The sequence below is a fragment of the Streptomyces sp. NPDC002520 genome, assembly GCF_053595235.1.
The window spans coordinates 1-113,467 of sequence record NZ_JBSFXG010000027.1; the positions used below are offsets into that span (position 1 = coordinate 1).

The window sequence follows — 113,467 nt, forward strand, 5'->3', positions numbered from 1 at the left end:
ACGAGATCGGCATGGGCGACAACATCTGGCTCGGCGACCGCGACGCCGTCCGCACCCCCATGCAGTGGACCCCCGACCGCAACGCCGGCTTCTCGACGTCGGACCCCGGACGGCTCTACCTCCCCACGATCATGGACCCGGTCTACGGCTACCAGGTCACCAACGTGGAAGCCTCCATGTCCTCCCCGTCCAGCCTGCTGCACTGGACGCGCCGCATGATCGAGATCCGCAAGCAGAACCCCGCCTTCGGCCTCGGCTCGTTCACCGAACTGCCGTCCTCCAACCCGGCGGTCCTGGCCTTCCTGCGGGAGTACGAGGACGACCTCGTGCTGTGCGTGCACAACTTCTCCCGCTTCGCCCAGCCCACCGAACTCGATCTGCGGGTCTTCGACGGCAGGCACCCGGTCGAGCTGATCGGCGGAGTGCGGTTCCCGGCCATCGGGGAACTGCCGTACCTGCTGACGCTGGCGGGCCACGGCTTCTACTGGTTCCGGCTCACCCGGGTCGCATCCCGCATCGGCCGCCGCCACTGAGCGCCCGGCGCCGAGGAAAGGACGCCTCACCATGCCGAAGACCATCACGCTCCGGCCCACGACCGCGGCCGGCGCCGAACGGCCCCTGGCCTCGCTGAGCGGGCTGTTGCGCGAATGGCTGCCGAAGCAACGCTGGTTCGCCGGCAAGGACCGGCCGGTCACCGATCTGTCGGTGCTGTCCGTGACGGAGCTGTACCCGGGCTGTCTGCACCTTCTGGTGCATGCCTCGCACGCCCCGCTGCCCACTCCCGGCGGCACTCCCCCGCCCGGCGACTGCTACCAGTTGCTCCTCGGCCTGCGCGAGCAGCTCGCGCCGCGCCTGGAACGGGCGTACATCGGCCGCGCCGAGCAGGGCACGCTGGCCGGTCTCGCGGTGTACGACGCGCTGCACGACCCGCGCTCCGCCCAGCTGCTCCTGGAACGGATGCGGCAGCCCGGCACGGCGGGTCCGCTGCGCTTCGAGGCGGCCCCCGAGGCCCGGCTGCCCGGCGGACTGCCCCCGCGGCTGCTGGACGCCGAGCAGTCGAACTCGTCGATCGTGTACGGCGACGCGTACATCCTGAAGCTGTTCCGCCGTATCCAGCCGGGCGTCAACCCCGATCTGGAGGTGCCGGGGGCGCTGGCCGCGCAGGGCTGCCGACGGGTGCCCGCGCCCGTCGCCTGGTTTAGCACGACGGCTCCGCGCCCGGCGACACTGGGTGTGCTCCAGCCGTTCCTGCCCGACGCGACGGACGGCTGGACGCTGGCGTTGGACGCCCTGGCCGCGGGCGACGAGTTCACCACCGAGGCCCGCGAACTGGGCCGGGCCATGGCCGAGGTGCACCTGGCGCTGGCCGAGGCGTTCCCGCAGGGCGGGCAGGGCGACAACGGCCGGACGGCACAGGCGATGTGCGCGCGACTGGACGCCGCCGCACACGCCGTGCCCGGACTGCGGCAGTACGTCCCCGGCCTGCGGGCCGCATTCGGCGCCCTGGCCACCTGCGACACCGGGCCGGCGGCCCAGCGCATCCACGGTGACCTGCATCTCGGGCAGGTGCTGCAGGCGGGACGCGACTGGTTCGTCATCGACTTCGAGGGCGAGCCCTCCCGTCCGCTCGCCGAGCGGCGGGCCGCGCACTCCCCGGTGCGGGACATCGCCGGGATGCTGCGCTCCTTCGACTACGCGGCCCGGCAGCGCCGCCCCTGGCGACCGGAATGGGCGCGCCGCTGCCGGGAGGCGTTCTGCGCGGGCTATGCCGCGCGGGCCGGATGGGATCCACGAAAGAAGCACGCGCTGCTGCGCGCTCACGAGACGGACAGGGCGGTGTACGAGGTGCTGTACGAGGCGAGACACCGGCCGGACTGGCTTCCGGTTCCGATGGCCGCGATCAAGCGGCTCGCGGTGTGGGGAGGCTGAGGAATGGCACTGCGCGACACCTCGCTCCCCGAGTCCGCGGGACCCGTGCGGCCCCTGGCCGTGCCCCTCGATCCGGGCGACCGCGCCCGCCTGCTCGGCGGCGCCCATCACGATCCGCATGCCCTGCTCGGCGCTCATCCGGCGCCGGGAGGCATCCTGTTCCGGGCGTTGCGGCCGAACGCCCGCGCCGTCGGCGTGCTGGTCGACGGGATGCACGCCCCCCTCGCCTCCGAGGGCGACGGGCTCTTCGCGGCGGTGCTGCCGTACGCGGAGATCCCCTCCTACCGGCTGCTGGTGGCGTACGACGACACCGGGCAGGAGGTGGAGGATCCGTACCGTTTCCTGCCCGCGCTCGGCGAACTCGACCTGCACCTGATCCGCGAGGGCCGGCACGAGCAGCTGTGGCAGGCGCTGGGCGCCGAGCCGATGACCCATCAGGGCGTGGCCGGCACCCGCTTCACCGTGTGGGCGCCGAACGCCCAGGGGGTGCGGGTCGCCGGAGACTTCACGTACTGGGACGGCACGCAGTACCCGATGCGCTCGCTCGGCGCGTCCGGTGTGTGGGAGCTGTTCGTGCCGGGTGTCGGCGAGGGCGCCCGGTACAAGTTCGAGATCACCTCCCGCTACGGCGGCCGGTTCCTGAAGGCGGACCCGATGGCCCGCCGCACGGAGGTACCGCCCGCGACGGCGTCCGTCGTGGCGGTGTCGCGGTACGCGTGGGGCGACGCGGAGTGGATGGCCCACCGCGGCGACACGCCCGTGCACGAGGCGCCGTTCTCGGTGTACGAGGTGCATCTGCCGTCCTGGCGACCGGGTTTGACGTATCGCCGATTGGCGGACGAACTGCCCGCGTACGTCAAGGAGATGGGCTTCACGCATGTGGAGTTGATGCCGGTCGCCGGGTATCCCTTCAGCGGCTCCTGGGGCTACCAGGTCACCTCCTACTACGCGCCGACCCCCCGCCTCGGTTCGCCGGACGACTTCAAGCACCTGGTCGACGCGCTGCACCGGGCCGGGATCGGCGTGATCATGGACTGGGTGCCGGCGCACTTCCCCAAGGACGACTGGGCGCTGGGCCGGTTCGACGGGGATCCGCTGTACGAGCCCGGGGACTCCCGGCGGGCGGAGCACCCGGACTGGGGGACGTACGAGTTCGACTTCGGCCGGACCGAGGTGCGCAACTTCCTGGTGGCGAACGCCGTTTACTGGTGCCAGGAGTTCCACATCGACGGGCTGCGGGTGGACGCCGTCGCCTCGATGCTCTACCTCGACTACTCCCGTGACTCCGGGCAGTGGGTGCCGAACGCCTTCGGCGGCCGGGAGGACCTGGACGCCGTCGCCTTCCTGCAGGAGATGAACGCCACCGTCTACCGGCGCTGCCCGGGGGTGGTGACCATCGCCGAGGAGTCCACGGCGTGGGACGGGGTGACCCGGCCGACGGACAGCGGCGGGCTCGGGTTCGGACTGAAGTGGAACATGGGCTGGATGCACGACTCGCTGGAGTACATCCAGCACGATCCCGTGCACCGCAAGTACCACCACAACGAGATGACGTTCTCGATGGTGTACGCGTACAGCGAGAACTACGTGCTGCCCATCTCCCACGACGAGGTCGTGCACGGCAAGCAGGCCCTCGTCTCGAAGATGCCGGGCGACTGGTGGCAGCGGCGTGCCGGCCACCGTGCGTATCTGGGCTTCATGTGGGCGCATCCCGGCAAGCAACTCCTCTTCATGGGGCAGGAGTTCGCCCAGGGAGCGGAGTGGTCGGAGGAACACGGCCCGGAGTGGTGGCTGCTGGACGCGGACTACCACTCCGCGGGCGACCACCGGGGCGTACAGGATCTGGTGCGCGACCTGAACACGCTGTACCGGGCAACGCCGGCGTTGTGGCAGCGGGACACCGATCCGGCCGGGTTCCGGTGGGTGCTGTGTGACGCGGCGGACGACAATGTCTTCGCCTTCCTGCGCTACGACCACCAGGGCTCCCCACTGCTCGCGGTGTCGAACTTCTCCCCGGTCGTCCGTGACGACTACCGCCTGTGGGTCCCGCAGGAGGTTCCTGCCTGGCAGGAGGCGCTGAACACCGATGCGGCGAAGTACGGCGGCGGCGGTGTCGCCGTCGGCGCCCCCGGTGCGCTCAAGGCCGAGGACGGGCACCTGCGGCTCACGCTGCCGCCGCTCTCCACTGTCTGGTTGACGCCCATGCGCTGAACCCGCAGGTGTCGGCGGGCCGCCACGAGGGGCAGTCAGGGTCGTACAGACCCAACGACTGCTCCTCGTGTCGTGAAGAGAAGGGCGGTACCGCGTGCGCACTGTCGGAGTGGAGGAGGAACTCCTCCTGGTCGACCCGGACAGCGGGGAGCCGAAGGCGCTGTCGGCCGCCGTCCTCGCCCGTGCCGCCGAGGGCGATCCCGGGCAGGACGTGTTCCATCAGGAACTGTTCGGGCAGATGCTGGAGTTCGCCACCCGTCCGCAGTGGGACATGGCGTCCCTCGGCGCCGAGATCGTGCACTGCCGCAAGGAGGCGGCCCTGCTCGCCGGCGGGACCGGCTGCGCGGTCGTCGCGCTCGCCACCTGTCCGCTGCCGGTCACCCCGGCTCTGAACGGGCACGAGCGCTACCGGTGGATGGCCGGACAGTTCGGGACCGCCACGCACGACCAGTTCGTGTGCGGCTGCCATGTGCATGTGTCGGTGGAGTCCGACGAGGAGGGCGTCGCGGTCCTCGACCGGCTCCGGCCGTGGCTGGCGGTGCTCCGCGCGGCCAGTGCCAACTCCCCGTTCTGGCAGGGCCAGGACACGGGCTACGTCAGCTACCGCAGCCGGCTCTGGGGGCGCGCTCCGTCGGCGGGGCCGACCGAGCTGTTCGGCTCGGCCGCGCGGTACCACCGGCAGGTGGCGGACATGGTGGCCAGCCGGGTCATCCTGGACCGGGGAATGGTCTACTTCGACGCCCGTCTGTCGGTGCGCCACCCGACGGTGGAGATACGCGTGGCGGACGTGTGCCTGCGGGCGCGGACCACCGTGCTCGTCGCCACGCTGGCCCGTGCGCTGGTGGAGACGGCCGCGCGCGAGTGGCGGGCGGGCCGGCCGCCCCTCGACCACAGCGTGAGCATGCTGCGGATGGCCGCCTGGCAGGCCGCCCGCTCCGGCCTGGACCAGGACCTGCTCGACCCCGTGACCATGCGGCCGCGGCCTGCCCCGGAGGTGCTGCGCGCGCTGCTGGAACACACCGGGGAGGCGCTCGCCGACAGCGGTGACACGGCTCTGGTCGAGGAGGCCGTCGCCGAGCTGCTGCGCCGGGGCGACGGCGCCCGCGAGCAGCGGGCGCTCCTGGACCGGACCGGCAGTCTGCGGGACGTCGTCACGGCGTGCGTGCGCCGCACCCAGGACTGAGAGAACGACTTCGGACACGCGCGGATCATCAGCCGATCACGACTTGCCCCTTCCTGGCACCGAAACCGGTTGCCTGGGCTACATTCGAGCACCGCCGACGACAGTGCCGGTCGGCGGAGTCACCCTCCGCACACCCGGGAGCCGCTCGTGCACGACGTCGCACCCGCTCCAGCCTTCGTCCCGCCGCTCACCGGCGGGCTCGCCGACGCCGTCTTCGAGACCGCCGAGACCGATCCGACGCTGCCGGTGCTCGCGCGGCGCGCCGATCCGGCCTCCGCCGTGTGGGAGGAGATCACGGCGGTCGAGCTGCGGGACGCGGTGGTCGACCTGGCCAAGGGACTGGTCGCCGCCGGGATCTCGCCGGGCCACCGCGTGGCCCTGATGGTCCGTACCCGCTATGAGTGGACGGTGCTGGCGCACGCCCTGTGGACCGTCGGCGCGGAGGTCGTGCCGATCCATCCGGCGTCGTCACGGGAGCAGGTCGAGTGGATCCTGCGGGACGCCGGGTGCGTGGCCGTGGCGGTCGAGGACGAGCAGGGCGTGATGACTGTCGGTACGGTGTGCGCGGGGCTGTCCCGGCTGCGGCACGTGTGGCAGCTGGACGCGGGCGCGCTGTCCCGGCTGGCCGAGCAGGGCAGGACGGTGCCGCTGACCACGGTGGAGTCGCTGCGCCGGCTCGTGCTGCCGGACGCGACGGCGGTCATCGCCTACACCTCCGGCACCTCGGGCCGCCCGCTCGGCTGCGCACTGAGCCACGGCAACCTGGCCTACCCGTGCGACACCCTGCTGGCGGGCTGGGGCCACGCCGCGGCGCCGCCGGGCGAGCAGCCGTCGGTGCTGGCGTTCCTGCCGTTCTCGCACGTGTACGGGATCATGATCCAGCAGATCTGTCTGCGGGGCGGGGTCCTGATGGCGTACGAGCCGGAGACGTCCGGGGAGGCGCTCGGCTCGGCGTTGCGCACGTTCCGGCCGACCTATCTGTACGGCGTGCCGTCGGTGTTCGAGAAGCTGTACAAGACGTTCCTGCGGACGGCCCAGCAGGCGGGCCGGGGTGCGCTGTTCGAGCGGGCGGCGCGGACCGCGCGGGACTTCGCCGACGCCGAGGAGCGCCGGCGGCTGGGCAGCGGTCCGGGGCCCGGCCTCGACCTGCGGCTCCAGCACGCCCTGTACGAACGGACCGTCTACCGCAGGTTGCGGTCCGCGCTCGGCGGGCGCATCCTGCGGGGCACGTCGGGCGGCTCCAGCCTCGACCGGGAGCTGTCCCTCTTCTTCGAGGGCATCGGCGTGTACGTCAACGACGGGTACGGGCTGACGGAGACCTCCGGCGGGGTCACGATGCAGCCGCTGGGCCGGGAGAAGTCGGGGACCGTGGGCCGGCCGGTGCCGGGCACCGACATCCAGGTGGCCGACGACGGGGAGATCCTGGTGCGCGGCCCGTCGGTGTTCCAGGGCTACGTCGGCGACCGGGCGACGACCCGGGCCGCGGTGCGCGGTGGCTGGCTGGCCACCGGGGACATCGGGCGGCTGGACTCGGAGGGTTATCTGACGATCACCGGCCGCAAGAAGGACGTGATCATCACGAGCGGCGGCAAGAGCGTGGCCCCGGCGCCGCTGGAGCGGCGGCTGCGCATGCATCCCCTGGTGCACCAGGCGCTGGTCGTCGGCGACGACCGGCCCTGCGTGGGGGCGCTGATCACCCTGGACCCGGAGTTCCTCGCGCACTGGCGGGCCGCGCTGGCACTCCCGGGCGACGTGCCGGGCCGGGAGGCGCGCGAGGAGAACGCGCTGCGGGAGGAGATCGCCCGCGCGGTCGCCGCGGCCAACAGCACGGTGTCCCGTGCGGAGTCCATCCGGGTCCACCGGATCCTGCAGGAGCCGTTCGCCGCGGACAACGGGCTGCTCACGCCGTCCATGAAGCTGCGCCGGGACGCCATAGCCCGGCGCTACGCTGCCGAGATCGACGCGATGTACGAGGCCCGTTCCGTCGCGGCGCTGCGGCGGGTCCCGGTGGAGCCTGCCGACTGGGACGAGCAGGACGACGTCTTCCGGTAGGCGCTCGCGCGGCGCGGTACCGGCGGCGCGCTACCGGCGGCGGTGTACCGAAAGGGTGCCGTCGAGCGGTGGCCGGCACCTCCCGGTGGGCGGTCGACCCGCACCGTGGCGGTGCTCGTGGCGGCCAAAGGTGCCGCCGGTGCGGTAGGTGAGGCCCGGTCGGGGGCGTACTCGGCCCGGCTGTGGGAACCCGCCCGGTGCGGGGGTGAGCGGCAGCGGCGATCGCCCCGTCCCCGGGGCCGGGACGGCCCGGCGGACGGGGCCGGAGAAGGCGAGATGGCGAAAGAGCCACCGCGGTGGGACGGTGCACCGCTTTCGGAGGAGCGCTACGAGCGTGCGTTCTCCTTCCCCGGTGAGCTGCGCAATGTGACGGGCGCGCGGCTCGCCGCGGAGGAGTTCCTCGGCGTCCTCGCCCGGGACGCCCCGCCCGGCGCGCCCGACTCCTGGGACGACATCCTGCTGGTCGTCACCGAGCTGGCCGCCAACGCGATCCAGTACGCGCCCGGGCCGTTCGGGCTGGTGCTGCGCCGCACCTTCGACGGGGTGCACGTGACCCTGCACGACACCAGCACCGTCCGCCCGAAGCCACGGCCGTTCCACCCGGCCACGGGCGGCGGCGGGATCGGCTGGCACCTGCTGCACACGCTGTGCGACCAGGTCAGCGTGGTCGTGGAGGACCACGGCAAGGACATCCACGTGTTCCTGCCCTGGTGACCGGGCCACATGAGTTCGATGTGTATCTGTGCGAGATCCGGATACACCCGGCCTCGTGGGGGCATGCTGGTGCCCACGCGTTCGTCTGCCTGCCGCACCCGACTGGCGCAACGGCCCAGGGCACGGTGGGATCGATGTGGTGGCAACGGTCCAGGGCATGCGAACGGCGTCTAGTCGGACCGGCCTGGAGCCGCAGAAAGGGATGAACACCGTGACACGACCCAGGATCCTGGTGGTGGGGGCGGGCTTCGCCGGAGTCGAGTGCGTCCGCCGCCTCGAGCGGAAACTCGCCCCGGACGAGGCCGACGTCACGCTGGTGACGCCGCACTCCTACCAGCTCTACCTCCCCCTGCTGCCCCAGGTCGCCTCCGGTGTGCTCACGCCGCAGTCGATCGCCGTCTCCCTGCGCCGCAGCAAGAAGTACCGCACCCGGATCATGCCGGGCGGCGTGATCGGCCTGGACCTGCGGGCCAAGGCGGCCGTCATCCGCACCATCACCGACGAGGTCGTCAACGAGCCCTACGACTATCTCGTGCTGGCGCCGGGCAGCGTGACCCGCACCTTCGACATTCCGGGTCTGACCGACTACGCGTTCGGCATGAAGACCCTGGCCGAGGCCGCCTACATCCGCGACCACGTCATCTCGCAGCTGGACCTGGCGGACGCCAGTGACGACCCGGCCGAGCGTGCCGCGCGACTGCAGTTCGTGGTGGTCGGCGGCGGATACGCGGGCACCGAGACAGCGGCCTGCCTGCAACGCCTCACGCACGCGGCCGTGCAGCGCTATCCGCGCCTCGACCCGAGCCTGATCAAGTGGCATCTGATCGACATCGCGCCGAAGCTCATGCCGGAACTGGGCGACAAGCTCGGCCGCAGCGCCCAGGAGATCCTGGGCCGCCGGGGAATCGAGATCTCGCTGGGCGTGTCCATCGAGAAGGTGAGCGAGGACGAGGTCACCTTCACCGACGGCCGGGTGGTGCCGACCCACACCCTGATCTGGACGGCGGGTGTGGCCGCCAGCCCGCTGATCGGCACGCTGGGTGCAAAGACGGTCCGCGGCCGGCTCGTGGTCACCCCGGAGATGACCGTGCCGGGCCAGGACGGGGTGTTCGCCCTCGGCGACGCCGCGGCCGTACCCGACCTCGCCAAGCACGAGGAGGGCGCGATCTGCCCGCCCACGGCCCAGCACGCCATGCGCCAGGGCCGGAAGGTCGCGGAGAACGTCATCGCGGCGCTGCGCGGGCAGCCGCTCCAGCCGTACGTCCACAAGGACCTGGGCCTCGTCGTCGACCTCGGCGGCAAGGACGCCGTGTCCAAGCCGCTGGGCATCGAACTGCGCGGCGTCCTCGCCCAGCTGGTGGCCCGCGGCTACCACTGGTCGGCGCTGCGCACGAACGTCGCCAAGGTCCGGGTCATGACCAACTGGCTGCTGAACGCGGTCGCCGGCGACGATTTCGTCCGCACCGGCTTCCAGTCCCGCAGGCCCGCCCGGTTGAAGGACTTCGAGTACACGGACACCTATCTGACGCAGGACCAGGCTCACTCCGAGGTGGAGGGCGGCGCGGCCGGGAGTTCCTGAGGCGCTCCCGGCACCGCGGACCGCCGGCCTCTCCTTGCGGCGAGTGACCCGGGACCTCGTACGATGCAGGTCGAAGATCATGGTCCGACAGGGAGAGAGCGCGGCGGCGTGAGGGCAGCGGGACGAGCGGTGCACGTGCGGTTGTGGGACCGGCTCGCGGCGTCCGATCCCGGGCTGCTGCGGCTCGCCGCGGGGCTGCGCACGGTGACCTCCATCGCTCTCACCCTCGCCGTGCTGGCCCTGATGGGTGTCCCTGTGCCCCAGTTGGTGGCGGGGGCCGTGTCCGCGATGGTCGCGACCTTCGCCATCGGGGAGAAGCAACGCTCCTCCCAGGCCGTCACCCTGGCCCTGGGGCTGCCGGTGGCGCTGGTGTCGGTGACACTGGGCGCGGTGCTGAACCAGTGGGTCGTGGTCGGTGACCTGTTCTTCGTCGCGCTCATGTTCTGCGCCGTCTACAGCCGCCGGTTCGGCGACCGCGGCACGGCACTGGGCCTGATCGGCTTCCAGATCTACTTCCTGTCGCTGTTCGTCCAGGCGAGAACCCACACCCTGCCCGCCCTGTACGCCGTCATCGCCATCTCCTTCGTGTGCAGTGCCGTGGCCCGGTTCGTGCTGCTGCCGGGAAGCCCGGCGGTCACGCTCGGCAGGCTGCGGCAGGCCTTCCGTGCCCGGCTCGGCCAGCTGATCACCGCTCAGATCGAGTTGCTGGACGCCGGTCCCGACGACGTGGACAAGGTTCTGGAGGACGTGCGCACCGGCACCGCCCGGCTGCACGAGACGGCGCTCATGATCCAGGGCCGCCTCGAGGACGGCACCTCCGACGAGGCGATGGCACGGTTGCTGCAGCGCCGGGTCGCCGACACCGAGGTCGCGGCCGAGCGGCTCGGGCTGATGCTGCTCACCGCGCGCAGTGCGGCGCGGACCGACACGCTCACCCTGCACCTGCCGGGGGCCCCGGTGCCCTCGGGCGGCGAACTGCCGGTGCGGGACGAGGCGACCGCCGCTCTGCGCCGGGACCTGGAGGCGCTGCGCCTGCTGGTGGTGCGGCCGGTGGGCGAGGCCTCGGGCACAGCGTTCGCGCACGTGCGCAACCGGCTGCTGGGGTACCGCGAGGAGGACCAGCTGCCGCAGGCGTCCGCGCCAGTGCAGGACGTCTTCCGTGGGCTCGGCGAGCTCGCGCGGGCCGTGGTCGGGCTGCGGACCGCCCTGGAGGGGCCGCAGGACGAGTCCGACGACTCCCCGGCGACGGCGCGCTCCCGCGAGGAGCTGGACGCCGAGAACGCCGCCATCGAGAGCAGCGAGGAGAGCGAGGCCGAGGCGGCGCCGACCGGGTTGCGGCGGCCGACCACCCGGGCGGCCGTGCAGGTGGCGGTGGGTTCCTGCCTGGCCATCACCGGGGGCGAGCTGCTGTCCAGCAACCGCTGGTACTGGGCGGTGCTGACCTGCTGGATCGTGTTCGTCAACACCTCGTCCACCGGGGAGATCCTGGTGAAGGGGTACCGGCGGCTGCTCGGCACGGTCCTCGGCGTGGTGGCCGGTATCGGGCTCGCCGGACTGGTCGGGCACCACACGTGGACGGCGTTCGCGCTGGTGCTGGTGTTCGTCTTCGCGATGTTCTACTCCGCTCCCCTGTCCTACACGCTGATGTCGTTCTTCGTGACGGCGGCTCTGGGACTGCTCTACACGTTGCTGAACACGTACAGCCTCTCGGTGCTCGTGGTGCGCATCGAGGAGACGGCGCTGGGCGCGGCCTGCGGGGTGCTCGCTGCGGCGGTCGTGCTGCCGGTCAACACCGACCGGCGTACCAACGAGCTGCTCGTCGCCGTCCTCGACAAGCTGGCGGACCTCACCCGTGCGGCGGTGGACCAGCTGAGCGGCAATCCGTACGCCGACCTGGTGGACAAGGCGCGCGAGCTGGACCAGGCGCTGGCGGATCTGCGGGCCGGCACGCAACCGCTGACCCAGCGTCTGACCCCGCTGCGCGCCCGCCGGAACACCGCCCAGTACGTCGTGGCGCTGCTGGAGACGTGCGCGTACCACGGGCGTTCGCTCGCGGCCACCGCCGAGTTGCTGCCCACCCACCCGTCGATCGCGGCGGATCCGCGGCTGCGCGGGGTCTGTGCGCGGATCGTGCACAACATCGAGGCGATCGCCGCGCATGTCCGGGACTCACGCTCGACGGCCGAGATCGAGACCGGCCCGAGCATCGCGTCGATGCTGGAACCGGGCACGCTGAGCACCCCTCGCTACGGCCGGGTGACCGACCGGGTCCTGCGGCATCTGCAGCGTCTGGACGAGGCGGTGACCGGCCTGGCGCGGCCCCTCGGCCTGCGCGTCGAGCGGCCGAAGAAGTGACGACGTGCGAGGCCTGACGCCACACGAGTGAAACGGGTCACTTAGCCCGTTCTCGGTTGTGCGAGCGCCCAGGGGATGGTTTATCGTTCACGCATACCTGGTGACGGAGTGAAGCCGGACCGACCCCCGCGCATCCTCCGGGCATCACCACATACGGCCCTGGCTGGTCTCCCCCGTCCAGCCAGGGCTTTTTTCTGTCCGCGGCACGGTTCACCGGCCGAAACCCGCGTTCTTCGAGGTGCTCGGCGCGGCGGCAGCGGCTGAAATGGGCTTAGGGAAAGCACCCGAACCGCCGCCGGCGAGGAGCCCCGCGCCATGACCAAAGCGATAAAACTGCTGACCGCCCTGCCCCAGGCACAGCGCGAGCGCCTGATGGAGCTGGCCCAGGAAGTCTCCTTCCCGGAGGACTCCCGGATCTTCGAGGCGGGCGGCGTCGCCGACCGCTTCTGGGTGATCCGCTCCGGGGCTGTCTCCCTGGACCAGCAGGTCACCTCCCGGCAGCACGTCACCGTCGCCACGCTCGGCGCCGGTGACATGCTCGGCTGGTCCTGGCTGTTCCCGCCGTACCGGTGGGACTTCGGGGCGGTGGCCTTCAGCAACGTACGGGCCTACGAGTTCGACGGGCCCTCCGTGCTCGCGCTGTCCGTGGAGGACCCGCTGCTCGGGCTGTCGCTCGTGCGCACGGTGGCCGAGATCCTCGCCCACCGCCTGGAGACGACCCGCGGCAAGCTGATGGACCAGTACGCGATCCGGCGGCAGCGGCCGGTGTAGGCCGTCAGATCCGGTAGCGGCGCAGCGCCGGGACCGCGGCGGCCAGCACCAGCATCACCGCGACGACGAGCACGCCGCCGCCGGCCACGGCGGCCCGGGGGCCGAACGCGGAGCCGGCGGTGCCGTGCAGCACGTCGGCGAGGCGCGGCCCGCCCACGACGACCACGGTGAACACGCCCTGCATCCGGCCGCGCATCTCGTCGGTCGCCGCGGACAGCAGGATCGCCTGCCGGAAGACCATCGAGACCATGTCGGCCACGCCCGCGGCGGCGAGGAAGACCAGCGCCACCCACAGACTGCCGCTCAGGCCGAACCCGGTGATGGCCACACCCCAGGCGACCACGGCGCCGATGACCATCCAGCCGTGCCGCCGCGCCCGCGAGAACACCCCGGAGAACAGTCCGCCCAGCACCGCGCCCACCGCGATACCGGCGAACAGCACGCCGAGCGCGAGCCCTTCGCCGTAGGAGGCGTACGTCTGCGCGGCCAGCTGCGGGTACAGGGCACGGGGCATGCCGAAGACCATGGCGACGATGTCGGCGAGGAAGGACAGCAGCAGCACCTTGTTCCCGGCGATGTAGCGGAACCCGGCCGCTATCTCCCGCAGCCCGGCCCGGCGTGTGGCCGGCTCGCCCAGCGGCGGCAGCGCCGGGAGCCGGAAGACGGCCCACACGGTGACGCACAGGGCGAGCGCGTCGATCAGGTACAGCGAGGACAGGCCGACGACCGGGATCAGCGCTCCGGCCAGCAGTGGGCCCACCACCAGGCCCGTCTGCATCATGGTCGCGCCGAGCGCGTTGGCGGCCGGAAGCTCCTCGGCCGGCACCAGACGGGCGATGGAGGCGCTGCGGGCCGGGGAATTGAGCCCGAACAACGCCTGCTGCGCGGCGAACAGCAGCATCAGGACCACCACGGAGCCCCTACCGGTGGCGGCCTGTGCCCAGAACAGCAGCGAGGTCACCGCGATACCGCTGTTGGTGACCAGCATCAGCCTGCGCCGGTCCACCATGTCGGCGACCGCGCCGCCCCACAGCGCGAACACGACCATGGGCACCAGACCGGCGAGGCTCGCGTAGCCGACCCAGGCCGAGGAGTGGGTGAGGTCGTAGATCTGCTTGGGGACGGCGACGGCGGTGAGCTGACTGCCGACGGCGGTGACGACGGTCGACGACCACAGGCGCCGGTAGGCCGGGATGCGCAGGGGCCGGGTGTCCATCGCCCAGCGGCGCCAGCCGCGCCGGGGCGGGGCCGGCGCGGCCCGGGAGGCGGTGTCGGGGTCGGTGCCGCTGCCGCTGCTACTGCTGCTCTCGCTCGTGTCCACGGATTTCCTGGTTGCTCGATACATCTTTCGATTCGAGCCTCACTATCGCAGCAACTCCTGTGACGGCCGAACCGATTGCCTGCGCGAGCCCGCCGCCTCTCCCTCGGTTCGCAGCCCGGTGCCGGGCCCAAGGACACGGCGGGCGGCGAGGGCGCCGTAGCAGAGCAGCAAGACCCCGCCGACCAGACCGCCGCCCGCACCGCCCCGGGCCAGGCCACGACCACCGCACCGACGCCGCCGACCCCGAGCGCGATGTCCGGCCGCTCGGCAGGATGCGGTACCTGCCGGTGGCCGCGCCCGGCTTCGCCGACCGCCATCTCGCCGGACCGCTGCCGGACGTGCTGCCCGGGGCCCCTGTCGTGGCCCTCGACCGCAAGGACGACTTCCAGGACGGCTTCGTCCGCCGGGTGGGCGGCAGCGGCGCCGGCCCGCTGCGGCACTACGTGCCCACCTCGGAGGGATTCGTCGCCGCTGTCGCCGCGGGCCTCGGCTGGGGCATGGTCCCGGAGTCCCAGGCCCGCCCGCTGCCGAACGCGTCGATGGACGTGGCCCTGTACTGGCAGCAGTGGAAGCTCGACTCCCCCGCGCTGGCAGCCCTGGCGGAGGCGGTGACGGCCACGGCGGCGCAGGCGCTGCGCGGCTGAACCGGACGCCTGCTCGAACTCCTCGCCACGGGTGCCTGGTCGGGCGCGCGTCCTCGGCCCCGAGGCCTTCCCCGCCCGCCCCTTCCTCGACCTGCTGACCGAGTACGGCTCCCCGTCGGTAGTGACAGGGAGCCGTGCCGGGGCCGGCGCACACGGCGCGTGCGGGGAGTGCGTCGGCTCGCCGGGGCTCAGGCGCGGTTCGGTTTGCCCTTGGCGTAGAGCCAGGTGTGGAAGAGCCCGTCGAGCTTCTTGCCGGACAAGCGCTCGGCGAGCTTCACGAACTGGGCCGTCGTGCCGTGTCCGCCCCGGTGTTCGGCCGCCCAGGTGCGCAGGGTCCGCAGGAAGACCCGGTCGCCCACGGCCTTGCGCAGTTCGTGCAGGGTCATGGCGCCTCGGTCGTAGACCGGCGTGCCGAAGATGTTCTTGCCGCTGCCCGGGTCGCCGGGCGGGTAGGCCCACAGGTCGTCGCTCGCGGGGCGGGCGTAGAGCGCGTCGAAGGTCTTCTGGGCGCTCCGGCCGCCGTGCTGCTCGTCGTAGAGCCACTCCGTGTAGGTGGCGAAGCCCTCGTTGAGCCAGATGTCCTTCCACGCGGTCAGCCCGACGGAGTCGCCGAACCACTGGTGGGCGTTCTCGTGGACGAGGGTGGCGAGGTCGGGTGCCGAGTCGTAGACCGGCCGGCTCTGGGTCTCCAGGGCGTAGCCGACGTCCGGTGCGTGATCGACGATCGAACCGGCGGCGCGGAACGGGTAGGGCCCGAACAGCCTGCTCTCCCAGGCGAGTACGGAGGGCAGCTTCTTCAGCACCGGCGCGGCGTCCCGGGCCTCCCGTGCGTCGACGGCGTTGACCACCTGGATGCCGTCGGGCGTGGTGTACCGCTCCAGCGCGAACTTTCCGACGGTGGCGGTGGCCAGGTACGCGGCCATGGGTTCGGGCTGGTGCCAGCGGAAGGTGGTGCGGTCGTGCTCGGTGTGCTGCCCGGCCAGGACGCCGTTGGCTACGGCGGTGCGTCCCTTCGGGACGGTGATCGTGAAGTCGTACGACGACTTGTCCTTCGGGTGGGCGTTCGCCGGGAACCAGGTCATCGCGCCCTGCGGTTCGCCCGCGACGAACGCCCCGTCGTCCGTGGGGATCCAGCCGTCGGCGGAGCCGTCCGGGTCCGTGACGGGCCCTGGCGTGCCGTTGTAGGTGACGGTGATCCGGAAGGACTGGCCCTCGTGGAGCACGTGGCGTGGGGTGACGACGAGTTCCTGGCCGCTGCGGGTGAAGCCGGCGGCGGCGTGGTCGACGGTGACGCCGGTGACCTTCAGTCCCTTGAGGTCGAGGTCGAAGCGGCTGAGTCGCTCGGTGGCGCGGGCGGTGAGCACCGCCTTGCCGTCGAGGTGCCGGGAGGAGGTGTCGTAGCGCAGCGTCAGGTCGTAGTGGCGGACGTGGTAGCCGCCGTTGCCGCTGAGCGGGAAGTAGGGGTCGCCGGCGCCGGCCGCGCCGGTCGCGCCGGCCGCCGTCGGGGCCGCGGCCCCGAGCACCGCCGCCACGGCGACGGGCACGGTGGCGAGGACCGTCTCGCGGCGGAGGACTGCGGTGCGTCGTCGTACGGCCGGTCTGCGAGTTGACGTCACGTGCGGTCCTCCGGGGGGGCGCGATCGATTCCGCACAGACTAGAGGCACCGGCCGTGTGCGTTCCCCCTCGATCAGGTCAAGTCACGCCGCGTCGCGGCACTGGACCGCCGAGCGCCCGAAGTACGCTCGCCGCACCGTCCGCGACCCGAGGAAGGCACGACCGTGAGCGTTCGCGTGCGCCGGATCTACGACCCGCCCGAGCCCGACGACGGCCTGCGTGTACTGGTGGACCGGCTGTGGCCGCGCGGAATGACCAAAAAGGAGGCGAAGTTCGACGAGTGGCCGAAGGGACTCACGCCGTCCACGGAACTGCGCCGCTGGTACCACGGCAACAAGGGCTCGTTCGACGAGTTCCGGGACCGCTACGAGGCGGAACTACAAGAGCCCGAGGCCGCCGAACTGCTCGACGGCCTCAGGCGATCGGCCCGCAAGGGCCCGGTGACCCTCCTGACGGCGTCCAGGACGCCGGAGACGAGCCATGCGGCGGTGCTGACGGAGTTGCTGAAGCACTGAGCCGCGCACCGGCCCCGCGAGTCAGCCCGTCTGCCGTGCCGCGTGCCGGCCGGCCGCCCGGCCCGAGAAGAGGCAGCCGCCGAGGAAAGTGCCCTCCAGGGCGTTGTAGCCGTGGACTCCTCCGCCGCCGAAGCCGGCCACCTCGCCGGCCGCGTACAGCCCGTCGACGGGCTCGCCGTCGGCGCCGAGGGCGCGGGAGTCGAGGTCGGTCTGGATGCCGCCGAGGGTCTTGCGGGTCAGGACGTGCAGCCGGACGCCGATCAGTGGCCCGGCGGCGGGGTCGAGGACGCGGTGCGGGGAGGCGACCCGGCCGAGCCGGTCGCCGATGTAGCGGCGGGCGTTGCGGATGCCCTGGACCTGGGAGTCCTTGCTGTAGGGGTTGGCCATCTGCAGGTCGCGGGCCTCGATCTGGCCGCGCACCTCGGCCGCGTCCAGCAGCGGCTTGTCCGTCAGGCCGTTCATCTTCTCGACCAGCCGCTCCAGGGTGTTCGCGGTGACGAAGTCCGCGCCCTTGTCGACGAAGGCCTGGACGGGCGCGGGGGCGCCCTTGCCCAGCAGCCGGTCCCTGAGCACGGCCTTGCGGTCCTTGGCCGTGATGTCGGGGTTCTGCTCGGAGCCGGAGAGCGCGAACTCCTTCTCGACGATCTTCCGGGTGAGGACGAACCACGAGTGGTCGTATCCGGCGATGTCCTCGGTGGTGCGCAGGTACTTGAGCGTGCTGAGGGTGTCGTAGCCGGGCAGGCAGGGGTCGGGCAGGCGGCGGCCGAGGGCGTCGAGCCAGATGGAGGACGGGCCGGGCAGGATGCGGATGCCGTGGCCGGGCCAGACGGGGTCCCAGTTCTGCAGGCCCTCGGTGTAGTGCCACATGCGGTCGCGGTTGACCAGGCGCACGCCCGCGGCGGCGCTGATGTCGAGCATGCGGCCGTCGACGTAGGCCGGGACGCCGGTGACCATCTCGGCGGGGGCCTTGCCGAGCCGCTCGGGCCAGTAGCGGCGCACGATGTCGTGGTTGGCGCCGATGCCGCCGCTGGTGACGACGACGGCCTGGGCGGTGAGTTCGAACTCGCCGACGCGGTCGCGGTTGGAGGCGACCCCGCGAGGCGAGTCGTCGTCGGCGAGGACGGTGCCGCGCACCCCGCGGGCCGCGCCGTCCTCGATGACCAGTTCGTCGACCTGGTGGCGGTGGTAGAAGGTGAGCAGCCCGTCCCGGGCGGCCTGCCGGGCGTGGCGGACGAAGGGCTCGACGACGCCGGTGCCGGTGCCCCAGGAGATGTGGAAGCGGGGTACGGAGTTGCCGTGGCCGTCCGCCCGCAGGTCGCCGCGCTCGGCCCAGCCGACGCTCGGCAGCAGTTCGATGCCGTGCCCCTGGAGCCAGGAACGCTTCTCGCCGGCCGCGAACCCGACGTAGGCGCGGGCCCAGCGCACCGCCCAGGAGTCCTCGTCCTCGAGCCGGTCGAACCGGGCGCTGCCCCGCCAGTCGTTCCAGGCCAGGTCGAAGGAGTCCTTGATGCCGAGGCGGCGCTGCTCGGGCGAGTCGACGAGGAAGAGCCCGCCGAGGGACCAGAACGCCTGGCCGCCGAGGTTGGCGGCGTTCTCCTGCTCGACCAGGGCGACCCGTCGGCCCCGGCTGGTGATTTCGTGCGCCGCGACCAGGCCGGCGAGGCCCGCTCCGACGACGATGACGTCCGCGTCCATGGCGTCCGTGTCCCTTCGTCTACGTCCGTCTACGACTCATTCAGGGGTGCCGCCGCCGTCGGTCAGCAGGGCCGTGAGCAGTTGCCCCAGCCAGGTGCGGGCCGCGTCGACGTCCTTGTCCAGCAGCAGTTGGACGGTGACGCCGTCGTAGGCCGCGACGACCGCGCGGGCCGCGCTGTCGACATCGCCGAGCACGGCGGGCAGTTCGGTGTGGCCCCGGGCCCGGAAGAGCCGGTCGGCGACGGCCTCGCGGAGCCGGGTGCGGTGGTCGAGGAGGACCTGGGCGACGGCCGGGTCGCGGGCCGCGTGCACCAGGAAGTCGGTCTTCACCAGCAGCCAGTCCACGTCGAGCAGCAGGACCTCGGTGACGCGGTCCACGGAGGCGGGCACGTCGAGGTCCGGCCCGTCCTTCGCCAAGGCGTCGGCCACCTGGGAGGCGATGAGGTCGGCGCGGTCCCGGTACAGGGCGAAGAACAGTTCGTCGAGGGTGGCGAAGTTGGAGTAGAAGGCGCCCCGGCTGTAGCCGGCCGCCTCGCAGACCTCCTCGATGGAGACCCGCCCGAAGCCTTTGGCGGCGAAGACCGCGAAGGCGGCGTCGAGCAGGTTGGCCCGTGTCTGCGCACGTCGCCTGGTGACCCGCCGGGCCGTGCCCTGTGCCGTCATCACCGCCACCCCCGTTCGATACGTGAATGTATCCGATACATCAATGTATCGAAAGGGGCTTCGACAGCTTCGATTATGGGAACGCATTTTCGATTAAGGGGTAGGCTGACCCCATGGCCACCCACCTCCAGGGCTCCCTGTTCGACCAGACCGACGAACTGCGCCTCGGTCCCCTCGACGGGCTGCGCAGGACCGAACTGGGCACCGGCGCCTGGATCGACGTGCTGCCGGGCTGGCTGAGCGGCGCCGACACCCTGTTCGAGCACCTCGCCGAGGAGGTCCCCTGGCGGGAGGAACGCCGCACGATGTACGACAACGTGGTGGCCGTACCGCGTCTGCTCGCCCAGTACCGCGCGGGCGACCCGCTGCCCCACCCGGTGCTCGACGAGGCCCGCGCGGCCCTGAGCGCGCACTACGCCGAGGAACTGGGCGAGCCGTTCACCACCGCCGGGCTGTGTTTCTACCGTGACGGGCGGGACAGTGTCGCCTGGCACGGCGACCGGATCGGGCGAGGGGCCCGCGAGGACACGATGGTCGCGATCCTGTCCGTCGGCGCGCCCCGGGACCTGCTGCTGCGGCCCGCGGGAGGCGGCGGCGAGAGCGTCCGGCGGCCCTTGGGACACGGCGACCTCATCGTCATGGGCGGCTCCTGCCAGCGCACCTGGGAACACTGCGTCCCCAAGACCACGCGCGCGACCGGACCCCGGATCAGCGTCCAGTTCCGGCCGCACGGCGTGCAGTGACACACCACCCGGGACGCCGCACGCGCGGACGCGACGCGCATCTGATTGGCTGTCCCCGGCGTTTTGTCGCGAGGGGCTGGGAGATCATGCGCACAGAGGTACATCAGGTCGCCGACGGCACCTTCCTGGTGCACGGCAACCACGTCAACTGGGTGATCCTCAAGGACGGTGACTCCGTCACCCTCGTGGACACCGGCTACCCCGGGGACCGGCAGGGCGTCCTCGAATCCCTCGCCGAGGTGGGCAGTTCACCGGAGGCGGTGGCCGCGGTCCTGATCACCCACGCGCACAACGACCACGTGGGCTCCGCCGATTACCTGCGCGGCGCCTACGGCACCCCGGTCTACCTGCACCCGGCGGAAGTCCCGCACGCGCGCCGGGACTTCCTCCAGCAGGCCACCGTCGCGGACGTGCTGCGCAACGCCTGGCGGCCGGGCGTGGTGCCCTGGGCGGTGCACGTGATCCGGGTGGGCGGAGCCGCCGACCACCCCGTCACCGCTCCCGACCCGTTCCCGGCCCAGGGCCCGCTCGACCTGCCGGGGCGTCCCGTCCCCGTGCACACCCCTGGCCACACGGACGGCCACTGCGTCTACCACCTGCCCGACGCCGGGATCGTGATCTCCGGAGACGCCCTGGTCAGCGGCCATGCCACCTCACGGATCCAGGGGCCCCAGCTGCTGCTCGACTTCTTCCAGCACGACCGTGCGGGGGCGGTGTCCTCGCTGGACCTGATCGGGGCGCTCGACGGCGACGTCCTGCTTCCCGGGCACGGCCCGGTCCACCGGGGCTCCGTACGCGCCGCCGCCGAACTGGCCCTGTCACGGGCCTCCTAGCAAGGCCGTGGAACCAGCGGCTCACCCGTGCGAGGGCGGCTCCTGCGGAACCACGGCCACGGGGCACCCGGCGTGGTGCAGCACCCCGTGCGTGACCGAGCCGATGCGGGCGCCGACGGCCGTGCGGTGCGCCCGGCGGCCCACGACCATCAGCTGGGCGCGAGGGGCCGCCGACAACAGCACCTGCCCGGCGCTGCCCATCTCCACGTGCTCGGTCACGGGCACGTCCGGGAAGCGCTCCCGCCAGGGCGAAAGCGCCTCGGTCAGGGCCTGCTTCTCGTACGGCTCGAGACCGCCCGCGTCGTCCAGGAGCTTGAGGGAGCCGGGGCTGTAGGCGAAGACCGGCGGCAGGGTCCAGGCGCGTACGGCCCTCACTCCGGCCCCGCGGGCCGCCGCCGTCTCGAACGCGAACCGCAGCGCGGCCGCGCTGTCCTGCGGGGTTCCGTGCTGGCCCACCACGACGTCCCGTCCCGCGGCCTCCGTCGCCGCCTGGTCCCCGGCGCGCACCAGGACCACGGGCCGGGTCGTCTCGGCGATCACGTGCCGGCCGACCGAGCCGAGCAGGAACCCGATCAGCGGACCGTGCCCGCGCGAGCCCAGGACCAGCATCTCGGCGTCCTCGGCGGTGTCGGACAGTACCCGCGCGGGCCCGCCCTCCAGCACGTCCCCATGGACCTCGAGCCCGGGGTGCCGGCCGGAGACGGTGCGCACGGCCTCTGCCACCCCGTCCGACACCCAGCCGTGCTGGGTGTCCCGGTCGGCCGTGGCGAGCGACTCGGCGTAGCGCCACGCGTGCACCACGCGCAGGGGCAGCCCCCGGCGTACGGCCTCCCTGGCCGCCCAGTCCAGCGCGGCCAGGCTCTCCTCCGTACCGTCCACCCCTGCCGTGATCGGGCGTGTCATGCGTGGGCCTCCTCGTCGTTCCGCGTCCGCGGAGATCGGTTGTGATCAGTCTTCACCACGTCGTGCCCATGTCCCCGCCACAGGGGCGGATGATCACGGACCTGCCGTGAACCGGAGCGAACCCGGGCGATCGAACATACGATGGGCGGGACCGGCGCGGTGGACCCGCGACACCGTCCGTGGATCCGACCACTCGGGGTGGGAGAGGCATGGCACAGGCTGCCGACGCAGCGAGGACCGTCATCCTGACCGTGGACGACGACCCGGGAGTCTCCCGTGCCGTCGCCCGGGACCTTCGGCGGCGCTACGGCGAGTCGTACCGGATCGTGCGCGCGGAGTCCGGCGACTCCGCGCTGGACGCGCTGCGTGAGCTGAAGCTGCGCGGCGATCTGGTGGCGGTGATCCTGGCCGACTACCGGATGCCCCAGATGAACGGCATCGAGTTCCTGGAACAGGCCCTGGACGTGTATCCGGGGGCGCGGCGCGTGCTGCTCACGGCGTACGCGGACACCGACGCGGCGATCGACGCGATCAACGTCGTCGACGTCGATCACTATCTGCTCAAGCCGTGGGATCCGCCGGAGGAGAAGCTCTACCCGGTGCTGGACGACCTCCTGGAGGCGTGGCACCACAGCGACTACCGGCCCGTGCCCAGCACCAAGGTCGTCGGGCACCGCTGGTCGGCGCGCTCCTCGGACGTGCGGGAGTTCCTGGCCCGCAACCAGGTGCCGTACCGCTGGTACTCGGTCGAGGAGCCGGAGGGGCAGCGGCTGCTGGCCGCGGCGGGGCAGGACGGGCAGCGGCTGCCGCTGGTCGTCACCCCGGACGGCACCGCCCTCGTGGAGCCCGAGGCGCCCGAGCTGGCCGCCCGGGTGGGTCTGGCGACGACGCCGACGGCCGACTTCTACGACCTCGTCGTGATCGGCGGCGGCCCGGCCGGCCTGGGGGCCGCCGTGTACGGCGCCTCGGAGGGCCTCAGGACGGTCCTGGTGGAGCGGTCGGCCACCGGCGGGCAGGCCGGGCAGAGCTCCAGGATCGAGAACTACCTCGGCTTCCCCGACGGCGTCTCCGGCGCCCAGCTCACCGAGCGGGCGCGACGGCAGGCGGCCCGGTTCGGCGCGGAGATCCTGACCGCGCGCGAGGTGACGGGGCTGGAGATCAACGGGGCGGCCCGCGTCGTCCGGTTCTCGGACGGCTCGGCGATCGCGGCGCACAGCATCATCCTGGCGACCGGCGTGCAGTACCGGCAGCTCGATGCCGCGGGCTGCACCGATCTGACCGGCTGCGGGGTGTTCTACGGCTCCGCGCTCACCGAGGCGACCGCCTGCCAGGGGCACGACGTGTACATCGTCGGCGGCGCCAACTCGGCGGGCCAGGCGGCGATGTACCTGTCCCGGTTCGCCAAGTCGGTGACGCTTCTGGTGCGCGGCCCCGATCTGTCGGCGTCGATGTCGTACTACCTGATCCAGCAGATCAACGAGGCCCTGAACATCTCGGTGCGCAGCCGCACGGTGGTCGACGCGGCGCACGGCAGCGACCGTCTGGAGCAGCTGACCCTGCGTGATGTGCAGACGGGCGAGAGCGAACGGGTCGACGCCCAGTGGATGTTCGTGTTCATCGGCGCCGCCCCGCTCACCGACTGGCTGGACGACACGGTGCTGCGCGACAAGCGCGGCTTCATCCTGGCCGGGCCCGATCTGACCGCCGACGGGCGGCCGCCGGCCGGCTGGGAGCTGGACCGGCCGCCGTACCACCTGGAGACCAGCATTCCCGGCGTGTTCGTGGCGGGCGACGCGCGCGCCGAGTCCGCGAAAAGGGTCGCGTCCGCCGTCGGAGAGGGAGCCATGGCCGTGATGCTCGTCCACCGGTACCTGGAGCAGTCATGAGCGGACAGCTGGTGCCGTGCAACCCGGGAGAGATCCGCTCCCTGTTCCTCTTCGAGAAGCTGACGCCCGAGCAGCAGGCGCGGCTGTGCGCCGAGGGCCGCGTGGAGCTGTTCCAGCCCGGCCCGGTGTACACCGAGGGTGACCCGGCGACCTGCTTCTACGTGATGGTCGAGGGCACGGTCGTGCTGTCCCGGCGGGTGGGCGGCGACGACATCGAGGTGACCCGGACCTCGCAGCGCGGGGTGTACGCGGGCGCCATGCAGGCGTACATCGGGGACCGGGTGCGCCAGGTGTACAACAACTCGATGCGGGTGACGGAGCCGACGCGGTTCTTCGTGCTGCCGGCGGACACGTTCGCCGCGATCATGAGCGAGTGGTTCCCGATGGCCGTGCACCTGCTGGAGGGTCTGTTCTTCGGCTCGAAGAACACCCAGGCGATGATCGGGCAGCGGGAACGGCTGCTGGCGCTCGGCTCGTTGTCGGCCGGGCTCACGCACGAGTTGAACAACCCCGCCGCGGCCGCCGTCCGGGCCACCTCGACGCTGCGCGAGCGGGTCGCGAAGATGCGGCACAAGCTCGGCATGATCGCGGAAGGTCCGTTCACCCGGGACCAGTTGGCGAGTCTGGTCGAGATCCAGGAGCGCACGGCCGAGCGGGTCGCCAAGGCGCCGGCGCTCAGCCCGCTCGAGGCCTCCGACCGGGAGGACGCGCTCACCGACTGGTTGGAGGACCACGGCATCGACCACGGCTGGCAGCTCGCGCCGAACTTCGTGCAGGCCGGGCTCGACGTCGACTGGATGGAACAGGTCGCCGCCGCCGTGGACGAGGAGATACTGTCCGGCGCGATGAGCTGGCTCAACTACACCATCGAGACCGAGCTGTTGATGAACGAGATCGAGGACTCCACCACTCGCATCTCGCATCTGGTCGACGCGGCCAAGCAGTACTCGCAGCTGGACCGGGCACCGTTCCGGGAGGCGGACGTGCACGAACTCCTCGACAGCACGCTGCTGATGCTGTCCGCCAAGCTCGGTCCGCGCATCGAGGTGGTCAAGGAGTACGACCGCACGCTCCCGCCGGTCCCCGCCTATCCGGCGGAGCTGAACCAGGTGTGGACCAACCTCATCGACAACGCGGTGTCCGCGATCAACAGCGCGGGCGGCGACGGCACCCTGACCGTGCGGACCGCGCTCGACCACGAGCGGGTGCTGGTCGAGTTCCGGGACACCGGGCCCGGTGTCCCGCCAGAGATCAAGGGGCGGATCTTCGACCCGTTCTTCACCACCAAGCCGGTCGGCGAGGGCACCGGTCTGGGCCTGGACATCTCCTGGCGGATCGTCGTCAACAAGCACCACGGCACCCTGCGGGTGGACTCCGTGCCCGGCGACACCCGATTCCAGGTCTTCCTTCCGCTGACCGCCGAGACGCCCGACGAGGCGTTCGTCCCGACTCCCGAGGAGACAGCATGAGCGGCGAGGCCGTGATCGACCCGAGCGTTCCGCCGAGCGGCACCGGCTGCGTCGAGTGCGACGAAGCGGGCGGCTGGTGGTTCCACCTGCGCCGCTGCGCGCTGTGCGGGCACATCGGCTGCTGCGACGACTCCCCCGCCAAGCACGCCACCGCCCACTACCGGGACACCGGGCACCCGGTGATCCAGAGCTTCGAGCCGGGCGAGGACTGGTTCTGGGACTACGACAAGGACGAGTTGTACGACTCCGGGCCCGATCTCGCGCCCCCGAACAGCCACCCGGCGGACCAGCCGACGCCGGGTCCGGCGGGCCGGGTCCCGGCGAACTGGACGCAGTTGCTGAGCTGAACGCGCTGATCCGCCTGCGGTGCGGGCGGGTTCAACGCCCGCAGTCGAGGCTGCTCAGGTCCACGGTGTCGGCCATCGCCTGCATACTCTTGTCGTCGGGGTGCAGGTGGTCGCCGCCGTCGTAGAAGGGCAGGACCCGCTCGGGGTCGTAGGGGTCGCGCAGGGTGCGGTCGAAGTCCGCGACCGCGTCGAAGGCGCCGCCGTCCCGGATGAACCGGTTGACGTCCTGGCGCACGGCCTCGCGGGCCGGTCTCGGTGGCCGCGGTCGCGCGCACGGCCGGAAACCTGGGGTCATGCGCGCGACCGCCGGCAATCAGCAGTTGCTCCAGGGGAGTCGGCGCTCTGCGGGTCCCCGCGGACGAGGCTTGGCGGAGGCGGACTCCCGGGCCTGTCGGGCCCGGACATGCGGATGCCCCGCGCGAGGCGGGGCATCCGGTCCTGCCGGTGTGTACGGCCGCCCGTCAGTGGCGGGCGGCCGGCGTGTTGGCGGCGGTCACGTTCACCGCGGCCCACGCCTTGTCCACGGTCTTGTACTCGGTGCTGCTCACGCCGTACAGGTCCTGGGCCGCCTTCAGGGTCGCGATGCGCGCCTGGTGGAAGTCGGTGGTGGAGACCATGTAGCGGGTGAGCGCACGGTAGAAGACGGCCGTGGCCTTGGTGCGGCCGATGCCCGTCACCGTGATCCCGTGATAGGTGGGCGAGTTGTAGGCCACGCCGTTGATCGTCTTCTGGCCGCCGCCCTCCGCGAGGAGGTAGTACGCGTGCGAGGACACGCCGGAACCGGCGTGCACCTCGGTGTAGTACGTGTCCGGCGACCAGTAGTCGATCGTGCCCTCGAGCTTGTCGAGCGACGGGTGGTCCAGGCGGCGCAGGAACTTCTGGGCCAGGCCCAGCTTCTCGCCGATCAGGTAGTCCGGGGTGTCCTTCGTGTTGTTGGCGAAGAACTCCACGTTGGAACCGAAGATGTCCGCGAGCGACTCGTTCAGCGAGCCGGGCTCGCCGTACTGGTTGCCGTCCGAGTCGACGAAGGTCGGCTCGAGCTTGGCGGTCGCGTCCACCACGCCGTGGGTCAGCTCGTGACCGGTGACGTCGAGGACGACGAGCGGCTTCTTGAACATCTGGCCGTCGCCGTCGCCGTACAGCATGCAGCCGCAGGTCGGGTCCCAGAAGGCGTTGGCGACCTTGTTGCCCCAGTGGACCATCGCGCGGGCGGGCTTGCTGTCGTTGGCGATGCCCTTGCGGCTGAAGGTCTTCTTGTAGAAGTCCAGGGTCTTGGTGATGCCGTACTGGGCGTCCGCGGCGGCGCTGGCGCGGCTGGTGGTCGCGCCGTTGCCCCAGACATCGGTGGTGTTGGTGAACTTCGCGCCGGCGCCGAAGCTCTCCGTGGTCGCGCCCCTGGCGTCCCGTGTCTCGGTGCCGTACCGGCTCGGGTCCTTCAGCTGGTAGTGGCCGCGCGAGGTCTGCGTGGTGGTCAGGCCGACGGTGCCCACGAACAGGGTCTTGCCGGTGCCCAGCGCGCTCGACGGGTAGGTCGTGGCGCCAAGGACGCCCGAGCCGAGAAGGCCGGCCGGGGCCGAACCGCGGCCGGCCGCCGGGGCGGCGGTCTCGCCCCGCTTGCGCAGGGTGTCGATCAGCTTCGGCGACAGGAACTCGTCGGCGTCGGGCGTGTTGCTGCGCACCTTGCCGGTGAGGGCATCGATGACCACGGTGCTGGAGCCGCCGTTGCCGGTCACCGTCACCTGGTAGGCGAGAGCGGTGGTGCCGCCGCGGGCGTCCACCACCAGCTCGGCGCTGCCCGCGTCACCCCGGGCGGCACGGGCGGCCCTGGCGGCGGCCTGGCCGGCGGTCAGTCTGGCCTTGGAGGCGTCGGGCTGGACGGCGTGGCCGGCCGCGCGGGTGACGCCCGTGTAGGCCAGCTTCCGGTCCAGGTGGACGACGAGGTCGCCACCGAGCACCGGCATTCCGTCGTGCGTGCGGACGAAGCGGACATGGCGCGCGCCCTCGGGGTCGATCATCACGTCCTGGGCGTGGAGTTCGTCGCCCTGGGAGACACCGGTCGCCGCGGCGTGGGCGAAGGCCGCCGCGTGCGCCGCCCCCACCACCGCCGTGGCCGTCGAGACGGAGGACGCGGCGGTCCGCTCCACCCCCGTCGAGGGACCCGCGAAGGCCGTTCCGGCCAGGCCCGTGGCAGCCGTCGTCACCGCGACGGCGACCGCCACGCTGCGTATGTGCGGTCTACGCACTGATAAGGGTTCCTTCGTACGAAGGCGGCCGGGGTCACCAACCGCCTTGCGACACGGCGCCGTTGAGCGCCATGGGGGCTGGTCGGGCCCCAGGGTCACCCTTTCGGACCAGTCATGCACACGTAAAGCCGGAATGATCCATTTCCTGGCTTTCTATGACAATCCTTTGCAAATGAGCGCCACAGAGTGATCAGTCAATGACCAACTGCGTGTCGGCTGGGGAGACGTTGCCTCGATCTCCTAGGTTCCAGGCCGGAATGTGATCGATGTCGCATCACGAACCGGACGGATGGGAGTGGGAGCCGCATGGTCTCAGCAAGGGTGAGCAGGGGCGCGGTGCTCGGAGCGGTCGCGCTGTCCCTCGTCGCGGTCCCGGCGCGGGCCACGACCTCGGCGGTGAACGCCCCCTCGGCGGCGGTGCTTCCGGCGCCAGACACCGCGGGCGTGGACGCCGTACTGCGCGCGGCACGCACCCAGGGAGCGCCGGGAGCCTGGGCCCGGATCGACGACCACGGCACGACGTACCGGATCTCGCGAGGCCTCGCGGACCGGAGCACGGGGCGGGCGGCCAGCACCCGCGACGGCTTCCGCATCGGCAGCGTCACGAAGACCTTCTCGGCCGTCGTCCTGCTGCAGCTCGCCGACGAGCACAAGCTGGACCTGGACGCGCCGGTCAACCGCTACCTGCCGAAGCTGCTGCCGGACGACCGCATCACGGTCCGCCAGGTGCTGAGCCACCGCAGCGGTCTGTACGACTACACCAACGACCTGTTCGCCAACAGCGTGTCCGGCTTCGAGGCCGTGCGCTACAAGGTCTTCACCTACCGCGACCTGGTCGCGCTCTCCCTGAAGAGGCCGCGCACCAACGCGCCCGGCGCCGCCTACTCCTACTCGAACACCAACTTCGTCATCGCAGGCCTGCTCATCGAGAAGCTCACCGGGCACTCCGTGAAGAGCGAGTACGAGAGCCGCATCTTCACGCCGCTGAAGCTGGCCGGCACCTTCTACGTCCACCCGGACACCCGGATCCCCGGCCAGTACGCGCGCGGCTACATGACGAACCAGTCCGAGGACACCGTGTTGGACTCCACCTCGCAGACGGCGTCCTGGGCGCAGAGCGCGGGGGCGATCATCTCCAACGCCCAGGACCTCAACACGTTCTACTCGGCACTGCTCGCCGGCAAGCTGATGTCCTCCGCACGCCTCGCGGAGATGGAGCGCTTCACGAAGGTCAGCGCCACCACCGCGTACGGGCTCGGCCTGCGCCGCCGCGACCTGTCCTGCGGGACCTCGGTCTACGGCCACACGGGCGCCGTCCAGGGCTACTACACGTACGCGTTCAGCACCAAGGACGGCGGACGCAGCATCACCGCCGTGGTCAACACGTCCAACAACGGCGACGTGCTGGACACCCTGGCGGGCACCCTGGAGTCGGCGTTCTGCGGGAAGAGCGGGAAGAAGGCGATGGAGCCGCGCGGCTCGGCCGTCGGCGAACGGGCGCTCGACGCGCAGCAGTAGGGGCCGTGGGCGTCGTGGCCGAACAGACACGGTCCGCGATCTTGGCGGAACCACCCCGTCCGGGACACCATGCCCCGCATGAAGGGTGACCTCTTTTCCAGTCATGTGGTGCAGCCGGCCGTCGAGCCGGGGATGAGCGTCGAGAACGCCAAGTGCATCAGGTACGCGGTGAGCGGCGAGATGTTCGCCCGCCAGGGCGCGATGATCGCTCACCGCGGCAACCTCCAGTTCGAGCGCAAGGGCCAGGGCGTGGGCGGCATGCTCAAGCGCGCGGTCACCGGTGAGGGACTGCCCCTCATGGCGGTGCGCGGGCAGGGCGAGGTCTGGTTCGCGCACGAGGCCCAGAACTGCTTCATCGTCGAGGTCGAACCCGGCGACCAGTTCACCGTCAACGGCCGCAACGTGCTGTGCTTCGACCCCTCGCTGGCGTACGAGATCAAGACCGTGAAGGGCTCCGGCATCGCCGGTGGCGGGCTGTTCAACAGCGTGTTCAGCGGGCACGGCCGGCTCGGCCTGGTCTGCGAGGGCAACCCGCTGGTCATACCGGTCTCGGCGCAGCAGCCGGTGTACGTCGACACGGACGCGGTGGTCGGCTGGACCGCGCATCTGCAGACCTCGCTGCACCGCTCCCAGTCGTTCGGCTCGATGCTGCGCGGCGGTTCGGGCGAGGCGGTGCAGCTGATGCTTCAGGGCGAGGGATTCGTCGTGGTGCGGCCGAGCGAGGTCACACCGCAGAAGGCGCAGCAGCACTGAGCCCTCTCCGGGCGATCCGCGCCGCACAGGCAACCTCGGCGGCCATACCCACGTCTTGATCGGCAACAGACCACGCCCTGGCTTCCCTCCGGGGGGCCGGGGCCTTTCTCGAGACGCTATACACATCATGTATACGCAGCGGGTATCGGTCCGCCCGGTGTCCAGCAGCGCGGGCAGCCGGCGGGCGGCGGGGCCCCGCACCCCGCGCCCGGGCGGCTACCGTCGGATACCCGCAGGTCGACCCCCGGCCGTGCGCGGCCGTCCGAAACCCGCGAGCCCTGGTGGCCGGCTGAACAAAAGGCGGAAGCGCGGACGGAGTTGCGGATGCTTTGAACACTCCCCCACGCTCCCCGCGTACCTGTGGGCAGGACGGGACAGGGGTTTCAACGAGGGATGACCATGATCGAGGCGCACGTCCACGCACACGTGCCGGTCGCAGGGCGGTACCGGCTCCGGGAGGTCGTCTCCCGCGAGACGAACCGTCAATGGTGGTCCGCCGAGGAAGTGCCGCTGCACCGGCCCCGGCTGGTGGCGCGGACGGGTCTGCCCGGCACCGCCGACCCGGACACCGTGCGGCGCGCCACGACCAGGGTCGTCCGGACGTCCGAGACCATGCGGCTGTTGCTGCCCGGCCGGGTCGCCACCGTCGTCGACGCGGTCGTGGAGGAGGGCGGCCTGTGGACCGCGATCGAGTGGATCGACGGCACTCCGCTCGACGAACTCCTCAGCCGCGAGGGCCCTTTCACCCCCGTCCAGGCGGCCCGGATCGGCCTCGAGATCCTCGACGTGCTCCAGGCGGCGCACGACGAGGGCATCACGCACGGCGAGTTGAGCCCCGGGCAGATCTTCCTGCGGGACGACGGCCCGGTCGTGGTCGCCGGGTTCGGTCTCGCGGGCACGACCCTGGCCCCGAGGGTCACGGCACCGTCGTACGCCTCGCCGGAGCAGGCCCGCGACGAGCGCATCGGGCCGGCCGCCGACCTGTGGGCGCTGGGCGCGATCCTCTACACGATGGTCGAGGGCCGGCCTCCGTTCCGCGACCGTGGCCGCCCCGAGGCCACCTTGAGGGCCGTGGACCGGCTGCCGCTGCGCAGCCCGTTGCGCACGGGCCCGCTCACCCAGACCGTGCAGGGGCTGCTGCGCAAGGACCCCCGGGAGCGGCTGACCCGTCGCGTGGCCCGCGAGGCCCTGACCCGTGCCCTGGGCGAGGACGCCGACGCGGACGGGTGCCCCGCCGCCGTGCCCCGGCTGCGCGACGCCCGCACGGCCGTACGGCAGGGCGGCCCGGCACGCAGGCGGATGCTCGCGGCCGCCGGAACCGCCCTGGCCCTGATCATCCTGACCACGGCCGTGCTGGCCGCCACCCGCCACCTGACCGGTACCTCCACGACAGCGGCGCCCGACCGCCCGACCGCCGCGGCCACCCCGCCCACAGACCGCACGCAGCCGGGCCCCACCCCGACGTCGTCCCCCGGATCCGGTGGCTCCGCCGCCCTGCCGGCCGGATACCGCCCCTACACCGCCCCCGAGGGTTTCGCGGTGGCCCTGCCCGACGGCTGGCGGCGACTGGCCACCTCGCGCGGCGCCGGCCGTGCCTACCGCGTCACCTTCGGCGCGGGCGGCCACTCCCCGACCCTCGCCGTGACCTACAGCGAGGACCTGGGCCCGGACCCGGTCGCCGTGTGGCGGGACGACGTCGAGCCCGGCCTGGAGAGGCTCGCAGCCTTCCACCGCGTCGGCACCGTCAAGGCCACCACCTACCAGGGACACAAGGCCGCCGACCTGGAATGGCTGTCGGGCACCGGCGACGCACGGGTCCACACCTTCGGGCGCGGCTTCGTGCTGGCCGGCGGCCGCGGCTTCTCACTGCGCTTCACCACCCCGGCGGCGCACTGGGACGGCGGCGCCGGCCGGCTCGCCCTGAAGACCTTCCTGCGCACCTTCCGCGAACCGGGTCGGTGAGGCCGCCGCTCCCGGGCCAGCGCCTCCCGCCTTGCGGAGTGAGGAGCACGGACCGGTCTGCCGAAGCATGGCCGATGCGCGGATATAGGCTTTTGGGCTGTGCCCGGACATCCGGGCGCGCTCCCGTCCAGCCACGCCCGCAGGAGAGTCATCCGTGACCCTGGCCATCGACCCGTCCGAGACGTCCGCCCCCGCCCCGGCGCCCCTGTCCGACCTCGTGGCGCGCGACGCGCGCGAGTTCGGCGTGTACGCGCGCACCGGCGGCTGGGCCTTCGCACTGCTGGTGGCCCGCAGCGTGCGGCCGGGCGGGCAGGCGGCGGGTCAGACGCCGAAGGTGTCGGCGAAGGAGTTCGCGGACCTGGCCGGCTGCTCGGCAGAGCGGGTCATGCGCTACTACAAGGCCTGGGACCGGGCGGCCGACGACGGTCTCGTCCCGCTCTTCGAGGCCCTCGAACCCGGCCAGGACGTGGAACTGCCGGACGCCGACGTGTGGCTGGCGTACTACGTCTCCCGCAACAGCGCCACCTCCGAACGGGGCACCGCCATCGCGCAGGCCGCCGAGGCCGAGGGCATCCGGCCCACCAAGGCGCTCGAGGTCGCCGAGAACCCGACCGCGCTGCGCGCCGCGATCCTCGCCGACCCCTCCACCGCCCGGGCGGCCCGCTCCGCCCTGCTGGACCGGGTCAAGGAGGACCCGGACCTCCAGGCCGAGCTGGTGCGGGACGTCGTCCGCACCGACGACCTCAAGAAGGCCGTCGCCAGCGAGAGCCGGGCCGCCGACCGGATCGGCTACGTCCGCCAGATCGCCGAGTCCGGGCAGATCAGGACGCCGGCCGGGCAGACCGTGGACGCGCCCTCCGAGCTGCGCGAGGAGGCCGAGCGGCATCTGTCGCTGATCGACGAGCTGGACGACACCGAGGACTGCGGCGAGTGGGCCACGGAGGCCTACGACACGATGAAGAACCTGGTCGCCGAGACCGTCGAGGCCGACCCCGAACTGCGCGTCCAGGAGCGGCGGACGAAGTTCTACAGCAGCCTTCAGAAGGCGACCCGGGCGTTCGAGGAGCTGACCTTCGACGACGCCCAGGACTTCTACGAGGCCGACATGCTCCAGCGTCTGGAGGAGCTCCAGCAGGCCATCGGCAGCTGCCTGTCCGCACTGCGCGAAGCCCGTGGAGGCGGCCAGGCGCAGGGCTGAGCACCTCACGGGCGGGGGCACCGGTACCCGGGGCCGGGTGAGTAGCCGTACTCATGCCCGGGCCCGCCGCCCGGCGCCACGATGGGGCTCCGTCGACTCCCATGACCAGGAGCCCCGTCATGACCGCAGTGCACCCCGCCCCGCACACCGCTGCGCGCCGCGTGCCTCCCGCCCTGTTCGCGGGCGTGGTGGCCGTGGGCCTGGCCGTCTCGGCGTGGGGTGCGCGCGACCGCACGACCTGGTTCCTGGAGACGTTCTGGGTGCTGATCGGGCTGCCGCTGGTGGTCCTCCTGTGGCGGCGCTTCCCGCTGACCGGGCTGCTGTGCGGGCTGCTGGCCGTGCACGCGCTGGTCCTCGCCGTCGGCGGCCACTACACGTACGCGCAGGTGCCGGCGGGCGACTGGGTGCGCGACACCTTCGGTCTGTCCCGCAATCCCTACGACCGCTTCGGACATCTGATGCAGGGGTTCGTGCCGGCCGCCCTGGTGCGCGAACTGCTCAGCCGTACCTCGCCGCTGCGCGGCAGCCGCTGGCTGGCACCGCTGACCGTGTGCGCGTGTCTCGCCTTCAGCGCCTGCTTCGAGCTGCTGGAGTGGGCCGCCGCCGAGATCGGCGGCCACGGCGCGGACGCCTTCCTCGCCACCCAGGGCGATGTGTGGGACACCCAGTGGGACATGTTCTGCGCCCTGATCGGAGCGGTGCTGTCGCTGCTGCTGCTCAGCCGGGCGCACGACCGCCAACTGGCGAGGCTCGAGGCCCGTGACGCCGGTTACTGAGATTCCGGGCGTGATGTCGCGTACCGCATCGGTTCTGAACTGCGGGTCTCCCTGACCGTTCGGCGACACCACGCAAAGATCATCAGTAGTCGTCCGGCGGGGTGGTGTCGCGGCGGCGTGCCCACAACGGCAGTCCGTACCAGCACACCAGGTACCACAGGACGACGGGTGCGACCAGCCAGAGCGCCCGGAGCCCGTGGGTGGCCACGTGGAGGATCAGGACCAGGGACGAGGCCATGGTGGCGAGCAGCAGGGCCAGGCCGGCGAACGTCATCCGTGCGGCCAGGCGCACCGCGCGGGGTTTGACCCGGCGGCCGGCGACGAGGCGGTGCAGCGAGACCGGGCCGATGAGGGCGCCGGTCGCGCAGGCGCCCAGGACGACGGTGACGACGTAGATGACGCGGTCGGTGTGGGGCAGCCGCGCGTACGTCGGCTGGAACACCACGGTCAGCAGGAAGCCGAAGAGGATCTGCACACCGGTCTGGGCCACCCGGACCTCCTGGATGAGCTCGCCCCACATCCGGTCGGCCCGCTCCTCCTCACTCTCGTCGCGCCCCCGGCGGCTCGGCTCCTGGCTCATGCGGTGCGGTTGACGTGCTTCCTGGCCTGAAGTGCAGGGATTCCGGCCTGGGTCGTCTGACCCTTCCGGGGGCTTCCTGCTTCACCGCGCTGTGCCGGGACTTTCGCCCCGGTCTTACCGGCGCTCCACGAGGCGTTTAGCGTCTCCGCCCGTCCGGCGGCGACGATTCGGCGTCCTTCGAAGAGGACGTTGCGTGCCGCGTTGTGGTCGCGGTCGTGCACGGTGCCGCACGCGCCGCACGTCCATTCCCGGACGTGCAGGGGTTTGGGGCCGTCCCTGAATCCGCAGGACGAGCAGACCTGCGAGGACGGGAAGGCACGATCGACCTTGGCGAAGGTACGGCCGTGCTTGACCGCCTTGTACTGCAGCATGTTCACGAACGCGGACCATCCCGCGTCGTGCACGGACTTGGCGAGCCGGGTGCGGCCGAGGCCGGACACCGCGAGGTCTTCCACGTACACCGCTTGGCTGTCGCGAATGATCTGCGTGGATGCCTTGTGGTGCCAGTCCCGGCGCCGGTCCGCCACCCTGGCGTGCTGGCGCGCGACCTTAATGCGGGCCTTGGCCCGGTTCTTCGACCCCTTCACCTTGCGGGACAGCTCCCGCTGAAGACGCCTGAGTTTCTTCTCCGCCCGGCGCAGGAAGCGCGGACTGTCGATCTTGGTGCCGTCGGACAGGACGGCGAACGCGGACAGGCCGAGATCAATACCGGACTCTGCTTCCACCTCGGGCAGGATGTCCGGCTCGGTGTCCACGACGAAGCTGAGGAAATACCGGCCCGAGCTGTCCTTGGTGACGGTCAGGGACGTGGGCGCTGCCGGAAGCCGGCGAGACCACGTGACCTTGAGGTGGCCGACCTTGGCCACGTACACCGTGCCGTCACCCTGGAGGGAGAAAGCGTTGGTGTTGAGGCGGATCGACTGCCGGGTGTCCTTCTTCGACTTGTAGCGGGGAGGGCCGATCTTGCGGCCCTGCCGCTTGCCCTTGACCGAGTCGAAGAAGTTCTTGTAGGCGGTGTCCAGGTCCCGCAGAGACTGCTGCAGGACGACCGCCGACACGTCGGCGAGCCAGGCCCGTTCCTCGGTGCGCTTGGCCTGGGTGATGCGAAGCCGGGACAACTCGGCCGACTTCACATAGGGCAGTCCGGCCGCGTGCGCTTCCTTGCGGTCGCGCAGGCAGTCGTTCCACACCACGCGGGCACACCCGAACGCACTCGCCAGCGCACGGCGCTGGACGGCGTCCGGATAGGCCCGGAAGTTGTAGCGGAGCTGCACACCCAAGATCCTACGACGATTGGTCTCATGGAGGGGATAACGACTACAGGCGTGGCAGTTGTTTCGGTGATGCATGTGCACTTGGTCTTTGTGACGAAGTACCGGCGCGGGGTGTTCAGCGACGAGATGCTGACGCGCTGCGAAGAGATCATGCGCAAGGTCTGCGAGGATTTCGAAGCGGAGCTGAAAGAGTTCAACGGCGAGCGCGATCATGTCCACCTCCAGGTGCACTACCCGCCCAAGGTCGCCGTCTCCAAGCTGGTCAACAGTCTCAAGGGCGTCTCCGCCCGCCGGATACGGCAGGAGTTCACTGGCCGGATCAACCGCGCCATCATGCACGGGCACCTGCGGTCGCCCTCGTATTTCGCCGCATCCTGTGGCGGAGCACCGTTGGCGATCGTCCGCCAGTACATCGAGCAGCAAAAACGACCGCTCTAAAGTGCACGTCAGAGCAGCCTTGAGATGCATTCATCCCCGGCGTGAACGCCGAGGCTTTCTGCAAGAATCCCGGTAACCGCCGGGCCGTCCGCCGAAACAGCCTGCGGGCCGGCCGCTACCAGCGGTGCTCGACCTGGTCCCTGATCCGGCGGTCGTACAGGGCGCGGATCGCGGTGACGCTCTCCTCGGGCAGCGGGGGCAGTTTGCCGGCGGCCGCGTCGGCGCGTGCCTGCTCCGGGTTGCGGGCGCCGGGGATGACGGTGGTCACGCCGGGCTGCTCGATGATCCAGCGCAGCGCCAGCTGGGCCGGGGTCCACCCTTCGGGGGCGAGCGCGGCGAACTCGGCGGCCGCCTCGACGCCGCGCGCGTAGTCGACGCCGGAGAACGTCTCGCCCTGGTCGAAGGCCTCGCCGTGCCGGTTGTAGGTGCGGTGGTCGTCGGCCGCGAAGACCGTGTCCTTGGTGTACCGGCCGGACAGCAGACCGGAGGCGAGCGGTACGCGCGCGATGATGCCGACGCCCGCTTCCCGGGCGGCCGGGAGCACCTCGTACAGAGGCTTCATCCGGAACGGGTTGAGGATGATCTGCACGCTCGCCACGTTCGGCCGGGCGATCGCGGTGAGCGCCTCCGCGCAGGTCTCCACGCTCACGCCGTACGCCGCGATCCGTTCCTCCGCCACCAGGGTGTCGAGCGCGTCGTACACCGCGTCGGACGAGTAGACGGGGGTGGGCGGGCAGTGCAGCTGGACCAGGTCGAGCCGGTCGACGCCGAGGTTGCGGCGCGAACGGTCGTTCCAGGCCCGGAAGTTGTCCAGGACGTAGCTCTCGGGGAGCTGCTCGGCCCGGCGGCCCATCTTGGTGGCCACGAGCACGTGCAGGTCGGGCCGGCTGCTCAGGAACGTGCCGATGATCTCCTCGCTGCGCCCGTCGCCGTACACGTCGGCCGTGTCGAAGAAGGTGACCCCCGCCTCGGCCGCCGTCTCCAGGACGGACAGGGCCTCCTTGTCGTCCACCTCGCCCCAGTCGGCGCCCAGCTGCCAGGTGCCGAGCCCGACGACCGATGCCCGCTGCCCCGACCTGCCCATCACCCGTTCGTCCATGGCGTCAGTCTGACACCGGCACCTGCTTGCGCGAGGTACGTCACCACGACGGGCACGCTGCCCGAATTCACCCGGACGAGTGACATAGGTCGGCTGAACGAGGGGAGCCGTCAAGCGCTGCCCAGCGTGAACCCGTGACCGATCACCACGCGTACGGCTTCCCTCGTTCCAAGGCTGGTCCGGCGCCGATCAGCCGCGGCGGCCTCCTGCGCACCGCCGCCGCCCTGGCCGCCGTGCCGGTGCTGATCGCGCCCGGCGATCCCGCGCGGGGCGATGCGGCACGAGCCGTCAGGGGCGCGTCATCCGCAGGACGTCCAGGGCCTGGTCGAGCTGTTCCTCGGTCAGTTCGCCGCGCTCCACGTATCCGCGCTCCAGGACGACCTGACGGATCGTCTTGCGATCGGCCAGCGCCTGCTTGGCCACCTTCGCGGCCTCCTCGTAGCCGATGTACCGGTTGAGCGGGGTGACGACGGAGGGCGAGGACTCGGCGTACTCGCGCAGCCGCTCGGCGTTGGCGGTGATGCCGTCGACGGTGCGCTCGGCGAGTACGACGGCGACGTTGGACAGCAGCCGGATCGACTCCAGCACGTTGCGGGCGATCACCGGGAGCATCACGTTGAGCTCGAAGTTGCCCGCCGCTCCGGCCCAGGCCACGGTGGCGTCGTTGCCGACGACCTGCGCGGCGACCATCACCGTGGCCTCGGGGAGGACCGGGTTGACCTTGCCCGGCATGATCGACGAACCGGGCTGCAGATCCGGCAGGTTGATCTCGGCAAGTCCGGTGCGCGGTCCGGAGCCCATCCAGCGCAGGTCGTTGGCGATCTTGGTGAAGCCGACCGCGATGGTCCGCAGCTGACCGCTCAGTTCCACCAGCCCGTCGCGCGCGCCCTGGGCCTCGAAGTGGTTGCGGGCTTCGGTCAGCGGCAGCCCGGTGGCGCGTGCGACCTCGGCGATCACGGCTGCGGAGAACCCGGCCGGCGTGTTGATGCCGGTGCCCACCGCCGTGCCGCCCAGCGGCAGTTCGGCCACGCGGGGCAGGACCGCCTCCAGCCGCTCGACGCCGTAGCGGACCTGAGCGGCGTACCCGCCGAACTCCTGGCCGAGCGTGACCGGGGTGGCGTCCATCAGGTGAGTACGGCCGGACTTGACCGTGGTCGCGAACTCCTGCGCCTTGCCCTCGAGCGCCTGCGCCAGCCGGCCCAGGGCCGGGACGAGGTCGTGGACCACCGCGGACGTGGCGGCGATGTGGATCGAGGAGGGGAAGACGTCGTTGGACGACTGGCTGGCGTTGACGTGGTCGTTGGGATGCACCGGCCGGCCGAGCCGTTCGGTGGCGAGCGTGGCGATGACCTCATTGGTGTTCATGTTCGAGGACGTGCCGGAGCCGGTCTGGAAGACGTCGACCGGGAAGTGCTCGTCCCAGCGGCCGGCCGCGACCTCACCCGCGGCGTCGGCGATGGCCTCGGCCGTGTCCGCGTCCAGCACGCCCAGCTCCGCGTTGACCTTCGCCGCCGCGGCCTTGATCCGGGCCAGCGCCTCGATGTGCGCGTGCTCCAGCCGCTGGCCGGAGATCGGGAAGTTCTCCACCGCCCGCTGGGTCTGCGCCCGCCACTTGGCGTCTGCGGGGACGCGGACCTCCCCCATCGAGTCGTGCTCGATCCGGAACTGCTGCTCGGTCTGGTCCTCCATGGGGGCCACCTCCGTCGATATCGGTGATGCCTCAGCAGCTTCGCAGGACCGGAAACCATATGTCCAATGCCTGATTGACGGCCGAGAAATGCGCTCAGGTAATGAAACCGCTCGGTACTGCAACGCTCGTCACAGTCCCACGAGGGATCCCTCGCCATGAGACCGCAAAACACGCAGGTGTCAGATCACACATGCCTCTGCTTCATTGATTACCGTGATTCCAGGCATTGGACGTATGTGAGCCGGTGATCGACCCTTGCTGACATCACGGATTCCCCCGGAGCGACAAGGAGTCGATCATGACCACCCGATGGAATGAGACCCAGGGGCGCATCGAGACGACCGCGCGGGGGCGTGCCGTGCTCTCCCAGCCGCGCCTCAACCGTGGCACCGCCTTCACCCACGAGGAGCGGCGGGCCCTGGGTCTGGTGGGTCTGGTGCCCCCGGCGGTGCTGCCGCTGGAACAGCAGGCGGAGCGGGCGTACGAGCAGTACGCGGCGCAGCCGACCGATCTGGCCAAGAACGTCAACCTCATGGCGCTGCACGACCGCAACCAGGTGCTCTTCTACCGCCTGCTGGGCGACCACCTCGACGAGATGCTGCCCATCGTCTACACCCCGACGGTCGGCACGGCGATCGAGCGTTACAGCTTCGAGTACCGGCGGCCGTCCGGCGTGTACCTCTCGGTGGACTCCCCCGAGGAGATCGAGGGCGCGCTGAAGGCCTCGGGCCTCGGCCCGGACGACGTGGACCTGATCGTCGCCACGGACGGCGAGGCGATCCTCGGGATCGGCGACTGGGGCGTGGGCGGCATCGACATCTCGGTCGGCAAGCTCGCCGTCTACACCGCGGCGGGCGGCGTGGACCCGAACCGCACGCTGGCGGTGATGCTGGACGTCGGCACCAACCGCGAGGAACTGCTGACCGACCCGCTCTACCTCGGCAACCGGCACCCGCGCGTCGACGTGGAGACGTACGACGCCTTCATCGACGCCTACGTCACCACCGCCCGCCGGCTCTTCCCTAACGCCCTGCTGCACTGGGAGGACTTCGGCGCGGCCAACGCCCGTCGCATCCTGGATCGTTACCGCGACCAGGAGTTCACCTTCAACGACGACGTCCAGGGCACCGGAGCCGTCAACCTCGCCGCCGTACTCAGTGGCGTCAGGGCGAGCGGCGTGCCGCTGCGCGACCACCGCGTCGTGATCTTCGGCGCGGGAACCGCCGGTATCGGCGTCGCCGACCAGTTGCGCGACGCCATGGTCGCCGACGGGCTGAGCCCCGAGGAGGCCACCGCCCGCATCCACGGTGTCGACCGGTACGGCCTGCTCACCGAGGGGCAGGACGGCCTGCGCGACTTCCAGGTCCGCTACGCCCGCCCGGCCGCCGAGGTCGCCGACTGGCGGCGCGACGAGAAGGTGGGCGGGATCCCGCTGGCCGAGGTCGTCGCCCGGGTGCGCCCCACCGTGCTGATCGGCACCTCCGGCCAGGGCGGCGCCTTCACCGAGGACATCGTCCGTACGATGGCCGGCGCGGTCGAACGCCCGATCATCCTGCCGATGTCCAACCCGACCCGACTGGCCGAGGCCGTCCCCGCGGACGTGCTGGCCTGGACGGACGGCCGTGCGCTGATCGCGACCGGAAGCCCCTTCAAGCCGGTCGCGTACGAGGGTGTCGAGTACAAGATCGGGCAGGCCAACAACGCGCTGATCTTCCCGGGCCTGGGGCTGGGCGCGATCGTCGCCCGCGCCGACCGGGTCACCGACCGCATGCTGTCCGCTGCCGCGCACGCCGTCGCCGGCCGGACCGACGCCTCCGCTCCGGGCGCCCCGATCCTGCCGCTCACCGACGAGCTGCGGGAGACGTCGGCCGCGGTCGCCGTCGCCGTGGCCCGCGCCGCGGCCGCCGACGGGGTCGCCCGCGCGAGCGTCGACGACTCCGTGGAGGACCGTGTCCGGGCCGCCATGTGGCAGCCGGTCTACCGGCCGGTCACGGCCGTCTGACGCCACCTCACGTCCCGCGGATCCTCCCGGCGGTCGCCCCGGCAGGCCGGCCGCCGCCGGGTCGCCCTCGGCCGCCGCCCCACGCTCGGCCGTCCCCGGGGACGCGTCACGCCCGGTCGACCCCTCCGCCCGGCGCGCCCGCCGCCCGTCAGTCATGCACACAGGACCTGAATACGCTCCGTCCGATGCGGTGGGAGAATGAGGCCATGGATCTCCAGGTACTGCGGTCCTTCCAGGCCGTGGCCGAGGGCAGGACGGTGACCGAGGCCGCGGCGGACGCCCACATCACCCAACCCGCCCTCTCCCGGGCCCTGCACCGGCTCGAGAGCGAGGTCGGCGCGGAACTCCTCCAGCGCGTCGGCCGTGTCCTCCGACTCACCCCGGCCGGACGGGTGTTCAAGGAATACGTCGACGCCGTGCTCGACAGCTACGACCGGGGCCGGCGGGCGGTGGCCGAAGTCGTCGACCCGGACGCGGGCGTGGTCTCGCTGGCCTTCCTGCACACCCTGGGCACCTGGCTCGTGCCGAAGCTCGTCACCGGTTTCGGGCACGACTTCCCCGGCGCCCGGTTCGAACTGCACCAGGCGGACGAGAACGGCCTCGCCCAGCACCTCCTCGACTCCTCCGCGGACCTGATCATCACCAGCAAGGACCCCGCCCATCCGCTGATCACCTGGCGGCGGCTGCTGGTCGAACCCCTCTGGCTCGCCGTCCCCGCCCGTCACCGGCTCGCCCAGCGCCGGCGCGTGCGTCTGGCCGAGGTGGCCGAGGACCAGTTCATCGTGCTCAAGCCGGGCTACGGCCTGCGCAGCATCACCGAGACCCTGTGCCGCCAGGCGGGATTCAGCCCGCTCGTCGCGTTCGAGGGCGAGGAGGTGGAGACGCTGCGCGGCCTGGTCGCGGCCGGACTCGGCGTGTCCCTGATCCCGGTCTCGCCGGGCGCCGCGACCGCTCCGGAGACCAACCCGGACCTCCCCATCCGCTATCTCGAGGTCACCGATGTCCACGGCGCCCGCGACATCGGCATCGCCTGGCTGGCCTCCCGCACCCTGCCTCCGGCGCCTGGGCGGTTCATCGACCACGCGGTGCGCACGACGGCCGAGCCGGAAGAGGCGGACGGAACACGGGCCTGAGGCACCGCCCCCGGGTTCCTGCCGACCGGCCCCGGGCCCGGACGGTGAATCAGGCGCCGGGCGACAACAGCTCCTGTACGAGGGGTCCGTAGCGCGCGGTGATGGTGTCGACGTCGGACCCGCGCAGGTGCGGACCGCGCGCGATGCCGTACATGACGCCGAGGCCGACGAGGGCCGCGACGGCGAGTTCGGCGCGCAGGCCCGCGTCGGGGCCGGTGAGGCGGGCGGCGAGGCGTTCGGTCACCTGGGCGCGGAAGTTGGCGCGCAGGACGTCGCCGTGGTCGCCGTGCAGCGGCGCGAAGGCGATGCGCAGCAGCGGGTCGGCGCCGCGTTCGCGCTGGCCGGTGAGGACATGGCGGATCATGTGCCGGCCGAGACCGGCCAGGGGCGCGTCGAGCAGTTCGTCCGCGTCGGTGTCGAAGGACATCACGCGGGCGAACAGGGCGTCCTTGTTGCCGAAGTACTTCAGGACCAACGGCGGGCTGACACCGGCCCGTTCGGCGACCGCCTTGAGCGTGATGTCGGCCTGGGCCTGCCGGGCCAGCAGGTAGCGGGCGGCCTTGAGGATGGCCGCCTTGGTGGCCTCGGCGTCACGGCGGGCCGGGGCGGGAGCGGCTCCGGGCCCGGAGGTGGCCTGCGGCTGCGCGGCGGGGATGTCGCCGGGCGAGGGCGTGACGGGCGGCTGCGCGGAGCCGGTGGCGCCTGGCGGCGGCGTGGCCGCTCGGGGGCCGGGAGGGGTGCTCGCCTCGCTCATGCTCCCTCCATCGCGTCGTCGCGGGCGTCGCGGGTCGCGCCCCGGGCACGCCGAGTGTCGTCGGACGAGGTGTCGCCGGGGATGGACAGGGCCGCGGCGCAGGCGGCGAGGGCGACGGCGCAGGCCATCGCGAAGGCCAGCAGGTACCCGTGCAGGGTGGGTACGGGTGTGCCGCCGAAGAGGCCGCTGTGGTGCACGAGGACGGCGGCGACGGCCGCGCTGGAGGTGGCCTGGCCGATGGTCCGCATCAGGACGTTGACGCCGTTGGCGGAGGCGGTCTGGCCGGCCGGGACCGCGCGCAGGATCAGGGTCGGCAGTGCCGAGTAGGCGAGGGTGGTGCCGGTCGCCACCACCGTCGCCCCGAGGATGATCATCCACAGGTCGCGGCTGTCGGCGATGCGCACCGCGTAGCCGCAGGCGATGACCGCGGCGCCCAGGGCGAGGGTGACGCGCGGGCCGCGCGCGGCCGAGATGCGTGCGGACACGGGCGAGAGGAGCAGCATGGTGACGCCGCCCGGCAGCAGACACAGCCCGGTGGCGACGATCGACAGCCCGAGCCCGTAACCGGTGGCCTTCGGGGCCTGCACCAGCTGGGCGGTCACGAGGGAGTTGGCGTAGAACGCGAACCCGGTGAGCAGCGCGGCCACATGGGACAGTCCCACCCGTGGCCGGGCGACCAGCCGCAGGTCGACCAGCGGCCGCTCGGCACGCAACTGCTGCCACCACCACAGCGCGAGGACGACGAGGGCCGCGAGGAACAGCCCGAGGACGCGGGGACCGGCCCAGCCCCACTGGCCGCCCTGGGAGACGCCGAGCAGCAGACACACCAGTCCGGCCGCCAGGCCCAGCGCGCCCAGGACGTCGAAGCGGCCCGGTTCCCGTACGGGCGACTCCCTGACGGCCCACCAGGTCGCCGCCACCCCCAGCGCGCCGAGGGCACTGGTCAGCCAGAACATCGTGTGCCAGTCGGCGTACTGCACGACGAGCGCGGCGAGCGGCAGGCCGAGGGCGGCGCCGATGCCCACGGTGGAGCTCATCAGCGCCACCGCCGATCCGCGGCGCTCCGGCGGGAGTTCGTCCCGCAGGATGCTGATGGACAGCGGGACGACGGCCGCGGCGGCTCCCTGGAGCGCGCGGGCCGCGATGAGCACGCGGATGTCGGAGGTCAGCGCGCACAGCACCGAGCCGAGGGTCATCAGGGCGAGCGCGGCGGTGAGCACCCGGCGCTTGCCGTACATGTCACCGGCCCGGCCGAGCACGGGAGTGAGCACGGCGCCGGAGAGCAGCGTCGCGGTGACCATCCAGGAGACGGTGCCGGCCGACGCACCGGTGAGCCGGGGCAGGTCGGGCAGCAGGGGAACGACCACCGTCTGCATGACGGCCATGAGGATCCCGCCCGACGCCAGCACCGGAATGGTGAGGCGGTCCCGCAGCCGGGGCTCCGGGGTGGGAGTGCCGGCCGGCTCGGGTCTCGGGGCGGAGGGGTCCATCGGCACTCCTGCGGACGTCTGGGAGACGAGGTGAATAGCAATTCACCCTATCCAGTGAATAGCCTTTCACCCAAGCGGAGCGTCCGCATCCCGGCACGGCGAGTGAGGTGAGTGAGACGCGCGACGGCAACGCCGTAGAGGTACGGCGGGCGCCACGAACCCCGGAAGGATCGGCGCCGGCCGGTCACCGCCCCGATCGCGGCGCCGGCCACGCCGTGTTCGCCGGCCGTGTCAGGCTTCGGCGGTCCGGCACTCCGGGTGGCCCCAGCCCTGTGCGTTCTTGGCGATGGACTCGCCGGCCGCGTAGGAGCGGCCGCACAGGCAGCGGCCGGGGAACTTGGCCTTGATGGTGCGGGAGGACGTGCTGCCGCCGGTGCGGCTGGGCGCCTTCTTGCGTGGCGCCTTGGCCGCCGGGGTGTCGGGCGACGGCGGGGGCTCGGGGGAGCCCAGCGCGCTGCCGGCCGCCTCCTGGACCGAGGCGGCCTGGCTGGCGGCGCGGTCGGCGAAGTCGTTCAGCGGGTCGCCGTCGACCTGGTGGGCGGGGACGTAGCGGAACTCGACGGACCGGCCGTCCAGCAGTTCGTCGATGCGGACGACCAGGTCCTGGTTGGCGACCGGCTTGCCGGCCGACGTCTTCCAGCCGTTGCGCTTCCAGCCGGGCAGCCAGGTGGTGACGGCCTTCATCGCGTACTGGGAGTCCATCCGGATCTCCAGCGGCACGTCGGCGTCGACGGACGCCAACAGCCGCTCCAGGGCGGTCAGTTCCGCGACGTTGTTGGTGGCCCGGCCGAGCGGGCCCGACTCCCAGCGGGCCGGGGTCCGTTCGTCGTCCGAGACCACCCATGCCCATCCGGCCGGTCCGGGGTTTCCCTTCGAAGCCCCGTCGCACGCGGCCACCACACGTTCACCCATGAGCATGATGATGCCATGGCCGCGCCGGCGGTCCGTCCGGCCGGGTCAGACGTCCTTGACCTCGGGCATCGCACCCTCGGCGGCTGTGGCGTCGATCACCGAGAAGTTCGCTCCCTGCGGGTCGGTGAGCGCCGCGAACCGGCCGAAGGCGGTGGTGATCGGCCCGAAGCGCAGCACGGCGCCGCGCTCGGTGGCCCGCGCGACGGCCGCGTCGCAGTCGTCGACCGTGAAGTACACGTTGACGTAGGACGGCACCTCGGGCGGGAAGTCGTCGGTCATCTTCATCCGGCCGAGGACGGTGTTCTCACCGACGTCGAACAGCCGGAAGTCGACGGCGTCGTCGACGACGTCCTTCATCCGGTACGGGAAGACGGCGGAGAGGAAGGGGTCCGCCTTCTCCGGCTCCCGGGTGAAGACCTCGGCCCAGATGTAGGCCCCGGGGGTCCCTGTGGCCTCGAAACCCTCGTGCCTGCCCGCCTGCCACACACCGAACACGGCGCCGCTGGGCTCACGGGCCAGGCACATCGTGCCGAAGTCGCCGACCTGCATCGGCTCCATCAGCACCTCGCCACCGTTGTCCCGGATCCGCTGCGCGGTCGCGGCCGCGTCCGGCGAGGCGAAGTACAGGCACCACTGCGACTGCCCCTCCTGGCCGGGCATCGGCGGTACCACGGCGGCGACCGCCTTGCCGTCCGCGTAGGCCTGTGTGTAGTTGCCGTACTCCGACGACGACTCGCCGAAGGTCCAGCCGAGAACGTCGCCGTAGAAGCTCTTGGCGCCCTCGAGGTCGCTGAACATCGCGTCGGCCCAGCAGGGCGTTCCTTCAGGTGGTACGGCCATGGTCGCGGCCCTCTCCGGTGAGACGGATCCTCCGGAACCTCACGCTATCCACCCCTCGGTCGGCCCGCGCGCCGAACGGGTGAGCCTGCCCGACACTGGACGAAGGGGACGGACGAAACGAACGAAACGAAAGAGGACAGCGGCCTTCGGTGGAACGGGGCGCGGTGATGTCGGAGTCGACGGCGGCGGCAGTGACGATGCGGGCCTGGTCGGTGCACCGGCCCGGGCCGGTGACGGAGGATCCCCTCCGGCTGGTCGAACGGCCGGTCCCGGTGCCCGGGGACGACGAGCTCCTGGTCCATGTGCGCGCCTGTGGAGTGTGCCGCACCGACCTGCACGTCACCGAGGGGGACCTGCCCGCGCACCGGCCCGGGGTGACCCCCGGGCACGAGGTGGTGGGCGTGGTCGCCGCGAGGGGGTCCGGCGCCCGGGACTTCGCCGTGGGCGACCGGGTCGGGGTTGCCTGGCTGCGGCACACCGACGGCACCTGCGCGTACTGCCTGCGGGGCGCCGAGAACCTGTGCCCGCGGTCCGCGTACACGGGCTGGGACGCCGACGGCGGATACGCGCAGTACACGACCGTACCGGCCGGCTTCGCCTACCGGCTGCCGGGCGCGGTGGACGACGTGACGCTGGCGCCGCTGCTGTGCGCCGGGATCATCGGCTACCGCGCGCTGCGCCGCGCCTCGCTGCCGCCGGGCGGGCGGCTCGGGCTGTACGGGTTCGGGGGCAGCGCCCACCTGTGCGCGCAGGTGGCGCTCGCCGAGGGCGCCACGGTGCACGTCCTGACGCGCGGCGCGGCCGCCCGGCGGCTGGCCCTGGAGCTGGGCGCGGCCTCGGCGCGCGACGCCTACGACATGCCGCCGGAGCCCCTGGACAGCGCGATCCTCTTCGCCCCGGTCGGCGATCTGGTCCCGGTCGCACTGCGGGCGCTCGACCGCGGCGGGGTGCTGTCCGTGGCGGGCATCCACCTGAGCGACGTACCGCCGCTGCGCTACGAGACCGAGCTGTTCTACGAGAAGGAGCTGCGCAGCGTCACCTCCAACACCCGCGAGGACGGGCGCGCGTTCCTGGAGAAGGCCGCGCTGCACGGGGTGCGCGCGCGGACGCACACGTATCCGCTGTCGCAGGCCCCCCAGGCCCTGAAGGACCTCGAGGCCGGCCGCTTCGACGGTGCGGCCGTGCTGGTGAACGACTTCTCCTGAGCCCAAACGCACCGTTGTCACCGAGTGCGGAAGCGGAGTCCCGGCGCGTGTTGTGCGGCTCCGCGCCGAACGCCTCGGACGGCAGGTTTGCACCACCCGTTGATCAAACCCGCCCCTTTCACGCTGTACCCCGAGATCACGCGCCCTGTTTGGCTGGTCGAAGCGCACCGGCACCCCGCGCACCACGGACCGATCCGGTCCCCCTTTTCCGCCTCTTAGATGGAGGGAAAGTGTCCACACCGGACATCGCCACCGCTTCCACTGTCGACGAACCCGATCCCGCCGCCGCGGCCGACGGGCAGCTCACCAGTCTCAGCACCCACGCGGCACGGCAGCTCGCCACCACGACCAAGTCCGAACCGCAGATGCAGGCCATCACCTCGCGGTGGCTGCTGAAGACCCTGCCCTGGGTGGACGTACGCGGCGGCACCTACCGGGTCAACCGGCGTCTGCAACTGCGCACCGGACGCGGACGGGTGCACTTCGAGCAGAACGGAGCCGACGACATCCGGGTCGTCCCGCAGACGCTCACCGAACTGCCCGTCCTGCGCGGCTACTCCGACCTCGACGTGCTGCGGGAGATCGCCTCCCGGTTCGAGCCCCGTCAGGTGCGGGCCGGCCAGGTCCTGTTCGAGGCGGGGCAGCCGGTCACCGAGGCCTACCTGGTGGTGCACGGCCGCTTCACGCGCTACACGGCCGGCAAGTACGGGGAGGAGGAGGTCATCGGGGTCGTCACCGACGGCGACCAGATGGGGGACGAGGCGGTCGGCCAGTCGGATCCGCTGTGGCTGGCCTCCGTGCGGGCGGAGACCTCGGGCGTGGTGCTGGAGCTGCCCTGGAGCGCCGTGGAGGAGCTCACCGAGCGGGTGCCGTCGCTCGACGCCCATCTGCGGGCGTACGTCGAGCGGCAGGGCCTGCCCATGAACCGCAAGGGTGAGGCGGAGGTCCCCGTCCAGGCCGGCCATGTGGGCGAGCCGACGCTGCCGGGCGGGTTCGTCGACTACGAACTCGCTCCGCGCGAATACGAGTTGTCCCTCACCCAGACCGTGCTGCGGGTGCACTCCCGGGTCGCCGACCTCTACAACGAGCCGATGGACCAGACCCAGCAGCAGTTGCGGCTCACGGTCGAGGAGATCCGCGAGCGGCAGGAGTGGGAGCTGGTCAACAACCGGGAGTTCGGGCTGCTGCACAACATCGACTACGGGCAGCGGATCAGCACCTATACCGGGCCGCCGACGCCTGACGACATGGACGAACTGCTGTCGATGCGGCGCAGGACCAAGGTGTTCCTCGCCCATCCGAAGGCGATCGCGGCCTTCTTCCGCCAGTGCAACAAGCGCGGCCTGGTGCCCGGCACCGCGAACGTCGACGGGCACGAGGTCCCGGCCTGGCGCGGAGTGCCGATCTTCCCGTGCGGCAAGATCCCGGTCTCCGGTGACCACACCAGCAGCATCATCGCGCTGCGCACCGGCGAGGCCGACCAGGGCGTCGTCGGCCTCTACCAGACCGGCATCCCGGAGGAGTTCCAGCCGGGTCTGAACGTCCGCTTCATGGGCATCGACAGCGCCGCCGTCATCAACTACCTCGTCACCGCCTACTACTCGCTGGCCATCCTGGTCCCCGACGCCGCAGGGATCCTGGAGAACGTCCAGATCGGCCGGACGGCCGAGTGAGGGCCTGGAGCACGCGATGAGCACTTCCACCCCGTCCTACGTGCTGCCCGGTCCGCCGGACATCGCCCGGAGCATGCGCCGGGAGCGGCGCACCGGACCGATCCCCGGACTGCACTACCGTCCGGCGGCGCCCGCCGACCCGGTGAAGGCGGCCGAGATCGACCGCCGGCTGGAGACCTGGGCGCGCGGACTCGACCTGTTCCCCGAGGCGTGGAAGGGGGACTTCTCCGGCTTCCAGTTCGGCCGGGCCGTCGTCCTCCAGCATCCGGGCGCCCTGGACCTGGACCGGCTCACGGTCGCCGGGAAACTACTGCTCGCCGAGAACGTCGTCGACTCCTGCTACTGCGAGGAGGACGAGGGCCGGGGCGGATCGAGGCGGGGCCTCGGCGGCCCGCTGATCATCGCCCAGTCGGCGCTCGACCCGTACCACGGTGTCCCTGAGCTGGAGGAGGAGTGGCGCGAGGGCGTACGGGCCGACGGGCCGCTGCGTTCCTACCACTTCGCCCTCACGGACTACGCCGCGTTCGCCACCCCCAGCCAGGTCGACCGGTTCGTGCACGACATCGCCCGGCTGCATCTCGGTTATCTGGCCGAGGCCGCCTGGATGGAGACCCGGTACGCACCGCGGGTCTGGGAGTACCTGGTCATGAGGCAGTTCAACAACTTCCGCCCCTGTCTGTCGCTCGTCGACGCGGTGGACGGATACGAACTGCCCGAGCAGGTCTACGCCCGCCCCGAGATCCAGCGCATCACGGCGCTGGCCTGCAACGCCACCACGATCGTCAACGACCTGTACTCCTTCACCAAGGAGCTGGCGAGCGACCCGGACCATCTCAACCTGCCGCAGGTCGTGGCCGCCAACGAGCGCCACGGACTCAAGGCCGCCTATCTGAAGTCCGTCGAGATCCACAACCGGATCATGGAGGCCTTCGAGGAGGAGTCGGCTCTCCTGTCCGCCACCTCACCGCTCGTGGAGCGCTACGCCCAGGGGCTCGCCGCCTGGGTGGCCGGCAACCACGAGTGGCACGCGACCAACAGCCACCGCTACCACCTGCCCGACTACTGGTGACCACCGCTACAGGCACCCCATTCGCAACCGGAACACCGTCACATGCGCAACGAGGAGTCACCCTTGACGACCGCCCCCGTCGCCCGGACCGCCCCGGCTTTGGTGCCGGCCCAGTCCACGTACCAGAACCGCGTCGCGGAGTACTGGAACGCCGAGGAGAACCCGGTCAACCTCGAACTCGGGAAGATCGACGACCTGTACCACCACCACTACGGCATCGGAGCCGCCGACCGGTCGGTGCTCGACGAACCGGACGCGGACCTGCGCCGGGAACTCGTCACCGCCGAACTGCACCGGCTCGAGCACGCGCAGGCCGAACTGCTCGCCTCGCATCTCGGGCCGCTCTCCCCCGCCGACCGGGTCTTCGACGCCGGCTGCGGCCGCGGCGGCGGCAGTGTCACGGCGCATCTGCGCTACGGCTGCCACGCCGACGGTGTCACCATCTCCGCGAAGCAGGCCGAGTTCGCGAACGAGCAGGCGCGCAGGCGGGGCATCGACGGCAAGGTGCGCTATCACCACCGCAACATGCTCGACACCGGCTTCGCGACGGGCGGGTACGCGGCGTCGTGGAACAACGAGTCCACCATGTACGTCGAGCTGGACCTGCTCTTCGCCGAGCACGCCCGGCTGCTGCGCCGCGGCGGACGGTACGTGGTGATCACGGGCTGCTACAACAACGCCTACGGGCAGGCCTCCCGCGAGGTGTCCCTGATCAACGCCCACTACATCTGCGACATCCACCCGCGCTCGGAGTACTTCCGGGCGATGTCGCGCAACCGTCTGGTACCGGTGCACGTCGAGGACCTGACCGAAGCGACGATCCCCTACTGGGAACTGCGCAAGGAGGCGGACCACTTGGTCACCGGCATCGAGGACACGTTCCTGAACGCCTACCGCAACGGCAGCTTCCAGTACCTGCTCATCGTGGCCGACCGGGTCTGATCCCGGCGGCCCCGGGGGGGTGTCCGAGGGGCGGTGTCCGACGGCACCGCCCCTCGGCGCGTCCCGCGGGCCCGGGGCCCGCCGCCGGTCACTCGCCCGCGTACGCCTTCTTGAGTTCGGCGATGTCGAGCTTGCCCATGCTCATCATGGCGCTGGTGGTGCGGGCGGCCTTCTCGGGGTCCGGGTCGCCGATCATGTCGATCAGGCCGTCCGGGATGACTTGCCAGGAGACGCCGTACTTGTCCTTGAGCCAGCCGCAGGGGCCGGGCTCGCCGCCGTCCTCGGTGAGCCTGTTCCAGTAGTGGTCGACCTCCGCCTGGTCGGCGCAGAAGAGCTGGAACGAGATCGCCTCGCTGAACGTGAACTGGGGCCCGCCGTTGAGCGCGACGAACTTCTGGCCGTTGGCCGTGAACTCCACGGCCATCACGGAGCCCGCCTGACCGGGCCCGCCCTCGTTGTACCGGCCGATCCGGCCGATGCCGGAGTTCTTGAAGACGGACACGTAGTAGTGGGCGGCCTCCTCGGCCTGGCCGTCGAACCAGAGACACGTGGTGAATCCGTCGGTGGTCATGGACACCTCCTGCGATGGGAACGCGGTCTTCAGTGTCGACCGGTTCACGCCGTAGAACTCATCGGCCGGGCGGCGAATTGACCCGGCCGGGGTAGGGCGGACGGCACGTCAGGCCGCCAGGCACATCCCGCGGTACGGGCCGACCGCCCGGTGCGAGGCGGAACGGCGGTCCGTGCCGCTGCGCCGGACCAGTTCGCCCTGGGCCAGTGACAGCAGATCGCCGAGGCCCAGTCCGAGGGCGGAAGCGGCGGCCGCGAGGACTTCCGAGGACGCCTCCTTGCGGCCGCGTTCCACCTCGGAGAGGTAGGGCAGGGAGATCCGGGCGGCGTCGGCCACGTCCTTGAGCGTGCGCTCCTGTGCCAGGCGTTCGCGGCGCAGCACGTCACCGACGAGGTCGCGCCACAGGGGCTCCCGGGGCGCGGACTGCGCGGTGTCCGGGCGGGCGGGTGCCGGGCGCAGCGGGATCACCCGGATGTCGTGGCCGGCCTGTTCGTCGCTCGCCCGCTCGCTGCTCGCCTGGTTGCTCACCTCCACAGCCTAGAAGCCGTAGGCCGGCCGGGAAGAGGCGCGAGTTGCGCCCTCAGGGAAACATCGGCGGGCATGGGCCGCCGAGTTCCGGGTAGCCGGGCAGCACGCGGTCCGGGCAGGGCGCCGGGACACACAGGGGCCGCGGAGACAGAGGTCGACCGTGACTTTCGTGGGAGAGGCAATGAACACCGCCGCCGGGATCCGGCCGCAAGCAGAGGCCGTCGACGGGACCGTGCCCCACGGCGCGGACGACGGGGCGCTGCCGGGCATCGCGGACCCCGCGTCCGTCGCCCCGCGGGACGCGCGGGAGTTGTCCCGCGCGTTCTTCCGCCGGCTGGCCGAGCTGGAGGAGGGGACGCACGCGTACCAGTACGCGCGCACCACCCTCATCGAGATGAACATGTCGCTGGTCCGGTTCGCGGCCGGGCGGTTCCGTGGCCGCAGCGACGACATGGAGGACGTCGTCCAGACGGGGATGATCGGCCTGATCAAGGCCATCGACCGGTTCGAGCTGTCGCGCGAGGTCGAGTTCACGTCCTTCGCGCTGCCTTACATCGTCGGCGAGATGAAGCGGTTCTTCCGGGACACGACCTGGGCGGTGCACGTCCCACGCCGCCTCCAGGAGCTGCGCCTGGAGCTGGCCAAGGCGCGCGACGAGTTGTCCAGCCGGCTGGACCGGGACCCGACCGTCGCCGAACTGGCCACGCTCATGAACCTCTCCGAGGAGGCGGTCGTCGAGGCCCAGATCGCCGCCAACGGCTACACCTCCACGTCCCTGGACGCCGCGCTCGGCGGTGACGGTCCCGAGGACGGCGAAGCCGTCCTCGCCGACTTCATCGGCGTCGAGGAGGAGGGGCTCCTGCTCGTCGAGGACGTGCACGCGCTCGCCCCGCTCATGGCCGAACTCAGCGAGCGCGACCGGCGGATCATCCACATGCGGTTCGTGGAGGAGGCCACCCAGGCGGAGATCGGGGAACGGCTCGGCTGCTCCCAGATGCACGTGTCCCGGCTGATCAAGCGGATCATCACGCGGCTGCGCCGGGGGATGCTGGGCGAACTCGGCTGCGCCTGAGGCCGCGTCCGGGGCCGGGGCTCGGGCCGGGGCGAGGGCTCACGCGCCCTCGCTCACCCTGCCAGGTCGAACCGGGCGCGCACCCGCTTGCCGACGGGCACCCGCTCCACGGTGATCTCGGCGGCCAGCGCGTGCACTATCTCCAGGCCGTGCCGCCCGACACGCTCGGGGTCCTTCGGGTAGCGGATGGGAAGCGCGACGCTGCTGTCGTACACGCAGACGCTGACCGCGCTGTCCGTGCCCTCCAACTCCAGGATGTACGGGCCGTTGCTGTGCCGGTCGGCGTTGGTGACCAGTTCGCTCACGACGAGCAGCAGTTCGCCGTCGGCCCTGCTGTCGATCGCGGCGCACCACTCGTTGCGCAACTGCTCCAGGAACTGAGCCGCGAACGCGCGTGCCTCGGCGATGCATCCGGGTTCGCCGGTGTAGTGCGCGGCGCGGCGCAGCGGCTCGACGGGTACGTCGAAGCCGGCGGGTACCACCGCCCCGCCCAGATGTTCGGTCATGCGTGTCTCTCTCGGAAGCCCGGTCCGGTCGGTTGCCTCTTGTACCAGTCCTCGTACCCCGAGCCGGGCCCGGCAGTCCCCCTGAGCGTTCGCCGAACGCGCACAGTGGTCATCATCACGCCCACGGCGACGACGGTGTGCCGCCGCTCACACCGCCGTGCCGGGCTCTGCCGGCCAGGACCGCTTCCGGGCCGGAGCCCGGCGTGCGGTCAGGAACCGCCGCCCTCGGCCGCCCGTTCGGCCGCGAAGAGCACGGCGTCGACGGCGGTGTCGTAGATCGCCTTCGGCGTGACGCTGCTGAGCTCGTCGATGTAGGTCCGGGTGACGGGGTAGGCCGCCTCGGGCAGGCGGGCGTAGATCCGGGTCCAGGTGGTGTCGTCCTTCTCGCGGACCTCGGGGTCGAGCGAGCTGAGCGCGGCGGAGTGCGCGCAGAGGCCGAGGGCGGTGTCCACGTAGGTCCGGTAGTGAAGCACGGCCCGGTCGGGGGCGAGGCCCGAGCGGGCGAAGGCGCCGAGGATGAGCTCCACCAGCCGCTGCTCGGCCGGACCACCGGTGATGCGCGCGAAGGTGAGGACGGTGATCGCCGGGTAGCGGGTCTGGATCAGCCAGGTGGACTCGGCGACCCGGCGCAGGGTCTGCTGCCACGGCTCGTCCTCGGGCACCTCCGCGATGTCGTCGAGGATCATCTGGATGGTCCGCTCGGCCACCGCGAGCAGCAGTTCGTCCTTGTCGCGGAAGAGCCGGTACAGGATCGTCGCGTCCACGTCGAGTTCCTGGCCGAGCCGGCGCATCGAGAGTCCGGCGGCGCCCTCCCGTTCGGCGAGCTGGAAGGCGGCGTTCACGGCGGCTTCGCGGCGCAGCTCGCGGCGCTCCCGGCGGCTGGGCCGTGCGGCGGTGTCGTCGCCGGACCGCTGGGCGGCTGCGGTCGTCGCCGTCTTCTTCGCCATGTCTCTCCTCGCTCGGGCGGCTCGACCGACCCTACCAACGCCTTCCCGACGAAACTGCCAACACCGTTGACAACAGTGTTGCGGATCGGGTTCCTTATGTCGACCACGCCGTTCGCACCGCTCCCTGAAGCCGTGAACCACGTGGGCCCCGTCGTCCCCCGTCGTCAGGAATCCCATGAGCCGGCACATCCGCCTCGCCCTCGTGCAGGCCCCCGCCGAGTCCTTCGAGCAGTTCGCGCAGGGTCTCCGGCTGCGCATGAAGTCGCCCAACCGGGCGGACCTCGTCGTCTACCCCGAGCTGCACCTGTGTTCCGAGGGTGCGCAGGCGATGACCTTGGAGGAGTACTACGCCACGTACGCCGAGCCGCTCGACGGCCCGCGCGGCAAGGCGCTCTCCGAGCTGGCCCGCGAGCTCGGCATCTGGCTGATCCCCGGGACCGTGCTGGAGCGCGGCGCGGACGGCAACGTCTACAACACCGCGGTGGTCTACGGCCCGGACGGCAGCCTGGCGGCCCGCTACCGGAAGATCTTCACCTGGCGGCCCTACGAACCCATGTGCGTGGGCCGGGAGTTCGTCGTCTTCGACATTCCGGGCACCGGGCGGCTCGGCCTGTCGGTCTGCTACGACGCCTGGTACCCCGAGGTGACCCGGCATCTCGCCTGGATGGGCGCTGAACTCGTGGTCAACGTCGTGCAGACGTCGACGTCCGGCCGCGCCCAGGAGATCCCGGTCAACCAGGCGAACGCCATCGTCAACCAGGTCTGGGTCGCCAGCGTCAACGGCGCAGGGCCCACCGCGCAGGGCCGCAGCCTGCTCATCGACCCCGAGGGGCACGTCCAGGTCGCCGCCGTCGGCATGGAGGACACCACCCTGCTCGCCGTCGTCGACCTCGACCGGGTCGCGGCCGCCCGCACGTACGGCACGGGCGGCGACTCCTGGCCCTGGGACCACTTCACGGCCGGCGACACCCCGCTGGAACTGCCGCTCTACAACGGCCGTATCGACCCGGCGACATGGCGGCCGGCTCTCTCCCCCTGGACGCCGGACGCCGTCCGTCCCGCCACCCCCGCCCCCGCAGAGGCCGCCGCCCCGGCCACCGGAGAGGGCGTGGCGCGATGAGCGGGACACAGGAGATCCGCACCGCCCCGAGCGGCGCACCGGAGCGGCTCACCGGCCGGCTCTCGCTCACCTCGGTGGTCGCCTTCGGGCTCGCCTACATGGCGCCGAGCCTGGTCATGGTGATCTTCGGCGTGATCGCCGCGGCGAGCGCCGGCACCGCGCCGACCGCGTTCGCCGTGGCCACCGCGGCGATGTTCCTGACCGCGCTCAGCTACGCGAAGATGGCCCGGCACATCCCCGCCTCCGGCTCGGCGTACTCCTACGCCCGCAAGCTGATCGGCGCCCCGGCCGGCTTCCTCGTCGGCTGGGCTGTGCTCCTCGACTACCTGCTGCTGCCGATGGTGGCCTGGCTCGTCCAGTCGCTGTATCTCAACGCGCAGTTCCCGGGCGTGCCTGTCTGGGTCTGGATGCTGCTGAACGCCGGCCTCACGACCGCGGTCAACATCATCGGACTCACGCTGGCCGACCGGGTCAACAAGGTGATGACCGCTCTCGCGGTGTTCCTGGTCCTGCTGTTCGTCGCGTACTGCCTGGTCCACCTCGGCGGCCGTCCCCCGCGGTCCTACACCGCGCCGCTCTGGAACGCGCACACCTCCCTCGGCGGCATCTCGGCCGCGGCCGCCGTCGCCGCGTACTCCTACCTCGGCTTCGACGCGGTGACCACGCTCTCCGAGGAGGCGCGGGACCCCCGTCGGACCATCCCGCGCGCGGTCGTGCTCGTCATCGCGATCGGCGGCCTGCTCTTCGCCGCCGTGGCGTACGTGATGCAACTGGTCCATCCCGGCGGGGTGTTCGACGACCCGCAGATCGTCGCCTACACGATGTCCATCGAGGTCGGCGGGCAGACCTTCGCGGACTGGACCAACATGGCCGGGATCGTCGGCGGTTTCGCCTCCGGGCTCGCCGTGCAGCTGAGCTCCAGCCGGCTGCTGTACATCATGGGCCGCGACGGCGTGCTGCCGAAGCGCTTCTTCGGGGCGCTGAACACCCGCACCGGGACCCCGGTCCTGTGTCTCGCCCTCACGGGAGCCGTCGGCCTGGTCGGACTCGATCTCTCCCTGGAGACCGCGACGTCGTTCGTCAACTTCGGCGCGTTCCTCGGTTTCACCGTGGTCAACGCGTGCGTGGTCGTGTACTTCGTCCGCAACCGGGCCCGTGCTCTCGGGTCCGGCGGCGCGAAGGTGCTCGGCTACGTCGTCGCCCCGACGCTCGGCGCCTGCGTCACCGTCTATCTGATGACACAGCTCAGCACGGTCGCGCTGGCGATCGGCTGCTGCTGGCTGGCCGCCGGGTTCGTCTACCTCCTCCGGCTCACCCGCGGCTTCCGCCGTCCGACGCCCGAACTCGACCCGGACGAGGTCGCGGGGCCCTAGCAGGAAATGGCTCCGCCCACGCCGACGGGCCCGGCAAAGCCGCCACGTCCGCGCGCGCAGCGGGGCTCGGGTCAGGCGACGGGTACGACGAGCGCCGGCAGGGTGCGCTGCATGCGCAGGGCGTCGATCGACTCGGCGAGCAGTTCGTACTCGGTCGTGTCGTCGCTGGCGGCGATCCGCACCAGCCGCCCGCCCGCCAACTCCTCCGCGACCAGCTCCTGCCGGGCGTCGTCCCCGCACCAGGCGCGCAGCAGGGTCGGGACGTCGGCGACCGTCTCCGCGACCGGGACCAGCGCGCCGACGGGAAAGGCGCCGCCCTCCGGGCTCGGGTCGAGCCGCTCGGCGATCCACGACGCCCGGTCCCGTAACCACCACAGGGCGAGCGCCAGGGTCGGCGCGCGGTAAGTGCCGAGCGGTACGCCGACGCGCTGCCCCCCGCACATTCCGTACGCGGTGACATGACACAGGAATTCGTCGTGCACGATCACTCCCCCGTCGCCTCGCTGCAGTGCCGGCCCGGCCCTCGCTTTCCCGTACGGCTCTGTGCGGTGAAGTGCCCCTGATGTTCGAGTATCGCCACTGGCGAAACACTGTCACCACGGATTTCCGGCCACTCTCCCGGCATATTCACAGGACCCTCTGGCCGAAAACGCGCAGGTCGCACCGTCCCGCCCCCATTACCCGGGAGGTAATCGACCCGTCCCGCCTTTCTCCGGCATGGTGTTCACACCGGATCGGCGAACACCCGGATCCGGCTCCTGACCAGCAGATTCGACCTCGATGGAGGCTGATTCGCCATGTCCGTGAACACCGACCGTCACGAGAACGCCATCGCCCGTTACCTCGAGGCCTGGAACGCCCGTGAGCCGCAGGCCCTGACGAAGGCGGTCGCCGCCGCCTGGACCGCGGACGGCAGCTACACCGACCCTCTCGCCGACGTCCGCGGCCACGACCAGATCGCCGCCGTGATCGCGGCGGCCCACACGCAGTTCCCGGGGTTCACCTTCCGCCTGCTCGGCACGGTGGACGGGCACCACGACACCGCGCGGTTCTCCTGGGAGCTGGTGAACGAGGCCGACACAACGGCTCCGGTGGCCGGGTTCGACGTGGTCACGCTGGACGACGAGGGCCGGATCCGACAGGTGCTGGGGTTCCTGGACCGGGTGCCGGCGGGCGCTTGAGGCCGGGTGCCACGATGAGTTTCTCCGCTCGCTGTGGTCATGTGAGGCAGAGCCCGGGGACCGGACACACGGAACGGGCCGGAAAAGGATCAAGGCGAGCGGAGAACATCATGGCCACCACCGGCAGGAAGTCAGGGACGGCGGGGAATTCCGGCGCGGCGGGTAATGCGCCGGGCGGAACGGCGGGGGAAATCGACGAGGAATTCAGCGCGGTCCTGCGCACGAGCCCGGAGAAAGGCGGCTGGACGTTTGTGATCTGGCCACGGTCCGTCGAGTTCTTCGGCACCCGGGGCCTGGTCAAGGTCCGCGGCACGGTCGACGGCCACCCGTTCCGCGGCTCCTTCATGGCCCTGGGCGACGGCACGCACAAGCTGCCCGTGAAGGCGGAGGTGCGCAGGGCGATCGGCAAGGGCGAGGGCGACACGGTGACGGTGCGCCTGCGGGAACGACTGTGACGGGCCGCGTGCGGGCCGCATGGTCGTGACCGTGTGCCGCCGGGAGCGGCTCAGCCCCTGACGGCCTCCCGGTAGCGGCGGGGCGCCACACCGACGGTACGTTCGAAGGCGTTGCTGAAGGCGCTCTCGGAGGTGTAGCCGACCGAGCGGGCGTCCGGCATGATCATCGACACCGGTCTCGCCAAGCACATCCCCGCGGACGCCCTGCGGGCGGCGGGCGCCCTGGACGAGGAGGGCCGCCCGGTGCGCGACCCCGCCCGGCAGCACAAGAACCGTCCCACAGGGAGCGGCGACCGGCGTCTGGTGCGCCACCAGCCCGCAGCTCGACGGACTCGGCGGGGTCTACTGCGAGAACTGCGACATCAGCCCGTCGGTGACACCTGAGAACGAGGCCGAGTGGCGGGCGGAGCCTGGGATCCCCGGCGTCCTGCCGTACGCCGTCGATCCGGAGGCGGCGGCCCGCCTGTGGGAGGTCAGCGAGGAGCTCACGGCCGACCGATACAGGCCGCCTCACGCCCCCGGCACCCACCACCCGGCATTCATCATCGGGCATCCACCACCAAGCGCTCATCCCTGGGCGCTCACCAAGGGGCGCTCACCAAGGGGTGCTCACCAACGGGCGTTTCTCAGCCCTTCACGATGGCGTCGATCCTCGCCAGTTCCTCGTCGTCGAAGTCCAGGTTGCGGATGGTGCCGACGCTGTCCTCGATCTGCCGCGGGCTGCTCGCGCCGACCAGGGCGGAGGTCACCCTGCCGCCCCGCAGCACCCAGGCGAGGGCCAGCTGGGTCAGGCTCTGGCCGCGGGACTTGGCGATCTCGTCCAGGGCGCGCAGCCGGCCGACCAGTTCTTCGGTGACCGCCTCCGAGTTCAGGAAGGGGCTGTCGCTCGCCGCCCGGGAGTCCTCGGGGATGCCGTCGAGGTAGCGGCCGGTCAGCAGTCCCTGCTCCAGCGGGGAGTAGACGATGGAGCCCACCTGGAGTTCGTCCAGGGTGTCCAGCAGGCCCTCGTCCTCGGGGCGCCGGTCGAGCATCGAGTAGCGCGGCTGGTGGATGAGGAGCGGGGTGCCGAGTTCGCCGAGGATGCGGGCGGCCTCGCGGGTCTGCTCCGCCGAGTAGTTGGAGACCCCGACGTAGAGCGCCTTGCCCTGCTGGACCGCGGTGTGCAGGGCGCCCATCGTCTCCTCCAGGGGAGTGTCCGGGTCGAAGCGGTGCGAGTAGAAGATGTCGACGTAGTCCAAGCCCATGCGTGTGAGGCTCTGGTCGAGCGAGGACAGCAGGTACTTGCGCGAGCCGAATTCGCCGTACGGGCCGGGCCACATGAGGTAGCCCGCTTTGGTGGAGATGACCAGCTCGTCGCGGTACGGCCCGAAGTCCGCCTTCAGGGCGTCACCGAGCGCGGACTCGGCGGCGCCGGGCGGCGGGCCGTAGTTGTTGGCCAGGTCGAAGTGGGTGACGCCGAGATCGAAGGCGCGGCGCAGGATGGCCCGCTGGGTCTCGGCGGGACGGTCGGGTCCGAAGTTGTGCCACAGGCCGAGCGACAGCGCGGGGAGTTTCAGGCCGCTGCGTCCGGTGCGCCGGTAGGGCATGTCGGCGTAGCGGTCGGGGTGTGCGGTGTACAACGCGACTCCAGAGGGGTTGGCACGGGGTGTTCCCGGCTCCCGGGACGGCGAGGTCCCAGGGAACCCGCTCCCACTCTCGCCGGGCGGGCGGGCAGCGGTCCAACAGAAGAATCCGATGGAATTCAGCGACTAAGCTTCTCAATCATGGAACTGCGCCATCTCCAGCACTTCGTCGCGGTCGCCGAGGACCAGCATTTCACCAGGGCCGCCGAACGCCTGTTGGTGTCCCAGTCGGGCCTGTCGGCGTCCATCCGGGCGCTGGAGCGGGAGTTGCGGGCGCCGCTGTTCGTGCGGACCACCCGCCGGGTGACGCTCACCGAGGCCGGGCGGGCGCTGCTGGTGGAGGCCGAGCGGATCCTCGCGCAGGTGCGTTCGGCGCACGAGGCGGTGGCGGCGGTGCAGGGCGTGCTGCGCGGCACGCTGGCACTGGGCACCGAGCAGTGCATCGCCGGGGTGCACGTGGCGCAACTGCTGGCGGCCTTCCGGGGCCGGCACCCGGACGTGGAGATCCGGCTGCGGCAGGCCGGTTCGGGCGCGCTGGCCGAGGAGGTGTCGGCCGGGCGGCTGGACCTGGCCTTCGCCTACCGCACCCAGGCGGACTCGGACCAGCTGCGCTCGGTGGCGCTCACCAGCGAACCCATGACGGTGCTGTGCCATCCGAACCACCGGCTCGCCTCGTGCGGCGCGCTGCTCGCACCGCACGACCTGGCCGGTGAGGTCTTCGTGGACTTCCACCCGGACTGGGGTCCGCGCCGCACCACCGACGCCGCCTTCTCCGCGGCGGGGATCCGGCGCACGGTCGCGCTGGAGGTCAACGACGTGCACAGCCTGCTGGACCTGGTCGACGAGAACCTCGGGATCGCCGTCGTACCCCGGCACTTCCGGCACAAGCGGCCCTCCCTCACGGCGTTGCCGCTGAAGGGCACGGGCGAGGCGGAGTACGAGACCGTCGCGCTGCTGCCGCCGGAACGGGCCACCAGTCCCGCGGCCCGCGCGCTGGTCACGCTTCTCGAGACAGGGGGCCTGGCACCACCCCAGGACGGGCCCCAGGCCTCCTGATTCCGGCCGCCCGCCGCCGCAGACTCATGACCGTCGGCCAGAAACGACGAACGACGACGGTCAGGGGGACACACCATGGCGGAACACACACGGCGGACCGTGCTGCGCGGCACGGCCGGGCTCGCGGCGGCCGGGGCACTCACCGGCCTGGGCAACAGCCCGGCCGCGGCCCGCCCCGCAGAACAGGGACAGATGACGGATCGTCATTATCGGTTTCTGGAAGGGGCGTTCGCACCGGTCACCGAGGAGCTGACGGCCTTCGACCTGCCGGTGACCGGCCGGATCCCGCGCGAGCTGAACGGACGTTTCCTGCGCAACGGCCCGAACGTGCTCGGCCTGGAGGATCCCCGGGCCCACCACTGGATGCTCGGCGAGGGCATGGTGCACGGCGTGCGGCTGCGCGACGGCAAGGCGGAGTGGTACCGCAACCGCTGGGTGCGCGCCTCGCAGGTCACGCAGAAGCTCGGCGAGCCGTACCCGGGTCCGGTCCCGCCGGACGACTTCCCGTGCAACACCCATGTGATCCCCTACCGGGGGCGGATCCTCGCGCTGCAGGAGAGCGGCCCGCTGCCGTACGAACTCGACGGCGAACTGGGCACGGTGGGCACGTACGACTTCCGGGGGACCCTGGAGGGTTCGTTCACCGCGCACACCAAGTTCGACGCGCACGCCGGTGAGCTGCACGCGATCGGCTACTACCCGGCCTGGGACCACGTCCGGCACATGGTGGTGGATCCCTCGGGGCGCATCACGCGCACCACCCGGATCCCGATGCCGGACGCGCCGATGGTGCACGACTTCGCGCTCACCGAGAAGCACGTCGTCGTCATCGACATACCGGTCACCTTCGACCCCGCCGCGGCCGGGCGAGGCGCCCCGGTGCCGTACGCCTGGAACCGCGCGCACCCCGCACGCGTGGGGGTCATGCCACGGACTGGGGGTACCCCCTCTGGGGAAGGGCGGGTGCGCTGGTTCGGGATCGACCCCGTCTTCTACTCGCACACGCTCAACGCCTACGACGAGGGCGACCGCGTGGTGGTCGACCTGACGACCTACCCGGCGCCGTTCCACGTCGCCGGGCGCGGCTCGGACGGTCCGTCCGCGACGGGCACCGCGAAGCTGGAACGCTGGACGGTCGACCTGCGCCACGGGCGGGTGCGGCAGCGGGTGCTGGACGACCGGCCGCAGGAATTCCCGCGTGTGAACGAGTCGTTCGTGTCGCGGCGGCACCGCTACGGCTACACGGCGGCGGCCGCGGAGATGACGGCCGCGTATCTCACGCCGGACGGCGGCACCCCGCCCGACAGCGCGTTCTCCAACGCGCTCGTCAAGCACGACCTGTCGCGCGGGACCACCCTGGTGCACCGGCTGCCGAGGGGCGCGGCGGCGGGCGAGGCGGTGTTCGTACCGCGGGACGGGGCCGACCGCCGGGCGGCCGAGGACGACGGGTACGCGATCGCGTACGTGCACAACCCGGACCGGGGCGCGGCCGATCTGGTGATCCTCGCGGCGCAGGACTTCACCGGGGAGCCGGTGGCGCGGGTGCACCTGCCGGGCCGGGTGCCGCTCGGTTTCCACGGGAGCTGGATTCCGGACGCGTGAACGCCCGTCGTTTGGGATGGTGGACGGTATGCACGCGAAGGACATCCTCATCGACGGCTACGGCCGCATCCAGGAAGAAGTCCATGCCGCCCTCGAGGGCCTCGGACCGGACGAACTGCACTACCGCCCGGCTCCCGACGCCAACTCCATCGCCTGGCTCGTCTGGCACCTCACCCGGGTGCAGGACGACCACGTCGCCGACGCCTTCGACCTCGAGCAGGTCTGGCTCTCCCAGGACTGGAAGAAGCGCTTCGGCCTCGACCTGCCGGCCCGTGACCACGGCTACGGGCACACCTCCGCGAAGGTCGCCAAGGTCAAGGTCGACTCCGCCGACCTGCTGACCGGGTACTACGACGCCGTCCACGAACAGACCCTCGGCGTCCTGCGCTCGCTGGCCGCCAAGGATCTCGAACGGATCGTGGACGAGCGCTGGGATCCCCCGGTCACGCTGGGGGTCCGCCTGGTGAGCGTCCTGTCCGACGACCTTCAGCACGTCGGACAGGCCGCCTATCTCAGGGGGCTGGTTCAGAGCGCGGCCGCGTAACCCGGCAGGACGACGTCCTCGATGAGGGCGGCCCGCTCGTCGAACGGGATGAACGCGCTCTTGAGGGCGTTCACCGTCACCGTGCGCAGGTCCTCGACGCTCCAGCCGGCCTCCTCGACCAGCAGCGACATCTCACGGGTCATCGTCGTACCGGAGACCAGCCGGTTGTCGGTGTTGAGGGTGACCCGGAAGCCCAGGTCCTTCAGGGCGGTGATGGGGTGCTCGGCGATCGAGGTGGCGCAGCCGGTCTGGAGGTTGGAGGTCGGGCACATCTCCAGGGCGATGCGGCGGTCGCGGATCCAGCCGGCGAGGCGGCCGAGCTTGCCGGCCGCGAGGTCGGGGATGTCCTCGGTGATGCGCACGCCGTGGCCGATGCGCTGGGCGCCGCAGACCTGGAGGGCCTGGTGGATGCTGGGCAGGCCGTGCGCCTCACCGGCGTGGATGGTGAAGGGCACGCTCTCGCGGCGCAGGTGCTCGAAGGCGTCCAGGTGGTCGGCGGGCGGGAAGCCGTCCTCGGCACCGGCGATGTCGAAGCCGACGACACCGGCGTCACGGTAGGCGACGGCGAGGTCGGCGGCCTCGCGGACCCGGTCGAACATGCGCAACCCGCACAGCAGGGTGCCGACCCGGACGGGGGTGCCGGCGGCGGCCGCCTTGGCCATGCCGACGGCGAGGCCCTCCTGGACGGTCTCCACGACCTCGCTCATCGACAGGCCGCCCCGCGTGTTCAGCTCGGGGGCGTAGCGCACCTCGGCGTAGACGACGCCGTCGGCGGCGAGGTCCAGGACGTACTCCTCGGCGACGCGCAGCAGGCCCTCACGGTTCTGCATGACGGCGAGGGTGTGCTCGAAGGTGGCTATGTAGCGGACCAGATCGCCGGAGTTGGCGGCCTCGAAGTACCAGGCGGCCAGCTCGTCGGGGTCGGTGGTGGGCAGGGTGTGGCCGACCGCGGCAGCGAGTTCGACGACGGTGGCGGGGCGCAGGCCGCCGTCGAGGTGGTCGTGCAGGACGGCCTTGGGCAGGCGGCGGATCACTTCGGCGTCTACGCGCGTAGCAGTCATGGCGGGTCTTTCCTTGAGCGGGCGGTTCGAAGCGGCTGCAGAGTGTGCGACGGGGGGCGTGGGCCGTAAGAAGGCTCGCCTCAGCCGGCGGGCTGGAGCAGGTCCCAGCGGTTGCCGTAGAGGTCCTGGAAGACGGCGACCGTGCCGTACGGCTCGTGGCGCGGCTCCTCCAGGAAGGTCACGCCGGCGGCGGTCATGCGGGCGTGGTCGCGGGCGAAGTCGTCGGTGTGCAGGAAGAACCCGACGCGCCCGCCGGCCTGGTCCCCGATCCGGGCGCGCTGGTCCTCGCCCTTGGCGCGGGCGAGCAGCAGTCCGGTACCGAGGCCCCGCACACCGGGCTCGACGACGACCCAGCGGGAACCGTCCGGCCGGGGCTCGTCCTCGGCGAGGCGGAAGCCGAGGGCCTCGGTGTAGAAGCGGATGGCCTCGTCGTAGTCGTCCACGACGAGGGTGACCAGGGCAACGCGTCGCATCGGGGCCTTCCGGTGGGAGTGGTAGCCGGAGGTTATACGTAAAACTACGCGCGCGCCAGTCACCGTTCTACGCGCGTCCAGGCAGGTGGGGAACGGGAATCCGGGTCAGGGCTTCTCGTCGCCCTGAGCGACCTCGACACGGTGGTGGAAGTCGGCCATGCCGACGACGGAGGCCACCCCTGAGACGACCGTGCAGGCGAGGAGCAGAGCGGCGATCAGGCGGCCCGCCCCGTGCGTCGGGGCGGCCAGGAGCGCCTGGACGCGCCGCGGGACGGGACCGGTGGTCGCGGCGGCGGCGAAGTCGGGTCGCACGGTGCGCGCGGCCTGCCCGGCGAGGGCGGCGCGGGCGATGGCCCGGGCGGTCAGGCGCCGGTCGCCGACACTGGCCGCGGCGGCCTCGTCGGCGGCGCGCTCGGCGGCGAGCCGGATCGTCTCGCGGACCGGGCGCAGCGCGGGGTGGCAGTGCGCCGCGAGTTCGGCGGCAGCGAGGAAGTAGTGGTGGCCGCCGTCGTTGTGCGCCCGCTCGTGCGCGAACAGCGCCTCGCGCTCGGCGCCGTCCAGGCTGCGCAGCATGGCGGTGGTCACGACGATGCGGTGCGGGCGTCCGGGCAGGGCGTACGCGTCCGGGCGGGGCGAGTCGACCACGCACAGGTCGCCCGCGGCGGGCCGGAGCCCGGCCTGCGTGCGCGCGGCACGGAAGGCGCGGGTCTGGCGCAGGACCGAACGGACGAGGGTCCAGCCGCACACGGCGAGGACGCCGACGGACGTCGCGGCGACCGGGAGGACGACGAGGTCGGAGGCGGTGTGCAGCGGGTGGATCAGTTCCCCGACGGCGGCGAACAGTGGCACCTTGAGCAGGCCGGTCAGGACGAACGCGCCGAGCGCCGCCAGCGAGTCGCCCGCGAGGACGACCGCACAGGCGGTGATCGCCCACAGCGCGACGACCGGGGCGAGCCGGTCGAGGGCCCGCCGGGCCAGCGCCGGGAGCGCGCACGGCAGCAGCAGGGGCAGCAGGAGGAGTGCGGTCACGGGGCGTCGGATTCCAGCAGGTCCCGCAGGATGCGTTCGTCGTCGGGGCTGAGCTGGGCGACGAAGCGGGCGAGGACGGTCTCGCGGTCGGTGTCCCGGTCCAGTTCGGTGTGCATCCGGCGGGCGGTGAGGCCGTGGGCGTCCTGGACGGGGAGGTAGGCGTAGCCGCGGCCCTGCCGGTGCCGGGCGACCACGCCCTTGTCGTGCAGCCGGGTCAGGATCGTCGTCACCGTGGTGCGGGCGAGGTCCGCGGCGAGGGTCAGCTGGACCTGGCCGGGCGTCTGGGGGACACCGGCGGCCCAGAGTGCGGCCATGACGGTCGCCTCGAGCTCACCGGCCGGCCGGCGTTCGTCCTTCGCGTCGGTCATGGGAACGATCCTCACTCCGTCCTCGTCGTCCAGTCCAGCAGGCGTCTACAAAATTGTAGTCAACGGGGCGCCGTCCCGCCCCAGGACATACGCCCGCACCCCATTATGAGAGGGCCGCCGCTGAGGAGCGGGGTCGCCGCCCACCGGCCGGCCGACACCGGTGTCCCCGCCTCTGTCAGGCGCCCGTGGTGTGCAGCGCGTCCAGGCGCCGCAGCTCCTCCTGCGTGAGGCGCAGCGCGCCGGCGGCGACGTTCTCGGTGAGGTGGACGGGGTTGCCGGTGCCGGGGATGGCGAGGACGTGCGGGCCCTGGTGCAGGGTCCAGGCGATGCGGATCTGGGCGGGGCTCACCCCGTGGGCGTCGGCGACGGCCCGCACCGGGTCGTCGTTCGCCCGGTCGTCGCCTTCCGCGTCCACGGCGCCCTGATCGCCACCGCTGCCCGCGACGGCGTAGAAGGGGACGAAGGCGATGCCCCGCTCCCCGCACATCCGCAGGAGTGCGTCGCCCTCGGGGTCGGCGTCGTCCAGTCCGTACCGGTTCTGCACGCTGACCACGGGGGCGATCTCCAGCGCCTCGGTCAGGTGCCGGGGCTGGATCGCGGAGATCCCGAGGTGCCGGATCAGACCGGCCTCGCGCAGCTCGGCGAGCGCGCCGAAGTGCTCGGCGACGGAGTCCTGGCGCATGCGGCGCAGATAGACGAGGTCGAGGTGGTCGCGGCCGAGCTGGCGCAGGTTCTCCTCGACGTGGGCGCGCAGCTGGTCGGGGCGGGCCGAGGTGCCCCACTCGCCGGAGTAGTCGCGGAAGGGGCCGACCTTGGTGGCGATGACCAGGTCGTCCGCGTAGGGGGCGAGGGTGGAGTTGATGAGTTCGTTGGCGGAGCGCAGGGCGGAGAAGTAGAAGGCGGCGGTGTCGATGTGGTTCACACCGAGTTCGACCGCCCTGCGCAGCACGGCGATCGAGCGGGCGCGGTCACTGGGGGTGCCCAGATGGAAGGCGGCGCTGCCCGTCAGCCGCATCGCGCCGAAGCCGATGCGATGGACGGGCAGGTCACCCAGCTTGAAGGTGCCGGAGGCGTCCGCGGTGATCATGTCAGCGGTCATCGGCGGAGTCTCGCACATCGGCCCCGGCGCCGGAGACCGGCCCTTTCGGGAGGGTTCCCGGTGCCGGGGGCGTCTGTCACCTCCTACACGAACGGCACGGGCCCGGATCGACACCGCACGCCACACGTCCCGGAGAAAATGTCGCCGGCGACCTTCGGAAGCATCGTCGGCATGACCGACACCGCACATCCGCTCGTCGTCCGCGCCCGGCGGCTCGCCGCAGATCTGCTCGTGCCCGAGGCCGAGCGGGTGGACCAGGAGGGCGTCCCCGCGAGCCGCATCGGGGCGCTGAAGGAGTCCGGGCTGCTCGGAGTGGCCGCGCCGGTCGCGTACGGCGGCTTCGGGGCGCCGTCGGCCGTGGTGCGGGAGACCACGGAGATCCTCGCCGGGGCCTGTTGCCCGACCTGGTTCGTGCAGGCGCGGCACCACACACCGGTGCAGACCGCCGCGCGCGGCGAACTGCCGGTGCGGGAGAGCCTGTTGGGTCCGCTGCCGACTCGCGGCTCCCGCCACCGGTTCGGTGCCGCCACACAGCGGACTGCGAGGCTGACTCGTTGAGCATGCGTCCGCACCCCGCACCCCACGCACCCCGGAGCCGCACCATGCACGTCTCGGTCGTCCTGTTCACCGCCGATCTGCGCCTGCACGACCACCCGCCGCTGCGAGCCGCACTGGAGCGCGCCCGGGAGGTCGTCCCCCTGTTCGTCCGTGACCGGGGTGTCAGCGACGCGGGCTTCGCGGTGCCCAACCGGCTGGCGTTCCTCGCGGACTGCCTGCGCGACCTCGACCACGGGCTGCGCGAGCGCGGCGGGCGGCTCGTCGTGCGCTCCGGTGACGTCGTCGAGCAGGTGTGCCAGGTCGCTTCTCAGGCCGGTGCCGACGAGGTGCACCTGGCGGCCGACGTGAGCGCCTACGCGCAGAAGCGGGAAAGGCGGCTGCGACAGGCGCTGGAGGCGGACGGCAGGCGGCTGCACGTGCACGACACGGTCACCGGCGCGGTGGCCCCCGGCACGGTGACACCGGCGGCCTCGGACCACTTCGCCGTGTTCACACCGTACTTCCGCAAGTGGTCGGCGCAGGGGCTGCGGGACGTCCGCACCGCACCCCGCTCGGTGCGCGTGCCGGAGGGCATCGCCTCGGAGGACCTTCCGTCCCGTTCCTCGCTGCGGAACGTGTCGCCCGGACTGGCCGCCGGAGGCGAGCCGACGGGCCGCCGGCGCCTCACGGCCTGGCTGCGCACCGGCGTCGCCGGGTACGCGGACGGGCACGACGACCTGGCCGCCGACGCGACCTCGCGGCTCTCCCCGCACCTGCACTTCGGCACCCTGTCCCCCGTCGAACTGGTCCACCGGGCGCGCGGCAGCGGCGGCCCGGGCGCGGAGGCGTTCGTACGGCAGCTCGCGTGGCGCGACTTCCACCGCCAGGTGCTGGCGGCGCGGCCGGCCGCGGCCGGCGCCGACTACCGCACCCGGCACGATCGTTGGCGGTCCGAGGAGACGGCCCGGGAGGACGTCGAGGCCTGGCGGGAGGGCCGTACCGGGTATCCGGTGGTCGACGCGGCGATGCGCCAGCTGCGGCACGAGGGCTGGATGCACAACCGCGGCCGTCTGCTGACCGCGAGCTTCCTCGCCAAGACGCTGTACGTCGACTGGCGGGTGGGTGCCCGGCACTTCCTGGACCTGCTGGTCGACGGCGATGTGGCCAACAACCAGCTGAACTGGCAGTGGGTGGCCGGTACGGGCACCGACACCCGGCCGAACCGTGTCCTCAACCCGGTCGCGCAGGGCAGGCGGTACGACCCCGACGGCACGTACGTCCGGCGGTGGGTGCCGGAGCTGAGGAACGTCGAGGGTCGCGCGGTCCACGAGCCCTGGCGGCTGAGGGGACCGGAGCGGGAGGCCGCCCGCGGGTATCCGGACCCGATCGTCGCGCTGGCCGACGGACTGGCGCGCTTCCGGCACGCCCGTGGACGCGACTGAGGACGTCCGTTCCCCGGCCGCCGCACCCACCTCTCCACGCACGACCACTACACATAAAGGCTGAATAAGGGCAAACTGGGAACGCGGCGCTTACCGCACACCGCACCAGAAGACGCGGTCAGGCCAGCGAGTCACAAAGGAGACGAACATGGCCAACGTCTCGCACAGGGGTGATATGACAACCCACCCCGATGTTTCCGAAATGCGGGATAGGTATGCCCGCATGCTCGGCGGTCGCGATGTGGCGCTCGTGGACGGGCCGGTGTTCCTTCTCGGCCTGTACTGCGCGGCATCTCCGTGGATCCTGCACTACACGACGAGCCAGTCGGCCCTCGTGACCCACAACCTGATCATAGGGATCGCGATAGGACTGCTGGCACTGGGGTTCACCAGGGCCCCCGAGCGGATGTACGGCCTCAGCTGGGCCATGGGCGCCATAGGTGTCTGGATGATCATCGCGCCGTGGGTCGTGGGCCGCAGCCCGGACACCGGTGTGATCCTCAACAACGTCATCATCGGCGCGCTGGCCATCGTCCTCGGACTGATCTGCGCCGGTACGGCGGCGAAGAGCGTCCCCAAGCCATAGAGATCCCCGAGCCACAAAGACAGGACACGAGGGAAGGAGGATCCCGTCGAAGGAAGTGAAGGCCACCAACAACGCGAGGCCGGTCCGCCCGGGCGGACCGGCCTCCCCGTACCCGCACCTCAGCGGGCGGGTACCTCCCACGGCGCCTGCGGCAGAATACGGCCGGTCTCCAGGAGCGACTTGAGATTGGACAGCACCGCCGGCCAGCCGGACGAGACGTCGGAGAACGCCCCCTCGTCGGCGAGGTCCTCGTGGGTCACGGTGAGCCGGACGATGTCCTCGTGCGGCCGGATGTCGAACGTGACCCGGGAGTGCAGATCCTGCCGCCCCTCCTGATCGGGCGCGGCCCAGGTGGTGACCAGCCGGACCGGCGGCTCGCTCTCGACCACCCGGCCGACCACGTCGGCGACGCCTGAGCCGTCGGTGCGGACGTGCTCCCAGCGGGAGCCGACCTGCCAGTCGGAGACGTTGCGGTGCCCCCAGTAGGCGGCGGTCAGATCGGCGTCGGTGAGCGCCTCCCACACCTTCTCGGGGGTGCTCGCGATGTAGGTGACGTACACGAAACTCGGCTTGTCGGCCATGGCTCCCTCGGCTCGTCGCTTGATGGCGCCGAGCGCACTGAGGCGCGGGCGCTCGAACTTGTCGATCCACCGCTCCTGGACCTCGTGGAGCGGCACGGGATTGAGGTAGTGGAGCTTCTCCCGCCCCCGCCGCACGGTGCTGATCAGGTTGGCGGCCTCCAGGACGGCCAGGTGCTGGGTGACCGACTGGCGCCTCATGTCGACGCGCTCGCACAACTCGCCCAGCGTCTGTCCGTTGTGCTCGTGCAGCCGGTCGAGAAGCCGCCTGCGCGTGTCGTCCGCCAGCGCCTTGAAGACCCTGTCCATCCCGGCCCCTCCTTCCGATCACGCACTCAAAGTTATGCAGGCAATTACCTGCATGTCAAACATCGAGGTGCGGAAAGGCCACGGACCGTCGAGGGGATCGAGAAGGGCGGACAACGACGTCCCCCGGCGGACTCGCGTCCGAACCGGGGGGCGTCCGCGGACCGTGGCCGCGGTCCGCCGGGTACGGCCGCGTCTCAGGTCGCGGCCGGCTGGGCGTCCGGGTCCCGGCCGCTCACGTACTCCTCGTGGATCTCCTTCGGTCCGAACGGCCACACCTTCTCCAGCCGCGCCCAGATCAGGAAGGCCACACAGCCGAGGGCGACCCAGGCCAGGGACCACTCGATGGGGTGGCGCCCCGGGGAGTTCTTGTCGGCGTAGCCGTAGATCACGCACCAGCCGACGAAGGCCACGATGCTGGGCAGCGGATACAGCCACATGCGGTACGGGCGGTTCAGCCCCGGCTGCCGCTTGCGCAGGACCGTGAGCGCCACGATCTGGGCGAGCGCCTGGACGATCACCATGACCGTGGTGAGCAACTGGATCAATGTGGCCAGGTCGGTGTGCCTGCCGATCAGGAAGCCGACGGCGGTGATCACTCCCATCGTCGCCAGCCCCAGCATCGGGAAGCGGTGCCGCGGGTGCAGCTTCTCGTACGGGCGGAAGAAGACCCGCTCACGGGCCGCGTCGTACGGCACCCGCGAACCGCCCAGCAGGCCGGTGAAGACCGAGGCGAACGCCGTGATCAGGATCAGCACGGTGACCGTGTCGGCGGCCCCCTTGCCCCAGGTCTCCTCCAGCACGGCGGAGGCCACGGAGGTGGAGGCGATGTCCTTCGGGTCGGTCATGCGCCCCCAGTCGACGACACCGAGCGTGCCGATCTGGAGCAGCAGGTAGATCGCCATGATGCCGAGGATCGAGAAGATGATGGACCGCGGCAGGGTCCGGCCGGGGTCCTTGATCTCCGCGCCCATGTAGGCGGTGGTGTTGTAGCCGAGGTAGTCGTAGATGCCGATGGTCAGGCCCGCGGCGAAGCCGATCCAGAAGTGGTTGCTCGTCAGGTCGAAGGCGCCCGACGGGTAGGTGAACGCCAGATGGGGGCTGAAGTCCGAGGCCGCGGCGACGATCACCAGCAGGACCGAGGCGATCATGACGACCCACATGACCGTCGTGATGCGCGCGATGTGCTCGATCCCGCGCCACAGGAGCAGAACGACCAGGGCGATCACGCCGAGACCGATCAGATCGCCGGACGTCTGCCCCAGGCCGGGGGCCAGATAGCCGAGGTACTGGACGAAGCCGACCACACCGGTGGACATGATCAGCGGGATGAACAGCATCGCCGTCCACACGAACAGGAACGGCATCATGCGGCCCGTGCGGTACTGGAAGGCCTGGCGGAGATAGACGTAGCTGCCGCCCGAGCCGGGCAGTGCGGCGCCCAGTTCGGCCCAGACCAGTCCGTCGCAGAGCGCCAGCACGGCACCCGCGACGAATCCGATGACCGCCTGGGGGCCGCCGAACGCGGCGACCATGAGCGGGATGGTCACGAACGGACCGATACCGCACATCTGGCTCATGTTGATGGCCGTGGCCTGGAACAGGCCGACACGGCGCACGAAACCACCCGTGGGTGGCGGACTTCCGGACATGGGGACTCCTGACGCGACGGGCGCACGAACCGCGTACGGGGCGGCGACTCGCCCGGCCGGACCGACTGGGCGATAAAGTTAAGGAGCCTAACTAGAGGCGTCAAGTATGCGTCAGAAATGAACGAGAATGGTGCGATGCCCGCTGGAGACGCCATAGATCCGCAGGAGCAGCCCTGGAGCCGCCGACGCCTGCGCAGCTCCAACGAGCGGCTGCTCCTGGGCCGGCTGCGCGGCCTCGGTGCCGCGTCGCGCGCCCAACTGGCCCGCGAGACCGGCCTGTCGAAGCCGACGGTGTCCAGCGCGCTCGCCTCGCTGGAGGCGGCCGGACTGGTGCACGAGGTGGGCACCCACGCCCCCGAGCGCGGACGCACCGCCGTACTGTACGCGCCCGACCCGGCCGCCGGTCATGTGCTCGGCGTGGACATCGGCCGCGGGTGGCTGCGCGTGGCCGTGGTCGATCTGGACGGCACGGTGACGGCCCGCGCCGACGTACGCAACCGCGCCCGCGCCTCGGGCGCCATGGCCGACCTTGTCGTGGGCACCGCCCGGCAGGTGATCGACAACTCGGGCGTGGACCCGGCCGCGGTGGTGCACGGGGTGGTCGGCACCCCCGGTGTCTACGACGAGAAGCAGCGGCGGGTGCGGTTCGCGATGCACCTGCCGGGCTGGGGCCGGGCCGGCCTTCTCGACCGGATGCGCGAGGAGCTGGGTGTACCGCTGGAGGTGCACAACGACGCCAACCTGGCCGCGCTGGGCGAGTACACGTACGGCGTCGGCGCGGGCAGCCGGCTCTTCGCGTACATCATGATCGGCACCGGTCTCGGGATGGGAGTCGTCAGCGAGGGGCGCCTGTTCACGGGGGCGCACGGACTGGCCGGCGAGATCGGGTTCCTGCCCTGGACCGGCAGGCAGAAGCCGGAGCGGCTGGAGGACGCGGTGTCCGGGGAGGCCGTGGTGGAGGCCGCCCGGCGTTTCGGGATGAGCGGGCAGCTCACCGCCAAGGCCGTGTTCGACGCGGCCCGGCAGGGCAATTCGGCCGCGGTGCGTGCGGTGGAACTGGAGGGCGAGCGGATCGCGCACACCGTGGCGGCGGCCGCCGCCGTGCTCGACCCGGACCTCGTGGTGCTCGGCGGCGGCGTGGGCCACAGCGTGGACCTGCTCCTGGGCCCGGTCCGCGAACACCTGCGCACACTCACGCCGTTGCGGCCGAGGATCGCCCCGGGTCGGCTGGGCGAGGACGCGGTGCTCATGGGCGCGGTGGCCACGGCCCTCGACACGGCCCGGGATCTGGTCTTCGAGCGCCGGGCGGGCGGCGGTTGACCGGTTCACGCCGGTCGGCGCGGGCCGCACGGCCGAGGTCGTTGACACGGCCCGTACGGCCCCCTACGTTGGCGCGGGTTAGTAAAGTTTCCTAACTTTACGAGGCTGGAGACCAAGGTGTTCCCTCGCCCCGCCCCCGGACGCCGGCTCGCCACGGGCGCCGCGCTCCTCGGCCTGATCGGCGCCCTCACCACCACCGCCTGGGCGGTGCCCCGGAACCAGGACCGTCACCCGGCGCCGGCCGTCCACGCCAGGGTGACACACGTTCCGTCGGCCGCCGGGTCCGCCACCCCGCTGTCGGCGTACACGATCCAGTCCTCGGCGCGGGTCACCGACTCGGCGGCTGCCGTCTCCACCCCCGGCTATCCGGCGAAGGGCTGGTACCCGGCCGGCCCCCGCTCCACCGTCCTGGCGGCCCTGTTGGCCGACGGCGTGTACCCCGATCCCTTCTACTCCACCAACCTGGACAGGATTCCGCGGGCCGACTTCCAGGTTCCCTGGTGGTACCGCTCCGACTTCACCGTCGACGACACCGGCCGGCGCACCCGCCTCGACTTCAGCGGTGTCATCTCGGCGGCCGACGTCTACGTCAACGGCCACCAGGTGGCGAAGGCCTCCGACGTGACGGGCGTCTACCCCCGCCACGAGCTGGACATCACCTCGCTGGTGAAGCCCGGTACCAACACGGTCGCCTTCCGGATCCAGCCCAACGAACCCACCAAGAACCTCACCATGAGCTGGCTGGACTGGCTCCAGCCGCCGCCGGACCGCAACATGGGCATCGTCCGTGACGTCCTGGTCCGCCGCGACGGCCCGGTGACGCTGCGGGACGCGCACGTGGTGACCGGGCTCGCCGTGCCGTCCCTCGCCACGGCCGACCTGACGGTCAAGGCACAGGCCCGCAACGACAGCGACTCGGCGGTCACGGCCGAGGTCTCCGGCAGCGTGGCGGGGGCCGACTTCACCAGGTCCGTGCCGCTCGCCGCGCACGAGACGAAGACCGTCACCTTCTCCCCCGCCGAGGTCCCCGGCCTGCATCTGACCTCGCCGAAGGTGTGGTGGCCGGCCGACATGGGCGAGCAGCCGCTGTACGACCTCGACCTCACCGCCTCCGTCGCCGGCACCGTCTCGGACACCGCCCACGAGACCTTCGGCATCCGCGACGTCCAGGCGCCGCTGAACTCCGACGGCGCCCGCCAGTACCGGATCAACGGCCGCAAACTGCTGATCAAGGGCGGCGGTTGGTCCCCGGACGAGTTCCTGCGCTGGGACCCCACCTACGTCGAGGACCGGCTCAAGTACGCCCTCGACCTGGGTCTGAACACCATCCGCCTCGAAGGTCACATCGAGCCGGACGAGTTCTTCGATCTCGCCGACCGCCTCGGCGTGCTCACACTGCCCGGCTGGGAGTGCTGCGACAAGTGGGAGGGCCAGGTCAACGGCAGCGAGGCCGGGGAGAAGTGGACGGCCGCCGACTACCCGGTCGCGAAGGCGTCCATGGCCGCCGCGGCCGCCCGGCTGCGCAGTCACCCGAGCGTGATCTCCTTCCTGATCGGCAGCGACTTCGCACCCGACGCCACGATCGAGAGGAACTACCTGGACGCCCTGGAGGCCGCCGACTGGCCGACCCCGGTGGTCCCCGCGGCCTCCGCCAAGTCATCGCCCCAGCTGGGCAGTTCGGGCATGAAGATGACCGGCCCGTACGACTGGGTACCGCCGGACTACTGGTACGCCAAGCGTGAGGGCGGCGCCACCGGCTTCAACTCCGAGACCAGCGCGGGTCCCGACATCCCCACGCTGGACACCCTCCGCCGGATGATGACCCCCTCGGAACTCGACACGCTCTGGAAAAACCCCTCCGCGAAGCAGTACCACCGCTCGCCGTCGGCCACGTTCAACACCCTGAAGATCTACAACGCCGCCCTCGCCGGCCGCTACGGCGCCCCGACCGGCCTCACCGACTACGTCCGCAAGGCGCAGCTGGCGCAGTACGAGGCCGTCCGCGCCCAGTACGAGGCCTACGGGCGCAATGCCACGGACGCGAGCAGGCCCGCAACCGGGGTGATCTACTGGATGTTCAACAGCGGCTGGACGTCCCTGCACTGGCAGCTGATGGACCGCTATCTCGACCAGGGCGGCGCCTACTTCGGCGCCAAGAAGGCGAACGAGCCGCTGCACGTCCAGTACTCCTACGACAACCGGTCGGTCGTCGTCGTGAACAACCGGCACGCCTCCGCGGGCGGACTCACCGCACGGGCCACGCTGTTCAACCCCGATGGCGCCCAGAAGTACGACAAGTCCGTGACCGGGGTGACGGTGGCCGGGGACGGTGCGCACGGCACCGTGCTCACCCTGCCCTCGTCGGTGAGCGGACTGTCGGCCACCCACCTGCTCCGGCTGACCCTGACGGACGCGGACGGCAGGGAGGTGAGCCGGAACGTGTACTGGCTCTCCACGAAGCCCGACACCCTCGACTGGGCGAAGACGGACTGGTACTACACCCCGACGACCGGCTTCGCCGATCTCAAGGGGCTCTCCTCGATGGCACAGGTGCCGGTGTCGGCAGCCGCGTCCACGGAGTCCTCGGGCGGGACGTCGACCACGACGGTGACCCTGCGCAACACGGGCGGCGGGGCGACGCCGGCGCTGTTCACGGACGTCCACCTGGTCGACGCCCAGGGTCGGCCGGTGCTGCCCGTCCAGTGGTCGGACAACGAGGTGAGTCTGTGGCCGGGTGAGTCGGTGACGCTCACCGCCACCTACCGGACCGCCGATCTGCACGGTTCGGCGCCGAATGTGCGGGTCGCCGGATGGAACGCTACGGAGCGGACGGTCCCGGCCTCCTGAACGGGCGGAGGCGGAACGAACGGGGGCGGGCCCTTGCGGCCCGCCCCCGCGCGGTTCAGGAGACGTCGAGCGCGGTGTCGTCCACGACGAACGACGTCGCGAGGGTGGAGCCCTCGGTGCCGGTGAACTTGATCGTGACCGTCTGGCCCGCGTAGCTCGCGAGGTTGAAGCTGCGCTTGGTGTAACCGCCGGCCGCGTTCAGGTTCGAGTAGGTCGCGAGGGTCGACAGCACCGTTCCGCTGCTGCCCAGGACCTGCGCCTTCAGGGTGTCGTACGCCGTCGAGGTGGTGGTCTCGGCGGTGTCGATGTGGAGGTAGAAGCTCAGGGACGCGCTCGTGCAGCCGGCGGGGATGGTCACCGTCTGCGCGAGGGTGTCGGTGTGGGCGGCGCCGTAGCCGTTCAGCCACGCCTTGTAGGAGCCGGTGCGGGCGGCCTCGCCGGTGTCGTTGGTGATGACACCGCTGGTGGCGGTCCAGGACGTGGCGCCGGACTCGAAGCCGGGGTTGGCCAGCAGCTGGGCGGCGGTGCAGGTGCCGCCACCGCCGCCGCCACCGGTGGTGCCCGAACCGGCCAGCCAGGCGGTGGCGTTGAGGGCGAGGGCCGCGTTGGTGGCGCCGGTGTCGTTCCACCCGTCGTACAGGGTGTTGCCGCTCTGGCCGGTGCCGTCGTCGATGGGCGAGCTGTCGCCCCAGTAGGCGACCCGGCCGCTGCCGAAGGTGCTGGTCAGGAAGAAGGCGCCGGTGTTGCCCGAGTAACCGGTGCGGTAGACCAGGCCCTTGACCGCGGGGTTGTCGGCCGGCTTGAGGGTCGCGGTGGTGCCGTTGGCGATCAGGCTCTTGCTGACCGTGCCGAACGAGCCGTGCAGGACGGGGTCCGTGCTGTCACTGATGGCGGACGGGTAGTCCTTGGTGATGTTCAGCACGTCGATGGAGAAGCCGAACGGGTCGGTGGAGTCGACGCTGTTGTTCGTCATCAGGTCGTTGAGGATCTTGACCGAGTCGGAGCCGTCGTTGTTGCGGTCGGATCCGTTGTGGTCGGAGATCATGAACAGACCGCCGCCGTTCTTCACGAAGTTCATGATCGCCGTCTTCTCGGCGGCCGTGAACAGCGTGTTCGGCTCCGGCAGGACCAGAGTGTCGAAGTTCGACAGGTCCGTCGAGGAGGAGCCGCCGTAGCTGAGGCTGGAGCCCGTGGGCAGCGTCTTCAGGCTGTATTCGCCGGTCTTCTGGAGCGCCACGCCCCAGGAGGACAGGGCACCGGTCCAGTCGGTCTCGGCGGACGGGGTGGCGTCCTGGCCGAGCGGGTCGGGCTGGCTGGTGGAGATGATCCAGTCGGCGTTGCCGGCCGTCTCGGCGTGGGCGTTGTCGAACAGGACGCGGTGTGGGGTCGCCGCGTGGGCGGGGGTCGCACTGGTGGCGAGCTGGACGGCCGCTCCGGTGAGCAGCAGCCCGAAGCCGGCCAGGGCCGTGGTGAACGTGCGGCGGGATCTCCGGGATCCGAGCATCCGGCGAACCTCCATGAGGGGTGGGGACAGTCGGTGGGGGCGCCAAATCTGCGCGCGTAGAACCCGCTCGAGAGTTCTACACGCGTCAATCGATTGAAAGGTACATGGCATGACGGCCCGATGAACAGAAAGTCCCGGCAATAACCGGAATGAGCCGACCGTGCTGACGCACCGTCAAGCCTCGTACAAATACGGCGTAGTGGTGCTCAGCACGTGGAAGCCCAGGCGCGCCAGGATCGGCCGGCTCATGGGCGAGGCGTCGACCTGGAGGTAGCGGTAGCCGTGGTCGGCGGCCACACGGGCGCGGTGGGCGACCAGGGCTCGGTAGATGCCCCGGCCGCGCCAGGCCTCGACGATGCCACCGCCCCACAGTCCGGCGAAGCGGGTGCCGGGGGTCAGCTCGATGCGGGCGGCGCCGACCGGTTCGTCATCAGCCAGCGCGAGCACGGCCACGGCGGTGCCGGGGTGGGCGGCGAGCTGCGCGTGCAGCCGGTGTCGCAGCTGGGTCCCGTCGGTACCGAAGGCCTTGTCGTGCACGTCCACGACGAGGTCCACTCCGGCCGGATCGACGACCGGGACGAAGCGGACGCCCGTGGGCGGTTTGGCGTCCACGGCCAGGCGGGCCGTCTCACCGATCATCAGGGTCTCCTCGGGCTCGGCCCGCAAACCGGCGGCGGTGAGGCGGGCGCCGAGGTCGGCCGGCTCGTCGTGACCGTAGAGCTTCCACTCGAAGTCCCTGCCCAGGGCGGTGAAGCGGGCGATCTGCTCGCCGATCGCCCGGTCCGCGCTCGCCGCGTCGAGACCGGACCAGAGGACGCCGTTCCAGCCCTGCGCGTCGGCCACCTGGCGCACCACGGCACCGGCCCGCTCGATGCGGGCTCCGGGGCCGTCGGGGCGCGCGCCCTCGCGCATGTCCCGGTCGTAAAGGGCGAGAACCGTCGCGTGATCCATGGCCTCACTCCAGCATCCGCGTCCCGGCGGGGCAACGGGATTACCGCACGGTCGGCGTGGAGGTGCCCGGGCCACCCTCGGTGCCCGTAGCCTGCACAGCTGGAGATCTTGCCACAAGGAGGCCGGAGGCCGATGGTGAAGGACACTGAGCTGCGGTACCTGCGCCGCTGTGTGGAACTGGCCCGTGAGGCGCTGGAGGCGGGTGACGAACCCTTCGGGTCCGTGCTCGTCGCGGGCGACGGCACGGTGCTGGCGGAGGACCGCAACCGGGTTGCCTCCGGGGACCACACCCGGCACCCGGAGTTCGAGCTGGCCCGCTGGTCAGCGGCCCACATGTCGCCCGCGGAACGCGCCGCGGCGACCGTCTACACCTCGGGCGAGCACTGTCCGATGTGCGCGGCCGCGCACGCCTGGGTGGGGCTCGGCCGCATCGTGTACGTCGCCTCGTCCCGGCAACTCGCGGCTTGGCTGGACGAGTTGGGCGTACCGGAAGCGCCGGTGCGGGCGCTTCCGGTGAACGAGGTGGCCCCCGGCGTGACCGTCGAGGGGCCGGTGCCGGAACTGGTCGGGGAGGTGCACGAGCTGCACCGCCGGCGCCAGGGCGCCACGGACTGACCCGGACTGACCCGGACCGGTCCGGCCGGTCGGCCAGTCAGCCGGTCGGCCGGTCGGCCGGTCGGCCGCTCAGTCGGCCCAAGTGCTCCGCCGCGTCAGCCGAGTTCGAGCGTGGAGACGCCGAACACCCGTTCCCGCGCGTGCGCCCGGACCGGCCCGGTGTACATGCGCGCGGTCTCGAAGGAGGGACGGAGTCCCGCCTCCTCGGCGAGCGCGGCACCGGCCGCGTTCGGCTCGGGCACGTCGATGGAGACCTCGCGGCCGGTGGCGTCGGCGGTGAGCGCGGCGAACAGGGCCCGTGCGTCGTCGGCGGTGTCGGCGAAGAGAGGGCCGATGCGCAGGCCGTCGTGGCCGGGCCGGAGCACGCCGTAGCCGGTGAGGCGGTCGCCGTCGTCCCGGACGACGGCGCGGTGGCCGGGGCTCGTCAGCCAGGCGGCGAGGAAGCGTGGGCGGTCGGCCGGGCAGCAGGCGCCGTCGTAGGCGGTGACGGCGGCCAGGTCGGCCGGTGTGACGGGCCGGACGCCCGTGACCGTCCCGGCCGCGGGGGCGGGGCCGGTGAAGCGGGCGGTGCGGTAGGCGAGTTCGAAGCCGGAGCGGCGGTAGTTGTCCTGCTGGGCCACGACCCCGTCGAGCCCGACGATCCGTTCACCGGCGTGGGCCAGGGCCGTCTTCCAGGTGGTGAGCCCGTGCCCGTGGCCGCGCAGGTCGGGGCGGACCAGGTAGAAGCCGAGGAAGGCGTAGTCGGAGCCGTGGTTCACCACGGAGACGGCCGACACGGGCTCCCCGTCGATGCGGCCGAGGAAGAAGCCGTCGGGGTCCTGGGCGAAGAAGGCGGGTCCGTCGTTCAGTCCCGGGTTCCAGCCCTCCGCCGCCGCCCACCCGCTGATCACCGGCCAGTCGGCGAGGGTGGCCTGCGTGACGACGAGGTCCTGCGGGGCCGGTGACGTCATGGGTGCGCTCCATGTTTCGTGAGGTGGGGTCCGCGGACGGCGCGGCACGGGGCCGCGCCCGCAGCATCCTTCCCGATCGGCCGGGGCCCGCGCGACGCGCGGATCGGCCGTTGCCGCGCCTCAACCAGCCGTACTGGCACGGTCGTTGGAACGATTCCCACGAAGGTGTGAACCGGGCGGCAAGCCCGGACCCGGCAGCAGTCCGAGCGGTCTTCTCGGCGAGCGCGGGTCGCACCATGACGAAGGCCCCACCGGGTCGGCGTCCGGTGGGGCTGTGCGGTGGTACGGGTCAGCGGACGCGACCCGGCCGGCAGCGCCGGTACAGGGTGGCTCCGGTCAGGATCAGCGCGAAGCTGCCGGCGACCGCGGGGGCGGTCAGGCCCGTTCCGGTGTGGGCGAGCGCGCCCACGCCCTGCTCCGGGAGGGTGTGCGGGGCCGGGTGGGACTTGACCGGGGCCGCGGGCTTCGGAGTGGTGGTCGGGGTCGCCGGGTGACCACCGGTGTTCGACGACTGATTACCGGACCCCGGGTTCGCCACGCCGACCACGCCGACGCCGTTCCCGCTGACGTTCACCGGCAGGTGGACGGGGATCTGGATGTCGTTGCCGGAGATCACGCCGGGCGCGTCCGTCGTACCGCCCTCCGCCGTGGCGTCGCCCGACGTGGCGTCGCCCGACGTGGCGTCGCCCGACGTGGCGTCGCCCGACGTGGCGGACCCGCCCTGGTCGTCCTCGCCGCCGTTCGCACACGTGTTGCCCATGGCGGGGTTGAGGAGCCCCACCACGTTCACCGTGTTGCCGCATACGTTCACTGGTACGTGCACCGGGAGCTGCACGCTGTTGCCGGAGATCACACCGGGCGAGCCGGCCGTCGCGCCGTCGGCGGAGGCACCATCACCGGCGAAGGCGGCGGACACCGGCATCGTCACGGCCATCGCCCCAGAGGCGGCGACAACGAGGACACCGTATCGGGTAGCCCGTCTCATAGTTCCCTGCCTTCCAGAGTTCGTCGCGGGCACTCACCCGCATCACATAAAACGCCTGCGAACCATTCGAGTTATGGCTAAACACACTTTCACTCTCAAGAGTGTTGTGATCATTCGAACTCCTTGTAAAGCGAGCGATTCCACGGTGATCGACACAGAGGGGGCGAGGGTACGCCCCGGGCCGCCGTACCGCTCGCCGGGAGGCGTGCCCCACAGGGCCCGCCTATCGTGAGGAGGGCGTAGCCCGGGACCGCGGGTGCGCCCCGGGAGGCGATCGATGCTGGCCAAGCTGTCCTCACGGCCCGCCGTGCGACGCGGCGCGGGTGCGGGAGTCCTCACCCTGGCGCTGCTCGGGGCCGGGCTGCCCTCGGCGGCCGCCGCCCGGTCCGAGCCCGACCTGACGCGGTTCTACCGGCAGAAGGTGGTGTGGGCGGCCTGCAAGGGCCCGGACATGTCCCGGGACCTCCAGTGCGGGAAGGTGTCCGTTCCTCTCGACTACGCGCGTCCCGCCGACGGCAAGCTGGACCTGGCTCTGGCCCGCTACCGGGCGACCGGACCGTCACGCGGATCGGTGCTGCTCAACTTCGGCGGCCCCGGCGTCCCCGGCGTCAGCCAGCTCGCCGGCGGCGGTGGCAAGGACTTCATGGACCTGACCAACGGCTACGACGTCGTCGCGTTCGATCCGCGCGGCGTGGGGCACTCCTCCCCGGTCAGTTGCGGTGCGGGCGAGGCCCTGCCGTCTGCCGTGACCGACGAGGAAACCGACATCACCCGTCCGCAGGTGCTGCTCAAGCAGCTGCGGCAGTCCGCCGACGACTGTGCGAAGAGCTCCGGCCCGGTCCTCGGGCACATGGGGACGGTCAACGCGGCGCGGGACCTGGACGTCATGCGCCAGGCCCTCGGTGACAAGAAGCTCAACTATCTCGGCTTCTCCTACGGGACACGGCTCGGCGCGGTGTACGCGGCACAGTTCCCGCACAAGGTCGGCCGGATGACCCTGGACGGCGTGGACACCCTGACCGAGTCGCTGGCCGAGCAGGGGGCGGCGACCGCGGAGGGGCAGCAGACGGCGCTGGACGACTTCCTGGACTGGTGCGCGTCGGACGTCGCCTGCCCGTTCGGCCAGGACCGGCGCACGGCCGACGACCAGGTGGTGCGGCTCGTGCGCTCCCTCGACGAGAACCCGGTGCCCACGGACTTCGGCGGCATGTTCAACGGCCAGGACCTGGTGGGCGCCATCGGGCAGGCCCTCTACAGCAAGGACCTGTGGCCCTCGCTGGAGCGGGCGCTGTCCTCCCTCGTCGAGGACGGGGACACCCGGGCGGTGCTGAACTTCGCCACCGGCGGGATCGGCCTCCCGCTGCGGGCCCGGCGGCCCGGCCCGAAGGACGGCGGACTGGTCGACGCCCAGAACATCCCGGCGGACAACCTCTCGGCCGCGCTGTTGGCGATCAACTGCGCGGACGACCCCGACCGGCCCGGCGCCACGCAGATCACGAAGGACCTCAAGACCCTGCGGGCCGTCTACGACAAGGCGTCGCCGGTGTTCGGCCGCTACCGGCTCACCCAGCTGCTGATGTGCTACGGCCGCCCCAAGGGCACGGACTTCATCCGCGACCGGGTCAAGGACGTCCCGTCGGCGAGCATCCTGCTGGTGGGCACGCGAGGCGATCCCGCGACGCCGTACCGCTGGACCGTGGAGACGGCCCGAAGGCTCGGCCCGGCGGCCGTCGTGCTCGACAACAAGGGCGACGGTCACACCGGCTACACCTCGTCCAAGTGCGTGCACCGCAAGGTCGACGACTTCCTGCTGTACGGCGACCTGCCGGCGAACGGCAGCTCCTGCGTGGCGGACCAAAACGACTGGCGTTCCACCGCGGACGCCTCCGGATGAGGACAGGCCGGGTCCAAGCGGGTGACAGTGGCGATTTCGGCACAACCCTCCGGTCATCCCCGACGTCACACCGGGCAGGTGTGCCTCGGCCCGCCGGACCCGAACCCGACCGTGACAGGGGGAATCCACCATGCACGTCCGTGCCGCACTCGCCGTACCCGTCGTCTCCGCCGCGGCCGCGGCCCTGCTGACCACAGCGCCGCAGGCCCAGGCGGCCGCGGCACAGGCCGCGCCCGCCCGCTGCGCGGAGAAGGCGCTGACCGTGCGGGCGAAGGCCGTGCCCGCCGACCCGTCCGTGATCCGCGTCGGCGTGACCAACGAGGGAACGCGCGCCTGTGTCGTCGACCGCGTGCCCACGGTCACCTTCGGTGACCTGGACGGGGCCGCGCTGCCGGTGCCGGCCGGAGGCAGCAATACCTACCGGCTCGGGGCGGGCGGGACGGCGTACGCGGCCGTCCGCACCATCGCCGATCCGGCGGACCCCGAGGCCCGCCGGACGGGCACGCTCACCGTGGCCGCGTCCGCGTCCCAGTGGGGGCAGACCTTCACCGCCGCCCGGCTCGGCACCGGACGGGACATCCGGGTCTGGGAGCCGGTGACGACGTGGTGGCAGCCGACGGCGGCGCAGGCGAACCGGGCCATCGGCCTCAGCTGAGGGTCAGCTCCGGGGAGTAGAGGTCCAGCCACACGGCGAGGTCCAGAGTGCGCTCCAGACCGCGCCGAGCGGCCTGGGTGCTGACGGGCGTGTCGCGTTCGGCGGCCACCCGGACCCGCTCGCGGTCCACCAGGTCGAAGACACGGTGGGAGGGTTGCGCGAGGAGGTCCTGGACCTGGGCCTGCAGGGCGCGGGCGTACCGGGGGTCCTGGGTGGACGGGTACGGGCTCTTCACCCGGTCGTAGACCGAGCGTGGCAGCAGGTCCGCCGTGGCCTCCCGCAGCAGGCTCTTCTCCCGGCCGTCGAAGGACTTCAGCGACCAGGGCGTGTTGTACACGTACTCCACGAGCCGGTGGTCACAGAACGGCACCCGGACCTCCAGGCCGACGGCCATGCTCATCCGGTCCTTGCGGTCGAGCAGGGCGCGGACGAAGCGTGTCAGGTGCAGGTGGGACATCTGGCGCATGCGGAACTCGAAGTCGCTCTCGCCGTCCAGGCGCCGGATGCCGGCGACGGCCGTGCGATAGCCGTCGGCGACGTATCCCCCGAGGTCCAGCGTCTTCGCCAGGTCGGAGCGCAGGATGCCCGCGTCGTCGCCGAAGTCGCGGCCGAAGCGCACCAGCCAGGGGAAGGTGTGGGCGCGGCGGGCGTCCTCGTCGAAGAACTGCTGGTAGCCGCCGAAGACCTCGTCGGCCGACTCGCCGGACAGGGCGACCGTGGACTGGTCGCGGATGGCACGGAAGAGCAGCAGGAGCGAGGCGTCCATGTCGCCGAATCCGACCGGCAGGTCGCGGGCGCGGATCACCTTCGCGCGGGCGTCCGGGGCGGCGAGGGACTGGGCGTCCAGAATGATGTCCTGGTGGTCGGTTGCGGCGAGCCGGGCCACGTCGTGCACGAACGGGGTGTCGGGCGTGCCGCGCAGTTCGTCGGCGACGAAGTTGTCCGTCTGGCCGACGAAGTCGACGGAGAAGCTGCGCACCTTCTCGCCCTGCTCGGCGAGCTGCCGGGCGGCGAGCGCCGTCATGGCGGAGGAGTCGAGGCCGCCGGAGAGCAACGTGCAGCGCGGGACGTCGGCGACGAGCTGGCGGCGCACGATGTCGTCGAGGAGGGTGCGCACGGTGGTGATGGTGGTGTCCCGGTCGTCCGTGTGCGGGCGCGTTTCCAGCTGCCAGTAGACGCGAGTGGTGAGCCCGTCGCGGTCGACGGTGACGACCGTGCCGGGTTCGACCTCGCGCATGCCGTCCCAGACGGCGTGGCCGGGCGTCTTGATCAGCGTGAACAGCTCGCGCAGGCCGTCCAGGGCGACGCGGGGGCGGATCATCGGGTTGGCGAGGATCGCCTTCGGCTCGGAGCCGAACAGGACGCCGTCGGCGGTCGGGCAGTAGTAGAACGGCTTGATGCCCATGCGGTCGCGGATCATCACGAGCCGCTGGTGGCGGGCGTCCCAGACGGCGAAGGCGTACATGCCGTTGATCCGCTCGGCGATGGCGTCGCCCCACTCGAGGTAGCCGTGCAGGACGACCTCGGTGTCGGAGTCGGTGGTGAACCGGTGGCCGCGGTCCGCGAGTTCACGGCGCAGTTCGGTGAAGTTGTACGCCTCCCCGGAGTAGACCAGGGCGACCGCTCCCTCGGGTGTGCCGACCGACATCGGCTGACGGCCGCCGGGGAGGTCGATGATGGCGAGCCGGCGGTGGCCCAGGGCGGCGGGGCCCTGCGTCCAGGTGCCGCGGTCGTCCGGGCCGCGGCAGGCCATCGTCTCGGTCATCGCATCCAGTACGGCGGCCTCGGTGCCGAGGTCGCGGTCGAAGGAGACCCATCCGGTGATGCCGCACATGCGCTGCCTCCTGCCTCCGGCCCGCGACCGGCCCCTCGCTCACCTGCGCCTTTCCGGGGTGGACGGGGAAGACCGCCGAACCGGTTGTATCGAGCACCTATAGAACGAGCCTCCGTCAGGCATGCGCGCCGGTCAACGCGGGCACCCCCGGGCCGACTCCCCTCCCTCACGGTTTCGGCCGGGTTTTGCCCGCGCGAAATCCGGAGACCCCCGCAACGCCGGGCCCGGGGCACCGGTAACCGGCCGCGGGCAAAAACTTCGCCAAGCGCCCCGCCCGTAGCCCCTTTGCCGGCAGGAACGCGGTGGCGTAGTGACCGGGTGCCGCGGTCGGGAACGCGGTGCCGTCGCGGTCGGGTGCCGCGGTCAGGACGCCCTGGTCAGGAACCGGTCCAGCGCCTCGGTCAGCTCGGCCGGCTTCTCGACCGGCAGCTCGTGACCGGCGTCGATGATGCGGACCACCGCGTCCGGGTAGGCCTTGGCCATCCGGAGCATCTGCCGCACCGGCAGCTGGATGTCGTAGTACCCGTGGACCATCAGAGTGGGCGTGCGGATCTCGCCGGCGCGGTCGAGGACGTCGAAGGCCCGCATGGCGCCGTACAGCGTCATGACGACCTCGCGCGGGGTCTGTGCCGAGGCGCGGATGTGCCGGCGGATCTCCTCGCGCGGGTAGCCCGGTTTGAAGGCCCGCTGGATGTTGGTGGCGACGAACAGCTTGAACGGGACCAGGGTGGAGGCCGCCATGAGCAGGCCCCTGCCCCGGCTGTACGTCATCCGGCCGATCGAGTTGACCAGCACCATCCGCTCCACCCGCTCGGGGTGGGCCAGGGCGATGGTCTGGGAGATCATCCCGCCCATGGAGTGGCCGACCAGGACGAACCGCTCGATCTTCAGGTGGTCGAGGAGGGCGAGGACGTCGCTCGCCAGTTCCCCGATCGTGCGCACCCCGGCCCCGGTGCTCTCCCCGTGCCCGCGCAGGTCGAGCCGGATCACCCGGCGTCGCTCGCCGAAGTGCGCCACCTGGTGGTCCCAGCGGTGCCGGTCGGCGGTCCAGCCGTGGACGAACACCACCGGCACGTCCGCCGCGTCGCGGGGACCCTCGTCGTCGTACGTCAGTGCGGCGCCGTCGACGTCGAGCTGCGGCATGGGGGCCTCCTGGGCTGGTGCGGCGGGGTTCGGTTACTGACCGGTACGGTAATGGCCGGACCGGCGGTCCGTCACCGGGTCGGGCAGCGGGGACGGGGAGACGACGGCGTCCGGGAGGCGAGAGGCAGCGGCGGTGTCGCGGCCTCGGTGGAGAGGGAGCACATGCATGGGTGACCCGTTGGGTGTGGCCGTACTGGGTGCAGGACACATGGGGGCAACGGGTGTGCACCTCCGCCGACTTGCCGGCCTTGGTCGCGTCGCCCTGGAAGCGGCGCAGGAAGCGGTTGGGGCCGACCATCGTCACGTCGTACTTGCCGCCACCGAAGCCCGTGCCGATGTTGAAGTAGTCGGAGGCGGTGCCGCCCGCGTCCACGGTGTACTGATAGGGCGTGGTGTCGCGGTAGGCGTTGGGGTGGAGGGAGAAGTGGGCCGCCCGGGTGGCGGGGGTGCCCTGGTTGGTCATGGTGAACCAGGCCAGGATCTTCCCGGCCGCCCCGAACTCCAGGTGGTCCAGATAGCCGCCCGGCTGGTACGGCAGCGCGCGGGCCGGGCGCGGGCCGGGCTCCTGGGCGGGCAGGGCGTTGTTCGTCGGCACCGGGTTGGGCAGCGGTCCGCAGGTGCTGATGCCGATGACACTGGTCGCGGGCAGCGAGACGGAGCCGTGGACGGGGTTGGCGAAGTCGAAGACGCCGGTCAGGTCGCCGCTCACCTTGCGCCGCCAGTCGCTGATGTTGGAGCAGGCGACCGGCTTGCCGAGGGCCGCGGTCCAGGTCTCCAGGAACCGCAGGACCGACGTGTGCTCGAAGACCTCCGACGACACCCAGCCGCCGCGCGTCCACGGCGAGACGACGATCATCGGGACACGGAACCCGAAGCCGTACGGCACCCCGTTGAGGAACTCGCCGGCGGTTCCGGCGGGCGGCGCCGGCGGCGGGACGTGGTCGAAGAAGCCTTCGTTCTCGTCGTAGTTGAGGAACAGGACGGTCGAGTCGAACACGTCGCTGTCGACGGCCAGGGCCTGGTAGACGAGGCTGACGAAGTGGGCGCCGTCACCGGGCGGTGCGTACGGGTGCTCGGAGAAGGCCTGGTTGGGCACGATCCAGGAGACCTGCGGGAGGGTGCCCGCGAGGACGTCCGCCTTGATGGCGGCGGCGATGTCGTCCGGGTTCGAGCCGGTGACCTTCGGGACGGAGGACATGCCCCGGTCGTACAGCGGATCACCCGGCTTGGCGCCTGCGAAGTTCTTGAAGTAGGCACAGCCGTTGTCGCCGTAGTTGTCGGCCGCGTTCTGGTAGACCTTCCAGCTCATCCCGGCGGCCTGGAGCGCCTCCGCGTAGGTCTGCCAGGTCAGGCCGGACTCGTCGCCGCCGTCGTAGCTGGTGGAGTCGACCTTGCCGCTCCACAGGAAGGTGCGGTTGGGGCCGGTCGCGCTCAGCGTGGAGCAGAAGTAGGCGTCGCAGATCGTGTAGTTGTCGGCGAGCGCGTAGTGGAAGGGGATGTCGGAGCGGTCCAGGTACCCGAGGGAACGGACGTTGCCGACCCCCGCCACCCAGTTGTCCATGCGGCCCTTGTTCCACGCGGAGTGCTGCGAGGACCAGGAGTGCGGCAGGTCGCCGTTGCACTGGGCCAGGGTCTCGCCGTCCTTGCCGCCCGCCGCCGGGGTCGCGCTGAGCTTCCAGGGGTACTGGCGGCCCGTCCCGTTCGGCTGGTTGAAGACCGAGTTCCCGCCGCCGAGCGTGATGCCGCTGCGGTCGTCGAAGCCGCGCACGCCCTTGAGACGGCCGAAGTAGTGGTCGAAGCTGCGGTTCTCCTGCATGAGGATCACCACGTGCTTCACGTCCTTGATCGTGCCGGTCGTCGCGGTCTCGGCCGCGGCCGCGGCCGCGATGGGGGTACCTCCCAGAGCGAGCGCATTCGAGCTCTGGGGGAGGGAGCCGGCGCCCAGCGCCCTGCCCGCCGCCACGGAAGCGCCGAGTCCCACGAAGCCTCGTCGGCTGATCGGTGTCATTCGCCCCGTCCTCGTCAGCGGAGTGCCCCTGCGGCACACCGCGGGCCAGGCTGCCCGCGGCGGTCGTCAGAGGTCGTACCCCTGCGGTGAGGCGAAAGTGAACAATATTCAAAGTCGGCGGCCACCGGGCCCGTTCGGTCCTCAGACGCCGCCGAACAGGGCGCCGAGCCCTCGCTCGACGACCCCGGCGACGTCCTCCTGGCCTGCGGCGACCACGGCGTAGGTGCGCAGCAGGAAGCGGCGCAGGGCCGAGGTGCGGAACTGGAGCATCGCGAGGCCGTGCGGCGAGTGGAACTCCACGACCGTCCGGGTGCGGCCGTGCGGCCAGATCTGTACGTCCCCGTGTCCGGCCGGGGCACGCAGCCCCTGGTCCAGCAGCGAGCGCGCGAAGGTCCAGGTGACCCCGCCGCCCTCCAGGGTGGCCTCGGGCGGGAAGTCCACAAGGACGGCCAGCGGATCGTCCGCGGTGTAGCGCAGTGTGGCCGACACCGGGACCTCCTGGTCCTCGGCGGTGATCAGACGGGCCTGTGCGGATTGCTCGATGAAGGTGTCCATGCCTTTAAGGAGGCGGAAGCCGCGGTTCACAGGACATCGGATCCGGACAGAGTTGGCGCGTACCGACCGGCGGGCGTCACGATGGAACACACGCGCGTCGAACACTCGCTTGAGTTCCCCGGCCGAACGTGCGAGAGTCCGTCAACTCCCGTAGATCTTCTACGACTTACACCCGTTCACAACTAGGCGAAACGTCCGGACGGAGCACGCCCGGGAGACTCTGGCATATGCCTGAAGCACCACCGTATCGTGTGTTGCCAAATCCCTTACGGGGCGTCGTGGGCTGTGCAACAGTCGTAACGGTCCCTCCGTCCCCGTTGGCCGTACCGTTCCCCATCGGAGTGCGTCATGCCGTCCCCTGTCTCCGCGGACCGCCCAGCCGCCCAGCCGCCCGGACGCGGCCCCGTCGAGGCGTTGATAACGCAGGCGCGACGGCTCAAGGGCGACATGGACGCGGTACGGCGGGACGCGCGGAGCGACGCTTCGGACCCCGAGGAACGCTGGCAGCGGGCGCTGTACGACCTCGCTCTGCACCAACTCGACGATCTTGACTCCCATTTGGCGCAGCTGCGGGACGGCCCGGAGCTCCCGCGGACAGAGCACGCGCAGTTCACCGAGGCCGCTGAGCCCGCCGCGTCCGCCGCATCCGCCGAGGTCCCGATCGCCCGGCCCGCGCCCGCGTCCCCTCCGTCTGGTCCGTCCGGCTCCCTGCTCAGCCGGGTCGGGAGCGCGGAGTGGAACCTGCTCACCGACGAGGCGAGCTGGTCCGGGGAGCTGTACCAGATCCTGGGCCTCGACCCGGCCGCGCCCGCACTTACCCTCGACGAACTCCCGGCACTGGTCCACGACGAGGACCGGCGCACGCTGACCTCGATGGTCACGGACTGCCTGGTGGACGCCAAGCCGATCGACGGCGAGTTCCGTGTCGTACGGCCCGACGGCTCCGTGCGGACCGTGCACATGATGGGCGAGCCCGTGCTGGGCGCCGACGGGGGCACCGTCTCCATGTGGGCGGTGCTGCGCGACGTCAGCGAGCTGCGCCGGCACCGGCACACGGTGCGCGAGTCCCATGACTCGTTGCAGCGCCACCGCGCGCAGGCCCAGCAGACCGAGCACCGTCTCGCCGTCGAGCTGCAGGAAGCCGTGCTACCGCCATGGCGCGGCTCCCTGCGCCTGCCACGCCGGGGACCCCAGACCCTCGACCTGGCCGCCCACTACCTGCCCCCGGCGACCAGCCCGCCGATCGGCGGCGACTGGTACGACGCCCTGGAACTGCCCGACGGCGCCACGCTGCTCAGCGTCGGCGACCTCACCGGGCAGGGCGTGACAGTCGCTTCGGGCATGGCGATGCTGCTCGGCGCCGCACGCGGTATGGCGATGGCCGGCAGCTCGCCCGGTCAACTCCTCGCCATGCTCAACCAGTTGCTCGACGCCACCGTCCAGCCGGCCCTCTGCAGCACCCTCTGCTGCCACTACCGGCCCGAGACCCGCACGCTGGTCTGGGCGCAGGCAGGACACCCCGCCCCCCTGCTGTATCGCAACGGGACGGGGCGTGTCCTGACCGCACCGGACGGTGTCCTGCTCGGCGCCACCTCGGGTGCCGTCTACGGGCAGGCCGAAGTGACCCTCGAGCCCGGCGACCTGCTCCTGCTGCACACCGACGGACTGGTGCCGGAGCACCACCGGACCACGGCAGCGGACCGCCTGCTCGACCTGGCCCCGCGCTTCGGCGAGGCGCGCACCGCGCAGGACTGCGTCCGCACGGTGGTCGAGGAGTTCGGCGGAGCCGAGCGCCTGGACGACGCCTGTGTGCTCGTCGCCAAGGTCACCGCGTGAACTGACCTGAGCCGACAGGGTCACCCAGGGGCCGGCCTTCTGAAATCCGGCCCTCTTGTCGATGGAGCACCTGGCGCACAGGCCCCCTAGGCCTGTGCGCTGTCGTCGCTCTTCCTCGCCCTCGGCAGGGCGAGCAGGATCTCCTCACGCAACTCGTGGATCTTCGGGTAGCCGGCGTACTCCGCGGTGAGCCGGTACATCTGCCGCAGCCGGTCCCAGGTGCGACGGGACGAGTTGGACCCCATCGACATCAGCGCGAGCCGTGCGTAGCGGTCCGCCTGTTCGGGGTCGTCGGCGATGAAGCAGGCCGAGGCCATGGAGAGATGGTCGAAGATCTTCGACCGCTCCCGCCCGTCGATGCGCAGGGACAGGGCCTTCTCCGCGTAGTACTGGGCGAGGGCCGCCGCCGTCGGATCGAACTCGGCGAGGGTGCGGTAGGCGAGCGCCTGCATGCCGTACAGGTCCTCGTCCTTGAAGGTCTGCATCCAGCCCGGGGCCTCGGTGTCCTGACGGTCGGAGACGAAGAGATCCTCCGCGTGCCCGAGCGTGCGGCGCATCGCCTGACCCTTGCCCATGGACGCCTGTGCCCAGGCCTCGATGGTGTGGAACATCGCCTTCGTCCGCGGCTGGAGGCGCTCCCCCGCACCGGTCTGGGCGAGCTTCATCAGGTCCAGCGCGTCGTCGGGCCGGCCGAGGTGCACCATCTGCCGGGCCGCCCGGGACAGGGCCTCCCCGGCACGCGGCCGGTCACCGCCCTCGCGGGCCGCGTGGGCGGCGATGACGAAGTACTTCTGGGCCGTGGGCTCCAGGCCGACGTCGTGCGACATCCAGCCCGCGAGGACGGCGAGGTTGGCGGCGACGCCCCACAGACGCCGCTGGAGATGGGATGGGTGGTGGTAGGCGAGCATGCCGCCCACCTCGTTGAGCTGGCCCACGACCGCCTTGCGCTGGAGCCCGCCGCCGCGGGCCGCGTCCCAGGCGCGGAACACGTCGACCGAACGCTCCAGTTCCTCGATCTCCTGCGACCCGATGGGGGCGGCCTCGTAGCGGTCGAACCCAGCGAGGTCGGCGTGCAGGGGATCGTGGACGACAGGGGCGTCGGCCTTCAGGGTCGGGTCGGTGTGCAGCCAGTCGTACATGGCGCTGCTGAGTGTGGATCCCGCGGCGAGCGCTGCACCCGCGCCCACCAAGCCGCGTCGGTTGAGCATGAGGTCCATTCCCGTGAATTCGGTGAGGACCGCGGCGGTCCGCTCGGGCGCCCACGGCACTGCGTCGGGATGTTCCGCATTCCCGTCGCGCTGCCGTTTTCCCGTACGCCCGTGCCGCACCAGACCGAGGTCCTCGATGGTCACGACACGGCCGAGACGCTCGGTGAACAGAGCCGCCAGCACCTGCGGCACGGGATCGCGCGGGATCTCTCCCATGTCGATCCAACGCCGCACCCGTGAGGTGTCGGTCGACAGCTGAGGGTGGCCCATGGCCGCCGCCTGCTTGTTGACCAGCCTCGCGAGTTCGCCCTTCGACCAGCCGGCCAGGCCGAACAGGTCGCAGAGACGGGTGTTGGGTTGTCCGCTCACGTCAAGCCCCCAGGTACTCGGCTGAGTTGACACTAGCCCCGTGGAGGTTGCCGGGCGACTATTCGCCACGGTTCGCCAGGGTGCGCCAGATGGTGTGCCAGTGGCCATCGGGTGTCAGTTAGGAACGAGCCACCCCGACCCGGTCGCCTTCGGTAATTCGCTACGGCAGGTGCATTCCCCAGGGTGCACCCGGGCGACCGGGCCGGGACGGCGTTCGCATCCGAAGCAAGCACTTTGAGGGACGCGTTCGACAGCACGCTTCGAAGGCGGCCCACAGCCAGGCACCGCAGGCACACGAAGGGATCTGTATCTCCCATGTACGCAGCATCGTCCTCCGTGTCCGCTCCGCCCCGGCCGCTGCGTCCCCGCCCGGCGGGCGGCGGACCGTACCTCGACCCGGCGGCGCGACCGGGAGCCCCCGTGCTGGGCGCGGGCAGACCACGGCGCGTCCCCGGCCCGTCCGGTCCCCAACCGGTCAGTGGAAGACTCGACTTGTCCGGCCCGCAGGGAGCGCAGCTGCGCACCGCGATCGCGTCGGTGCACCGGATCTGCCCGGAGTTCACTCCGGTGCAGGTGCTGCGCCGCAGCGGGCGGTCCGTCCTCCTGATCGGGACGACCGGACGCAGCACGGCCGTGGCCAAGTGTCTCCTGGACCACTCCCCCGCCTGGGCGGAACGCGGCCGCCACGAAATAGCCGCATACCGCTCGTTCGTCCGGCACCGGCCGCCCGTGCGGGTGCCGAGACTGATCGCGGCGGACCCGGACAACTGCACCCTGGTGATCGAGCGCATGCCGGGCCGGGTGGCGGCGCTGCAGCGGCATCCGCTGGAGGCGCCGCCCCGCCCCGACATCCGGGCCGCGCTCGGCGCCATCTGCCGGCTGAACGCATGGCGGCCCCCGGCGGGCACCTTCGACGCCCCGCTGGACTATGCGGCCCGCATCTCCCGGTACCACGAACTGGGGCTGCTGACCGACCGGGACCTGGGCGACCTGCAGAAGCTGCTGCACGGCATCGCGCACTCGGCCGGCCGCCAGGGCATGGGCCAGTTCTGCCACGGCGACGCCCTGCTCTCCAACATCCTGCTCTCACCGGCCGGTCCGGTACTGGTGGACTGGGAGCACGCGGGTTGGTATCTGCCGGGGTACGACCTGGCGACACTGTGGCTGGTCCTCGGGGACGCTCCGGTGGCCCGGCGCCAGATCAGCCAGATCGCCCAGTCGGCGGGCCCGGCCTCCCGGGACGCCTTCCTGGTGAACCTGATGCTGCTGCTCACCCGGGAGATCCGTACGTACGAGACGGCCGTGCAGCGTTCGATGCACGACACGGCCCCGGCGGCACCGGGCACGGCCCACCCGGGTGCCGTGCCGTCCGGCGAGGAACAGCGGCTGCTGCTGCGGCGGCTGCACGACGACTGCCAGATGGCCCGACGGGCCGTCCGAGCGGCGGTCGGCACGCGCTGACGGGGCGACGGGTCCGCGGTGCGCCAGAGCGGCGGCGCACCGCGGGCCTTCGTGTGCCCGGCCCCGTCGCGGCGGCCGTACGACGCCTGCCACGAGAACCACTGGTGTACACCAGTGATGCCCCGCAGGCCCGCGCCCCGCCGCCGCGAAACTCGCCGACCCCCTACGTGACATGGGAATTCACCATCCTGGGGGCATCATTGACGGATCGTCGGCAAGCCGGTACCACAGAGCCAGCTCGGCCCCGCACGCCCCGCCACGCCCGCCCGTCCCAGGAGGTCGCCTTGCGAGGATCCGCCACCGACCCCACATCCGCCCCCGGCCACAGACATCTGCGGCGCACCGCCGGCACACTCGCCTCCGCCGCGCTGTTGCTGCCCCTGCTCGGCGCCGCCCCGGCCCAGAGCGCGACCGACTCGTCCTCGGCAGGCCACTTGCAGCAGGCCTTCGCCACCGCCGCCGCCGAGTACCACGTGCCGCAGAGCGTCCTGCTGGCCGTCTCCTACCTCCAGTCCCGCTGGGACTCGCACGCCGGGGCGCCCAGCGTGACCGGTGGCTACGGCCCGATGCACCTCACCGACGCCCGTACCGCCCTCGCCACCACCGAGCACTTCGCGGAGGGCACCGAGGACGCCCGCGGTGACAGCGCCCGCGCGGCCCTGCACCCGGAGATCAAGGTCCCGAGCGGCGCGGCACTCCCTGCCCGCCTCAGGACGCTGCCCAGGGCGGCCGAGCTGACCGGCATCCCGGCAAACCGGCTGCGCACCGACCCGGCCTCCAATGTGGCCGGCGGTGCCGCGCTGCTCGCCGCGGCCCAGAAGGACATGGGCGAGTCGCTGAGCGCCGACCCGGCCGCCTGGTACGGCGCGGTGGCCCGTTTCTCCGGCGCCGACGACAGCGCGACCGCGGCGGCGTACGCGAACGACGTGTACGACGTGCTGCGCACCGGCGAGGAGCGCACCACGGACGACGGCCAGCTGGTCACGCTGGCCGCGCGGCCGCGACTGGACGCCGACACCACGCAGCTGCGCCGGACCGGCCTGCGCACCGCGGCGGCGGACGACGGCGTCGAATGCCCGAACTCCGTGTCCTGTGTGTCGATCCCGGCGCCGTACGAGGAGTTCGGGGACAACGACTACGGCAACCACGATCTGGGTGACCGCCCCCTCTCGCAGAGCATCAAGTACATCGTCATCCATGACACCGAGGGCGCGTGGGACGGGGTGCTGAACCTGATCCAGGACCCCACCTATGTGTCCTGGAACTACACCATCCGCTCCACCGACGGGCTGATCGCCCAGCACGTCAAGGCGAAGGACGTGGCCTGGCACGCGGGCAACTGGGACGTCAACGCCCGGTCCGTCGGCATCGAGCACGAGGGCTTCCTCGCCGCGCCGGACGCCTGGTACACGGAGGCGATGTACCGGTCCTCGGCGCGGCTGGTGAAGTACCTGGCCCATGCGTACGGCATCCCGCTGGACCGGCAGCACATCCTGGGCCACGACAACGTGCCGGGGCCGACCACGTCGACCATTCCCGGCATGCACACGGACCCTGGTCCGTACTGGGACTGGCGGCACTACTTCGAGCTGCTCGGCCACCCCTTCGAGCGCACGGGCGGCAGTCACGCCGCACTGGTGACGATCCTGCCGGACTACGCGACGAACCAGCCGGTGTACTCGGGCTGCACCACCCGGGGCGTGCCCTGCACGGCGCACGGTTCCAGCGAGGTGCGGCTGTACTCCGACCACGACGTGAACGCGCCGCTGATCAAGGACATCGGTGTGAAGACCGCCCCGACCGACGGGGTGAACGACCTGTCCTCGCGGGTCTCCACCGGGCAGCAGTTCGCGCTGGCCGACAGCTGGGGCGACTGGACGGCGATCTGGTACCTGGGGCAGAAGGCCTGGTTCCGGAACCCGGCCAAGGAGAAGACGGCCGTGCCGGCGTCCGGTCTGCTGGTCACCCCGAAGGACGGTCTGGCGAGCGTCCCGGTGTACGGCCGCGCGTACCCGGAGAAGGAGGCCTACCCGGCGGGTGTCCCCGCGCAGTCGGTGGTGCCGCTGCCGTACACCATTGCGGCGGGGCAGAAGTACGTGGTCGGTGACGCGATGCCGGGCCAGTACTACTACGCGGTCACCTTCACCACCGACTCGCACCGGGTCGTGATCGGCAAGGACCTGTACTACGAGATCCAGTACGGCCACCGGGTGGCGTTCGTCCGTGCGGCGGACGTCCGTCTGGAGGGATCCGCCGGCTAGCCCGGACGGGCCCTGTTCAGCCCTGCTGGAAAAGCTCCGCCGGGAGCGGCTTCAGCAGGGCGTACAGGTCGTCGGTGATGGGGCGGTCCCAGGCGGCGATGGTCACCAGGACGCCGTCGCTGCGGTCGAACTGCACGCAGGAGATACGGCTCTCGGAGAGCTTCAGACGGCGCACGATCAGGAGATTGTCGCCCTGCAGGACGGGGGTGTCCTCGGTACTGACGACGGTGACCTCCTCGTCGTTCTCCAGCGCGAGGAGGAGCTGGCCCACCTCGAAGGGGATCTCGCCCTCGACGACGTCCCGGGCCGGGGATCCCTCGGGGAGATTGCCGATGATCATGGCGGGGCCGCGGCCGCCGAACAGGTCGTAGCGCAGGAAGACGCCCTGGCAGGTGCCGTCAGGGGCGGGCAGCAGGCCCGCGCCGAGATTGCCCGGCCAGTCGCCCGGGTCCATGGCCAGCACGTCGAAGTCGGGACCGGCGGGAGTGGCGCTGCGGCGGCGGAGGAACGACATGCCGCCATGGTACGTGCCCGGGCATGTTCGACGACGTGCGGGCGCCGCCTCGGTGTCGCCCGTGCGGGCGTGTCCGTCACGGAGCGTGGCCGGTGCACGGGGCCGGCGGTGTCACTCCTGCGAAGGGGCCGGCGGTACGACGGCCACGGGGCTCGCGGCGTGCAGCAGGACGGCCTGGGCGACCGAGCCCATCATGCGGGCCGGGACGAGCAGGCGGCGCCGATGGCGGCCGACGACGACCAGGTCGGCGCCCCGGGAGGCGGCGACGAGGTGGCCGGCCGCGTCGCCGGGCAGCGCCTCGGTGACGGCGCGGACCTCGGGATGCCGGGTGCGCGGCGGGCCGAGGTAGCCCTCGGCGAGAGACCGGGTCTCGCTCTCCACGGCCTCCTGCTCGACGAGCGGGACCACCAGCTGGCCGGCCGCCCACGTCTGCACGGGCCACGGATAGGCCGCGATCACCTGGACGCGTGCCCCGCGCAGGGCGGCCTCGGCGAAGGCGAAGTCGAGCGCGGCCTCGTCGGGACTGTCGACGTGCAGGCCGACGACGACCCGGGGCCCGGGTTCGGGGGTGCCCTCGCCGTGGACCTCGCGGCCGGGCCGGGGCACGATCACCACGGGGCACGCGGCGTCCCGGGCCGCGGCCAGCCCGGTGGAGCCCAGCAGCAGACTGGCGAAACCGCCCCGGCCGCGCGAACCGAGCACCAACAGCTGTGCGTCGGCGCCGAATTCGCGCAGAACCGCGCCCGGCACCCCCTCCACCGCGACATACTCCACGGCCGGTGTACCGGCGCGCTCGCCCAGCCGGGCGCGCACCTCGTCGAGAACCGGGTCGCCACCCTGGTCGGGCGGTCCGGCGACCAGGACGTCGGCCTGGCCCCAGGCCGCGTACTGCCGTACGTGCACCACGCGCAGTGGTGCCGCGCGGCGGCGGGCGGTCTCCAGCGCCCACTCCAGGGCGCGCAGGCTGTCCTCGGATCCGTCGACCGCGGCGATGACCGGCGCAGCGCTCATCGTTGTTCACCTCCGGTGTACGAGCTTCCCCCGTGCTGGGGCCAGCCTCGCTCAAGCGGCGGCCCCGACAGGACGTGAGCGGTCGCGTGTCCGGAAATACGACCGGAACTCCCCGGTTCGGCTCGCGCGGCAGGTCCGCCGGATCGAGTCAGGTCAGGTCGAACTCGCCCTCGCGCGCCCCGGAGACGAAGGCACCCCACTCGGCGGGGGTGAAGATCAGGGACGGGCTTTCCGGGCGGCCGCTGTTACGCATCGCGATGAACCCCTCGACGAAGGCGATCTGGACATCGCCCTGCCCTCGGCTGCTGGACTGCCACTTCGCGTTGCTGAGGTCCAGTTCCGGCTTGTCCCAGCCCATCAGCGGCTGCTGCTGGGTGATGCTCTCGGCCACGTCCGTGCTCCTCCCGGTTCGTCGTGCGCGGTCAGCCTAGCGACCGCTCACGACGGCCGACAGGCCATGTCCTGAGGACCTTTCAGGAGTCGGGCGGCTCGGATCCCACGAGCCACATGGAGAAGAACTGCGAACCGCCGCCGTAGGCGTGACCGAGCACTTTCCGGGCGCCGTCCACCTGGTGTTCTCCGGCCCGGCCGCGCACCTGGAGGGCTGCCTCGGCGAAGCGGATCATGCCGGAGGCGCCGATGGGGTTGGTGGAGAGCACGCCGCCCGACATGTTGACGGGCAGGTCGCCGTCGAGTTCGGTGACGCCGGACTCGGTGAGCTTCCAGCCCTCGCCCTCGGCCGCGAAGCCGAGGTTCTCCAGCCACATGGGCTCGTACCAGGAGAACGGGACGTACATCTCGACGGCGTCGACGTCGCGGCGCGGGTCGGTGACGCCGGCCTGCCGGTAGACGTCGGCGGCGCAGTCCTTGCCGGCCTGCGGGGAGACGAAGTCCTTGCCGGCGAAGAGGGTCGGTTCGCTGCGCATGGCGCCGCCGAGCATCCAGGCGGGCGGCCGGGGCGCGCGGGCGGCTCCGGCGCGGTCGGTGAGGACCATGGCGCAGGCGCCGTCGGAGGACGGGCAGGTCTCGGAGTAGCGGATGGGGTCCCAGAGCATGGGCGAGGCCTGGACCTTCTCCAGGGTGATGTCGTGCTCGTGCAGGTGGGCGTACGGGTTCTTCAGGGCGTTGCGCCGGTCCTTGTAGGCGACGAGGGAGCCGATGGTGTCGGGGGCGCCACTGCGTCGCATGTAGGCGCGGACGTGCGGGGCGAAGAAGCCGCCGGCGCCGGCGAGGAGGGGCTGCTGGAAGGGGATGGGCAGGGACAGGCCCCACATGGCGTTGGACTCGGACTGTTTTTCGAAGGCGAGGGTGAGGACGGTGCGGTGGACGCGGGCCGCGACGAGGTTCGCGGCGACCAGCGCGGTGGACCCGCCGACCGAGCCGGCGGTGTGCACCCGGAGCATGGGCTTGCCGACCGCGCCGAGGGCGTCGGCGAGGTACAGCTCGGGCATCATCACGCCCTCGAAGAAGTCGGGCGCCTTGCCGATGACGACGGCGTCGATGTCGGCCCACGTCAACTCGGCGTCCTCGAGGGCTCGCTGGGCGGCCTCCCGCACGAGTCCGGCGATCGACACGTCGTGGCGGGCGGCCACGTGCCTGGTCTGGCCGACGCCTGTGACGGCCACGGGCTCCTTGCTCATCGTGGATCCCCTTCGAGTACGGCGACCAGGTTCTGCTGGAGGCAGGGGCCGGAGGTGGCGTGGGCGAGAGCGCGGTCGGAGGTGCCGCGGTGGATGCGGGCGGCGGCCTCGCCGATGCGGATGAGTCCGGCGGCCATGACGGGGTTGGCAGCAAGCGCGCCGCCGGAGGGGTTGACGCGCACACTGTCGTCGAGCCGGAGCGCCTTGCGCAGCACGATCTCCTGCGCGGTGAAGGGGGCGTGCAGCTCGGCCGTGTCGACGGGCCGTTCGAAGGCGCCGGCGCGTTCGGCGGCGAGCCGGGTGGACGGGGAGTCGGTGAGGTCGCGGACGCCCAGGGCGTGGGCCTCGATGCGGTGGTCGATGCCCCGGATCCAGGCGGGCCGCTCGCACAGCTCGCGGGCGCGTTCGCCGGCCGCGAGGACGACGGCGGCGGCGCCGTCGCCGACGGGCGGGCAGTCGCCGGTGCGCAGGGGCTGTACGACGTAGTCCCCTTGGGGGACCTGGCCCGTGAGCTGGGCGTGCGGGTTGGCGGCCGCGTCGGTCCGGCTGCGTGCGCCGATGGCGGCGAGGGCCCCTTCGTCGGTGTCGCCGGCGTCGATGAGGGCCTGTGCCTGCAGCGCGGCCAGAGCCACTGAGTCGGGCCACAGCGGGGCGACGTAGTACGGGTCGAGCTGCCGGGTCAGGACGTCGCGGACCGAGCCGGGTGAGCATTTGCCGTAGGAGTAGACGAGGGCTGTGTCGGCCTCTCCGGTGAGCAGTTTGATCCACGCCTCGTACAGCGCCCAGGCGCCGTCCATCTCGACGTGCGACTCGGAGATGGGCGGCCAGGCGCCGACCCCGTCGAGGGCGAGGGTGAAGGAGAAGGCGCGGCCTGCGAGGTAGTCGCTGGAGCCGGAGCAGGTGAAGCCGATGTCGGCGGTCTTCAGACCGGTCTGCGCCAGGACGTCGTGCAGCACCGGCATGAGCATCTCGACCTCGGAGAGTTCGTCCGTGGTGCGCCGGTGGTCGGTCTGTGCGAAGGCGACGACGGCGATGTCCCGGGCGCCCGGTGTTCCCTCGCTGGTCACAGCAGCTCCCTGTAGGTGTCGTAGTCGGCGTCGGGTTCGCCGGTCGGCCGGTAGTGATCCGGGTGGCGCGCACCGGGCGTCCACACCGGCTCGACTCTCAGTCCCATGCGCACCTCGTCGTAGGGGATGCCGCCGATGCGGGCGTGCAGGGCGAGGTCCGCGCCGTCGAGGGCGATGTGCGCGTAGACGTAGGGCACCTCGATGTCGAGGTTCTTGGCCTTGATGTTGACGATGCAGAAGGTGGTGACGGTGCCGCCGGGCCCCACTTCGACCCGTTCGGATGTGGCGACGCCACATGTGGGGCACGCACCCCTGGGCGGGACGTACACCTTGCGGCAGGACGGGCAGCGCTCGCCGACGATGTGCTGTTCGGAAAGTGACCCGATGTACGCGGACTGGGCGCGGCCGGGCGAGTATGTGTAGTCGAGGCGGGCGGCGGCGACGATGCCGGTGACCGGGTCCTCGAACTCCCCGCTGTGCCCGCTCACCCGGTCCTGCGCCCCTTCGTACGGCTCGAAGCAGGCGATGTCCGTGATGGCCCCGGAGCGCTCCTCGGCCCAGCGGACACGGACGCGCATGCCGGTGTGCACGGCCTGAGGACCCGGGGCGTCCAGGGCGTGCAGCAGGGCGGTGTCGGCGCCGTCGAGGCGGACCAGGACCCAGGCGAAGGGGGTGGTCAGGGGCTGGCCGCGACGGGGTTCGTGGTTCCAGGCCCAGGTGGTGACCGTGCCCGTGGGGGCGACCTCGACGAGGTCGCTGATCTCCTCGGCGGTGACGGGGTCGTACTCCACGGGCGGGACGAGGGTGCGGCCGTCGGCGGTTCTCACCCCGAGGACCCGGCGTTCGCGCAGCCCGGTGAGGAAGGCGCTCTGGACGGGGCCGAGGGACCGGGTGAAGGGGAACTCGACCACGAGGGGGGCTCTGAGGAGTTCGGGCATCGGGGTTGCTCCTTCTGTGGTCCAAAGGGTCACGCGCGCTTGTAGACGGGGGGCCGCTTCTCGGCGAAGGCGCGGGTGCCTTCCTTGGCGTCGGCGGTGTCGAAGACCGGCCAGCCGCGCGCCAGTTCGGCGGCGAGGCCGTCGGTCTCGGTCAGCTCGGCGGTCTCGTACACCGACGCCTTGACGGCCTCGACGGCGAGCGGCCCGCAGGCGTTGATCCGCTCGGCGATCTGCAGCGCCTCGGCGAGCGCGGTGCCGTCGGGGACGACGTGCCCGATCAGCCCGATGCGCTCGGCCTCCTCCGCGCTGTACGGACGCCCGGTGAGCAGCATCTCCAGGGCGTGGGTGCGCGGGATCTGGCGCTGCAGCCGCACCGTCGAGCCGCCGATCGGGAACAGGCCGCGCCGGACCTCGAAGAGCCCGAAGGTCGCGGACGTGCCGGCGACCCGGATGTCGGTGCCCTGAAGGATCTCGGTGCCGCCTGCCACGCAGTAGCCCTCGACGGCGGCGATCACCGGTTTGCGGGGGCGGTGGTGGCGCAGCATGGCCTTCCAGTGCAGGTCGGGGTCGGCCGTGAGCCGGTCCCGGTACTGCTGTCCGGCCATGCCGTCCCCGGCCAGGGCCTTGAGGTCCATGCCGGCGCAGAAGGCGCCACCGGCGCCGGTGAGCACGATCGAGCGGATCGTGTCGTCCTCGTCGGCCTCGATCCAGCCGTCGTACAGGCCGACGAGCATCGGCAGCGAGAGCGCGTTCTTCGCTTCGGGCCGGTTGAGCGTGAGTACCAGTGTGGCGCCTTCGCGCTGCACGGTGAGGTGTTCGGTCCCACCCATGGGCCATCTCCCCTCGGTAAGAACGAGAACAGGTTGCAGGAGCGGCGGAGGCACTTCAAGGGTTTTCTGACAGCCAGTCAGATTTATTCGCGCGCACCCTTCACAGTTGCGCCGCCCTTTGCTCTGATGACCGGCGGACCGACAGCTGCCAGGCCGGACTGCCCAGGGTCAGGAGGAGCGGTGGAGTACAACATTGCCGACCTGTTCGAGTCGGTCGTCGACGTGGTCCCGGACCGCGAGGCGCTCGTGTACGTCGACCATCCAGGTACGGGCGCGGAACGCCGGCTGACGTACGGGGAGCTTGACGCGGCCGCGAACCGCGTCGCCCATCATCTGATCGACAGCGGGATACGCCCCGGGGAACACCTGGGCCTGCATCTGTACAACGGTGTCGAATACCTGCAGACGGTGCTGGCCTGCCTGAAGGCGAGGATCGTCCCGGTCAACGTCAACTACCGTTATTTGGAAGAGGAGTTGGTCTACCTCTACCGGGACGCGGATCTGGTCGCCCTGGTCTTCGACGCGGAGTTCGCCGACCGGGTGGCGGCGGCGCTGCCGCGCACCCCGGGGCTCAGGCACCTGGTGCGGGTGGGCACGCCGGGAGACGTCCCGGGCGCGGTGCCGTTCGCGCGGGCGGAGGCGGCCGGATCGCCCGGCCGGGGCTTTCCGGCCCGGTCGGGAGACGACCAGTTCATCATCTACACGGGCGGCACGACCGGCATGCCCAAGGGGGTGATGTGGCGTCAGGAGGACCTGTTCTTCGCGGGCCTGGGTGGCGGAGCGCCGACGGGTGAACCGGTGAAGACGCCACAGGAGCTGGCGGAGCGGGTCGCGGCGGGCGGGTCCGGGATCACCTTCTTCCCCACTCCCCCGCTGATGCACGGCACGTCCACCCTCACCGCCTTCATCGGCTTCAATTTCGGTCAACGGGTCGTCCTGCACCGCAGGTTCGTGCCGGAGGAGGTGCTGCGGACCGTGGCGAAGGAGAAGGTCTCCAGCATGTCCCTGGTCGGCGACGCGATGCTCCGGCCGCTCATCGACGCCCTCAGCGGCCCGCTGAAGGGAACGGACTGCTCGGCACTGTTCAGCGTCTCCTCGTCCGGCGCCATCATGTCGGAGACGGTGCGCCGGCAGTTCCGCGAACTCGTCCCGAACGCCCTGCTGCTGAACAACTTCGGCTCGTCCGAGTCCGGTTTCAACGGGACGGCGACGGAAGACTCGGGACCCGAGCGGGGTTTCCGCATCCGGGTCAACTCCCGTACGCAGGTGGTGGATCCGGCCACGCGCGAACCGGTCACCGTCGGCGAGGTCGGCCGGGTCGCGCAGTGCGGCCACGTCCCGCTCGGCTACTACAACGACCCGCGGAAGACGGCGGAGACGTTCTTCGAGAAGGGCGGGCGGCGCTGGGTGCTGCTCGGCGACATGGCGACGGTGGACGAGGAGGGCGTGGTCACCGTCCTCGGCCGGGGCTCGCAGTGCATCAACACCGGGGGCGAGAAGGTGTACCCGGAGGAGGTCGAGCAGGCCCTCAAGGCCCATCCGGACGTGTACGACGCGCTGGTCGCCGGGGTGCCGGACGCCACGTGGGGCAACCATGTGGCGGCCGTGGTGCAGCTGCGCGAGGGCGCCGCGCACCCCTCCCTGACCGACATCCAGGACCACTGCCGGACCCGGCTGGCCGGCTACAAGATCCCCCGCCAGCTGGTGATCACGGACTCCATCCGGCGCTCCCCGAGCGGCAAGGCCGACTACCGGTGGGCACGGGAGGTGGCGGTGACGGCGGACCGTTAGCCGTACAGGAACGGCTCCAGCACGGCGAGGTACTCCTCCGGCCGCGTCTCGTGCACCAGGTGCCCGGCGTCGACGGTCACCATCCGGGTGTCCGGGATCAGCTCCGCCAGCCGCGCGACCTCGTCCTGCGGGAGATGACCCAGGACGGGCGGCGCGTCCTGCGGGCCACAGCTGCGGCAGGCCAGGGTGATGCCGTTCGCCTCGACGGTGTACGGGAGAGCGGTGTCCATGTGGGGCACGCCAGCGGGCCGGTCCGCGACCGCGAGGTCTACTTCGCCGACGGCGGAGCGGCGCCCGTGGTGTCGTCGAGGAAGGCGAGAGCGCTGCGGACGAAGTGCTGCGGGTCGTCCAGCCACGGATAGTGGGCGGCGCCCGGCTGGACCGTGACCTCGGCGTTCGGGAAGGCCTCGGCGGAGCGACGGGTGGCGTCGGGGCGCGGCGAGCCGTCGACCTCACCGGCGTACAGCAGGACCGGCGCGTTCAGGGCGGCGAGGGCGGCCCGGGTGGCGTCCGGGGCGAAGGCGCCCTCGCCGGAGTACCGGTCGGCGGCCTCGTCGTTCGTCTGCTCCTCCTCGGGCTCCGTGTGCGCGCGGGCGGCGTCGTCCCAGCGGCCGTAGAAGAACGGCAGGAACACCTCGTCGAAGTCCGCGCCCTCCGTGAGCCACGCCTCGAACGCGGGGAACGCCTCGGCGAACCACGGCTCGCCCGTCCGGAGCCGGGCCGCGGCCAGCCGGTCCTCGGGCGTGGCCCGCAGACCGAGAGCCGAGAGGTTCGGCGTGACCAGGACGAGCCGCCGGATCCGGTGCGGGTGGCGGGCCGCGTAGAGCAGCGCCAGGCAGGCGCCCGCCGAGTGGGCGAGCAGATCCATGTGCTCCAGACCCATGTGGGCGCGCCACATCTCCACGTCCTCGACCATCCGGTCGCAGCGGTACGTCGCCGGGTCAGCCGGCACGGCGGAGTCACCGGTGCCCCGCAGGTCGAGCAGGGCGAGGCGGCGATGTCCGGCCAGCCCGCCAAGATCACCGAGGTAGGCGGAGGCCCGCATGGGGCCGCCGGGCAGCACGGCGAGCGGTGCGCCCTCGTCCTCGCCCCGGAGGTGGTAGGCGAGCCGGGTGCCGTCGGCTGTGGTGAAGGTCGGCATGCGCGCGATCATCCCGTTCCGGGGCACCGTGCCGCAACGCCTTTGCGTGTGGGGCCGAGACGACGGCGGATCCCGGGCGGACACCGACCGGGCGATCCCTCGTCCGCACCTCCACGAGCCCGTTTCCGGCACGGTCCGGTGGGAAAATTCCGGGCCGGCCTCTTGCCTGAACCCGGATGGCCTGAATTACTGGCCCCGAACAGTTCGACCGAATGATCGGTCGTCCGGATTGTACGGCTGACGAGGGAGACGTCCCGATGGCGGATGCGACGGACCTGCTCGACGCGGGCGAGCGGCTGGGGCCGGAGGAGCTGCGGGAACTGCAGCTGGAGCGGCTGCGCGCCTCGCTGCGGCACGCCTACGACCACGTGCCCTTCTACCGCGCGTCCTTCGACAAGGCCGGTGTCCGCCCCGAGGACTGTCGTTCGCTCGCCGATCTCGCCCACTTCCCCTTCACCACCAAGACCGACCTCCGCGACAACTACCCGTACGGCATGTTCGCCGTGCCGCGGGAACGTGTGCGCCGCCTCCATGCCTCCAGCGGCACGACGGGGCTGCCCACGGTGGTCGGCTACACGGACAACGACCTTTCCGTGTGGGCCGACATGGTGGCCCGCTCGATCCGCGCGGCGGGCGGACGGCCCGGCGACGTGGTGCATGTGGCCTACGGCTATGGGCTGTTCACCGGCGGCCTGGGCGCCCACTACGGCGCCGAACGCCTGGGTTGTACGGTCGTCCCCGCGTCCGGCGGCATGACCTCCCGCCAGGTGCAGCTGATCCGGGATCTCGAGCCCCGCGTCATCATGGTCACCCCGTCCTACATGCTGACGCTGCTGGACGAGTTCGAACGGCAGGGCGTGGATCCGCGCACCACCTCGCTGCGGGTGGGCATTTTCGGCGCCGAGCCCTGGACCGAGCAGATGCGGCGCGAGATCGAGGAGCGGTTCGCGATCGACGCCGTGGACATCTATGGGCTGTCCGAGGTGATAGGCCCGGGTGTCGCCCAGGAGTGTGTGGAGACCAAGGACGGACTCCATGTGTGGGAGGACCACTTCTATCCGGAGATCGTCGATCCGATCACGGGTGAGGTGCTGCCCGAGGGCGAGCAGGGAGAGCTGGTCTTCACCTCGCTGACCAAGGAAGCCATGCCGATCGTCCGGTACCGGACCCGGGACCTGACACGGCTGCTGCCCGGCACGGCCCGCGCGTTCCGCCGGATGGAGAAGGTCACCGGGCGCAGCGACGACATGGTGATCCTTCGCGGGGTCAACCTGTTCCCGACCCAGATCGAGGAGATCGTGCTGCGTACACCCGGCGTGGCGCCGCACTTCCAGTTGCGCCTGACCCGGGAGGGCCGCCTCGACGCACTCACGGTGCGGGCCGAGGCCCGCACCGGCGCCACACCCGAGGCGCGGGACGCGGCGGCCGTGTCGATCGCCGCGGCCGTGAAGGACGGTGTCGGCGTGTCCGTGGCCGTGGAGATCGTGGAGCCGGAGTCGCTGGAGCGGTCGGTGGGCAAGATCCGCCGGATCGTGGATCTGCGGCCGCGCTAGCTAGTTCCACGGTTCCCGGTTGGGGTTCTCGCCCAGCATCCTCGCCGCGGTCACGCAGAGGTCCTCGCCGTACAGCTGGTTGCTGCCGTGTCCGGAGCCCCACAGGTCGGACGCGGCCTGGGCCACGGCGCGGAAGGAGAAGTCCTCATCGACTCGCCACGTACGAATCTGTACGGCCATCTCCAGGGTGATCGTTTCCGGATCCCCAGTGTTGTGTGCCATGCCACCAACCGTAGGGACGTCGCGGAGGAGCCGGCCACCCGATGAGGTCCCCGTCGACAGATCCGAAAGACCCTGCTGGTCGCCGAACCGCTCCCGCAGTTCCCGCTTGAGGATCTTGCCGCTGGCGTTGCGCGGCAGCTCGGACACGAACACCACCCGCTTGGGCGCCTTGAAGGAGGCGAGCTTCTCGCGTACGTGCGCGATGAGCCCGGCCTCCGTCACCTCGCCATACGGGACGACGACCGCCGTGACGGCCTCGATCCACTGCTCGTCGGGCAGGCCGATCACGGCCGCCTCGGCGACGGACGTATGGGTGTAGAGCGCGTCCTCGACCTGGCGTGAAGCCACCAGCACCCCACCGGAGTTGATGACGTCCTTCACCCGGTCGACGATCGTGAGGTAGCCGTCCGCGTCCCGCACCGCGAGGTCGCCGGAGTGGAACCAGCCGCCCCGGAAGGCCTCGGCGGTCTCCTCGGGCTTGTCCCAGTAGCCCTCGCACAGCTGTGGTGAGCGGTAGACGATCTCGCCGGGGGTGCCGTCGGGGACGTCCTCGCCCTTGTCGTCGACCACACGGGCGTCCACGAACAGCACGGTACGGCCGCAGGAGTCCAGCCGCCCCTCGTGCTCGTCGGGGGCGAGGACGGTGGCCAGGGGGCCGATCTCGCTCTGCCCGAAGCAGTTGTAGAAGGCGAGCCCGGGCAGCCGCTCACGCAGCCGGCTGAGCACGGGCACCGGCATGATCGAGGCGCCGTAGTAGGCCTTGCGCAGGCCGCTCAGGTCGCGGGTGGCGAAGTCGGGGCGGTTCGCCAGGCCGATCCATACGGTGGGCGGCGCGAACAGGCTGTCCACGCGGCCCGCTTCGATCAGGTCGAAGAGGCGGTCGCCGTCCGGCGCGTCCAGGAGGATGCTGGTCGCGCCGACCGCGAGGTACGGCAGGAGGAAGACGTGCATCTGCGCCGAGTGGTACAGCGGCAGCGCGTGCACGGGCCGGTCGCCGGCGCTCAGGTCGAGGGCGGTGATGGCGCTCAGGTACTCGTGCACCAGCGCCCGGTGGGTCATCATCGCGCCCTTGGGCAGCGCGGTGGTCCCGGAGGTGTACAGCAACTGCACCAGGTCCTCGGTGCGCGGTTCGGGCCCGTCGTACGGCGGTGTGTCCGTCAGCCGGGCGAGGAGGGAGCCCTCCGCGTCCCGCAGGGACATCACCCGTACCCCGTCCGGGAGTCGGCCGGCGAGGTCCGGGTCGGCGAGCACGAGCGTGCTGCCCGACTGGCCGACGATGTACGCCAGGTCGTCGCCGGTCAGGTTCTGGTTGACCGGCACATGGACCAGACCCGCGCGGGAGCAGGCCAGGAAGGCGATCAGGTAGGCGTCGGAGTTGTGGCCGTAGGCACCGACGCGGTCGCCGGGGCCGACGCCCTGGGCGAGCAGCAGGGCGGCGGCGCGCGAGACGGCGTCGTCGAGTTCCTCGTACGTCCAGGTGCGTTCGCGGTACTCCAGCGCGACGCGCGCCAGGGTGCGCCGGGCGCTGCGTCGCAGCACCCCGTCGACCGTGCTGCCGTGTCCCTGCGTCATGACAGCCGATCTTCGGGCCGGCCGACCGACTGGTCAAGAGGCCTCACACCGACCGGCCTCGCCCCTCCCAGTACGGTTCCCGCAGCCGTCGCTTGTACAGCTTGCCGTTGGGGTCGCGGGGCATCTCGGCGATGAAGTCCACGGTCTTGGGGCACTTGTAGCCGGCGAGCAGCCGGCCGCAGTGGTCGAGGAGGGCGGCGGCGAGGGCGGGCCCCGGTTCGTGTCCGGGGGCGGCTTCCACCACGGCCTTGACCTCCTCGCCCCAGTCGTCGTGCGGGATGCCGAAGGCGGCGGCGTCGGCGACGGCGGGGTGGGCGAGCAGCGCGGACTCGATCTCGGCCGGGTAGATGTTGACCCCGCCGGAGATGATCATGTCGATCTTGCGGTCGCGGAGGAAGAGGTAGCCGTCCTCATCGAGGTAGCCGAGGTCGCCGACGGTGAAGTAGTCGCCGATGCGGTTCTTGCGGGTCTTGGCGTCATCCTTGTGGTACGAGAAGGCGCCGGTGCTCATCTTCATGTAGACGGTGCCCAGCCGGCCGGGCGGGAGCCGGTTGCCGTCGTCGTCGAAGACGGCGAGTTCGCTGATGGGCCAGGCCCTGCCGACCGTGCCGGGCTTCTTCAGCCAGTCCTCGGCGGTGGCGAAGGCACCGCCGCCCTCGCTGGCCGCGTAGTACTCCTCCACGCAGGTCCCCCACCAGTCGATCATGGCCCGCTTGACGTGGTCCGGGCAGGGAGCGGCGCCGTGGATGGCGTGCCGCATCGACGACACGTCGTAGCGGGCCCGCACCTCGTCCGGGAGTGCCAGCAGCCGGTGGAACTGGGTCGGGACCATATGGGTGTGCGTGCACCGGTGGCTGTCGATGAGGCGGAGCATGTCCTCGGGTGTCCACCTCTCCATGAGGACCAGGCGGTGGCCGATGTGCAGGGACGCGCCCGCGAACTGGAGGACGGCCGTGTGGTAAAGCGGCGAACAGACGAGATGGACGTTGTCGTCGAACGGCCTGATGCCGAAGATGCCGAGGAACCCGCCGAGGTAGGCCTCCTCGGGGGGCTTTCCGGGCAGCGGGCGGCGGATGCCGCGCGGGCGTCCGGTCGTGCCGGAGGTGTAGTTCATGACCCAGCCGAGCGTGCGGTCGGCGGGCGCCGACTCTGGCTGTCCGTCGAGGAGTTCGGCGTACGACCGGAAGCCTTCGACCTCGCCGACGGCGTGGCGGTGGGTGGCGGGGAGGCCGGCCTCGTCGGCGGCGGCGCGGGCGGCGGAGGCGTACCGCTCGTGCGCGATCAGCACCTTGGCGCCGGAGTCGGCGACGATCCAGGCGATCTCGGGTCCGACCAGGTGGTGGTTGACGGGAACGAGGTAGAAGCCGGCCTGGGAGGCGGCCAGGTAGGCGGTGAAGAACTCGACGCCGTTGGGCAGGACGACGGCGAAGGCGTCGCCGCGCCGGAGGCCGGCCGCGCGCAGTCCGTGGACGAGCTGGTTGGCGGCGGCGTGCAGGCGTCCCGCGGTCCAGGGCTCGCCGTCGGGGGCGATCAGGACCGTACGGTCGGGGTCCTGGGCGGCCTGGGCCCAGAAGCCGGCGGGGGGTGTGCTCACGGGTGCGGTCACGACCGGCCGCTCCTTCCGGCGATGTGGTTGACGCGGTCGACGGCCTGCTCGAAGCCGCGGGTGAGGTCGTCGAAGACGGCCTGGACGCTGCGCTCGCAGTTCATCCGGCCGACGATCTGGCCGACGGGGGTGCCGAGCAGCGGCTCGACCTCGTGCTTCTGGATGCGGGAGACGGCCTCGGCGACCAGCAGGCCCTGCAGCGGCATGGGCAGGGTGCCGGGTCCGGCCGGGTCGTCCCAGGCGTCGGTCCACTCGGTCCGCAATTGGCGGGCCGGTTTCCCGGTCAGGGCGCGGGAGCGGACGGTGTCCCCGGACCCGGCGGCGAGGAGTTTGCGGTTCAGGGCGGGCGAGTGGAGGTCGGCCTCTGTGGTGGTCAGCCATATGGAGCCCAGCCACACACCCTGCGCGCCGAGGGTGAGGGCGGCCGCCACCTGCTGTCCGCTGCCGATGCCGCCGGCGGCCAGCACGGGCAGCGGATCGACCGCCTCCACGACCTCGGGGGTCAGCACCATGGAGGCGATCTCCCCGGTGTGGCCGCCGGCCTCGTAGCCCTGGGCCACGACGATGTCGATGCCCGCTTCCTGGTGCTTGCGGGCGTGCCGGGCGCTGCCCGCGAGCGCGGCGACGAGCACGCCCCTCTCGTGAGCGCGGGCGACGACGTCGGCGGGAGGTGAGCCGAGCGCGTTGGCGAGCAGCCGGATCGGGTAGTCGAAGGCGACGTCGAGCTGGGTGCGGGCGACCCGCTCCATCCAGCCGGTGATGCGCCACCCGGACGCCTCGCCCTCGGCCAGTTCCGGCACCCCGTGCTTGGCGAGGGTGTCCCGCACGAACTGCCGGTGCCCCTCGGGGATCATCGCCTCGACATCGGCCTCGCTGACGCCCTCGACCTTCTTCGCCGGCATCACCACGTCCAGCCCGTACGGTCTGCCCTCGACGTGCGCCTCGATCCAGTCGAGGTCCCGCTTGAGGTCGTCGGGGGCGGTGTAGCGGACCGCGCCGAGCACTCCGAGACCGCCGGCCCGGCTGATGGCCGCGGCGACGGCCGGGAACGGTGTGAAGCCGAAGACGGCGTGCTCGATTCCCAGTCTCTTGCTCAGCTCCGTCTGCATGCGCGCAGGATGCCGCAGTCGTGCGGACGACGGAAGGCTTTTTCTGATGCACCGTCAGATTCCTTGCCGGGATGGCGCTGCCAGACCTGTTTCCGGGTCGGCGCTGCCGACAGGATGCGGGGTGCCCTGAACCGGGGCACCCCGCCGAAGCCCTGCGCGGCGGTCGCGCGCAGCTCCCGCTCCCCTGCGCGGCGCTACCCCTCCAGTGCGGCCATCGCCGCGTTGTGCCCCGGCACGCCGCTCACGCCGCCGCCGCGCACCGCGCCGGCGCCGCACAGCAGGACGTTGCCGTGCCGGGTCTCCACGCCCCAACGCCCGGTGCCCTCCTGCTCGTAGGGCCAGGACAGGGCGCGGTGGAAGATGTTGCCGCCGGGCAGGCGCAGGTCGCGTTCGAGGTCGAGCGGGGTCTTGGCCTCGACGCAGGGGCGACCGTCGGCGTCGGTGGCCAGGCAGTCCGCGACGGGTTCGTCGAGGTGCGCGTCGAGCTGGGCGAGGGTGGACTTCAGCAGCTCCTCGCGGACCGCGTCGTTGTCCCGGGCGAAGAGCCGGGCCGGGACGTGCAGGCCGAAGAGGGTGAGCGTCTGGTAGCCCGCGGCGGCGAGCTCGGGTCCGAGGATGCTGGGGTCGGTCAGCGAGTGGCAGTAGATCTCCGACGGCGGTGCGGCCGGGAGTTCGCCCGCCGCGGCCTGGGCGTGGGCGGTGGCCAGCTGCTGGTACCCCTCGGCGATGTGGAAGGTGCCGGCGAAGGCCTCGCGGGGGTCGACCGAGCTGTCGCGCAGCCTGGGGAGCCGCTTGAGCAGCATGTTCACCTTGAGCTGCGCGCCCTCGGCGGGCTCCGGGGCGATGTCCCCCGTCAGGGCGGCCAGCGCCTGCGGCGAGGCGTTCACCAGGACGTGGCGGGCGGCGGCGACCCCTTCGCCGTCGGCGGTGCGGTAGGTGACCTCGGCCCTCTGCCCGTCGGTGTCGATGCGCAGCGCCTCGTGCCCGGTCTCGATGACCGCTCCGGCCTGCCGCGCCGCCGCGGCCAGCGCGTCGGTGAGGGCGCCCATGCCGCCGACGGGCACGTCCCAGGCGCCGGTGCCGCCGCCGATGACGTGGTACAGGAAGCAGCGGTTCTGGGCGAGGGAGGCGTCGTGGGCGTCGGCGAACGTGCCGATCAGACCGTCGGTGAGGACCACACCCCGCACCAGGTCGTCGGCGAAGGTCTCCTCGATGGCGACGCCGATCGGCTCCTCGAACAGCGCCCGCCAGGCGGCCTCGTCGTCGACGCGGCGGCGCAGTTCCTCCCGCGTGGGCAGGGGCTCGGTGAGGGTCGGGAAGACCCGCTGGGCGACCTCGCCGGTCATGCCGTAGAAGCGCTGCCAGGACGCGTACTCGCGCTCGCCGCCGG

Annotated in this window: 95 protein-coding genes and 6 pseudogenes (1 of these 101 cut by a window edge); 50 read left to right on the top strand and 51 right to left on the bottom strand. The window is 71.6% G+C overall.

The genetic code is table 11. The features are described from left to right. The 9 genes from ACWD5D_RS30475 to ACWD5D_RS30515 all read left to right on the top strand — a co-directional run. Window positions 1-533 (top strand): alpha-glucosidase C-terminal domain-containing protein (locus ACWD5D_RS30475; RefSeq protein WP_451375987.1); only part of this gene is annotated, 533 nt, incomplete at its 5' end. A 31-nt stretch (window positions 534-564) separates the two neighbouring features. Then, window positions 565-1,929 carry a maltokinase N-terminal cap-like domain-containing protein gene (locus ACWD5D_RS30480; RefSeq protein ID WP_451375988.1) on the top strand — a complete coding sequence of 455 codons (1,365 nt, stop codon included), beginning with the start codon at window positions 565-567 and terminating at the stop codon, window positions 1,927-1,929. A 3-nt stretch (window positions 1,930-1,932) separates the two neighbouring features. Next, window positions 1,933-4,140, top strand: a complete 2,208-nt coding sequence (glgB, locus tag ACWD5D_RS30485) for a 1,4-alpha-glucan branching enzyme (RefSeq protein WP_451375989.1) — start codon at window positions 1,933-1,935, stop codon at window positions 4,138-4,140. 94 nt (window positions 4,141-4,234) lie between these two features. Continuing rightward, window positions 4,235-5,323 carry a glutamate--cysteine ligase 2 gene (locus tag ACWD5D_RS30490; RefSeq protein WP_451375990.1) on the top strand — a complete coding sequence of 363 codons (1,089 nt, stop codon included), beginning with the start codon at window positions 4,235-4,237 and terminating at the stop codon, window positions 5,321-5,323. A gap of 147 nt (window positions 5,324-5,470) precedes the next feature. Then, window positions 5,471-7,375, top strand: a complete 1,905-nt coding sequence (locus tag ACWD5D_RS30495; protein WP_451375991.1) for an AMP-dependent synthetase/ligase — start codon at window positions 5,471-5,473, stop codon at window positions 7,373-7,375. A gap of 276 nt (window positions 7,376-7,651) precedes the next feature. Next, on the top strand, window positions 7,652-8,089 hold the full coding sequence (locus ACWD5D_RS30500; RefSeq protein WP_451375992.1) for an ATP-binding protein: 438 nt from the start codon (window positions 7,652-7,654) through the stop codon (window positions 8,087-8,089). Window positions 8,090-8,291: 202 nt separating this feature from the next. Next, window positions 8,292-9,668: an NAD(P)/FAD-dependent oxidoreductase gene (locus tag ACWD5D_RS30505; RefSeq protein ID WP_451375993.1), complete on the top strand. Its 1,377-nt coding sequence runs from the start codon at window positions 8,292-8,294 to the stop codon at window positions 9,666-9,668. Between the two features lie 108 nt (window positions 9,669-9,776). After that, window positions 9,777-12,023 carry an FUSC family protein gene (locus ACWD5D_RS30510; protein WP_451375994.1) on the top strand — a complete coding sequence of 749 codons (2,247 nt, stop codon included), beginning with the start codon at window positions 9,777-9,779 and terminating at the stop codon, window positions 12,021-12,023. Between the two features lie 315 nt (window positions 12,024-12,338). After that, entirely contained in the window at window positions 12,339-12,794 is a 456-nt protein-coding gene (locus ACWD5D_RS30515) for a cyclic nucleotide-binding domain-containing protein (RefSeq protein WP_451375995.1), read from the top strand. A gap of 4 nt (window positions 12,795-12,798) precedes the next feature. On the opposite strand, the gene ACWD5D_RS30520 is transcribed toward ACWD5D_RS30515, so the two are convergent. Beyond that, a complete protein-coding gene (locus tag ACWD5D_RS30520) occupies window positions 12,799-14,115 on the bottom strand; it encodes an MFS transporter (protein WP_451375996.1) in 1,317 nt (438 codons plus the stop codon). 242 nt (window positions 14,116-14,357) lie between these two features. Here ACWD5D_RS30520 and ACWD5D_RS30525 point away from each other — a divergent pair. Continuing rightward, window positions 14,358-14,759: pseudogene (locus tag ACWD5D_RS30525) on the top strand (LysR substrate-binding domain-containing protein); the annotation flags it as partial. 188 nt (window positions 14,760-14,947) lie between these two features. Here the strand turns inward: ACWD5D_RS30525 and ACWD5D_RS30530 are convergent. Next, window positions 14,948-16,375, bottom strand: a complete 1,428-nt coding sequence (locus ACWD5D_RS30530) for a M1 family metallopeptidase (RefSeq protein ID WP_451375997.1) — start codon at window positions 16,373-16,375, stop codon at window positions 14,948-14,950. Between the two features lie 163 nt (window positions 16,376-16,538). On the opposite strand from ACWD5D_RS30530, the gene ACWD5D_RS30535 reads away from it, so the two are divergent. Further along, window positions 16,539-16,889: a DUF488 domain-containing protein gene (locus ACWD5D_RS30535; RefSeq protein ID WP_451375998.1), complete on the top strand. Its 351-nt coding sequence runs from the start codon at window positions 16,539-16,541 to the stop codon at window positions 16,887-16,889. Between the two features lie 21 nt (window positions 16,890-16,910). Here ACWD5D_RS30535 and ACWD5D_RS30540 read toward each other — a convergent pair whose 3' ends face one another. Together ACWD5D_RS30540 and ACWD5D_RS30545 are read right to left on the bottom strand one after the other, a co-directional pair. Further along, the gene (locus ACWD5D_RS30540) at window positions 16,911-18,584 is read right to left on the bottom strand and encodes an FAD-binding dehydrogenase (protein ID WP_451375999.1); all 1,674 of its coding nucleotides are present in this window, start codon (window positions 18,582-18,584) and stop codon (window positions 16,911-16,913) included. 36 nt (window positions 18,585-18,620) lie between these two features. Next, window positions 18,621-19,247: a TetR/AcrR family transcriptional regulator gene (locus ACWD5D_RS30545; RefSeq protein WP_451376000.1), complete on the bottom strand. Its 627-nt coding sequence runs from the start codon at window positions 19,245-19,247 to the stop codon at window positions 18,621-18,623. A 113-nt stretch (window positions 19,248-19,360) separates the two neighbouring features. Here ACWD5D_RS30545 and ACWD5D_RS30550 point away from each other — a divergent pair, with 113 nt between their 5' ends. Beyond that, on the top strand, window positions 19,361-19,990 hold the full coding sequence (locus ACWD5D_RS30550; RefSeq protein ID WP_451376001.1) for an alpha-ketoglutarate-dependent dioxygenase AlkB: 630 nt from the start codon (window positions 19,361-19,363) through the stop codon (window positions 19,988-19,990). Between the two features lie 86 nt (window positions 19,991-20,076). Beyond that, entirely contained in the window at window positions 20,077-20,823 is a 747-nt protein-coding gene (locus tag ACWD5D_RS30555; protein WP_451376002.1) for an MBL fold metallo-hydrolase, read from the top strand. A gap of 21 nt (window positions 20,824-20,844) precedes the next feature. Here the strand turns inward: ACWD5D_RS30555 and ACWD5D_RS30560 are convergent, their stop codons facing one another. Continuing rightward, the gene (locus ACWD5D_RS30560) at window positions 20,845-21,726 is read right to left on the bottom strand and encodes a universal stress protein (protein ID WP_451376003.1); all 882 of its coding nucleotides are present in this window, start codon (window positions 21,724-21,726) and stop codon (window positions 20,845-20,847) included. 209 nt (window positions 21,727-21,935) lie between these two features. Between ACWD5D_RS30560 and ACWD5D_RS30565 the strand changes: the two genes are divergently transcribed. Genes ACWD5D_RS30565 through ACWD5D_RS30575 form a run of 3 tightly spaced genes read left to right on the top strand, consistent with a single transcriptional unit; the run spans window position 21,936 to window position 25,428 of the window. Beyond that, complete coding sequence (locus tag ACWD5D_RS30565) at window positions 21,936-23,612, top strand: FAD-dependent oxidoreductase (RefSeq protein ID WP_451376004.1); 1,677 nt, start codon at window positions 21,936-21,938, stop codon at window positions 23,610-23,612. Continuing rightward, window positions 23,609-25,081: an ATP-binding protein gene (locus tag ACWD5D_RS30570; protein WP_451376005.1), complete on the top strand. Its 1,473-nt coding sequence runs from the start codon at window positions 23,609-23,611 to the stop codon at window positions 25,079-25,081. The genes ACWD5D_RS30565 and ACWD5D_RS30570 overlap by 4 nt, the downstream gene beginning before the upstream one ends. After that, a complete protein-coding gene (locus ACWD5D_RS30575) occupies window positions 25,078-25,428 on the top strand; it encodes a UBP-type zinc finger domain-containing protein (RefSeq protein WP_451376006.1) in 351 nt (116 codons plus the stop codon). Before ACWD5D_RS30570 ends, ACWD5D_RS30575 begins: the two co-directional genes overlap by 4 nt. Before the next feature lie 31 nt (window positions 25,429-25,459). Here the strand turns inward: ACWD5D_RS30575 and ACWD5D_RS30580 are convergent. After that, window positions 25,460-25,678, bottom strand: a pseudogene (locus tag ACWD5D_RS30580) (SGNH/GDSL hydrolase family protein); the annotation flags it as partial. A 211-nt stretch (window positions 25,679-25,889) separates the two neighbouring features. Then, window positions 25,890-27,671: a M4 family metallopeptidase gene (locus ACWD5D_RS30585; RefSeq protein WP_451376007.1), complete on the bottom strand. Its 1,782-nt coding sequence runs from the start codon at window positions 27,669-27,671 to the stop codon at window positions 25,890-25,892. Window positions 27,672-27,977: 306 nt separating this feature from the next. On the opposite strand from ACWD5D_RS30585, the gene ACWD5D_RS30590 reads away from it, so the two are divergent. The 5 genes from ACWD5D_RS30590 to ACWD5D_RS30610 all read left to right on the top strand — a co-directional run bounded on the left by ACWD5D_RS30590 (window position 27,978) and on the right by ACWD5D_RS30610 (window position 33,878). Beyond that, entirely contained in the window at window positions 27,978-29,189 is a 1,212-nt protein-coding gene (locus ACWD5D_RS30590; RefSeq protein WP_451376008.1) for a serine hydrolase domain-containing protein, read from the top strand. A 78-nt stretch (window positions 29,190-29,267) separates the two neighbouring features. Beyond that, entirely contained in the window at window positions 29,268-29,942 is a 675-nt protein-coding gene (locus ACWD5D_RS30595) for an AIM24 family protein (protein WP_451376009.1), read from the top strand. Between the two features lie 393 nt (window positions 29,943-30,335). Next, on the top strand, window positions 30,336-31,904 hold the full coding sequence (locus ACWD5D_RS30600; RefSeq protein WP_451376010.1) for a protein kinase domain-containing protein: 1,569 nt from the start codon (window positions 30,336-30,338) through the stop codon (window positions 31,902-31,904). 154 nt (window positions 31,905-32,058) lie between these two features. Then, window positions 32,059-33,102 (top strand): hypothetical protein, encoded by a 1,044-nt coding sequence (locus tag ACWD5D_RS30605; RefSeq protein WP_451376011.1) that lies wholly within the window; start codon window positions 32,059-32,061, stop codon window positions 33,100-33,102. A 119-nt stretch (window positions 33,103-33,221) separates the two neighbouring features. Further along, complete coding sequence (locus tag ACWD5D_RS30610; protein WP_451376012.1) at window positions 33,222-33,878, top strand: DUF2238 domain-containing protein; 657 nt, start codon at window positions 33,222-33,224, stop codon at window positions 33,876-33,878. Between the two features lie 82 nt (window positions 33,879-33,960). Here the strand turns inward: ACWD5D_RS30610 and ACWD5D_RS30615 are convergent, their stop codons facing one another. Together ACWD5D_RS30615 and ACWD5D_RS30620 are read right to left on the bottom strand one after the other, a co-directional pair. Then, window positions 33,961-34,458, bottom strand: coding sequence for a DUF6328 family protein (locus ACWD5D_RS30615; protein ID WP_451376013.1), 498 nt, complete (start codon window positions 34,456-34,458; stop codon window positions 33,961-33,963). After that, entirely contained in the window at window positions 34,455-35,732 is a 1,278-nt protein-coding gene (locus ACWD5D_RS30620; RefSeq protein ID WP_451376014.1) for an RNA-guided endonuclease InsQ/TnpB family protein, read from the bottom strand. The genes ACWD5D_RS30615 and ACWD5D_RS30620 overlap by 4 nt, the downstream gene beginning before the upstream one ends. 27 nt (window positions 35,733-35,759) lie before the next feature. Here ACWD5D_RS30620 and tnpA point away from each other — a divergent pair, with 27 nt between their 5' ends. After that, on the top strand, window positions 35,760-36,170 hold the full coding sequence (gene tnpA, locus ACWD5D_RS30625) for an IS200/IS605 family transposase (RefSeq protein ID WP_451376015.1): 411 nt from the start codon (window positions 35,760-35,762) through the stop codon (window positions 36,168-36,170). A gap of 115 nt (window positions 36,171-36,285) precedes the next feature. Here tnpA and ACWD5D_RS30630 read toward each other — a convergent pair whose 3' ends face one another. Further along, window positions 36,286-37,269, bottom strand: a complete 984-nt coding sequence (locus tag ACWD5D_RS30630) for an aldo/keto reductase (protein ID WP_451376016.1) — start codon at window positions 37,267-37,269, stop codon at window positions 36,286-36,288. Window positions 37,270-37,557: 288 nt separating this feature from the next. Then, window positions 37,558-38,958 (bottom strand): class II fumarate hydratase, encoded by a 1,401-nt coding sequence (locus ACWD5D_RS30635; protein WP_451376017.1) that lies wholly within the window; start codon window positions 38,956-38,958, stop codon window positions 37,558-37,560. A 299-nt stretch (window positions 38,959-39,257) separates the two neighbouring features. Between ACWD5D_RS30635 and ACWD5D_RS30640 the strand changes: the two genes are divergently transcribed. Further along, on the top strand, window positions 39,258-40,961 hold the full coding sequence (locus ACWD5D_RS30640; RefSeq protein ID WP_451376018.1) for an NAD-dependent malic enzyme: 1,704 nt from the start codon (window positions 39,258-39,260) through the stop codon (window positions 40,959-40,961). A 185-nt stretch (window positions 40,962-41,146) separates the two neighbouring features. Continuing rightward, complete coding sequence (locus tag ACWD5D_RS30645) at window positions 41,147-42,094, top strand: LysR family transcriptional regulator (protein WP_451376019.1); 948 nt, start codon at window positions 41,147-41,149, stop codon at window positions 42,092-42,094. A gap of 49 nt (window positions 42,095-42,143) precedes the next feature. Here the strand turns inward: ACWD5D_RS30645 and ACWD5D_RS30650 are convergent, their stop codons facing one another. The 4 genes from ACWD5D_RS30650 to ACWD5D_RS30665 form a co-directional block, all read right to left on the bottom strand. Beyond that, on the bottom strand, window positions 42,144-42,848 hold the full coding sequence (locus ACWD5D_RS30650) for a TetR/AcrR family transcriptional regulator (protein WP_451376020.1): 705 nt from the start codon (window positions 42,846-42,848) through the stop codon (window positions 42,144-42,146). Beyond that, complete coding sequence (locus ACWD5D_RS30655) at window positions 42,845-44,338, bottom strand: MFS transporter (RefSeq protein WP_451376021.1); 1,494 nt, start codon at window positions 44,336-44,338, stop codon at window positions 42,845-42,847. The genes ACWD5D_RS30650 and ACWD5D_RS30655 overlap by 4 nt, the downstream gene beginning before the upstream one ends. Window positions 44,339-44,569: 231 nt before the next feature. After that, window positions 44,570-45,250 carry a ribonuclease H family protein gene (locus tag ACWD5D_RS30660; RefSeq protein ID WP_451376022.1) on the bottom strand — a complete coding sequence of 227 codons (681 nt, stop codon included), beginning with the start codon at window positions 45,248-45,250 and terminating at the stop codon, window positions 44,570-44,572. Between the two features lie 45 nt (window positions 45,251-45,295). After that, entirely contained in the window at window positions 45,296-46,090 is a 795-nt protein-coding gene (locus ACWD5D_RS30665; RefSeq protein ID WP_451376023.1) for a VOC family protein, read from the bottom strand. Between the two features lie 197 nt (window positions 46,091-46,287). On the opposite strand from ACWD5D_RS30665, the gene ACWD5D_RS30670 reads away from it, so the two are divergent. The 4 genes from ACWD5D_RS30670 to ACWD5D_RS30685 all read left to right on the top strand — a co-directional run bounded on the left by ACWD5D_RS30670 (window position 46,288) and on the right by ACWD5D_RS30685 (window position 50,979). Next, window positions 46,288-47,295 (top strand): zinc-binding alcohol dehydrogenase family protein, encoded by a 1,008-nt coding sequence (locus ACWD5D_RS30670; RefSeq protein WP_451376095.1) that lies wholly within the window; start codon window positions 46,288-46,290, stop codon window positions 47,293-47,295. Between the two features lie 230 nt (window positions 47,296-47,525). Then, window positions 47,526-48,968, top strand: coding sequence for a family 2B encapsulin nanocompartment shell protein (locus tag ACWD5D_RS30675; protein ID WP_451376024.1), 1,443 nt, complete (start codon window positions 47,526-47,528; stop codon window positions 48,966-48,968). A 16-nt stretch (window positions 48,969-48,984) separates the two neighbouring features. Beyond that, on the top strand, window positions 48,985-50,037 hold the full coding sequence (locus ACWD5D_RS30680) for a family 2 encapsulin nanocompartment cargo protein terpene cyclase (RefSeq protein ID WP_451376025.1): 1,053 nt from the start codon (window positions 48,985-48,987) through the stop codon (window positions 50,035-50,037). Between the two features lie 63 nt (window positions 50,038-50,100). After that, window positions 50,101-50,979: a geranyl diphosphate 2-C-methyltransferase gene (locus ACWD5D_RS30685; protein WP_451376026.1), complete on the top strand. Its 879-nt coding sequence runs from the start codon at window positions 50,101-50,103 to the stop codon at window positions 50,977-50,979. An 88-nt stretch (window positions 50,980-51,067) separates the two neighbouring features. Here ACWD5D_RS30685 and ACWD5D_RS30690 read toward each other — a convergent pair whose 3' ends face one another. Beyond that, a complete protein-coding gene (locus ACWD5D_RS30690; RefSeq protein WP_451376027.1) occupies window positions 51,068-51,550 on the bottom strand; it encodes a VOC family protein in 483 nt (160 codons plus the stop codon). Between the two features lie 108 nt (window positions 51,551-51,658). Next, entirely contained in the window at window positions 51,659-52,018 is a 360-nt protein-coding gene (locus tag ACWD5D_RS30695) for a helix-turn-helix domain-containing protein (RefSeq protein WP_451376096.1), read from the bottom strand. A gap of 241 nt (window positions 52,019-52,259) precedes the next feature. Between ACWD5D_RS30695 and ACWD5D_RS30700 the strand changes: the two genes are divergently transcribed. After that, the gene (locus tag ACWD5D_RS30700) at window positions 52,260-53,150 is read left to right on the top strand and encodes an RNA polymerase sigma factor SigF (protein ID WP_451376097.1); all 891 of its coding nucleotides are present in this window, start codon (window positions 52,260-52,262) and stop codon (window positions 53,148-53,150) included. Window positions 53,151-53,203: 53 nt separating this feature from the next. Here the strand turns inward: ACWD5D_RS30700 and ACWD5D_RS30705 are convergent, their stop codons facing one another. Both ACWD5D_RS30705 and ACWD5D_RS30710 read right to left on the bottom strand, forming a co-directional pair. Further along, window positions 53,204-53,656 (bottom strand): ATP-binding protein, encoded by a 453-nt coding sequence (locus ACWD5D_RS30705; RefSeq protein WP_451376028.1) that lies wholly within the window; start codon window positions 53,654-53,656, stop codon window positions 53,204-53,206. A gap of 209 nt (window positions 53,657-53,865) precedes the next feature. Then, complete coding sequence (locus ACWD5D_RS30710) at window positions 53,866-54,603, bottom strand: TetR/AcrR family transcriptional regulator (RefSeq protein WP_451376029.1); 738 nt, start codon at window positions 54,601-54,603, stop codon at window positions 53,866-53,868. Between the two features lie 175 nt (window positions 54,604-54,778). Here ACWD5D_RS30710 and ACWD5D_RS30715 point away from each other — a divergent pair, with 175 nt between their 5' ends. Together ACWD5D_RS30715 and ACWD5D_RS30720 are read left to right on the top strand one after the other, a co-directional pair. Further along, window positions 54,779-55,723, top strand: a complete 945-nt coding sequence (locus ACWD5D_RS30715; protein WP_451376030.1) for a carbon-nitrogen hydrolase family protein — start codon at window positions 54,779-54,781, stop codon at window positions 55,721-55,723. Then, window positions 55,720-57,096, top strand: coding sequence for an APC family permease (locus tag ACWD5D_RS30720; RefSeq protein ID WP_451376031.1), 1,377 nt, complete (start codon window positions 55,720-55,722; stop codon window positions 57,094-57,096). Before ACWD5D_RS30715 ends, ACWD5D_RS30720 begins: the two co-directional genes overlap by 4 nt. Window positions 57,097-57,167: 71 nt before the next feature. Here ACWD5D_RS30720 and ACWD5D_RS30725 read toward each other — a convergent pair whose 3' ends face one another. Then, entirely contained in the window at window positions 57,168-57,578 is a 411-nt protein-coding gene (locus ACWD5D_RS30725; protein WP_451376032.1) for a hypothetical protein, read from the bottom strand. A gap of 315 nt (window positions 57,579-57,893) precedes the next feature. Here ACWD5D_RS30725 and ACWD5D_RS30730 point away from each other — a divergent pair, with 315 nt between their 5' ends. Together ACWD5D_RS30730 and ACWD5D_RS30735 are read left to right on the top strand one after the other, a co-directional pair. Then, on the top strand, window positions 57,894-58,277 hold the full coding sequence (locus tag ACWD5D_RS30730; RefSeq protein ID WP_451376033.1) for a nuclear transport factor 2 family protein: 384 nt from the start codon (window positions 57,894-57,896) through the stop codon (window positions 58,275-58,277). A gap of 191 nt (window positions 58,278-58,468) precedes the next feature. Next, on the top strand, window positions 58,469-58,732 hold the full coding sequence (locus tag ACWD5D_RS30735; protein ID WP_451376098.1) for a DUF1905 domain-containing protein: 264 nt from the start codon (window positions 58,469-58,471) through the stop codon (window positions 58,730-58,732). 50 nt (window positions 58,733-58,782) lie between these two features. On the opposite strand, the pseudogene ACWD5D_RS30740 reads toward ACWD5D_RS30735, so the two are convergent. Continuing rightward, window positions 58,783-58,884, bottom strand: a pseudogene (locus tag ACWD5D_RS30740) (AraC family transcriptional regulator); the annotation flags it as partial. 7 nt (window positions 58,885-58,891) lie between these two features. On the opposite strand from ACWD5D_RS30740, the gene ACWD5D_RS30745 reads away from it, so the two are divergent. Beyond that, on the top strand, window positions 58,892-59,116 hold the full coding sequence (locus ACWD5D_RS30745) for a hypothetical protein (protein ID WP_451376034.1): 225 nt from the start codon (window positions 58,892-58,894) through the stop codon (window positions 59,114-59,116). Window positions 59,117-59,358: 242 nt separating this feature from the next. Here the strand turns inward: ACWD5D_RS30745 and mgrA are convergent, their stop codons facing one another. Continuing rightward, window positions 59,359-60,351, bottom strand: a complete 993-nt coding sequence (gene mgrA, locus ACWD5D_RS30750; protein WP_451376035.1) for an L-glyceraldehyde 3-phosphate reductase — start codon at window positions 60,349-60,351, stop codon at window positions 59,359-59,361. 144 nt (window positions 60,352-60,495) lie between these two features. Between mgrA and ACWD5D_RS30755 the strand changes: the two genes are divergently transcribed. The 3 genes from ACWD5D_RS30755 to ACWD5D_RS30765 all read left to right on the top strand — a co-directional run bounded on the left by ACWD5D_RS30755 (window position 60,496) and on the right by ACWD5D_RS30765 (window position 63,556). Then, window positions 60,496-61,410, top strand: coding sequence for a LysR family transcriptional regulator (locus tag ACWD5D_RS30755; protein ID WP_451376036.1), 915 nt, complete (start codon window positions 60,496-60,498; stop codon window positions 61,408-61,410). A gap of 75 nt (window positions 61,411-61,485) precedes the next feature. Beyond that, complete coding sequence (locus ACWD5D_RS30760) at window positions 61,486-63,012, top strand: carotenoid oxygenase family protein (RefSeq protein WP_451376037.1); 1,527 nt, start codon at window positions 61,486-61,488, stop codon at window positions 63,010-63,012. 28 nt (window positions 63,013-63,040) lie between these two features. Next, on the top strand, window positions 63,041-63,556 hold the full coding sequence (locus ACWD5D_RS30765; RefSeq protein ID WP_451376038.1) for a mycothiol transferase: 516 nt from the start codon (window positions 63,041-63,043) through the stop codon (window positions 63,554-63,556). Here ACWD5D_RS30765 and ACWD5D_RS30770 read toward each other — a convergent pair. The 5 genes from ACWD5D_RS30770 to ACWD5D_RS30790 form a co-directional block, all read right to left on the bottom strand. Next, complete coding sequence (locus ACWD5D_RS30770) at window positions 63,538-64,617, bottom strand: adenosine deaminase (RefSeq protein ID WP_451376039.1); 1,080 nt, start codon at window positions 64,615-64,617, stop codon at window positions 63,538-63,540. The two genes, ACWD5D_RS30765 and ACWD5D_RS30770, sit on opposite strands and share 19 nt — an antisense overlap. Window positions 64,618-64,697: 80 nt before the next feature. After that, on the bottom strand, window positions 64,698-65,090 hold the full coding sequence (locus ACWD5D_RS30775) for a VOC family protein (protein WP_451376040.1): 393 nt from the start codon (window positions 65,088-65,090) through the stop codon (window positions 64,698-64,700). A 105-nt stretch (window positions 65,091-65,195) separates the two neighbouring features. Continuing rightward, window positions 65,196-66,119 (bottom strand): M48 family metalloprotease, encoded by a 924-nt coding sequence (locus ACWD5D_RS30780; RefSeq protein WP_451376041.1) that lies wholly within the window; start codon window positions 66,117-66,119, stop codon window positions 65,196-65,198. Continuing rightward, the gene (locus ACWD5D_RS30785; protein ID WP_451376042.1) at window positions 66,116-66,487 is read right to left on the bottom strand and encodes a BlaI/MecI/CopY family transcriptional regulator; all 372 of its coding nucleotides are present in this window, start codon (window positions 66,485-66,487) and stop codon (window positions 66,116-66,118) included. The genes ACWD5D_RS30780 and ACWD5D_RS30785 overlap by 4 nt, the downstream gene beginning before the upstream one ends. 175 nt (window positions 66,488-66,662) lie before the next feature. Then, window positions 66,663-67,586 (bottom strand): aldo/keto reductase, encoded by a 924-nt coding sequence (locus ACWD5D_RS30790; protein ID WP_451376043.1) that lies wholly within the window; start codon window positions 67,584-67,586, stop codon window positions 66,663-66,665. Window positions 67,587-67,757: 171 nt separating this feature from the next. Between ACWD5D_RS30790 and ACWD5D_RS30795 the strand changes: the two are divergent. The 3 genes and pseudogenes from ACWD5D_RS30795 to ACWD5D_RS30805 all read left to right on the top strand — a co-directional run. Beyond that, window positions 67,758-68,078 (top strand): annotated as a pseudogene (locus tag ACWD5D_RS30795) (acyl-CoA dehydrogenase family protein); the annotation flags it as partial. Window positions 68,079-68,188: 110 nt separating this feature from the next. After that, window positions 68,189-69,565, top strand: coding sequence for a cryptochrome/photolyase family protein (locus tag ACWD5D_RS30800; protein ID WP_451376044.1), 1,377 nt, complete (start codon window positions 68,189-68,191; stop codon window positions 69,563-69,565). Window positions 69,566-69,713: 148 nt separating this feature from the next. Beyond that, window positions 69,714-70,151 carry an SPW repeat protein gene (locus tag ACWD5D_RS30805; RefSeq protein ID WP_451376045.1) on the top strand — a complete coding sequence of 146 codons (438 nt, stop codon included), beginning with the start codon at window positions 69,714-69,716 and terminating at the stop codon, window positions 70,149-70,151. A 119-nt stretch (window positions 70,152-70,270) separates the two neighbouring features. On the opposite strand, the gene ACWD5D_RS30810 is transcribed toward ACWD5D_RS30805, so the two are convergent. After that, complete coding sequence (locus ACWD5D_RS30810; protein WP_451376046.1) at window positions 70,271-71,038, bottom strand: ArsR/SmtB family transcription factor; 768 nt, start codon at window positions 71,036-71,038, stop codon at window positions 70,271-70,273. A 194-nt stretch (window positions 71,039-71,232) separates the two neighbouring features. After that, the gene (locus ACWD5D_RS30815) at window positions 71,233-72,687 is read right to left on the bottom strand and encodes an APC family permease (RefSeq protein ID WP_451376047.1); all 1,455 of its coding nucleotides are present in this window, start codon (window positions 72,685-72,687) and stop codon (window positions 71,233-71,235) included. 135 nt (window positions 72,688-72,822) lie between these two features. Here ACWD5D_RS30815 and ACWD5D_RS30820 point away from each other — a divergent pair, with 135 nt between their 5' ends. Next, entirely contained in the window at window positions 72,823-74,007 is a 1,185-nt protein-coding gene (locus tag ACWD5D_RS30820) for an ROK family transcriptional regulator (RefSeq protein WP_451376048.1), read from the top strand. A gap of 117 nt (window positions 74,008-74,124) precedes the next feature. After that, complete coding sequence (locus tag ACWD5D_RS30825; RefSeq protein ID WP_451376049.1) at window positions 74,125-76,854, top strand: glycoside hydrolase family 2 protein; 2,730 nt, start codon at window positions 74,125-74,127, stop codon at window positions 76,852-76,854. A gap of 55 nt (window positions 76,855-76,909) precedes the next feature. Here the strand turns inward: ACWD5D_RS30825 and ACWD5D_RS30830 are convergent, their stop codons facing one another. Then, the gene (locus ACWD5D_RS30830) at window positions 76,910-78,358 is read right to left on the bottom strand and encodes a hydrolase (RefSeq protein WP_451376050.1); all 1,449 of its coding nucleotides are present in this window, start codon (window positions 78,356-78,358) and stop codon (window positions 76,910-76,912) included. Window positions 78,359-78,532: 174 nt separating this feature from the next. Next, window positions 78,533-79,309 carry a GNAT family N-acetyltransferase gene (locus tag ACWD5D_RS30835; RefSeq protein ID WP_451376051.1) on the bottom strand — a complete coding sequence of 259 codons (777 nt, stop codon included), beginning with the start codon at window positions 79,307-79,309 and terminating at the stop codon, window positions 78,533-78,535. 132 nt (window positions 79,310-79,441) lie between these two features. Between ACWD5D_RS30835 and ACWD5D_RS30840 the strand changes: the two genes are divergently transcribed. After that, window positions 79,442-79,924, top strand: a complete 483-nt coding sequence (locus tag ACWD5D_RS30840; RefSeq protein WP_451376052.1) for a nucleoside deaminase — start codon at window positions 79,442-79,444, stop codon at window positions 79,922-79,924. A 95-nt stretch (window positions 79,925-80,019) separates the two neighbouring features. On the opposite strand, the gene ACWD5D_RS30845 is transcribed toward ACWD5D_RS30840, so the two are convergent. Together ACWD5D_RS30845 and ACWD5D_RS30850 are read right to left on the bottom strand one after the other, a co-directional pair. Then, window positions 80,020-80,874 (bottom strand): GNAT family N-acetyltransferase, encoded by an 855-nt coding sequence (locus ACWD5D_RS30845; RefSeq protein WP_451376053.1) that lies wholly within the window; start codon window positions 80,872-80,874, stop codon window positions 80,020-80,022. A gap of 289 nt (window positions 80,875-81,163) precedes the next feature. Next, window positions 81,164-81,808 carry a chaplin family protein gene (locus ACWD5D_RS30850; protein ID WP_451376054.1) on the bottom strand — a complete coding sequence of 215 codons (645 nt, stop codon included), beginning with the start codon at window positions 81,806-81,808 and terminating at the stop codon, window positions 81,164-81,166. Between the two features lie 328 nt (window positions 81,809-82,136). On the opposite strand from ACWD5D_RS30850, the gene ACWD5D_RS30855 reads away from it, so the two are divergent. Continuing rightward, a complete protein-coding gene (locus ACWD5D_RS30855) occupies window positions 82,137-83,753 on the top strand; it encodes an alpha/beta hydrolase (protein ID WP_451376055.1) in 1,617 nt (538 codons plus the stop codon). Between the two features lie 130 nt (window positions 83,754-83,883). Beyond that, the gene (locus tag ACWD5D_RS30860) at window positions 83,884-84,408 is read left to right on the top strand and encodes a DUF4232 domain-containing protein (RefSeq protein ID WP_451376056.1); all 525 of its coding nucleotides are present in this window, start codon (window positions 83,884-83,886) and stop codon (window positions 84,406-84,408) included. On the opposite strand, the gene asnB is transcribed toward ACWD5D_RS30860, so the two are convergent. From asnB to ACWD5D_RS30880, 4 genes and pseudogenes are all read right to left on the bottom strand, one after another. After that, on the bottom strand, window positions 84,401-86,242 hold the full coding sequence (gene asnB / locus ACWD5D_RS30865; protein WP_451376057.1) for an asparagine synthase (glutamine-hydrolyzing): 1,842 nt from the start codon (window positions 86,240-86,242) through the stop codon (window positions 84,401-84,403). The two genes, ACWD5D_RS30860 and asnB, sit on opposite strands and share 8 nt — an antisense overlap. Before the next feature lie 363 nt (window positions 86,243-86,605). Next, window positions 86,606-87,385, bottom strand: coding sequence for an alpha/beta fold hydrolase (locus ACWD5D_RS30870; RefSeq protein WP_451376058.1), 780 nt, complete (start codon window positions 87,383-87,385; stop codon window positions 86,606-86,608). 217 nt (window positions 87,386-87,602) lie between these two features. Next, window positions 87,603-89,393 (bottom strand): annotated as a pseudogene (locus ACWD5D_RS30875) (phosphocholine-specific phospholipase C); the annotation flags it as partial. A 141-nt stretch (window positions 89,394-89,534) separates the two neighbouring features. Continuing rightward, window positions 89,535-89,948, bottom strand: coding sequence for an SsgA family sporulation/cell division regulator (locus ACWD5D_RS30880; protein ID WP_451376059.1), 414 nt, complete (start codon window positions 89,946-89,948; stop codon window positions 89,535-89,537). A 348-nt stretch (window positions 89,949-90,296) separates the two neighbouring features. On the opposite strand from ACWD5D_RS30880, the gene ACWD5D_RS30885 reads away from it, so the two are divergent. Further along, window positions 90,297-91,784, top strand: coding sequence for a PP2C family protein-serine/threonine phosphatase (locus ACWD5D_RS30885; protein ID WP_451376060.1), 1,488 nt, complete (start codon window positions 90,297-90,299; stop codon window positions 91,782-91,784). A gap of 86 nt (window positions 91,785-91,870) precedes the next feature. Here the strand turns inward: ACWD5D_RS30885 and ACWD5D_RS30890 are convergent, their stop codons facing one another. Further along, on the bottom strand, window positions 91,871-93,361 hold the full coding sequence (locus tag ACWD5D_RS30890) for a DNA-binding protein NsdB (protein ID WP_451376061.1): 1,491 nt from the start codon (window positions 93,359-93,361) through the stop codon (window positions 91,871-91,873). 315 nt (window positions 93,362-93,676) lie between these two features. Here ACWD5D_RS30890 and ACWD5D_RS30895 point away from each other — a divergent pair, with 315 nt between their 5' ends. Next, entirely contained in the window at window positions 93,677-94,822 is a 1,146-nt protein-coding gene (locus tag ACWD5D_RS30895) for an aminoglycoside phosphotransferase family protein (RefSeq protein ID WP_451376062.1), read from the top strand. A 284-nt stretch (window positions 94,823-95,106) separates the two neighbouring features. Then, the gene (locus ACWD5D_RS30900; RefSeq protein ID WP_451376063.1) at window positions 95,107-97,083 is read left to right on the top strand and encodes an N-acetylmuramoyl-L-alanine amidase; all 1,977 of its coding nucleotides are present in this window, start codon (window positions 95,107-95,109) and stop codon (window positions 97,081-97,083) included. Window positions 97,084-97,099: 16 nt separating this feature from the next. On the opposite strand, the gene ACWD5D_RS30905 is transcribed toward ACWD5D_RS30900, so the two are convergent. The 7 genes from ACWD5D_RS30905 to ACWD5D_RS30935 all read right to left on the bottom strand — a co-directional run bounded on the left by ACWD5D_RS30905 (window position 97,100) and on the right by ACWD5D_RS30935 (window position 103,083). Further along, window positions 97,100-97,597 carry a hypothetical protein gene (locus tag ACWD5D_RS30905; protein WP_451376064.1) on the bottom strand — a complete coding sequence of 166 codons (498 nt, stop codon included), beginning with the start codon at window positions 97,595-97,597 and terminating at the stop codon, window positions 97,100-97,102. Window positions 97,598-97,708: 111 nt separating this feature from the next. Continuing rightward, the gene (locus ACWD5D_RS30910; RefSeq protein WP_451376065.1) at window positions 97,709-98,608 is read right to left on the bottom strand and encodes a universal stress protein; all 900 of its coding nucleotides are present in this window, start codon (window positions 98,606-98,608) and stop codon (window positions 97,709-97,711) included. Window positions 98,609-98,756: 148 nt separating this feature from the next. After that, window positions 98,757-98,999, bottom strand: a complete 243-nt coding sequence (locus ACWD5D_RS30915; protein ID WP_451376066.1) for a DUF397 domain-containing protein — start codon at window positions 98,997-98,999, stop codon at window positions 98,757-98,759. 82 nt (window positions 99,000-99,081) lie between these two features. Continuing rightward, a complete protein-coding gene (locus ACWD5D_RS30920; RefSeq protein ID WP_451376067.1) occupies window positions 99,082-100,248 on the bottom strand; it encodes a thiolase domain-containing protein in 1,167 nt (388 codons plus the stop codon). Continuing rightward, window positions 100,245-101,315: a thiolase domain-containing protein gene (locus ACWD5D_RS30925; RefSeq protein WP_451376068.1), complete on the bottom strand. Its 1,071-nt coding sequence runs from the start codon at window positions 101,313-101,315 to the stop codon at window positions 100,245-100,247. Before ACWD5D_RS30925 ends, ACWD5D_RS30920 begins: the two co-directional genes overlap by 4 nt. Beyond that, window positions 101,312-102,253, bottom strand: a complete 942-nt coding sequence (locus tag ACWD5D_RS30930) for a Zn-ribbon domain-containing OB-fold protein (RefSeq protein ID WP_451376069.1) — start codon at window positions 102,251-102,253, stop codon at window positions 101,312-101,314. The genes ACWD5D_RS30925 and ACWD5D_RS30930 overlap by 4 nt, the downstream gene beginning before the upstream one ends. Before the next feature lie 29 nt (window positions 102,254-102,282). After that, window positions 102,283-103,083, bottom strand: a complete 801-nt coding sequence (locus tag ACWD5D_RS30935) for a crotonase/enoyl-CoA hydratase family protein (RefSeq protein ID WP_451376070.1) — start codon at window positions 103,081-103,083, stop codon at window positions 102,283-102,285. Between the two features lie 180 nt (window positions 103,084-103,263). On the opposite strand from ACWD5D_RS30935, the gene ACWD5D_RS30940 reads away from it, so the two are divergent. Further along, window positions 103,264-104,874: an acyl-CoA synthetase gene (locus ACWD5D_RS30940; RefSeq protein WP_451376071.1), complete on the top strand. Its 1,611-nt coding sequence runs from the start codon at window positions 103,264-103,266 to the stop codon at window positions 104,872-104,874. Here ACWD5D_RS30940 and ACWD5D_RS30945 read toward each other — a convergent pair. Both ACWD5D_RS30945 and ACWD5D_RS30950 read right to left on the bottom strand, forming a co-directional pair. Then, window positions 104,871-105,104 (bottom strand): alpha/beta fold hydrolase, encoded by a 234-nt coding sequence (locus ACWD5D_RS30945; RefSeq protein WP_451376072.1) that lies wholly within the window; start codon window positions 105,102-105,104, stop codon window positions 104,871-104,873. The two genes, ACWD5D_RS30940 and ACWD5D_RS30945, sit on opposite strands and share 4 nt — an antisense overlap. 38 nt (window positions 105,105-105,142) lie before the next feature. Further along, window positions 105,143-106,015: an alpha/beta fold hydrolase gene (locus tag ACWD5D_RS30950; protein WP_451376073.1), complete on the bottom strand. Its 873-nt coding sequence runs from the start codon at window positions 106,013-106,015 to the stop codon at window positions 105,143-105,145. Window positions 106,016-106,272: 257 nt separating this feature from the next. Here ACWD5D_RS30950 and paaK point away from each other — a divergent pair, with 257 nt between their 5' ends. Beyond that, window positions 106,273-107,568, top strand: a complete 1,296-nt coding sequence (gene paaK / locus ACWD5D_RS30955) for a phenylacetate--CoA ligase PaaK (RefSeq protein ID WP_451376074.1) — start codon at window positions 106,273-106,275, stop codon at window positions 107,566-107,568. Between the two features lie 300 nt (window positions 107,569-107,868). Here the strand turns inward: paaK and ACWD5D_RS30960 are convergent. The 4 genes and pseudogenes from ACWD5D_RS30960 to ACWD5D_RS30975 all read right to left on the bottom strand — a co-directional run. Then, window positions 107,869-109,362 (bottom strand): annotated as a pseudogene (locus ACWD5D_RS30960) (acyl-CoA synthetase); the annotation flags it as partial. A 43-nt stretch (window positions 109,363-109,405) separates the two neighbouring features. After that, window positions 109,406-110,956: an acyl-CoA synthetase gene (locus tag ACWD5D_RS30965; protein WP_451376099.1), complete on the bottom strand. Its 1,551-nt coding sequence runs from the start codon at window positions 110,954-110,956 to the stop codon at window positions 109,406-109,408. A gap of 8 nt (window positions 110,957-110,964) precedes the next feature. Beyond that, window positions 110,965-112,077 (bottom strand): NAD(P)H-dependent flavin oxidoreductase, encoded by a 1,113-nt coding sequence (locus tag ACWD5D_RS30970; RefSeq protein ID WP_451376075.1) that lies wholly within the window; start codon window positions 112,075-112,077, stop codon window positions 110,965-110,967. Window positions 112,078-112,271: 194 nt separating this feature from the next. After that, on the bottom strand, window positions 112,272-113,467 hold the 3' portion of the coding sequence (locus ACWD5D_RS30975) for a phytoene desaturase family protein (protein ID WP_451376076.1). The gene runs 364 nt beyond the window's last position; 1,196 of the gene's 1,560 nt are visible here — the last part of the coding sequence; its start codon lies off the right edge, out of view; it ends in the stop codon at window positions 112,272-112,274.

Coding starts and splice junctions, on each gene's coding strand:
- ACWD5D_RS30480 (WP_451375988.1), top strand. CDS start 565: ATGCCGAAGACCATCACGCTCCGGCCCACGACCGCGGCCGGCGCCGAA.
- ACWD5D_RS30655 (WP_451376021.1), bottom strand. CDS start 44,338: ATGGACCCCTCCGCCCCGAGACCCGAGCCGGCCGGCACTCCCACCCCG.
- ACWD5D_RS30845 (WP_451376053.1), bottom strand. CDS start 80,874: ATGACGTCACCGGCCCCGCAGGACCTCGTCGTCACGCAGGCCACCCTC.
- ACWD5D_RS30705 (WP_451376028.1), bottom strand. CDS start 53,656: ATGACCGAACATCTGGGCGGGGCGGTGGTACCCGCCGGCTTCGACGTA.
- ACWD5D_RS30850 (WP_451376054.1), bottom strand. CDS start 81,808: ATGGCCGTGACGATGCCGGTGTCCGCCGCCTTCGCCGGTGATGGTGCC.
- ACWD5D_RS30800 (WP_451376044.1), top strand. CDS start 68,189: ATGCACGTCTCGGTCGTCCTGTTCACCGCCGATCTGCGCCTGCACGAC.
- ACWD5D_RS30760 (WP_451376037.1), top strand. CDS start 61,486: ATGGCGGAACACACACGGCGGACCGTGCTGCGCGGCACGGCCGGGCTC.
- ACWD5D_RS30810 (WP_451376046.1), bottom strand. CDS start 71,038: ATGGACAGGGTCTTCAAGGCGCTGGCGGACGACACGCGCAGGCGGCTT.
- ACWD5D_RS30600 (WP_451376010.1), top strand. CDS start 30,336: ATGACCATGATCGAGGCGCACGTCCACGCACACGTGCCGGTCGCAGGG.
- ACWD5D_RS30665 (WP_451376023.1), bottom strand. CDS start 46,090: ATGGCCGTACCACCTGAAGGAACGCCCTGCTGGGCCGACGCGATGTTC.
- ACWD5D_RS30680 (WP_451376025.1), top strand. CDS start 48,985: ATGAGCACTTCCACCCCGTCCTACGTGCTGCCCGGTCCGCCGGACATC.
- ACWD5D_RS30840 (WP_451376052.1), top strand. CDS start 79,442: ATGGTGAAGGACACTGAGCTGCGGTACCTGCGCCGCTGTGTGGAACTG.
- ACWD5D_RS30970 (WP_451376075.1), bottom strand. CDS start 112,077: ATGCAGACGGAGCTGAGCAAGAGACTGGGAATCGAGCACGCCGTCTTC.
- ACWD5D_RS30765 (WP_451376038.1), top strand. CDS start 63,041: ATGCACGCGAAGGACATCCTCATCGACGGCTACGGCCGCATCCAGGAA.
- ACWD5D_RS30820 (WP_451376048.1), top strand. CDS start 72,823: ATGCCCGCTGGAGACGCCATAGATCCGCAGGAGCAGCCCTGGAGCCGC.
- ACWD5D_RS30790 (WP_451376043.1), bottom strand. CDS start 67,586: ATGACCGCTGACATGATCACCGCGGACGCCTCCGGCACCTTCAAGCTG.
- ACWD5D_RS30855 (WP_451376055.1), top strand. CDS start 82,137: ATGCTGGCCAAGCTGTCCTCACGGCCCGCCGTGCGACGCGGCGCGGGT.
- ACWD5D_RS30945 (WP_451376072.1), bottom strand. CDS start 105,104: ATGGACACCGCTCTCCCGTACACCGTCGAGGCGAACGGCATCACCCTG.
- ACWD5D_RS30615 (WP_451376013.1), bottom strand. CDS start 34,458: ATGAGCCAGGAGCCGAGCCGCCGGGGGCGCGACGAGAGTGAGGAGGAG.
- ACWD5D_RS30660 (WP_451376022.1), bottom strand. CDS start 45,250: ATGGGTGAACGTGTGGTGGCCGCGTGCGACGGGGCTTCGAAGGGAAAC.
- ACWD5D_RS30700 (WP_451376097.1), top strand. CDS start 52,260: ATGAACACCGCCGCCGGGATCCGGCCGCAAGCAGAGGCCGTCGACGGG.
- ACWD5D_RS30650 (WP_451376020.1), bottom strand. CDS start 42,848: ATGAGCGAGGCGAGCACCCCTCCCGGCCCCCGAGCGGCCACGCCGCCG.
- glgB (WP_451375989.1), top strand. CDS start 1,933: ATGGCACTGCGCGACACCTCGCTCCCCGAGTCCGCGGGACCCGTGCGG.
- ACWD5D_RS30515 (WP_451375995.1), top strand. CDS start 12,339: ATGACCAAAGCGATAAAACTGCTGACCGCCCTGCCCCAGGCACAGCGC.
- ACWD5D_RS30860 (WP_451376056.1), top strand. CDS start 83,884: ATGCACGTCCGTGCCGCACTCGCCGTACCCGTCGTCTCCGCCGCGGCC.
- ACWD5D_RS30645 (WP_451376019.1), top strand. CDS start 41,147: ATGCGGTGGGAGAATGAGGCCATGGATCTCCAGGTACTGCGGTCCTTC.
- ACWD5D_RS30555 (WP_451376002.1), top strand. CDS start 20,077: ATGCGCACAGAGGTACATCAGGTCGCCGACGGCACCTTCCTGGTGCAC.
- ACWD5D_RS30690 (WP_451376027.1), bottom strand. CDS start 51,550: ATGACCACCGACGGATTCACCACGTGTCTCTGGTTCGACGGCCAGGCC.
- paaK (WP_451376074.1), top strand. CDS start 106,273: ATGGCGGATGCGACGGACCTGCTCGACGCGGGCGAGCGGCTGGGGCCG.
- ACWD5D_RS30935 (WP_451376070.1), bottom strand. CDS start 103,083: ATGGGTGGGACCGAACACCTCACCGTGCAGCGCGAAGGCGCCACACTG.
- asnB (WP_451376057.1), bottom strand. CDS start 86,242: ATGTGCGGCATCACCGGATGGGTCTCCTTCGACCGCGACCTCGGCACC.
- tnpA (WP_451376015.1), top strand. CDS start 35,760: ATGGAGGGGATAACGACTACAGGCGTGGCAGTTGTTTCGGTGATGCAT.
- ACWD5D_RS30930 (WP_451376069.1), bottom strand. CDS start 102,253: ATGCCCGAACTCCTCAGAGCCCCCCTCGTGGTCGAGTTCCCCTTCACC.
- ACWD5D_RS30550 (WP_451376001.1), top strand. CDS start 19,361: ATGGCCACCCACCTCCAGGGCTCCCTGTTCGACCAGACCGACGAACTG.
- ACWD5D_RS30575 (WP_451376006.1), top strand. CDS start 25,078: ATGAGCGGCGAGGCCGTGATCGACCCGAGCGTTCCGCCGAGCGGCACC.
- ACWD5D_RS30905 (WP_451376064.1), bottom strand. CDS start 97,597: ATGTCGTTCCTCCGCCGCCGCAGCGCCACTCCCGCCGGTCCCGACTTC.
- ACWD5D_RS30720 (WP_451376031.1), top strand. CDS start 55,720: ATGAGCGGGACACAGGAGATCCGCACCGCCCCGAGCGGCGCACCGGAG.
- ACWD5D_RS30730 (WP_451376033.1), top strand. CDS start 57,894: ATGTCCGTGAACACCGACCGTCACGAGAACGCCATCGCCCGTTACCTC.
- ACWD5D_RS30870 (WP_451376058.1), bottom strand. CDS start 87,385: ATGCCGCAGCTCGACGTCGACGGCGCCGCACTGACGTACGACGACGAG.
- ACWD5D_RS30880 (WP_451376059.1), bottom strand. CDS start 89,948: ATGGACACCTTCATCGAGCAATCCGCACAGGCCCGTCTGATCACCGCC.
- ACWD5D_RS30500 (WP_451375992.1), top strand. CDS start 7,652: ATGGCGAAAGAGCCACCGCGGTGGGACGGTGCACCGCTTTCGGAGGAG.
- ACWD5D_RS30565 (WP_451376004.1), top strand. CDS start 21,936: ATGGCACAGGCTGCCGACGCAGCGAGGACCGTCATCCTGACCGTGGAC.
- ACWD5D_RS30835 (WP_451376051.1), bottom strand. CDS start 79,309: ATGGATCACGCGACGGTTCTCGCCCTTTACGACCGGGACATGCGCGAG.
- ACWD5D_RS30910 (WP_451376065.1), bottom strand. CDS start 98,608: ATGAGCGCTGCGCCGGTCATCGCCGCGGTCGACGGATCCGAGGACAGC.
- ACWD5D_RS30670 (WP_451376095.1), top strand. CDS start 46,288: ATGCGGGCCTGGTCGGTGCACCGGCCCGGGCCGGTGACGGAGGATCCC.
- ACWD5D_RS30630 (WP_451376016.1), bottom strand. CDS start 37,269: ATGGACGAACGGGTGATGGGCAGGTCGGGGCAGCGGGCATCGGTCGTC.
- ACWD5D_RS30595 (WP_451376009.1), top strand. CDS start 29,268: ATGAAGGGTGACCTCTTTTCCAGTCATGTGGTGCAGCCGGCCGTCGAG.
- ACWD5D_RS30770 (WP_451376039.1), bottom strand. CDS start 64,617: ATGACTGCTACGCGCGTAGACGCCGAAGTGATCCGCCGCCTGCCCAAG.
- ACWD5D_RS30715 (WP_451376030.1), top strand. CDS start 54,779: ATGAGCCGGCACATCCGCCTCGCCCTCGTGCAGGCCCCCGCCGAGTCC.
- ACWD5D_RS30885 (WP_451376060.1), top strand. CDS start 90,297: ATGCCGTCCCCTGTCTCCGCGGACCGCCCAGCCGCCCAGCCGCCCGGA.
- ACWD5D_RS30570 (WP_451376005.1), top strand. CDS start 23,609: ATGAGCGGACAGCTGGTGCCGTGCAACCCGGGAGAGATCCGCTCCCTG.
- ACWD5D_RS30610 (WP_451376012.1), top strand. CDS start 33,222: ATGACCGCAGTGCACCCCGCCCCGCACACCGCTGCGCGCCGCGTGCCT.
- ACWD5D_RS30805 (WP_451376045.1), top strand. CDS start 69,714: ATGGCCAACGTCTCGCACAGGGGTGATATGACAACCCACCCCGATGTT.
- ACWD5D_RS30590 (WP_451376008.1), top strand. CDS start 27,978: ATGGTCTCAGCAAGGGTGAGCAGGGGCGCGGTGCTCGGAGCGGTCGCG.
- ACWD5D_RS30775 (WP_451376040.1), bottom strand. CDS start 65,090: ATGCGACGCGTTGCCCTGGTCACCCTCGTCGTGGACGACTACGACGAG.
- ACWD5D_RS30560 (WP_451376003.1), bottom strand. CDS start 21,726: ATGACACGCCCGATCACGGCAGGGGTGGACGGTACGGAGGAGAGCCTG.
- ACWD5D_RS30755 (WP_451376036.1), top strand. CDS start 60,496: ATGGAACTGCGCCATCTCCAGCACTTCGTCGCGGTCGCCGAGGACCAG.
- ACWD5D_RS30545 (WP_451376000.1), bottom strand. CDS start 19,247: ATGACGGCACAGGGCACGGCCCGGCGGGTCACCAGGCGACGTGCGCAG.
- ACWD5D_RS30785 (WP_451376042.1), bottom strand. CDS start 66,487: ATGACCGACGCGAAGGACGAACGCCGGCCGGCCGGTGAGCTCGAGGCG.
- ACWD5D_RS30830 (WP_451376050.1), bottom strand. CDS start 78,358: ATGCTCGGATCCCGGAGATCCCGCCGCACGTTCACCACGGCCCTGGCC.
- ACWD5D_RS30815 (WP_451376047.1), bottom strand. CDS start 72,687: ATGTCCGGAAGTCCGCCACCCACGGGTGGTTTCGTGCGCCGTGTCGGC.
- ACWD5D_RS30895 (WP_451376062.1), top strand. CDS start 93,677: ATGTACGCAGCATCGTCCTCCGTGTCCGCTCCGCCCCGGCCGCTGCGT.
- ACWD5D_RS30745 (WP_451376034.1), top strand. CDS start 58,892: ATGATCATCGACACCGGTCTCGCCAAGCACATCCCCGCGGACGCCCTG.
- ACWD5D_RS30920 (WP_451376067.1), bottom strand. CDS start 100,248: ATGAGCAAGGAGCCCGTGGCCGTCACAGGCGTCGGCCAGACCAGGCAC.
- ACWD5D_RS30710 (WP_451376029.1), bottom strand. CDS start 54,603: ATGGCGAAGAAGACGGCGACGACCGCAGCCGCCCAGCGGTCCGGCGAC.
- ACWD5D_RS30635 (WP_451376017.1), bottom strand. CDS start 38,958: ATGGAGGACCAGACCGAGCAGCAGTTCCGGATCGAGCACGACTCGATG.
- ACWD5D_RS30505 (WP_451375993.1), top strand. CDS start 8,292: ATGAACACCGTGACACGACCCAGGATCCTGGTGGTGGGGGCGGGCTTC.
- ACWD5D_RS30950 (WP_451376073.1), bottom strand. CDS start 106,015: ATGCCGACCTTCACCACAGCCGACGGCACCCGGCTCGCCTACCACCTC.
- ACWD5D_RS30540 (WP_451375999.1), bottom strand. CDS start 18,584: ATGGACGCGGACGTCATCGTCGTCGGAGCGGGCCTCGCCGGCCTGGTC.
- ACWD5D_RS30640 (WP_451376018.1), top strand. CDS start 39,258: ATGACCACCCGATGGAATGAGACCCAGGGGCGCATCGAGACGACCGCG.